At 69.6% G+C, this 115,343-nt stretch carries 98 protein-coding genes, 2 tRNA genes and 1 pseudogene (1 of these 101 running past the window's edge); 49 read left to right on the forward strand and 52 right to left on the reverse strand.

Features of this window, described 5'->3' with window-relative positions:
• From ACLZN2_RS25650 to ACLZN2_RS25665, 4 genes are all read left to right on the forward strand, one after another.
• Positions 1-1,637 (forward strand): RHS repeat-associated core domain-containing protein (locus ACLZN2_RS25650; protein ID WP_416981387.1); only part of this gene is annotated, 1,637 nt, incomplete at its 5' end.
• Between the two features lie 680 nt (positions 1,638-2,317).
• Positions 2,318-2,791, forward strand: a complete 474-nt coding sequence (locus ACLZN2_RS25655; protein ID WP_416981388.1) for an SUKH-3 domain-containing protein — start codon at positions 2,318-2,320, stop codon at positions 2,789-2,791.
• A gap of 12 nt (positions 2,792-2,803) precedes the next feature.
• Positions 2,804-3,574, forward strand: coding sequence for a transposase (locus ACLZN2_RS25660; protein WP_416981389.1), 771 nt, complete (start codon positions 2,804-2,806; stop codon positions 3,572-3,574).
• A 69-nt stretch (positions 3,575-3,643) separates the two neighbouring features.
• Entirely contained in the window at positions 3,644-5,008 is a 1,365-nt protein-coding gene (locus ACLZN2_RS25665; protein WP_416981390.1) for an MFS transporter, read from the forward strand.
• Between the two features lie 469 nt (positions 5,009-5,477).
• Here the strand turns inward: ACLZN2_RS25665 and ACLZN2_RS25670 are convergent.
• Positions 5,478-5,552, reverse strand: a tRNA-Arg gene (locus ACLZN2_RS25670).
• A gap of 548 nt (positions 5,553-6,100) precedes the next feature.
• Between ACLZN2_RS25670 and ACLZN2_RS25675 the strand changes: the two genes are divergently transcribed.
• Positions 6,101-7,516 carry an AAA family ATPase gene (locus ACLZN2_RS25675; RefSeq protein WP_416981391.1) on the forward strand — a complete coding sequence of 472 codons (1,416 nt, stop codon included), beginning with the start codon at positions 6,101-6,103 and terminating at the stop codon, positions 7,514-7,516.
• Positions 7,517-7,692: 176 nt separating this feature from the next.
• Entirely contained in the window at positions 7,693-8,226 is a 534-nt protein-coding gene (locus tag ACLZN2_RS25680; RefSeq protein WP_416981522.1) for an HNH endonuclease, read from the forward strand.
• Positions 8,227-8,483: 257 nt separating this feature from the next.
• Here the strand turns inward: ACLZN2_RS25680 and ACLZN2_RS25685 are convergent, their stop codons facing one another.
• From ACLZN2_RS25685 to ACLZN2_RS25695, 3 genes are read right to left on the reverse strand one after another with little or no spacing between them, the layout of a single operon-like run.
• Positions 8,484-8,867: a hypothetical protein gene (locus tag ACLZN2_RS25685; RefSeq protein ID WP_416981392.1), complete on the reverse strand. Its 384-nt coding sequence runs from the start codon at positions 8,865-8,867 to the stop codon at positions 8,484-8,486.
• Positions 8,861-9,289: an ATP-binding protein gene (locus ACLZN2_RS25690; RefSeq protein ID WP_416981393.1), complete on the reverse strand. Its 429-nt coding sequence runs from the start codon at positions 9,287-9,289 to the stop codon at positions 8,861-8,863. The genes ACLZN2_RS25685 and ACLZN2_RS25690 overlap by 7 nt, the downstream gene beginning before the upstream one ends.
• A gap of 46 nt (positions 9,290-9,335) precedes the next feature.
• Positions 9,336-9,743, reverse strand: coding sequence for an NUDIX hydrolase (locus ACLZN2_RS25695; protein ID WP_359270679.1), 408 nt, complete (start codon positions 9,741-9,743; stop codon positions 9,336-9,338).
• Between the two features lie 109 nt (positions 9,744-9,852).
• Here ACLZN2_RS25695 and ACLZN2_RS25700 point away from each other — a divergent pair, with 109 nt between their 5' ends.
• The 11 genes from ACLZN2_RS25700 to ACLZN2_RS25750 all read left to right on the forward strand — a co-directional run bounded on the left by ACLZN2_RS25700 (position 9,853) and on the right by ACLZN2_RS25750 (position 16,926).
• Positions 9,853-10,644 (forward strand): GntR family transcriptional regulator, encoded by a 792-nt coding sequence (locus ACLZN2_RS25700; protein WP_416981394.1) that lies wholly within the window; start codon positions 9,853-9,855, stop codon positions 10,642-10,644.
• 172 nt (positions 10,645-10,816) lie between these two features.
• Entirely contained in the window at positions 10,817-11,173 is a 357-nt protein-coding gene (locus ACLZN2_RS25705) for a hypothetical protein (RefSeq protein ID WP_416981395.1), read from the forward strand.
• Positions 11,173-12,549 (forward strand): FtsK/SpoIIIE domain-containing protein, encoded by a 1,377-nt coding sequence (locus tag ACLZN2_RS25710; RefSeq protein WP_416981396.1) that lies wholly within the window; start codon positions 11,173-11,175, stop codon positions 12,547-12,549. Before ACLZN2_RS25705 ends, ACLZN2_RS25710 begins: the two co-directional genes overlap by 1 nt.
• Positions 12,550-12,633: 84 nt before the next feature.
• On the forward strand, positions 12,634-13,275 hold the full coding sequence (locus ACLZN2_RS25715; protein WP_416981397.1) for a DUF2637 domain-containing protein: 642 nt from the start codon (positions 12,634-12,636) through the stop codon (positions 13,273-13,275).
• Positions 13,276-13,278: 3 nt separating this feature from the next.
• The gene (locus ACLZN2_RS25720; RefSeq protein WP_416981398.1) at positions 13,279-13,464 is read left to right on the forward strand and encodes a hypothetical protein; all 186 of its coding nucleotides are present in this window, start codon (positions 13,279-13,281) and stop codon (positions 13,462-13,464) included.
• A gap of 1 nt (position 13,465) precedes the next feature.
• Complete coding sequence (locus ACLZN2_RS25725) at positions 13,466-13,657, forward strand: mobile element transfer protein (protein WP_416981399.1); 192 nt, start codon at positions 13,466-13,468, stop codon at positions 13,655-13,657.
• Positions 13,658-13,673: 16 nt separating this feature from the next.
• Entirely contained in the window at positions 13,674-13,868 is a 195-nt protein-coding gene (locus tag ACLZN2_RS25730) for a hypothetical protein (protein WP_037684464.1), read from the forward strand.
• A gap of 24 nt (positions 13,869-13,892) precedes the next feature.
• Positions 13,893-14,141 carry a SpdD protein gene (locus tag ACLZN2_RS25735; RefSeq protein ID WP_416981400.1) on the forward strand — a complete coding sequence of 83 codons (249 nt, stop codon included), beginning with the start codon at positions 13,893-13,895 and terminating at the stop codon, positions 14,139-14,141.
• Between the two features lie 25 nt (positions 14,142-14,166).
• Positions 14,167-15,588 (forward strand): replication initiator, encoded by a 1,422-nt coding sequence (locus ACLZN2_RS25740; protein WP_416981401.1) that lies wholly within the window; start codon positions 14,167-14,169, stop codon positions 15,586-15,588.
• The gene (locus ACLZN2_RS25745) at positions 15,581-15,793 is read left to right on the forward strand and encodes an excisionase family DNA-binding protein (RefSeq protein ID WP_416981402.1); all 213 of its coding nucleotides are present in this window, start codon (positions 15,581-15,583) and stop codon (positions 15,791-15,793) included. The genes ACLZN2_RS25740 and ACLZN2_RS25745 overlap by 8 nt, the downstream gene beginning before the upstream one ends.
• Positions 15,793-16,926, forward strand: coding sequence for a tyrosine-type recombinase/integrase (locus ACLZN2_RS25750; protein WP_416981403.1), 1,134 nt, complete (start codon positions 15,793-15,795; stop codon positions 16,924-16,926). The genes ACLZN2_RS25745 and ACLZN2_RS25750 overlap by 1 nt, the downstream gene beginning before the upstream one ends.
• Before the next feature lie 106 nt (positions 16,927-17,032).
• Here ACLZN2_RS25750 and ACLZN2_RS25755 read toward each other — a convergent pair.
• The 5 genes from ACLZN2_RS25755 to ACLZN2_RS25775 all read right to left on the reverse strand — a co-directional run bounded on the left by ACLZN2_RS25755 (position 17,033) and on the right by ACLZN2_RS25775 (position 21,374).
• Positions 17,033-17,105: transfer RNA gene (locus tag ACLZN2_RS25755), tRNA-Arg, on the reverse strand.
• A 214-nt stretch (positions 17,106-17,319) separates the two neighbouring features.
• Positions 17,320-18,750: a hypothetical protein gene (locus ACLZN2_RS25760; protein WP_416981405.1), complete on the reverse strand. Its 1,431-nt coding sequence runs from the start codon at positions 18,748-18,750 to the stop codon at positions 17,320-17,322.
• A complete protein-coding gene (locus ACLZN2_RS25765) occupies positions 18,743-19,624 on the reverse strand; it encodes a site-specific integrase (protein ID WP_416981406.1) in 882 nt (293 codons plus the stop codon). Before ACLZN2_RS25765 ends, ACLZN2_RS25760 begins: the two co-directional genes overlap by 8 nt.
• Before the next feature lie 252 nt (positions 19,625-19,876).
• On the reverse strand, positions 19,877-20,659 hold the full coding sequence (locus ACLZN2_RS25770) for a hypothetical protein (RefSeq protein WP_416981407.1): 783 nt from the start codon (positions 20,657-20,659) through the stop codon (positions 19,877-19,879).
• 181 nt (positions 20,660-20,840) lie between these two features.
• A complete protein-coding gene (locus ACLZN2_RS25775; protein WP_416981408.1) occupies positions 20,841-21,374 on the reverse strand; it encodes a hypothetical protein in 534 nt (177 codons plus the stop codon).
• A gap of 723 nt (positions 21,375-22,097) precedes the next feature.
• Between ACLZN2_RS25775 and ACLZN2_RS25780 the strand changes: the two genes are divergently transcribed.
• Genes ACLZN2_RS25780 through ACLZN2_RS25790 form a run of 3 tightly spaced genes read left to right on the forward strand, consistent with a single transcriptional unit; the run spans position 22,098 to position 25,463 of the window.
• Positions 22,098-23,168, forward strand: coding sequence for an ABC-three component system protein (locus ACLZN2_RS25780; RefSeq protein WP_416981410.1), 1,071 nt, complete (start codon positions 22,098-22,100; stop codon positions 23,166-23,168).
• Entirely contained in the window at positions 23,165-23,638 is a 474-nt protein-coding gene (locus ACLZN2_RS25785) for an ABC-three component system middle component 2 (protein ID WP_416981412.1), read from the forward strand. Before ACLZN2_RS25780 ends, ACLZN2_RS25785 begins: the two co-directional genes overlap by 4 nt.
• 52 nt (positions 23,639-23,690) lie before the next feature.
• Complete coding sequence (locus tag ACLZN2_RS25790; protein WP_416981413.1) at positions 23,691-25,463, forward strand: hypothetical protein; 1,773 nt, start codon at positions 23,691-23,693, stop codon at positions 25,461-25,463.
• 39 nt (positions 25,464-25,502) lie between these two features.
• On the opposite strand, the gene ACLZN2_RS25795 is transcribed toward ACLZN2_RS25790, so the two are convergent.
• The 6 genes from ACLZN2_RS25795 to ACLZN2_RS25820 all read right to left on the reverse strand — a co-directional run bounded on the left by ACLZN2_RS25795 (position 25,503) and on the right by ACLZN2_RS25820 (position 34,976).
• Positions 25,503-26,450 (reverse strand): glycosyl hydrolase, encoded by a 948-nt coding sequence (locus ACLZN2_RS25795; protein WP_416981414.1) that lies wholly within the window; start codon positions 26,448-26,450, stop codon positions 25,503-25,505.
• Between the two features lie 84 nt (positions 26,451-26,534).
• Positions 26,535-27,536, reverse strand: a complete 1,002-nt coding sequence (locus ACLZN2_RS25800; protein WP_416981415.1) for a LacI family DNA-binding transcriptional regulator — start codon at positions 27,534-27,536, stop codon at positions 26,535-26,537.
• A gap of 129 nt (positions 27,537-27,665) precedes the next feature.
• Positions 27,666-28,934 (reverse strand): alginate lyase family protein, encoded by a 1,269-nt coding sequence (locus ACLZN2_RS25805; protein WP_416981416.1) that lies wholly within the window; start codon positions 28,932-28,934, stop codon positions 27,666-27,668.
• Between the two features lie 155 nt (positions 28,935-29,089).
• The gene (locus ACLZN2_RS25810; protein ID WP_416981417.1) at positions 29,090-31,915 is read right to left on the reverse strand and encodes a glycoside hydrolase family 2 TIM barrel-domain containing protein; all 2,826 of its coding nucleotides are present in this window, start codon (positions 31,913-31,915) and stop codon (positions 29,090-29,092) included.
• Positions 31,912-33,426 (reverse strand): glycosyl hydrolase family 28 protein, encoded by a 1,515-nt coding sequence (locus ACLZN2_RS25815; RefSeq protein ID WP_416981418.1) that lies wholly within the window; start codon positions 33,424-33,426, stop codon positions 31,912-31,914. Before ACLZN2_RS25815 ends, ACLZN2_RS25810 begins: the two co-directional genes overlap by 4 nt.
• Before the next feature lie 53 nt (positions 33,427-33,479).
• Positions 33,480-34,976: an alpha-N-arabinofuranosidase gene (locus tag ACLZN2_RS25820; RefSeq protein WP_416981419.1), complete on the reverse strand. Its 1,497-nt coding sequence runs from the start codon at positions 34,974-34,976 to the stop codon at positions 33,480-33,482.
• Between the two features lie 558 nt (positions 34,977-35,534).
• On the opposite strand from ACLZN2_RS25820, the gene ACLZN2_RS25825 reads away from it, so the two are divergent.
• From ACLZN2_RS25825 to ACLZN2_RS25855, 7 genes are all read left to right on the forward strand, one after another.
• The gene (locus ACLZN2_RS25825; RefSeq protein ID WP_416981420.1) at positions 35,535-36,881 is read left to right on the forward strand and encodes an extracellular solute-binding protein; all 1,347 of its coding nucleotides are present in this window, start codon (positions 35,535-35,537) and stop codon (positions 36,879-36,881) included.
• Positions 36,878-37,906, forward strand: a complete 1,029-nt coding sequence (locus tag ACLZN2_RS25830) for a carbohydrate ABC transporter permease (RefSeq protein WP_416981421.1) — start codon at positions 36,878-36,880, stop codon at positions 37,904-37,906. Before ACLZN2_RS25825 ends, ACLZN2_RS25830 begins: the two co-directional genes overlap by 4 nt.
• Entirely contained in the window at positions 37,906-38,727 is an 822-nt protein-coding gene (locus ACLZN2_RS25835) for a carbohydrate ABC transporter permease (protein WP_416981422.1), read from the forward strand. Before ACLZN2_RS25830 ends, ACLZN2_RS25835 begins: the two co-directional genes overlap by 1 nt.
• A 16-nt stretch (positions 38,728-38,743) precedes the next feature.
• Positions 38,744-40,756 (forward strand): beta-galactosidase, encoded by a 2,013-nt coding sequence (locus tag ACLZN2_RS25840; RefSeq protein ID WP_416981423.1) that lies wholly within the window; start codon positions 38,744-38,746, stop codon positions 40,754-40,756.
• A 219-nt stretch (positions 40,757-40,975) separates the two neighbouring features.
• Positions 40,976-42,409 (forward strand): glycoside hydrolase family 43 protein, encoded by a 1,434-nt coding sequence (locus tag ACLZN2_RS25845; RefSeq protein WP_416981424.1) that lies wholly within the window; start codon positions 40,976-40,978, stop codon positions 42,407-42,409.
• Positions 42,410-42,590: 181 nt separating this feature from the next.
• A complete protein-coding gene (locus tag ACLZN2_RS25850) occupies positions 42,591-43,595 on the forward strand; it encodes an alpha/beta hydrolase (protein WP_416981425.1) in 1,005 nt (334 codons plus the stop codon).
• Positions 43,596-43,652: 57 nt separating this feature from the next.
• Positions 43,653-44,678, forward strand: coding sequence for a helix-turn-helix domain-containing protein (locus ACLZN2_RS25855; RefSeq protein ID WP_416981426.1), 1,026 nt, complete (start codon positions 43,653-43,655; stop codon positions 44,676-44,678).
• 26 nt (positions 44,679-44,704) lie between these two features.
• Here the strand turns inward: ACLZN2_RS25855 and ACLZN2_RS25860 are convergent, their stop codons facing one another.
• The 7 genes from ACLZN2_RS25860 to ACLZN2_RS25890 form a co-directional block, all read right to left on the reverse strand.
• Positions 44,705-46,843: an acyl-CoA dehydrogenase family protein gene (locus ACLZN2_RS25860; RefSeq protein WP_416981427.1), complete on the reverse strand. Its 2,139-nt coding sequence runs from the start codon at positions 46,841-46,843 to the stop codon at positions 44,705-44,707.
• 148 nt (positions 46,844-46,991) lie between these two features.
• A complete protein-coding gene (locus tag ACLZN2_RS25865; protein WP_416981428.1) occupies positions 46,992-47,729 on the reverse strand; it encodes a glucose 1-dehydrogenase in 738 nt (245 codons plus the stop codon).
• 58 nt (positions 47,730-47,787) lie between these two features.
• On the reverse strand, positions 47,788-48,873 hold the full coding sequence (locus tag ACLZN2_RS25870; protein ID WP_416981429.1) for an NAD(P)-dependent alcohol dehydrogenase: 1,086 nt from the start codon (positions 48,871-48,873) through the stop codon (positions 47,788-47,790).
• 27 nt (positions 48,874-48,900) lie between these two features.
• Positions 48,901-50,418 carry an aldehyde dehydrogenase family protein gene (locus ACLZN2_RS25875; RefSeq protein WP_416981431.1) on the reverse strand — a complete coding sequence of 506 codons (1,518 nt, stop codon included), beginning with the start codon at positions 50,416-50,418 and terminating at the stop codon, positions 48,901-48,903.
• Positions 50,419-50,442: 24 nt separating this feature from the next.
• Entirely contained in the window at positions 50,443-50,844 is a 402-nt protein-coding gene (locus ACLZN2_RS25880; protein WP_416981433.1) for a Zn-ribbon domain-containing OB-fold protein, read from the reverse strand.
• Between the two features lie 14 nt (positions 50,845-50,858).
• Complete coding sequence (locus ACLZN2_RS25885) at positions 50,859-52,034, reverse strand: thiolase family protein (protein ID WP_416981434.1); 1,176 nt, start codon at positions 52,032-52,034, stop codon at positions 50,859-50,861.
• A 33-nt stretch (positions 52,035-52,067) separates the two neighbouring features.
• On the reverse strand, positions 52,068-55,277 hold the full coding sequence (locus ACLZN2_RS25890; protein ID WP_416981435.1) for a crotonase/enoyl-CoA hydratase family protein: 3,210 nt from the start codon (positions 55,275-55,277) through the stop codon (positions 52,068-52,070).
• A gap of 300 nt (positions 55,278-55,577) precedes the next feature.
• Here ACLZN2_RS25890 and ACLZN2_RS25895 point away from each other — a divergent pair, with 300 nt between their 5' ends.
• The gene (locus tag ACLZN2_RS25895; RefSeq protein ID WP_416981436.1) at positions 55,578-56,495 is read left to right on the forward strand and encodes a LysR family transcriptional regulator; all 918 of its coding nucleotides are present in this window, start codon (positions 55,578-55,580) and stop codon (positions 56,493-56,495) included.
• A 52-nt stretch (positions 56,496-56,547) separates the two neighbouring features.
• Here the strand turns inward: ACLZN2_RS25895 and ACLZN2_RS25900 are convergent, their stop codons facing one another.
• Together ACLZN2_RS25900 and ACLZN2_RS25905 are read right to left on the reverse strand one after the other, a co-directional pair.
• A complete protein-coding gene (locus ACLZN2_RS25900; RefSeq protein ID WP_416981438.1) occupies positions 56,548-58,914 on the reverse strand; it encodes an acetyl-CoA acetyltransferase in 2,367 nt (788 codons plus the stop codon).
• A gap of 65 nt (positions 58,915-58,979) precedes the next feature.
• Entirely contained in the window at positions 58,980-59,942 is a 963-nt protein-coding gene (locus ACLZN2_RS25905) for an SDR family NAD(P)-dependent oxidoreductase (protein WP_416981439.1), read from the reverse strand.
• A gap of 257 nt (positions 59,943-60,199) precedes the next feature.
• Here ACLZN2_RS25905 and ACLZN2_RS25910 point away from each other — a divergent pair, with 257 nt between their 5' ends.
• Positions 60,200-60,994 carry an alpha/beta fold hydrolase gene (locus ACLZN2_RS25910; protein ID WP_416981440.1) on the forward strand — a complete coding sequence of 265 codons (795 nt, stop codon included), beginning with the start codon at positions 60,200-60,202 and terminating at the stop codon, positions 60,992-60,994.
• 262 nt (positions 60,995-61,256) lie between these two features.
• Here ACLZN2_RS25910 and ACLZN2_RS25915 read toward each other — a convergent pair whose 3' ends face one another.
• On the reverse strand, positions 61,257-62,129 hold the full coding sequence (locus tag ACLZN2_RS25915) for a helix-turn-helix domain-containing protein (protein WP_416981441.1): 873 nt from the start codon (positions 62,127-62,129) through the stop codon (positions 61,257-61,259).
• Positions 62,130-62,487: 358 nt separating this feature from the next.
• On the opposite strand from ACLZN2_RS25915, the gene ACLZN2_RS25920 reads away from it, so the two are divergent.
• Positions 62,488-63,960 carry an aldehyde dehydrogenase family protein gene (locus ACLZN2_RS25920; protein WP_416981442.1) on the forward strand — a complete coding sequence of 491 codons (1,473 nt, stop codon included), beginning with the start codon at positions 62,488-62,490 and terminating at the stop codon, positions 63,958-63,960.
• A 104-nt stretch (positions 63,961-64,064) separates the two neighbouring features.
• Here the strand turns inward: ACLZN2_RS25920 and ACLZN2_RS25925 are convergent, their stop codons facing one another.
• The 11 genes from ACLZN2_RS25925 to ACLZN2_RS25975 all read right to left on the reverse strand — a co-directional run bounded on the left by ACLZN2_RS25925 (position 64,065) and on the right by ACLZN2_RS25975 (position 75,959).
• On the reverse strand, positions 64,065-64,472 hold the full coding sequence (locus tag ACLZN2_RS25925) for a nuclear transport factor 2 family protein (RefSeq protein WP_416981443.1): 408 nt from the start codon (positions 64,470-64,472) through the stop codon (positions 64,065-64,067).
• Positions 64,473-64,532: 60 nt separating this feature from the next.
• On the reverse strand, positions 64,533-65,201 hold the full coding sequence (locus ACLZN2_RS25930) for an SDR family NAD(P)-dependent oxidoreductase (RefSeq protein WP_416981445.1): 669 nt from the start codon (positions 65,199-65,201) through the stop codon (positions 64,533-64,535).
• 61 nt (positions 65,202-65,262) lie between these two features.
• Positions 65,263-66,177 carry an SDR family NAD(P)-dependent oxidoreductase gene (locus ACLZN2_RS25935; protein ID WP_416981447.1) on the reverse strand — a complete coding sequence of 305 codons (915 nt, stop codon included), beginning with the start codon at positions 66,175-66,177 and terminating at the stop codon, positions 65,263-65,265.
• Positions 66,178-66,182: 5 nt separating this feature from the next.
• Entirely contained in the window at positions 66,183-67,679 is a 1,497-nt protein-coding gene (locus tag ACLZN2_RS25940) for an MFS transporter (protein WP_416981448.1), read from the reverse strand.
• A gap of 11 nt (positions 67,680-67,690) precedes the next feature.
• Positions 67,691-68,833: an XdhC family protein gene (locus ACLZN2_RS25945; protein ID WP_416981450.1), complete on the reverse strand. Its 1,143-nt coding sequence runs from the start codon at positions 68,831-68,833 to the stop codon at positions 67,691-67,693.
• Positions 68,834-68,875: 42 nt separating this feature from the next.
• Positions 68,876-71,065: a xanthine dehydrogenase family protein molybdopterin-binding subunit gene (locus ACLZN2_RS25950; protein WP_416981452.1), complete on the reverse strand. Its 2,190-nt coding sequence runs from the start codon at positions 71,063-71,065 to the stop codon at positions 68,876-68,878.
• Positions 71,062-72,042, reverse strand: coding sequence for an FAD binding domain-containing protein (locus ACLZN2_RS25955; RefSeq protein WP_416981453.1), 981 nt, complete (start codon positions 72,040-72,042; stop codon positions 71,062-71,064). The genes ACLZN2_RS25950 and ACLZN2_RS25955 overlap by 4 nt, the downstream gene beginning before the upstream one ends.
• An 11-nt stretch (positions 72,043-72,053) precedes the next feature.
• Positions 72,054-72,569, reverse strand: a complete 516-nt coding sequence (locus tag ACLZN2_RS25960; protein ID WP_416981454.1) for a (2Fe-2S)-binding protein — start codon at positions 72,567-72,569, stop codon at positions 72,054-72,056.
• Between the two features lie 61 nt (positions 72,570-72,630).
• A complete protein-coding gene (locus ACLZN2_RS25965; protein ID WP_416981455.1) occupies positions 72,631-73,860 on the reverse strand; it encodes a cytochrome P450 in 1,230 nt (409 codons plus the stop codon).
• Positions 73,861-73,899: 39 nt separating this feature from the next.
• On the reverse strand, positions 73,900-75,375 hold the full coding sequence (locus tag ACLZN2_RS25970; protein WP_416981456.1) for an FAD-dependent oxidoreductase: 1,476 nt from the start codon (positions 75,373-75,375) through the stop codon (positions 73,900-73,902).
• Complete coding sequence (locus ACLZN2_RS25975) at positions 75,372-75,959, reverse strand: TetR/AcrR family transcriptional regulator (protein WP_416981457.1); 588 nt, start codon at positions 75,957-75,959, stop codon at positions 75,372-75,374. The genes ACLZN2_RS25970 and ACLZN2_RS25975 overlap by 4 nt, the downstream gene beginning before the upstream one ends.
• A 420-nt stretch (positions 75,960-76,379) precedes the next feature.
• Here ACLZN2_RS25975 and ACLZN2_RS25980 point away from each other — a divergent pair, with 420 nt between their 5' ends.
• Complete coding sequence (locus ACLZN2_RS25980; protein ID WP_416981458.1) at positions 76,380-76,958, forward strand: TetR/AcrR family transcriptional regulator; 579 nt, start codon at positions 76,380-76,382, stop codon at positions 76,956-76,958.
• Between the two features lie 243 nt (positions 76,959-77,201).
• Here the strand turns inward: ACLZN2_RS25980 and ACLZN2_RS25985 are convergent, their stop codons facing one another.
• The 10 genes from ACLZN2_RS25985 to ACLZN2_RS26030 form a co-directional block, all read right to left on the reverse strand.
• Positions 77,202-78,224 carry a branched-chain amino acid ABC transporter permease gene (locus tag ACLZN2_RS25985; RefSeq protein WP_416981460.1) on the reverse strand — a complete coding sequence of 341 codons (1,023 nt, stop codon included), beginning with the start codon at positions 78,222-78,224 and terminating at the stop codon, positions 77,202-77,204.
• Positions 78,221-79,081 (reverse strand): branched-chain amino acid ABC transporter permease, encoded by an 861-nt coding sequence (locus tag ACLZN2_RS25990; RefSeq protein WP_194083149.1) that lies wholly within the window; start codon positions 79,079-79,081, stop codon positions 78,221-78,223. Before ACLZN2_RS25990 ends, ACLZN2_RS25985 begins: the two co-directional genes overlap by 4 nt.
• A gap of 55 nt (positions 79,082-79,136) precedes the next feature.
• A complete protein-coding gene (locus ACLZN2_RS25995; RefSeq protein ID WP_416981461.1) occupies positions 79,137-80,336 on the reverse strand; it encodes an ABC transporter substrate-binding protein in 1,200 nt (399 codons plus the stop codon).
• A complete protein-coding gene (locus tag ACLZN2_RS26000) occupies positions 80,333-81,979 on the reverse strand; it encodes an ATP-binding cassette domain-containing protein (protein ID WP_416981463.1) in 1,647 nt (548 codons plus the stop codon). The genes ACLZN2_RS25995 and ACLZN2_RS26000 overlap by 4 nt, the downstream gene beginning before the upstream one ends.
• Before the next feature lie 302 nt (positions 81,980-82,281).
• The gene (locus tag ACLZN2_RS26005) at positions 82,282-82,782 is read right to left on the reverse strand and encodes a VOC family protein (protein WP_416981465.1); all 501 of its coding nucleotides are present in this window, start codon (positions 82,780-82,782) and stop codon (positions 82,282-82,284) included.
• 79 nt (positions 82,783-82,861) lie between these two features.
• Entirely contained in the window at positions 82,862-84,541 is a 1,680-nt protein-coding gene (locus ACLZN2_RS26010) for a thiamine pyrophosphate-binding protein (protein ID WP_416981466.1), read from the reverse strand.
• Positions 84,542-84,572: 31 nt separating this feature from the next.
• A complete protein-coding gene (locus ACLZN2_RS26015) occupies positions 84,573-85,322 on the reverse strand; it encodes an SDR family NAD(P)-dependent oxidoreductase (protein ID WP_416981467.1) in 750 nt (249 codons plus the stop codon).
• An 11-nt stretch (positions 85,323-85,333) separates the two neighbouring features.
• The gene (locus tag ACLZN2_RS26020) at positions 85,334-86,215 is read right to left on the reverse strand and encodes an SDR family oxidoreductase (RefSeq protein ID WP_416981468.1); all 882 of its coding nucleotides are present in this window, start codon (positions 86,213-86,215) and stop codon (positions 85,334-85,336) included.
• 5 nt (positions 86,216-86,220) lie between these two features.
• Entirely contained in the window at positions 86,221-87,729 is a 1,509-nt protein-coding gene (locus ACLZN2_RS26025) for a carotenoid oxygenase family protein (RefSeq protein ID WP_416981469.1), read from the reverse strand.
• Between the two features lie 34 nt (positions 87,730-87,763).
• Complete coding sequence (locus tag ACLZN2_RS26030) at positions 87,764-89,233, reverse strand: aldehyde dehydrogenase family protein (RefSeq protein WP_416981470.1); 1,470 nt, start codon at positions 89,231-89,233, stop codon at positions 87,764-87,766.
• A gap of 189 nt (positions 89,234-89,422) precedes the next feature.
• Here ACLZN2_RS26030 and ACLZN2_RS26035 point away from each other — a divergent pair, with 189 nt between their 5' ends.
• From ACLZN2_RS26035 to ACLZN2_RS26050, 4 genes are all read left to right on the forward strand, one after another.
• Complete coding sequence (locus ACLZN2_RS26035) at positions 89,423-89,917, forward strand: VOC family protein (protein ID WP_416981472.1); 495 nt, start codon at positions 89,423-89,425, stop codon at positions 89,915-89,917.
• Between the two features lie 5 nt (positions 89,918-89,922).
• Positions 89,923-91,590 carry a bifunctional 3-(3-hydroxy-phenyl)propionate/3-hydroxycinnamic acid hydroxylase gene (locus tag ACLZN2_RS26040; protein WP_416981473.1) on the forward strand — a complete coding sequence of 556 codons (1,668 nt, stop codon included), beginning with the start codon at positions 89,923-89,925 and terminating at the stop codon, positions 91,588-91,590.
• Positions 91,587-92,429 (forward strand): fumarylacetoacetate hydrolase family protein, encoded by an 843-nt coding sequence (locus ACLZN2_RS26045; RefSeq protein WP_416981474.1) that lies wholly within the window; start codon positions 91,587-91,589, stop codon positions 92,427-92,429. The genes ACLZN2_RS26040 and ACLZN2_RS26045 overlap by 4 nt, the downstream gene beginning before the upstream one ends.
• A gap of 65 nt (positions 92,430-92,494) precedes the next feature.
• Positions 92,495-93,280 (forward strand): IclR family transcriptional regulator, encoded by a 786-nt coding sequence (locus ACLZN2_RS26050; protein ID WP_416981475.1) that lies wholly within the window; start codon positions 92,495-92,497, stop codon positions 93,278-93,280.
• 256 nt (positions 93,281-93,536) lie between these two features.
• Here the strand turns inward: ACLZN2_RS26050 and ACLZN2_RS26055 are convergent, their stop codons facing one another.
• Positions 93,537-94,127, reverse strand: a complete 591-nt coding sequence (locus ACLZN2_RS26055; RefSeq protein WP_416981476.1) for a TetR/AcrR family transcriptional regulator — start codon at positions 94,125-94,127, stop codon at positions 93,537-93,539.
• A gap of 120 nt (positions 94,128-94,247) precedes the next feature.
• Between ACLZN2_RS26055 and ACLZN2_RS26060 the strand changes: the two genes are divergently transcribed.
• The 9 genes from ACLZN2_RS26060 to ACLZN2_RS26100 all read left to right on the forward strand — a co-directional run bounded on the left by ACLZN2_RS26060 (position 94,248) and on the right by ACLZN2_RS26100 (position 105,386).
• Positions 94,248-94,985, forward strand: coding sequence for an SDR family NAD(P)-dependent oxidoreductase (locus ACLZN2_RS26060; RefSeq protein ID WP_416981477.1), 738 nt, complete (start codon positions 94,248-94,250; stop codon positions 94,983-94,985).
• 45 nt (positions 94,986-95,030) lie between these two features.
• Positions 95,031-95,969 (forward strand): cyclase family protein, encoded by a 939-nt coding sequence (locus ACLZN2_RS26065; protein ID WP_416981478.1) that lies wholly within the window; start codon positions 95,031-95,033, stop codon positions 95,967-95,969.
• Between the two features lie 46 nt (positions 95,970-96,015).
• Positions 96,016-96,420 carry a nuclear transport factor 2 family protein gene (locus tag ACLZN2_RS26070; RefSeq protein WP_416981480.1) on the forward strand — a complete coding sequence of 135 codons (405 nt, stop codon included), beginning with the start codon at positions 96,016-96,018 and terminating at the stop codon, positions 96,418-96,420.
• Positions 96,421-96,516: 96 nt separating this feature from the next.
• A complete protein-coding gene (locus ACLZN2_RS26075; protein WP_416981481.1) occupies positions 96,517-97,170 on the forward strand; it encodes a DsbA family oxidoreductase in 654 nt (217 codons plus the stop codon).
• Positions 97,171-97,652: 482 nt separating this feature from the next.
• Complete coding sequence (locus ACLZN2_RS26080) at positions 97,653-98,243, forward strand: TetR/AcrR family transcriptional regulator (protein ID WP_416981482.1); 591 nt, start codon at positions 97,653-97,655, stop codon at positions 98,241-98,243.
• 288 nt (positions 98,244-98,531) lie between these two features.
• Entirely contained in the window at positions 98,532-100,781 is a 2,250-nt protein-coding gene (locus ACLZN2_RS26085) for an MMPL family transporter (protein ID WP_416981483.1), read from the forward strand.
• Positions 100,782-100,899: 118 nt separating this feature from the next.
• Positions 100,900-101,694 carry a LuxR C-terminal-related transcriptional regulator gene (locus tag ACLZN2_RS26090; RefSeq protein WP_416981484.1) on the forward strand — a complete coding sequence of 265 codons (795 nt, stop codon included), beginning with the start codon at positions 100,900-100,902 and terminating at the stop codon, positions 101,692-101,694.
• Positions 101,634-102,386 (forward strand): response regulator transcription factor, encoded by a 753-nt coding sequence (locus ACLZN2_RS26095; protein WP_416981485.1) that lies wholly within the window; start codon positions 101,634-101,636, stop codon positions 102,384-102,386. The genes ACLZN2_RS26090 and ACLZN2_RS26095 overlap by 61 nt, the downstream gene beginning before the upstream one ends.
• A gap of 543 nt (positions 102,387-102,929) precedes the next feature.
• Entirely contained in the window at positions 102,930-105,386 is a 2,457-nt protein-coding gene (locus ACLZN2_RS26100) for a family 78 glycoside hydrolase catalytic domain (RefSeq protein WP_416981487.1), read from the forward strand.
• Positions 105,387-105,452: 66 nt separating this feature from the next.
• Here ACLZN2_RS26100 and ACLZN2_RS26105 read toward each other — a convergent pair whose 3' ends face one another.
• From ACLZN2_RS26105 to ACLZN2_RS26120, 4 genes are all read right to left on the reverse strand, one after another.
• Positions 105,453-106,424 carry a LacI family DNA-binding transcriptional regulator gene (locus ACLZN2_RS26105; RefSeq protein WP_416981488.1) on the reverse strand — a complete coding sequence of 324 codons (972 nt, stop codon included), beginning with the start codon at positions 106,422-106,424 and terminating at the stop codon, positions 105,453-105,455.
• A 224-nt stretch (positions 106,425-106,648) separates the two neighbouring features.
• Positions 106,649-106,969 carry a helix-turn-helix domain-containing protein gene (locus tag ACLZN2_RS26110; protein ID WP_416981489.1) on the reverse strand — a complete coding sequence of 107 codons (321 nt, stop codon included), beginning with the start codon at positions 106,967-106,969 and terminating at the stop codon, positions 106,649-106,651.
• A gap of 166 nt (positions 106,970-107,135) precedes the next feature.
• Entirely contained in the window at positions 107,136-107,546 is a 411-nt protein-coding gene (locus ACLZN2_RS26115; protein ID WP_416981490.1) for a hypothetical protein, read from the reverse strand.
• Between the two features lie 136 nt (positions 107,547-107,682).
• On the reverse strand, positions 107,683-108,102 hold the full coding sequence (locus ACLZN2_RS26120; RefSeq protein ID WP_416981491.1) for a hypothetical protein: 420 nt from the start codon (positions 108,100-108,102) through the stop codon (positions 107,683-107,685).
• Between the two features lie 1,544 nt (positions 108,103-109,646).
• On the opposite strand from ACLZN2_RS26120, the gene ACLZN2_RS26125 reads away from it, so the two are divergent.
• The gene (locus ACLZN2_RS26125) at positions 109,647-110,849 is read left to right on the forward strand and encodes an MFS transporter (protein WP_416981493.1); all 1,203 of its coding nucleotides are present in this window, start codon (positions 109,647-109,649) and stop codon (positions 110,847-110,849) included.
• Between the two features lie 94 nt (positions 110,850-110,943).
• On the opposite strand, the gene ACLZN2_RS26130 is transcribed toward ACLZN2_RS26125, so the two are convergent.
• On the reverse strand, positions 110,944-111,669 hold the full coding sequence (locus ACLZN2_RS26130) for an alpha/beta fold hydrolase (RefSeq protein ID WP_416981495.1): 726 nt from the start codon (positions 111,667-111,669) through the stop codon (positions 110,944-110,946).
• 159 nt (positions 111,670-111,828) lie between these two features.
• Here ACLZN2_RS26130 and ACLZN2_RS26135 point away from each other — a divergent pair, with 159 nt between their 5' ends.
• The 4 genes and pseudogenes from ACLZN2_RS26135 to ACLZN2_RS26150 all read left to right on the forward strand — a co-directional run.
• Entirely contained in the window at positions 111,829-112,635 is an 807-nt protein-coding gene (locus ACLZN2_RS26135) for a PaaX family transcriptional regulator C-terminal domain-containing protein (RefSeq protein WP_416981496.1), read from the forward strand.
• Between the two features lie 52 nt (positions 112,636-112,687).
• Positions 112,688-113,074: pseudogene (locus ACLZN2_RS26140) on the forward strand (hypothetical protein); the annotation flags it as partial.
• 80 nt (positions 113,075-113,154) lie between these two features.
• A complete protein-coding gene (locus tag ACLZN2_RS26145; protein WP_416981498.1) occupies positions 113,155-114,756 on the forward strand; it encodes an FAD-dependent monooxygenase in 1,602 nt (533 codons plus the stop codon).
• Positions 114,753-115,343, forward strand: partial view of an acetate--CoA ligase family protein gene (locus ACLZN2_RS26150; RefSeq protein ID WP_416981500.1) — the 5' end (the start) only. 1,485 nt of this gene lie beyond the right edge of the window; only the first 591 of its 2,076 coding nucleotides appear in the window; it begins with the start codon at positions 114,753-114,755; the stop codon falls past the right edge of the window. The genes ACLZN2_RS26145 and ACLZN2_RS26150 overlap by 4 nt, the downstream gene beginning before the upstream one ends.

A 115,343-nucleotide genomic window follows, 5' to 3' on the forward strand; every position in this document is an offset into this window, starting at 1 on the left:
CCCGCTTCTCCCGCCTGGACCCGTACGGCAACGAGCGGGTGGAGAGCGCCAACTGGCTGTCCAAGACCGGCTATGTCGGCGGCACCGACGACAACACCACGGGCCTGACCCACCTGGGCGCCCGCGAGTACGACCCGACAACGGGCCGTTTCCTCTCCGCCGACCCGGTCCTCGACCTCACCGACCCGCTCCAGGCCAACGGCTACACCTACTCCAACAACAACCCGGTCACGCACGCCGACCCGACGGGCCTGACCTCGACCGCCTCGACCTTCGACGCGGCGGAGGCGGCGCTGGACGCGCAGATCGCCGCCCAGGAGAAGATCCTCTCCCAGTCGGTCACGGACATCGTGCGGACGTACGGCTGGGCCCTGTTCAAGGAGTTCATCGGCTGGAACGACGTGGTGGGCTGCTTCACCCAGGGCGACCTGTGGGCCTGCGGCTCCCTTCTCCTGGACGCCATCCCCTGGGCGAAGGTCTTCAAGCTCGCGGCCAAGGTCATCAAGGTCGTGGACCGGATCGTCAGCGCCATCCGGGCCCTGAACAAGGCCAAGGACGTCGCCCGCAAGACGATCGCCTCCCTGAAGGCCGCGAAGGCCGCCATCAAGCGGGCCAAGGCCGAAGCGAAACGCAAGGCCGCCGAAGCCTTGAAGAAGGCCAAGGAGAAGGCCCTGGCGGCCAAGGCCGCAGCGAAGAGAAAGTCCAACACCGGCTCCAAGGGCACGGCCGGCAAGGCCACCCAGACCGACGCCGCGGCCAAGGCCAAGACCAACGACGCAAAGAGGGCCAAGGACAACCACGCCGACGGCGGGGACAGCGCGGACGCCGACGACGCCGGTCCGGCCACGTCCTGCTCGACGCAAGAAGCCCACAGCTTCCTGCCCGGCACCAAGGTGTTGATGGCGGACGGCACGACGAAACCGATCGAGAAGGTCGAGAACGGCGACAAGCTGGCCGCCAACGACCCCGAGGCCTCGACGACCGCGGGCACCGAGACCGCCACGGCCACCATCACCACCTACCACGACAAGGACTTCACCGTCCTGACCGTGAAGGCGGCCGACGGCACCACCTCGAAGCTGACGACCACCGACACCCACCCCTTCTGGGTCACCGACCCCGCCGCCGATCCCACCGACGGCACCTGGGTGGAGGGCGGCGACCTGAAGTCCGGCCAGTGGCTCCAGACCAGCGCCGGCACCCACGTCCAGATCACCGCGATCACCCGCTACATCAAGACCCAGGTCACCCACGACCTCACCGTCAGCGACGTCCACACGTACTATGTGCTCGCAGGCGCCACGCCGGTCCTCGTCCACAACTGCAACACTGTCTATCGAGGCGACTCGCGCTCGCCGGAGGAAATTCAGGATGCTGGTGGATTCATGCCTCAGGATCCCGGAAGTGGCACATCGTTGCTCGACTACGCGAGTGACATCAACAACCATAGTCGTTACGTGGGAACGTCGAAGAGTAACGATATAGTGGCGACCTATTTCGGCGGTCGACACGGGTACGTGTATGAGATTCGCGGGGCCCCTAATGGTATTGACGTAAACGCGGAACTCGGCCCCTTAGCCCCTCGCCTCACGAAAAGGGGATCGCATTCGATGGCGGAATACCGTGGGATTATGTGACCAGGGTGTGGAAAAAGGACGAGTAGGGCGAAGTTGACTTCGACTACGATGACCCCATCTGGGAAAGGTGACCAAATGGGTCGGTGCTCATGAGTGAGGGTGGGTCGGCTAAGTCTCCATTGAGGTATGGCGGTGACGTCACCATCGAAGACGTGAGGCTGCTTGATTCATTCCTCAGGGATCGCATTGCAGCGTTGTCCCGTGCGGAACGAGGCAGTGACGAGCGGCAGGTAGCGCGAGCTGTGAAGAGCGCGCTACTGCTGTTCGTTGAAACTCTTGAGCATGCACTGCCACTCGCCGGTGCTGCGGCTAGGAATGGGGAAGTCGAGGAATCCCTCCGTCTCCAAGTTTGCATCGGATGGAATGCCCTGTGGTCTCTGGTGTCTCCTTGGCAAGGGCACGGCGGATACGATCGAAAGCGGTGGCGGCACGTAAAGTACTGGGATGAAGGTCACGAAAGTGCGATGAAAGCTCGCCTGGGTTAGTACTCCAGCCGGACCTCTGTATTTCTGTTGGCCAACGGCCTGGCGGTGGGGAGTGTAAGCGTTGTCCCGTAAACGATCTGCGTGTCTTCCGTGACCAGTAGCCCTGTCTGCTGGCGGGGATGTGCGGCAAACTCAGGGCAGCATGCGCGGTCGAGGGGAAGGGGAGGGCGCATAGAACGCATCAGTGAGTCGGTGATGGGTTGCGGTCCGTCGGTACTGGAGGCGCTTGGGCTTGCTGGGTGGACACCAGGTCGCAAGATCGCCGCTGCGGGCTGGAGACAGCAGCTGACAGACGTGGGGTTCGAGCTCAACGACGTGGCGCTCGGGGTCTGGAGTGAGTTCGGTGAGCTGGCGATCAAGAACTCCTCGGTCCGCGTCCCCGGCTCGTCACTGCACATTGACCCCGTTGACGCCTGCATCGACAGTGCCGAGGAAGCATCCACGCTGAGGCGTCGATACGCAGAGAACTACAGCCCTCTGGGTATGTGGTCGGTCCAGTTCAGGTCGTATATCGCGGCAAGCGGGCGCGTCGTCGCTGTGGGGCCGAACTGGCTGTGGCCCCTGGGCTCAACCTTCGTGGAGGCACTGGCCTACGTGGTGGACGGCGATGGCGGCGTCAATCGTGCAGAACAAGCGGACTGGCTCGCCAACTGCCTCCCCGGCAGGTGAGACGATCTTGCGGTGGCTGGTGTGATCACGGCGTCGGAGCCGTCTTGGATAGCCCCGTTCGCCGGGCTGAGCCCACGTCAGTTGAGCAAACTGGTCACCGCGTTGCGGCGTGAGGGTGCAGATCCGGTGCGCAAGGGCCGGCCGTGGAGCCTGCCGCTGGAGGACCGAGTGCTGCTGGTCGCCGTCTACTGGCGGACGAACCTGACCCTGCGCCAACTGGCCCCGCTGTTCGGAGTGTCCAAGTCCTCGGCCGACCGCATCATCGGCCACCTCGGGCCGGCGCTTGCCTTCCAGCAACGCAGACGGTTCCGTAAAGACACCGTGCTGATCGTCGACGGAACCCTGGTCCCCACCCGCGACCACCAGGTCGCCGAGCAGTCGAAAAACTACCGGTACTCAACCAACCACCAGGTCGTCATCGACGCCGACACCCGGCTCGTCGTCGCGGTCGGCCAGCCACTGCCCGGCAACCGCAACGACTGCAAGGCGTGGGAACTATCCGGTGCCAAGGCCACCGTCGGCAGGACCACAGTGATCGCGGACGGCGGCTACCGAGGAACCGGCCTGGTCATCCCGCACCGCCGCGAACCCGGCCAAGCCCAGCTCCCGGCCTGGAAAGAGGAACACAACACCACCCACCGCAAGGTTCGCGCCCGCGTCGAGCACACCTTCGCCCGTATGAAGACCTGGAAGATCCTCCGCGACTGCCGCCTCAAGGGCGACGGCGTTTACCACGCAATGCTCGGCATCGCCCGCCTGCACAACCTCACCGTCGCCGGGTGACGAAGAAGCGGGCAGCTCAACGAGCACGTCGTAGATCATTTACGGGACAACGCTTAGCGGGGGTTGGGCATGCGCAGGAGCCGGTGGCTCCCCCTGACCGTGCTGCTGACCCCCGCGGCACTCACCCTCCTCAGCCTCGCGAGCATCAACGGGGCGCTGCCGTCGATCCGGACCAGCCTGGACGCGGGCAGCACCGGCCAGTCCGTCATCCTGACGGTCTACACCCTCGTCTTCGCGCTCGTCCTCCTGCCCGCGGGACGGCTGGGCGATGAGTGCGGGCACAAGAAGGTCTCCGTCGCCGGCGTGGCGATATTCGCCGCGGCGGGCACCTGGTGCGGGCTGGCTCCGAACATCACCCAGCTCGTCCTGGGCCAGGCCCTGGCCGGCGTCGGCGGCGGCTTGGCCATGACACCGGTGACCGCGCTGATACAGCTCCTCTACAAGGGGCCGGAGCGCGCACGGCCGTTCGGCATCCTGGGCGCCGTCTTCGGAGGCTTCAGCGCGGCCGGCCCGCTGCTGGGCGGCCTGCTCATCCAGAGCGGCGGAGACATGGGGTGGCGCCTGGTCTTCCTGGTCAACGTCCCCATCGGTATCCTGGCAGCCGTCCTGGGCCACTTCGTCCTGCCCGCCTCCCAGCCGCGCGGCTCCCGCGGCAGCGACCCGGCTGGCCTCCTGATCTTCATCGCCGCCGTCATCGCCACGATGCTGCCGTTCTCCCTCGGAATCAGCACGTCGAACATCGCCCCGCTCGCGCTCTTCGTCGTGATCGAGCGGCGCCGGGAGCGCGCCGAGGAGTTCGCCATCGTCCCCCGGCGCCTGTTCCAGCAGCGCGCCCTGCCGATCGGCGTCGCAACGACGTTCCTCGGATTCGCGGGCTTCACCGCTTCGTTCCTGATGCTCGCCCTGCTGTGGCAGGACGCCCTCGGCCACGACGTCCTCGAGGCCGGGCTGCTGATCATGCCCTTCGCCCTAGGTAGCGTGGTGAGCGCGGTCAACACCCAGTGTCTGAGCAGGCGTTTCGGCACCAGCATCGTCACCTTCGGCCTCACTCTGATCGCCATCGGTCTTGCGTCCGTAGGAGTCCTCGTGCTCACCGTGTCCGCAGCTTCCCTCAGCTTCTGGCTCATGCTCGTGCCGCTGCTGGTGGCCGGGCTCGGCGTCGGCCTGTCCGTGGGGCCCAACACCAATGCCTCGTTCGTCCAGACCGAGGGCCGGGATGCAGGAGTGGCCAGTGCACTGGCCACCACGGCCCAGCGCTGCGGCACCGCCGTGGGCATCGGCCTCCTGCTAGCCCTCTTCTCCTCCCTGCCCGGCGGTCCCACCGAAATGGACAACCAGGCCGTCGCAGCGTTCGTCACGGCTGGTTTCGCCGCCGCGGCAGCCCTCCTGGTGATCGCCACCCGACGGAGCAATCTCGACACCAGCACCCGGTAGGCATGGGCTGAAGCCGCGGGGGCGCCGTCGCCCTGTGGCGGGAGTTGGCCGAGCGGCACATCACGGGAGTGTTCGACGGCACCCGCTGAAGGGACCTTGGCGCGCCCTGCAACCCTCAGGGCCGGTGCGCCAGGGAGCGCGGCGGGCGCTTCGTGCGCATGGAGTGCGGGCCTGAAGTACGGGACGCCGGGCGGGTGTACACCAGGGCGATCAAAGCGGTGCGTACCGCTTTCCCTGGCGGAGCCAGGCGTTTCCGGCGCCGCTCAGCATCGCCCAGATGGCGGTCCGTCAGTGCCAGTAACGCTCTACAGGTTGCGATAAAACCGCACAAAGAAGCATGGTGCGGTCGACGTAAAGTTACGCCTAGTCACTCATCGTGCCGTTCCCATCAGGTTCCCGTCTAGGACAAAACCACCCCTCCGCGATACTTGCGGAGGGGTGGTATGTCCAATTACCTGACACTTTATCGTGCCCCCGGCAGGATTCGAACCTGCGACACCCGCTTTAGGAGAGAGGCCGGGGTGTCCTGCTCCTGACCTGCGGCTTCGACCCCGATGTGGTGGCTGGTAACTCGACCGCACTCCGCCGCTGTTGACCGTGGCTGACCCCTGGATCTGGCACGGTTGTGGCACGAACCTCAGCCGACGACAGTCAGCCACGACGGCGGGCGCGCCGGCCGACCACGCACGCGTGTGCCTCGCTGCACCCCCACCGGCCTCAGCCACGCTGCCATGCCGTCGACCAGAGCAAGCTGCGTCGGCGGAAGCGCGGCGGTGAGACCTTGGGGATGATCTCTTCGTCCCGAAGCAAAGTGAGTGAAGCGCTACCTTTGGCTGGTGGGCTCTCACCTGTGCTGATGGTCCGCAGTCGTAGCGGCTGACAGATGGCGCTCTGATCTGCGGTGGGTGGCGCCTCTGAGACGTGTTGGGCCGCTACCTTTCCCGATGCCCTGCCTGGCATGGGTATGTGTACTGAGGTGTGTGCTCTGCCTGTGGGCATGTCTGTGGCCACTTCGGACCGGCAACTGTCCGATGGGGCTTTGCCCGTCTTAAACTGCACTATGCCTACCAGCATCGCGATGAGGTGTGCAACGTGTATGTGAAACGTCTTGTAATTTCCGAAGTACTCGGCTTTATGGGCGCAAGGAATGTGGATTTGACGCTCCAAAGGCCAGACGGAACATATGCAGGTCTAACGGTGCTTGCAGGGCGTAACGGTTCAGGAAAGACATCGATTCTGCGCTGTTTGGCTCTGTTGCTGGCAGGCAATTCGGGAGCCAACGCCCTTGCTCCCGACTATCCGGATTGGCGCGCCAGAGAAGATCGCCCCGGCAAGATTTCCGGCACTCTTCAACTTGATGTGGATGAAGTAAGGGAGGTGCTTGGCAGGGAACCAGTAAACAGCACGGAGAGGAGTCCCTCCTTCGGAGAGATGGGAGTGGAGATTAATCTCCCAGTTCGCGAGGAGCGGAAGCAATCTAGTGGGGCTCGGTCCACTGTTATTGCTGAATGGGTAGAAGCAGTTCCCGTTGCCGGTTTCGGCAAGGATGAAGATTCACCGCCTGGCGCAAAGCAAAAAAATACTACCGTTGAGTCTCGAGAAAAAGAACAGAGGTGGTTCGCTGCAGGATATGGGCCATTTCGGCGACTGTCCGGATCTCTGGCGGAAGCAAGCACTGCTCGATCGGCGCGTGCCACTCATGATCGCTTCGCTACCCTCTTCAGTGAAGAATTCGCCTTGGGGGAGAGTGTTTCCTGGCTGATCGGATTGCATTTGCGCAAGCTCGAAGGTGAGCGCGAGGCCGGCCTATTGCTTGATTCAGTCCTCCGCTTGCTGGCTGATGGCCTTATGCGTGATGGGTATTCGATTAAGCAGGTGAATTCCAAGGGGCTCTGGGTTTCCCATAATGGTGTCGATATCTCATTGTCGCAGATGAGTGATGGCTATCGAACAGTGACGGCGCTGATTCTCGATATGGTTCGAGGACTCTTCGATTTCTTTGGGTACTTGCCGATCGAGGAAGTCGGTGGGCGGGTGACGGTCATGCTTCCTGGCGTAATTCTCGTTGACGAAATCGACGCTCATCTCCACGTGAGTTGGCAGCAGAGAATTGGGCCATGGCTGAGGGATCATTTCCCTCTCATTCAGTTTATTGTAACCACGCACAGCCCCTACGTCTGCCAGGGGGCGGACTCTGGCGGGCTTGTTCGGCTAGCAGGCCCTGATGAAGATGCCCCACCGACGCCTGTGAGCGGGTCTCTCTATAATCGAATTGTTTACGGAAGCGGCGACGATGCGGTTATGTCGGAACTCTTCGGTCTCGATAGCCCTTACTCCGAACGGGCAGAAGACGTGAGGCGTGAACTAGTTCGCCTCGAGGATAAAGTCTTCTCTGGAGATGCGACTGAAGCGGAGGTGGACAGGTATCGAGTATTGAGTGATCGTTTGACTAGTTCTTCTAGCGCGCGAGTGGACGAAGTTGCGGCCAGATTGAGTGATGTCGAGTGATTCCTGTGACAAGGATTGGCTTGAGCGAAGTTCTTACCTCCAGGCTGGCGACTAAGTCCATCGGGTATTCCGTGAGTGATTCGGAGCAAGCCCGGGCGGCGTGGCGTGGCGCCAAAGCAATTCGCAGAGACCTGAAAGTCGCACTGGAGCAGATGGCTTTTGGGGTATCGCGATGCATGTATTGCGGTGACAGTGAAGGGACGGCGATCGATCACTTCGTCCCGATCGCTCACGATGCTAGGAAAGTATTCACTTGGAGTAATCACTTCCTGGCTTGCGCAAACTGTAATAGTAACGCAAAGCGGGATCAGTACCCTTTGGACTCGAGTGGTCAGTGTCTTTTGGTGGACCCGAGTCGGGAAGATCCGTTTGATCATATTTCCCTCACTCTTAGTACTGGCCAATATTCAGGGAGGACGGCGAAGGGTGTAGAGACAATACGTGTATTTGGTCTCACGCGGCCCGTTTTGGAGATTGGTAGATCTAGAGCTTATGTGCGCTGCAAGTCGATGTTGAGGGATTGGGTTCGCCTTGAAGAAGAATGTCGTACTGGCGAAGCTCAAGAGGTGATTTCATCTCTGCGCATGCACCCTTTTGGTGATGTGCTTTATGCGATGGTTCGGCGCGTGGAATCGCCAGGAGCGGCCGCAGCGTTTGGTGGCGAAGTAGTCGACGCTCTTCGCGGAATTAAGCGTGAGATGAAATGGTGAGATGCAAGACGGAGGGCGGCCTATCGTAGATTGGCTTGCATGGTGTCCTACAGTTGCCGCCCGCCCAAGCGCAGGCGGCGACGGATTCCGTGGCGGCCTCGTCGTCAGTAGTGCGCGCTGAGTGGCTCGGGCCGCCGCAGCGGTGGCGGAGACATGGAGCGGCGGCGGCCGGTGGCCGCCAGCGCGCGCGGTCCGCCGAAGGCGGGCCGCCTTGAACCCGTAAAGAAGGTTGTAACGCAGTCGATCACTCGACACGATCACTCGCAGCAAGCGGGCTTGAAGTCGTATGCACACAAGGGGAGTTCGATGCCTTGGCGGTGTGCGAGTGGCAGGAAGAGCACTGGTCGGACCGTCCACGTGATGCGCGTGCTGATGTGGGTGATGGAGACGGTCCAGGGCTCGCGTTGTAGGAGCGCTCGGCGGGTGTCGATGCGGTGGTCGTAGAGGCGTTCCCATGCCTCCGTGCAGGCTGCCGTGTCGAGCGCCGGTGAGATAGTGCGGAGGATCGTCGCTACCCAGTTGTTCGCCTCCACGGCGCCGCACGCGTCGTAGGAACCGAAGAGTGCTGGCGCCTGCTGCCCGTCCAGGTCCTGTGTCCAGCACTCGCACCAGAAGCCGGGGCTGGTCGTCGTCCTCAGCACAGGGGCCGTCCTCCTCGTACGTCTGTGAAGAGCTCCGCGGTGACCGTGTGGCCGGCCTCGCTGTCGTGGACGACGACCCGGTGGGCGATCGTGCTGACCATGCCGAGTCCGCGGCCGCCTTCGGCGTCCTGGTCCTGGTGCTCGACCTTGGGGGCCGTGCCCGTACCTCCGTCGTCCGTCACCGATACGGCAACCACCTGGGCGGACACCGCCACGGCCAGGTGAAAGCTGCCCTGGTCCCGGCCGCTGGCCGTGTGGAGGATCGCGTTCGCGCTCAGTTCGCTCACGATCAGCTCGGCGTCTTCGGCAAAAGGGGAGCCGCGCAGGATGTCACGGGTCCAGCGGCGGGCCCGGCTGACCTCTTCCGGGAAACCTGGGCAAGACAGTCCCCAGACCCGCGTCATACTCGTATACTCGTGCATACAAGTTCCTTCATGCTGGTAGGCCGCCACGTGCAGCGGGTTCGGGCTAGACGAGTTTCACGCCGTCGTGGGCGCGGATGGCCGGCGGAGACGCCGCGTCCAAAGCGTCGGTGACGCGGATCGCGTACGCCTCGTCGGCGAGTTCGGACACTTCTTCACGGGTGGCCCAGCGCAGTGCGCGGGTCTCGTCGCCGGTGGTGGGCACGCCGTCGGCGGCCTCGCAGCGGAAGACCAGCGAGACGATCAGGCCGGTCATGTTCTTGTAGACGCCGGTGAGGGTCGCGGGAAGCGCGATCTTGATGCCGGTCTCTTCGAGGACTTCGCGCTGAAGGGCTTCGGGGATGGTCTCCTCGCGTTCGAGGACACCGCCCGGGGGCTCCCACTTGCCGTTGTCCCGGCGCTGGATCAGGAGGGCCCGGCCCTGGTCGTCAACGACGACCCCGGCCACGCTCACGGAGTGCGGGCGTTGTGTGCTCACGTTCCTCGGCCCTCTCGGATGGCTAGGCTCTCCACCGTAGCAACAACACTCGCCCACTCGTCTAGATACCTAAAGGAGTACACACGTGAGCCCTTCACTTCCTTCGGGCCTGCTCGGTGATCTCGACCCCACGAGTGATCGTGCGGTCTTCCGGCAGATCGCCGATCAGCTGCGCGAAGCCATCGACCGGGGGCGGTTCCGGGAGGGCGAGAAGCTGCCTTCGGAGGCTGAGCTGGTGGACCACTACGGGGTGTCCCGGATGACTGTCCGCAACTCCTTCTCCGTCCTCCAGGGTGAGGGCCTGGTGCACGCCGAGCACGGCAAGGGTGTGTTCGTCCGGCCGCGTCCGCCGGTGCGGCGTCTGGCCTCGGACCGGTTCGCCCGGCGCCACCGTGAGCAGGGGAAGTCGGCGTTCATCGTGGAGGCGGATGCAGTCGGCAGTCACCCCCAGGTCGACAGTCTTGAGGTGAAGGAAGAAAAGGCCAGTCAGGACGTCTCCACCCGGCTCGGGTCTGTGCGGCGGGTGCTTGCCCGGCGGCGCCGGTACCTCCTCGACGGCCGTCCGGTCGAGTTCGCGACCTCCTACCTGCCGCTCGACATCGCCCGCGGTACACAGATCGCCGAACCCAACCCCGGCCCCGGCGGCATCTACGCCCGCCTCGAGGAGCTGGGTCACCGGCTCGACCACTTCGAGGAGGAGATCCGTGCCCGGATGCCCTCGCCCGCGGAGGTCAAGATGCTCCACCTGGCGGCCGGCGTGCCCGTCATCCACCTGATCCGGACCGCCTTCGACACCGAGGGACGGCCCGTGGAGGTCTGCGACACGGTCATGGCGGCGGACGCGTACGTCCTGTCGTACCAGCTCCCTGCCACGTGAGCGGGTGACCCGGCGGTGGTGCGCGGGGGGCACTTCCTCGAACTCGTACACCCCAACAGGCATACTCGTATAGACGAGTGGGCAAGTTGTGTGGCAGGGTGATCCTCGTGAGCCCGGGAGATCGGGTTCGCAGATCGCTACATGTATAGACGAGTAGATAGGGGAGTGTGCTGTGCGCACCATCCGTGTTGAGACCTCCGCCGCGACGATCCTGCTGACGGAGGCCCCGGAACCGAAGGTCCGCGACCGGCAGACCGGCGAGATCGCCAAGGACGCCGTGAGCGGTGAGGCGCTGATGACCATCGGCGTCGTGTACATCGAGGACGGAGAGTCCTCGCTCATCAAGGTCACCGTCCCGGAGGGCGGCGTCACCGAGGGCCTGATCCTGGGCTCACCCGTCTCGCTGCCGGGGCTGATCGCCCGACCGTGGGAGTCCGTGTTCAACGGGCAGCAGCGTCACGGCATCGCCTACCGGGCCGCCGCCGTCACATCGGCCGCCTTCCCGGCCGCCATGGGGGCCACCGCCTGATGACCGATCTGACAACGCTCCTGGAGGTGGGTGGTCCCCTCGCCGCGCTCGGTGGCGGGGCCGCCTACACCCGGGCCACCCACCCGGCCCTTTACTGGTCGGCCGTCGGCGGTCCGATATCCACCGTCCGGCTGCTCAGCTCGTACGCCTCGGTCATGGAAGCCTGCGGCCTGACCGTGGCCCCGTCCCGGCTGCGGGTCCTCGCCGTCAAGGCCACCACCCGGCGGGAGATCCGGCCCGTGCCGCCCCGGCGGGGCATCATCCGGCCCACCTCGACCGGGCTGCGCCTGCGGCTCCGCCTCGCTCCGGGGCAGGAACCCGCCGACGTCGCCGCCTCCGCCGAACGGCTGCGGCATGCTTGGGGCGTCCACGCCGTCTACGTCACCACGGTCAAGCCCGGTGTCGTCGAACTGCGGCTCGTCGGCTTCGATGTCCTGCGCAAGGTGCGGATGCCGCGCAAGACCGATGCCGGGTTCCTCAAGGTGCCGGTCGCGCTGCGGGAGGACGCCATGCCCTTCGTCCGCGACTACCGGGCCGTACCCCACCAACTCACCCTCGGCGCAACACTGTCGGGCAAGTCCATGTACCTGCGGCATCTCGTCTCAGGGCTCGCCCGTCAGAACGTCGCCCTGGTCGGCTTCGATTGCAAGCGCGGTGTCGAGCTGGCCCCGTTCGCCCCGCGGCTGTCCGCCCTCGCCGCGGAGCCGGATGAAGTCGCTGAGCTGCTGCCTGTCCTGGTCAAGGAGATGGAGGACCGATACGACCTGATCAGGGCCCGGCAGGGCATCGCCCCCGGCACCCCGGACGAGGAGATCACCTCGGACATCTGGGGCCTGCCGGAACACCAACGGCCCGTGCCCGTCGTGCTGTTCGTCGACGAGGTGGCAGAACTCTTCCTCGTCGCCACGAAGAAGGACGAGGAACGGCGCGACGAGATGGTCACCCAGCTCATCCGCCTTGCCCAGCTCGGCCGCGCGGCCGGCATCTACCTGGAAGTCTGCGGGCAGCGCTTCGGTGCCGAACTCGGCAAGGGCGCGACCATGCTCCGGGCCCAGCTCACCGGCCGCGTCTGCCACCGGGTCAATGACGAAGCCTCCGCCAAGATGGCCTTGGGCGACATCTCCCCGGAAGCGGTCATGGCCGCCTGCGCCATCGCCCCTGAGCTGCCCGGCCTCGCCGTCGCGGGGGACACGTCCGGCGGCTGGTCCCGCATCCGCACCCCCTACCTCTCCCTCGGCGACGCCGCCCACATCTGCCAGCAGACGGCCCACCTGGTGCCCGACCTGCCTGCGCTGAAGCCCTTCCGGCCCGCCGTACCCGCCCGGACCGTTGAGGCCCCCGTTCCGGCCGTCCAGCCGTACCCGGTCACTGACTGACGCCCCCGCTCTCTTCAGCCGGCGTGAGCGTCTCGCGCCACGTCCCTACCCCTCCCATGCCTGAACCCGGAAGGAGTCGCCATCATGCGCGCCCCACTGGCCCGCCTCGACGCGGTGCTCGTACAGGCGCTCATCGCCGCCGCGCTGTCCTTCGCCCACATCCACGACATCGCCATGGCCGCCGGACAGGGCGGCTGGAAGGCGTGGGCCTACCCCATCTCCGTAGATCTGCTGCTTGTCGCCGCCTGGCGTCGACTGCGCTCCGGCACCGCAAAGGCGGCGGCCTGGTGCTGGTTCGTCATCGCGCTGGCTGCGTCCCTGGGCGCGAACGTCGCCACCGCCGGCCTCCTCGACCTGACCGACGTCCCTGCCTGGCTGCGCATCCTCGTCGCGGGCTGGCCCGCCGTCGCCTTCCTCGGTGGAACGCTCCTCGCCCACTCGACGCCCAAGACGGCCCCGGCCGCCGAGGTCATCGAGGACCAGGAGGACGACCCCGAACCCACACCTGAGCCGCCCGCCCCTGACCTGCCTGCCATCGAGGCACTGCCGGAACGGCCTCCCGTCCCGGTCCCGGTCGCCCTCATCGACCACGCCCGCAAGGTCGCCGCCGAGCACCACACCCGCACCGGCGCCCCGATCGACACCCCCACCCTCCGGGCCCGCCTCGGCGTCCCGGCACCCATGGCCGAAGCCATCGCCGCCCACCTCACACCGACAGGGAGCTGACCCGTGCCCCTCTTCACCTTCAACACCGCCGCCGACTACCTTGACGCGGCCCGCCAGATGGCCGTCAGCGGTCGGCCCGCGCTCGCCCGGCTCCTCGCCGAAGCTGCCGCCGACTGCACCCTGGACCCCGCCGAAGCGGCCCGCATCCTCGACTCCTTCCCCGCCCCCACCCCGCGAGAGGAGCCCTGACATGCCCGCCAACCGCCACTTCCGCAACGTCACCCGCATCGGCCCCGTCCAGGTCGGCACCGCCTACGACCACCGGGGCCGCGAGAAGCACACCGCCGCCTGCACCGCCCCACGCTGCAACTTCTCCGCCGACTACGACAGCCGCGCCGCCGCCGAACTGGCCGCCCGCACCCACCGCTGCCCCGTCCGCTGAAAGGACCCCGTACCCCGTGACGCTCAACCTCCCCCTCGTCGTCGTCCTCGGCTTCTTCGCCTGGGCGGCCGTCAAGTACCTCGGCGTCCGCACCTGGATCGTCGTCCTCATCGCCCTCTTCGGCTTCTGGCTCTCGCACACCTTCCTCGCCCCCGCCATCGAGTCCGGCACGCGCTCCGGCGTGACCGTCATAAACGGCCAACACATCTAGACGAGTAGACAGGGGATCGCAGCCGTGTTCCTGCCCAAATACCCGGACAACCCCACCCCTCAGCCCACCCACACCCACGCCCCCACCGACCCGGCACCCGTCCGACGCCCCGCGCTCCCCTCGGTCTCCATCGATCAGAAGACCGTCGCGGCCGTCCTCGTCGGCGGAGTCGTCCTCACCGCGCTCCTGGCCGCCGTCGCCGTCACGGCCATCTCGGTCGCCGTCGCCGCCGTGGTCCTGCGCTCCCTGCTCCGCGACCACCACCGCCGCTGACCAGCGGTCCGGCCTCCGGGGCGGCATGACACGCCCAAGCACCCGCCGCCCCGGTGGCCCACCCCTCCCGACCAGTGCCCGTCAGAAGGAGATCGCCATCTTCGCCCGCCCCACCCCGCCCCCACTCCCGGAACTCGGCAAGCTCGCCTCAGACGGCACCCTGCCCGGTATCCTCCGCCAGCTCTCCGGGCTCGGCGGCTGCACCCACCCGATCCGCCTGGACGGCCACCGCACCGAGTACGACGTCGACACCGCCACCGGTGAGATCGGCCGCATCCTCCAGCACCTCAACTCGACCGACCTCCCGGCCGGCCAACTCCTCGTCCGCTGCAACAACCGCCGCGTCACCCGCTGCCCGGCCTGCGCCGAGGTCTACCGTCGCGACACCTTCCAACTGATCACCGCCGGACTGCGGGGCGGCAAGGGCACCCCGGAACACGTCGCCGCTCACCCCCGGGTCTTCGCCACCTTCACCGCTCCCGGCTTCGGCCCGGTCCACAACCGCCGCACCGACGGGCGCCCCTGCCGCTGTGGCATGCAGCACGGCCAGGAGGACGAGGCGCTCGGGACCCCGCTGAACCCGGACACCTACGACTACGAGGCGGCGGTGCTCTGGAACGCGTACGCCGGGTCCCTCTGGCGGCGCTTCTCGATCTATCTGCGTCGGGAGGTCGCCAAGCGCGCCGGCCTGTCACAGCGGCGCCTCCGCGACCACGCCCGCGTGTCGTTCGCCAAGGTCGCCGAGTACCAAAAGCGTGGGGCGGTCCACTTTCACGCCGTGATCCGCATCGACGGCCCCAGCGGTGGAGACACCCCGCCCCCGCCCTGGGCCACCGCCGAACTGCTCACTGACGCCATCACCGCCGCCGCCTCCAAGGTCCGGGTCGACGGCCCCACCCTCGACGACCGCACCCACACCTTCACCTTCGGCCGCCAACTCGACGTCCGCACCATCCGCTCCGCCGACTTCAACGACGGCCAGGAACTGACCGAGCAAGCCGTAGCGGCGTACATCGCCAAGTACGCCACCAAGGGCGCCGAGACGGCCACGGGAGCTCTCGACCGCCCCCTGAAGTTCGCCGCCGAACTCGCCCAGCTCGACATCAGCGACCACGCCCGCCGCCTCATCCGAACCGCCTGGACCCTCGGCGCACGCAAGGACCTCGAACACCTCCGCCTCCGCGCCTGGGCGCACATGCTCGGCTTCCGCGGCCACTTCTCCACCAAATCCCGCCGCTACTCCACGACCCTTGGCGCCCTCCGCGACGCCCGCGCCGAATGGCGCCGAGCACAAGCCGCAGCCAACGACCCCAACACCGGACCCGAGACGACGTACGTACTCGCGCACTGGGTCTTCGCCGGAACCGGCCTCTCCGACGCCGAAGCCTGGCTGGCCGCATCCGTCGAACCCGCCCCTGGAACGGAAGGAGAACCCGCCCGTGGCTGACCGCTACCTCACCGTGGCGCAGGTGGCCGAACTCCTCGGCACCACAGAGCGTTTCCCGCGCCGCTTGATCGCCGAGCGACGCATCACGTTCGTCAAGGTCGGTCGGCACGTTCGCGTACCGGAGACCGCGCTGAGCGCCTTCATCGACGCCAACACGGTGCGGCCGATCGGCCACCGGCGCGGTGCGCTGCGGAGGGTCGCCTGATGGCCAACAAGAAGGGCCGGCGCAGGGCCTTCGGGTCCGTTCGTCAGCTCCCGTCGGGCCGCTGGCAGGTTCGCTACCGCGACCCCGAGACTGGGCAACTTCGCCCGGCCGAAAAGACGTACCCGACGAAGACTGAAGCTCAGGTTGCTCTCGCTCAGATCGAGGCGGACATCACGCGTGGTCAGTGGTCGGATCCGGACGCTGGGACGGTCAACTTCGCGGACTACGCCACCGCATGGCTGAGGGATCGAAAGCTCGCAGACCGCACCCGTGAGCGGTCCGAGTCCGTCATGCGGCTGCACATCTTGCCCACCTTCGGCGCCGGAACCATCGCCGACGTGACGACGGCTCGGGTGCGCAGCTGGCGCGGCAGGCTCCTCGGTGCCGACGTGGGTGAGGCGACCGTGGTGAAGGCGTATCAACTTCTGCGGGCCCTGATGAACACGGCAGTGGACGACGAACTGATCCGGCGCAACCCGTGCCGCATCAAGGGCGCCGACCGCTACGACGTGCCCGAACGGCCCGTTCTCACGGTGGCCGAGGTCTTCGCCGTTGCCGATTCCATTGCGCCGCGCTACCGACTGCTCGTCCTCCTGGCCGCGTTCACCACTCTGCGGTTCGGCGAACTCGCGGCCCTGCGCCGTCGGGACATCGACCTGGAAGGGCTGACCGTCAGCGTCCGCCGGTCTCAGGCCGAGTTGCAGGACGGTCGGCTCTTCGACAAGGCGCCCAAGTCCGCTGCCGGGGTACGAGCCATCTCGTTCCCCGCCGAGCTGCTCGACGACGTCACGCGCCACCTTGAACAGTTCGCCGCACCTGGCCGCGACGGACACGTCTTCGTCGGCGCGCGCGGCGGTCAGCTCCGGCGGAGCAACTTCCGCGACGACTGGATCGCGGCCAGGAATGCCGCGGGCGTCACGTCTGACCTGCACTTCCACGATCTCCGGCACACCGGCAACACCCTGGCCTCGACCGCCGGCGCGAGCACCCGCGAGCTGATGACCCGCATGGGCCACAGCAGCTCGCGCGCCGCGCTGATCTATCAGCACATGACCAGCGACCGTGACCGGGCCATCGCTGATCGGCTCGGAGCCATGATCCGTGACGGTGGGGGAGAGGCGGCCCCCGACTAGGGGATGTGGATTCCGCGTGGACTCTAGTGGCACGCGTGTGGCACGCCTCGAACACGACGAAGGGCCAGCCTGGGAGGAAAACCCTCCTGAGCTGGCCCTTTTCCTGTGCCCCCGGCAGGATTCGAACCTGCGACACCCGCTTTAGGAGAGCGGTGCTCTATCCCCTGAGCTACGAAGGCGGGGCTTGTGCGAAACCTTGCGCGGAACTCGATGGACGGGTCGCGGTCAGGTCTCTCGGTCAAGCCCTGAGCGGCCTGGGGCAGGCCGCTGTGGCGTGGAGGCGAGCGGAGCCCGCGTGACACGCCGCAGCGCCCGCCAGGGCGCTCGATCCACAGGGTACCGGATCGGGGCTCGGGCGGGCGCTGGTGTTCTTGGAGCGGGCGGAGGGGGTGGTCAGGCCGTGTGGCTGAACATGGAGGCTCCTTCCTCGTGCAGTGCGCGGCTGGTCGAGTTCTGGGCGAGGACGAAACCGAGGGTCAGGAGTTGCTGGGCTTCGACTCCGTAGGAGATAAGGCGTCCGTTCCACAGGGAGGCGTCGAGTTGCGAGTGGCCCGACTCGGCGTCGCTTCGGTAGGGGTAGACGAGCTGATGGGTGCGGGTGAGTTCCGGTATCTGTTGCAGGTGCTCGGCACGGTGGAAGCCGCGTTCCTCGTCACTTTGACCGGGTGGCCGTTCGCCTTTTCGGCTTGTCGTCCCGACGGCGACTCTGTGTTCGTGGAGGCCGTGTCGGCAGGGAATGGCCAGAAGGTGATACCAGCGGAACGTCTGGATTCCGCGTCGCTCCAGTCGCTTGATCGGTACCGGGACGAGTTCCGCGGTGCCGTCCGCGTAGTGGACTTTCTCCGCGATGCGTCCGTCGGCCGCCCACAATTCGTGGATGCAGCGACCGGGACGCAGTGATTCATAGAATTGCGGTTCGTTCCCTTTGTGCTGTTTGTTCACGATGAGGCCGCCGTACCGGGCAATGGCGTCGCGGTGCACGCCGCGGAATGCGCCGTCGTAGAGGACTCCCATGCAGCCAGGAGCCGCGGACATGATGTCTATGACGCCCTCGACGGCGACGGCGGCCTCCCCGCCCGGGTGGAGGTGGGGTACGTAGCGCGAGTCCAGAAACACTCGGGACAGGTAGTTCTCGTCTTTTCGGGCCGAGAAGAACACGTATTTCGGGCCGTACACCTCGGTGCCGCCGCCTTCCATCTGTGTGACGGAGGCGGGGTCGACACGGTGATATCGGATTTCGCCGGTCGTCATGTTCACGCTTTGGCCGGCCCGGGCCAGGGTCGGGGATTTGAGGACCGTGCCGTCGGCGGCTATCAGCTGGTGCCGCTGCGGGCTGCTCCACGACCGGGTCTCGTCCTCGGGGAAGATCCCCTGCTCAAGCGCCTGATCGAGGGCCAGCACCCGGTACATGTCCCAGAGGTCGTGCGAGTGCTCGCGCAGCCGTTGCTGGGCCCGGAGCCACTGGGAGCGGGTCGGTCCCGTTTCGGGGAGGACCGCGGCGGCCACGGTGCCGAGTTCGGCCCGTACTCCGGCCTTCAGGATCGTCCACACCTCCGGGTCTTCGAGGTGCGCGGCGGCGCGGCGTGCGGAGGCGAGCACGCTGCGGGCTGCCAGGAAGAAGAGGAACGCGACATCGGGGTAGTCGCGGGGCCTGCCGATCCTGCCGGGTGGCGGGAGCGTCTCGGCCAGCTCGTAGAGGTCGGGGTTGTGCGCGCAGTCAACGAGGCGCTCATGGAGTGTGCGGCGGTCCCTGTCGGTGAAGGCCCGCTTGCGTGGTACGCGCCGCGCCGGTGGGACGGCGTCTCCGAAGATGTCATCAGGCACGGCCGGCCTGCCCTTCCGGCGTACGGTGCGCCCAGTCGTAACCGACGAGGTCGGCGGCCCGGTCCAGGGAGCGCAGTCCGAGTCCGCGTGCGACGTTCTCGACCTTTCCGGTCTCGTCGAAGATCCGTACCGCGGCGTACGCGGTCAGCGAGGCCGGTTTGACCCGTGGGTCGGTACTCAGCCCGATGCGGCGGATGAGGTCGGAGAGCGCGACACAGGCCCGGGCCTGTAGTTGTTCGTCCGCAGCGGGGGCCGAGGAAACGGCGAGCCGGGCGTCAGGGGCTGCTTCGGGGGTGCGCTGCTGCCGGCTGACAAAAGCGGCCCTGGCCTGGAGCACGCGCAGTGCCCACGGGTCGAGAGGGCACCACCGTGGATCGGTACGGGTGGAGCCGTGCATCCAGACAGCCGCGGCGTCCTGGCCGAGGTCACGGACGCGGGCGTGGCCGATCTCGCCGGTGTGCCCGCCGGAGAGGGCCAGGGCCGCTGCTGCGGCGTGCCGGCTGGGCCTGCTCACATACTCTGCGGCGTGACGAAGGGCGATGGCCTCATCCTCGTCGAGGGGGCGGATCAGGGTCCTGGTGCGTGCGGGCAGGCGGATGTCCCGGGTGGGGTCGGCGTCGGTGAGGCCCAGCTCGCGCAGCGTCCGGTAGAAGGAGCGCAGGACGGCGCGGCGCTGGTGCAGGGTCGCGGTGGCCGATTCGCTGATCAGTCCGTGCCGGGTGCGCCCCTGGGCGAAGACGAAGTCCTCGGCGAAGTCGAGGGTGACCTCGTCCACGAGGAGGATTCCGCGGGCCGCCGCGTAGCGCTGGTAGCGCTCCAGCAGCTGCCCGAAGGAACGACTGGTCTGCGGGGACATCTGTCCCTGGGAAGTCATGTCAGTCCAAAGGGTGATGGTCTGCTCGACGGCGCGCGCCAGCGTCACGTCCGCAGAGTCGGTCGCGGGCGTGCTGGGGTCGTCGGGCAGCGTTCGGTGGGGTCTGGGCGCGCGCGGGACGGGCATGGGTGGCAACCTCCCAAGGTGGTGCAAGTTCACACCAGCCTGGGGAGGGGTGCCCTCGGTGCGCAAACGCTCGCGCGCGAAAAGGTGACGAGGATGCGGGCGGGCGCTGAGGCCGCCGGCGAGGTGTCAGGTCCGCTGGCGGGACAGCACGTCGTAGATCGTCGCGAGTGACCGCATGACCGCGCCGTAGTCCTCGGCGGTCAGGTGGAGAAGCTGATCCATGCTCAACGGGAGCACCAATCCGACCTGCGGTGCGGATGAATCGGCAGCCGGGGTCTGCGCCTGGTCCTGGTCCTGCGCCTCGCCGTGAGTCGTCTCCTCGGCTCCGACCGCCTTCGACAGACGGAGCGTTCCGTCGTCGTCGCGCTCGACGTAGCGTGCGAGCTCGAGCCAGTCGACGAGGTGCACCCACGGCGACAGGGTGGAGGTCGGGTAGGGCTTCATCGCCCTCGCGATGTCTTCGGCGCTGTATGCGACGCCCGCCTGTACGGAGTTGATCAGGAGCCGGTACACCCAGGAGTCACGCCAGGCTTCGCCGAAGACCGTCCTGGCGGCCTCGCGGTTGGCGGTCCACGACTGCCCGACACGTACGCCGGACACGGTGGGCGTCCATCCGGCAGGGCCGGACGTCAGCAGCCCGGTGTCGGTCAGGAAGCGCAGAGCAGGGGTGATGTCGCGTCGTTCCAGCCCGGTCTCCCGGACGAAGTCGCGGATCTTGGCTGCCGAGCGGCCGGTGGCGCATGTGGTGACGGCGGCGGCCAGGAGGTCCATCTGCCGGTTGGCCTGGATCCCGGTGGCCGGCATGCGGTAGGCAGTGGGTTTGGTGCTGGAAGCAGCCTTCGCTCCGCGGCCGCGTGGCGCGCGCCGGTTGGCGGAGCGGCCGGCTGGTCCGGACGAGGAAGCGCTCATTTCGTGGGTCCTTGTTCCCTTGGTCGCCGCGAAGATCGGCGATTGTTTCGGAAAGGGCTCACGTCGGTCTCGCCGAATGGCCTAGGCTGGCCGTCGGTGTGTGAACCCTTGTCTGGAGGCATACGCCAACGGCCGCCGTGGGCTCGCAACTTGCGGCGGCCGATCTGTGTGTTGTGCGTCTTTACCGGGCCCGGGTGCCCTCCGATCCCGCCACGGCGAGTGAGTACCTGGACTTGCCGTCACGCCGGAGCGTCCCCTGCTGGACCAGCTTGCTGAGCCGTGCCCGGACGCTGGACGCGGAACTGCTCACGCCAAGCGCCTCGACCCTCCGTGCGATCTCCAGAGGGGGCAGGCCGCTTTCCCGGCGCAGCACCTGGAGGATGGCCTCCTCGATCGACGGAGTGTGAGTGCCCTCTGAGCAGTTCGCGGTGTCGGCTTGTCCGTCAACCGTGGGGGACTTCGGGGCCTCGCCGGTGTAGATCCGCAGGGCGCGCAGCGCTGCCGCACTGTCCGCCAGCCGCTTCTCGAAGTCCGCGAGCCGCGCAGCAGCTTCGTCGCGCTCACGCCGGGCGCATTCGGCGCCTCGTTGCAACTCCTCGGCCTGCTCAATGAGTTGAGCGAGGAAGTGGTGTGTTGAGACATCGATATCGGTCACTGCCACCCCGCCCTTCCTGTCGACGCCGACCGCCGCATTCATGATCTGCGGCGACAGCATAGACAACAACAACTCACGCTGTCTGCAAGTCTGTTGGATGTGCATTCGCTCGTAGGAGCGCTGCGGCTTCCTGCTTTGGGTGCACCCGATCTGACCAGGGAAGATGAAAGTGCGCGCACCCGCAGTGCACCTGGTGCTGCGGAGGGACGCCGTGAGGTGCGACCACAAGTGCGCTCTCGGTGGTGCAGTTGCAGAGGACTGGGTGGGGGCGACCGGGGTGAGGTGTGAGCGAAGGTCATCGTCGCGCCTTTACGCGCACGCGAGGCGTCTGGGCAGATGGCAAGGGGTGCGGGATCGGTGCGCCCGAGGGGTGTTCGGAGGAATTCAGGGCCTTACCTTCGCCGGCGCCAGGATCACCGTGGCCTCCAAACTGAGCGAGAGGCTGGCCCTGAGCGCGGGGTACCCGGCTCAGCCGGGCGGGCGTACGAAGGTGGCGTACTTCGTCGACGAGGCGCTCAAGGACGCGCGCTTCAAGGTCAAGTCCGCGCTGAACCCGTCCGGTGTGAAGATCGTCCACGAGCCCGGCGGCGCCGATCCACCTCATGGTGCCAGGCGTTGCAAGCCACGACCCCGGAGCCGGCAGAGGGCCCCCTTGTCGGCGCCCTGTCCATGAACGATCTCCGATGGTAAAAGTGGGCAGCGGCGTGTACTTGGGGGAATGGCGCACCGGGGGTAGGGGTGGACGGATTACCGCAGGGCGGTGGCCCGACGAACGCGGACGGCGTGTCCGTGTCGCAGTATGTGCCGCCGCCATCGGTCGTGCCGCACAACCAGTTCGACACCCGCACCCCCCTCCAGCAGGTCTTCTATTGGACGCCGGAGCAGTGGGAACAGTTCACCTGCGAGTGGGTCCGGATGCGCGGGGACGAGTTCGGCTACCTCGGCGTGGAGGTCCTGGGAGGTACCAACGACCGTGGCGCCGACGTCGTGGCTTTCATGAGTGAGCAGCGGCTGAACGGTGTCTGGCACTGCTACCAGTGCAAGCACTACACCGACGACCTCACGCTCGACGACGCGCTGCCCGAGATGATCAAGCCGTTTGTGGCAGCCCTGGAAACGAGCCGGACGCTCCCGGCCAGGTACATCTTCGTGGCACCGAAGATCCACCCCCGGCTCAAGGACCTGGTGCTGACCCCGGCCGCGTTGAAGGCCCGGTTTCTCGCGTACCTGGGCGGTCGGACGAAGCCGGTCACCGCGCTGTCCACCCAGACCCGGGCGGCCGTACGGGCGTTGGCGGAGCGCGAAGACTTCTCGATGTTCTGGACTGTGAATCTGGACGAGGTCCTGGAGATCTACAGCAAGTCGTCGCTGTTTGCCTCCCGCTTCAACCTGCCGCCCACCGGCAAGCCCCGCAAGCTCATTCCCCCTCCCGTGCCCCAGGTCAATGAGGCGCGCTACCTCCAGCAGCTCCTGGACGTCTACCAGGAGAGGTTCGGCGAGGACATCGCGACCGTGGAGCACGCTTTCGAACACCCGGACTCGGGGGAGCATCTTGGGCGACAGCGGGTGGCGTTCTTCGATGCGGAGGCCCTGCGCATGTATGCACGAGAGAGCATTGCGGGGGACACCTACGAGGAGCTGCAGGACGACGTGCGGACGAACCTGATCGAGGTGGCGGCCATCGACTACCCGTCGGGGTGGGACCGCCTCCAGCAGGTACTGAAGGCATCTGGGCAACTGAACCTCACCGGGTCGCCCCTGTTGCACCTCTTCCGCAACAGCCAGCGTCAGGGCATGTGCCACCAGCTGGCGAACGTCGACAAGCTGCACTGGTGCAAAGGAGGTCGCCGATGAATCCGCTCAACAGCCCGATCGAAGTGGGGATGCGGACGTTGGTTCTGCTGGCACGCAGCCATCCTCACCCGCTGGACCTGTCCTGGCTGGTTGTCCTGGATCACGCCATGCTGCACAGCAGCCAGTTCGACGGTCCGCCCAGCCTCCATCCCCGGCTGCCGGCCCTGCCGGGCGAACTCGGCCTGAAACGGCAGCTGATGCAGGAAGGGCTGGAGGTCCTGCTGCGCGCCGGCCTGGCCACGGTGGAGGCGACCGACGACGGGCTCGTCTACCAGGTGACCCAGCGTGGCTCGGGTTTCGTCGGCATCCTGGAGGCCCCGTACGTCGGTGAGCTGCGTCAGCGTGCGCAGTGGGCCGTCGATCAGTTCGCCGCGACCACGGACGCCGTAGCGGCCACGCGTGACATCACGACCCGCTGGCACGCCGAATTCACCGCCGGCACGCGGCACCTGGGGGTCGGGCATGGCTAATTTCACTCTCACTCATCTGACGTACGCGGGTGCGGGGCTGCCGACGGCCAGGGTGGAGTTCGACCCGGTGTTCACGGTGATCTATGGATCCTCCAACACGGGCAAGACGTTCCTCGTCGACTCCATCGACTACATGCTCGGCGGCCATGTCCGTCCCTCGATACCGCGGGCCGAAGGATACGGACAGATCCTGCTCGGCCTTCTGCTCCCCGACGGCAGCCCCCTCACGCTGGTCCGCAAGCCCGGTGGCAAGAGCATTCACGTGCACAAGGACGATCTGAGGGAGCTGGTCCACGCCACCCCCGACGCGGTCGTCTCGGCCCGCAGGATCCGCAGCCGCCGTGACATCTCGCACTACCTGCTCAGCAAGCTGGGACTGGACGACACCTATGTCCGCACCAACGAGGGCGGCAACACCGACCTGCTCAAACTTGCCGACCTGACCCACCTCAGCGTGGTCACCGACTCACGCATGATCGATACGAATCCTCCCTCGCAGCGCACACGCGGCACGGCGGCAAGAACCACCGCTCGCTCGGTCATGAAGCTGATGCTGACCGGCGAGGACGAGCCTCCGGCGACCAAACTCCCCAACGCCGCTCAACGACGCGTTCAGCGGGGCAAGATCAACCTGATCGACTCGCTGGCACTGGACCTGCACGCCAAGCTCTCCCGCGACCAGACCCCCAACGAACTGCGAGATCAGCTGGCCCGGTTGGAAGCAACCCTCAACGACATGGCCCGCTCACTCGCACGCGAGTCCGAACAGCAAGCCCGCGCCGTCGCTGCCCGTGCACAACTTGCCGAGATGGATGCCGAGTTGGAAGCGCGCATCGGTGAGATGCTCGACCTGCTGGGGCGATTCGACATCCTGCGCCAGCAGTACGAGACAGACCTGGCACGTCTGGTTATGGTCAGTGAGGCCGGCAATCTCCTGGGCTACTTTCAGGTCGGTCGCTGTGTCTTCTGCGGGGCGGATCCTGAACATCAGCAGGCCCAGCACGGTCATCAGGAGACCACGCAGCTGCATGAGGCCGTGCTTGTCGAGTCCGCCAAGACCCACTCCCTTCTCGCGGATCTTCGACTGACCATCGAGGGACTGGAAGGCCAGCGTGACGAACTGGTCGAACGCCGCGCCGCCCTGACCTCGGAGACGGCCGAGGCGGACAACGCCCTGGCCCAGATCGAGGCGCGACTAGCCCCTCTCAACGAGGAACTGCAGGACACCGTCGCCGAGCGACTGCGTATCGAGCGCGACCTGGAACTGCGCGCACGGCTCGACGAACTGGAAGAGCACCGCTCTCAGCTGGTGGCCCAGGGAGCCTTGCCCTCCAAGCGGCGGGAATCCCTGATCGCGGGCAGGATCCTGTCGTCGTTCGACGGCATCTTCCAACGCACCCTCGATTCCTGGCGCATCCCCGACGTGGATGGTGCCGGCTATGACCCTTACAGCGGGGACGTCAGCGCCGGAGGAACGACGCGCGCGGCCCACGGCCGGGGTATGCGAGCACTTCTGCACGCCGCGTTCTCGATTGCCCTGGCCCGCTACTGCTTGGATCGCAGACTCCCGCACCTCGGCTTCCTCGTCCTGGACTCGCCCCTGGTGACGTACAAAGAGCCGGACTTTGACGCCGACCGCATCCCCCCGAACGTGATCGACCATTTCTACCGCTCTTTCCTGGCTTTCCCCGGCCAGGCGATCGTCGTCGAGAACGCGACACCGCCCCCGGACGTCATTGAGCAGGCACGGATCATCACCTTCAGCGGCAGCGGGGCCCGCCCCGGCTTCTTCCCCGCCCGCCCCAGCACCGCCAACCGGACCTGAGCCGCACCGAGCCTTCAGGCAGGCGCCTTTCACGGAGTGTCAGCAGGGGGAACGCCCCCGGGACAGTTCGAGCCGCACCGGCTCGTCGCGGTCGCAGCGCAGCACTCCGTCGACGACCCGCGCGGCGGCGACCTGGAGGGAGGAGCGGCGGCTGGCGTAGGAGCCGTCGTCATCGGTGACGCTGCCTACACGGCCCGGGTGGGTGAAGTAGAAGATGTAGGCGGTCTCGCCCTGGACGACCACGTCGGCGTGGAGGCCGATGGTGCCGTCGTCAGGGCGGCAGCCCGGCTTGTCGAGGATCAGGCCCTGGTGGTCCCAGGTGGTGAGGTCGGCCGAGCGCAGGACTCCCTGGCCGCGCCACTCGTCGACGAGCATCCAGTAGTGGCCGCCGAGTTCGAAGACGTTCGGGCCCTCGTGGGGGCGGTGGCCGAGCGCGAGGCCAGTGGGCCGCCAGCGGTAGAGGTCCGGGCTGTCGGCGGCCGCGGTGAGCGAGCCGTAGGTCTCGTCCTTGAACCACATGCGCCAGCCGCCGCCCGGCAGCGGGAAGACACACGCGTCGATGACCCGGTCGGAGCCGAGGTCCAGGGCGCCATGATGGGTCCAGTCCAGCAGGTCGGGGCTGGTGTAGTGGCGGATGGAGGCGGCGCCGTTCCAGTCGTCGCGGATGCCTTGGATGTAGCTGACGTACATGTGGTAGAGCCCGTCGTGCCAGATGATCTCCGGCGCCCAGAACGTGTTCCGGCCCCACTCGGTCTCCAGGCCGGGGAGGGTGCCCCGGTAGGTCCAGGTACGGCCGCCGTCCCCGGACGAGGCCACGCCCAGGTCGGTGCCGTAGACCCAGGAGACACCGGGGCCGGGGGCGGTCGTACGGCGGTTGGTGTAGACGAGCCACCACTCGCCCGTCTGCTGGTTGAAGACGGCGACGGGGTCCGCGGCACCGTCGTGGACCGGGTCACGGAAGAGCGGCGCGGCGGCTATGGGGTGCACAGAGGTCTCCCTGATGCGTGAGGGGGGAGGCGGCTTCGGGGGTGGGTCACCGTGGGGGCTCGGGGTGGGCGGTCGGCGGTGGGTTCAGCCCCCCGTGGACTCGCGGATCACCAGCGAGAACTCGCCGACGGACTCCTCGTGGTCGGTCGTGGGCTCCTGCTGCTCGATGCGGCGGATCAGCAGGGCGACCGCACGCTCGGCCATGCCGTCGTGGTCCGGGTCGATCGTGGAGAGGGAGGGGATGAAGAACTCGCTCTCCGAGACGTTGTCGAAACCGATCACCTTCACCTGGTCGGGCGCTCGTACGTCGGCGTCGGCCAGCCCCCGCAGCACGCCCATGGCCAGGGAGTCGGTGATGCAGAAGACGCCGTCGAAGTCGAGCCCGCTCTCCGTCATCTCACGGGCACGACGCGCGCCCTCGCGCATGCCGAGCCGGTCCACCTGCTGGATCAGGGCAGGGTCCCAGGGCAGGCCGGCTTCCGTCAGAGCCTGCCGGTAGCCGGTGAGGCGGAGGCTGGAGGTGTCGATCTCCTCGGTCGCTCCGCACAGGAACGCGATGCGCCGGCAGCCCCGCTCGATCAGGTGCCGGGTCGCCGCCCGTGACGCTTCGAGGTTGGGCATGGCGACATGGTCCACGGGGCCGCCGAAGATGCGGTCGCCGAGGATGACCACCGGGTGGTCCACCCGGAGCCGCTTGGTGTCGGCCTGCCCCATGCCCGCGGCGCAGAGGATGAGCCCGTCGTACAGCCGGTTGCGCGACAGGGACAGCGCGTCCAGTTCGTTCTCCCGGGACGCGGTCTGTTCGATGCTCACCCGCAGGCCGCGCCGCTCGGTCGCCGTGATGATCGAGGCGGCCAGCAGGCTGTAGTAGGGGCTGTTCAGTTCGGGGACGGCGAGACCGATGGTGCCCGTACGGCCCTTGGCCAGGTTGCGGGCCGCGACGTTCACCCGGTAGTCGAGGCGGGCCATGGCCTCCAGGACCTTCTCCCGCGTCGCCTTGCGGACGTTCGGATGGTCGTTGATGACGTTCGACACCGTCATTGGTGACACTCCGGCGGCCTTCGCCACGTCCTGGATCGTTACCACGCCTGCCCCTGGTCTGCGTTCTCGAACCCCACGCGCATGCTATGCCTCACATCGCCCAGCTCTAGGCGACTCCCGCGTGGGTGGTCGGTGGATGGGAGGGCGGCCCCGGGAGACGGGGCCGCCCCGGGTCTACTTGGCGTACATCAGCTGACCGAAGCCGAGCTGGTCGTAGCCGCCGCTGGTGGAGCCGTAGTCGCCGCCTCCGCCCTCGATGCCGACGAGGTCGTTGGACATGGACCAGATGTACGGGTCGTCGAGCTTCTTGATCCGGTTGTAGTGGTAGTGGATCATCGCCCACACCGGGCGGACGTGACCCCGGCCGCTGGAGGAGATGACGGTCTGCTCGTTGGAGGCGCAGTTGGTGCCGCTGCCCCAGCTGTAGGTGGTGTAGGGCACGTCGAGGCCGAGGTTGTACTTGGCGACGTACTGGGCGGCCTTGAAGAACCGGTTGTCGTCGTAGCCGTACAGGTCGACGCCCTGGTTGTAGGCCATCTCGCAGATCACGCCCATCTGGCCCATGCCCATGACGCAGTGGGGCTGGTCGCGTCCGGACTCCTGCCACTGGCCGAGCGCGTAGCCGCTGTCGTCGGTGTAGAGGTACGGGATGGCGTGCCCGATGGCGCCGTTGCCCGCGCCGCTCTGGAAGTAGGTGACGGCCTCGTCGAACTTGTCGCCGTCCTCGCAGAGGATGGCGGTGGCCATGATCGACGCGATGTTGCACAGGTCCCAGTTGGCCCAGTAGTGCGTGATGCAGGTGAAGTTGTGGTCCCGCAGGAAGCCGTGGTTGATGGGGTAGAAGACGTTCAGCATCATCTGCTGGAAGGCTTCGAGGTCGAATCCGCTGTAGTCGCGCAGTAGTTCGCCCACGTTGGCGAACTGCCAGCCCTGGAGGCCGGCGACCAGGATCCCGTCGGTGCTGCCCGTGATCGTGGTCAGGGTGCTCGACCAGGCGTTGCAGATGGCTGCGGCGCAGTCGGCGTGGGCGGTGTCGCCGGTGATCAGCCAGCGCAGGGTGTTCTGGTAGGCGGCGGCGATGTCGTTGTAGAGGATCGTGTAGTTGTTGGAGGTTCCGGTGCCGCGGTAGACGACGGACTGGGGGTTGGCCGTCCAGGCGGACGCCGAGTGGGCGTTGGCGGTCAGCCGCTGCCAGCCCGAGTACCAGGGCTCGGCGTATGCGGCCACCTTGACCTTGGCGCGGTTGATGTCACCGGGGTGGTGTATGCCTCCGGGGTGGTTCCAGACGGTCGGCGCGGCGGCGACGGGGCGTACGGCGGCGGCGCCGAGCGCTCCGGCCAGGGCCAGACCGCCGCCGAGGCGCAGGACGCCGCGGCGGCTTGGGCCGGTGGGACGGGGATGGGGTGTGCCCGGGGTGAGTGGGGGGAGGTCGTTGCGGCTCATAGGGATGTACGACTCCAATCGAACGGGCCCGAACGGCTCTGATCGGGCGCGAGACCGACGTGGTCGAACTGCTGTGCCGAAGGCAGGGGGTGTCGTGGGGGGTGTCCGCCCGTCGCGGACGACTCGTGGCGGGCGAACCTCCTGCTGCTCGGCGATCACCTGCCGGAGGTCTCCGAGAAGGTGACGGTGAGGGCGGCGGACCGGGCGGTCAGCCGGTACGGCGGCAGGACGCGGGGGCCGCACGCGGCGGACCCCAGTCCGTGCTGGGCGAGGTCGATGTTCACGTGAACGGCGTCGCCGGGGCGGAGTTCGTCGGTGTGCCGGGCCGTGTCCAGGTCCTCGCTGGTCCAGCGCCGGGCGGTCAGGTGGAAGACGGGTTCACCGGTGACGCGCAGCCCGCCGTACGGGCCGGTGAGCTCCGCCCAGCGGACGTCGGCCCGGCTGCCGTTCTCCTGGGGGAAGACGTACGGCGTCTGGAGGGCGTCGACGGTGGTGCTGTGACGGCCGAGGCGTGCGGCGAGACGGCTGTCGGGATAGGCCTCGTCCGGCCCCAGCCCGTACCAGGTCACGTGGTCGATCCAGGCGGGGAGGGCGAGCCGCAGGCCGAGCCGGGGCACGGGGACGTCCTGCCAGTCGCCGTCCGGCTCGATCTCGGCGGTGAGGCGGAGGCCCTCGTCGGTGGCCTGCCAGCGGTAGGTGGCGTACATGCCGAGGTCGGTGGCGGCGGGGGCGACCCGGGTGCGTACGACCACCGCGTCGGACTCGGTGTCGATGCCGAGCAGGCGATGGTGCAGGCGGTCCAGGCCGGTGCGCCGCCAGGTGTCCGCCACAGGGGCGTGGCCGAGGCGGTCGTTGTCGGTCGGCGCCCGCCACAGGTCGAGTCGGGGGCCGGTGACGGGCAGGTCTCCGAGCCGGGTCAGGCGGCCGGTGCGGGGGTCGAACAGGGCGGGGTCCGGCCTGGACGCGCGGGTCGGTCGGCGCACCGGGACCGGCTCGGGGACCCGCTGGGCCCAGGCGATCTCGTGGCCCGCCGGTGCCCAGGGTTCGTCCTTGACGAGGACGGCACGCACGGTGAGTACACCGGCGGTGTCCGTGGTGGGGTAGGGCAGACGGGCCGGAGTGCTCCCTGGGGGGACGGTGGGGAGGGACAGTGTTCCGGATCCGGTCTCCTCGCCGTCCCGCTCCAGGAACCAGGTCAGAGCCAGGTGGGAGAGGTCCCGGAAGTCGTGGTGGTTGGCGATCTCGATGCGGTCCGGCGTCATGGTGATCCGCACCGGCTCGATCACCTTCTTGTACTCGCCCAGGCTCGGTGAGGGCGTGCGGTCGGGGAACACCATCCCGTCGCAGACGAAGTTGCCGTCGTGCAGTTCCTCCCCGAAGTCGCCGCCGTAGGCGAAGTGGCCGTCGTCGCGCAGGCCGTGGTCGATCCACTCCCACACGAAGCCGCCCATGCAGCGCTCGTACTTCTCGAACAGCTCCTGGTACTCGACGAGTCCGCCCGGGCCGTTGCCCATGGCGTGGGCGTACTCGACGACGATGGCCGGCATGGCACGCCGCCGTGCGTCGGCCTCCGGGTCGTCGAGCGGCTCCTCTGCGCGGCGGCCGATGGCGTCCAGCTCCTCGTTCGAGGTGTACATCCGGCTGTAGACGTCGCTGTAGCGGCCGCCCCAGTCCTGCTCGTAGTGCACCGGCCGGTCCGGGTCGCGCTGCTTGACCCACTCCGCCATGGCCTGGAGGTTGCTGCCGTCACCTGCCTCGTTGCCCAGTGACCACATGACGATGCTGGGGTGGTTCTTGTCCCGCTCGACCGTCCGCCGTATGCGGTCCAGGTATGCCTCGCGCCAGCGCGGGTCGTCGCTCGGGTTGCCCCGCCAGTCGCCGACGAGGGAGAAGCCGTGGGTCTCCAGGTCGCATTCGAGCATCACCCACAGGCCCAACTTGTCGCACAGCTCCAGGAAGCGGCTGTGCGGCGGATAGTGGCTGGTGCGGACCGCGTTGATGTTGTGGCGCTTCATCAGGACGATGTCCTCGCGCATCGTCGTCTCGTCCAGGACGCGCCCGTGGTCGGGGTGGAACTCGTGCCGGTTCACCCCGCGCAGCAGCACCGGCCGGCCGTTGACCTTGAACACCCCGTCCTCGACGCAGACGGTACGGAAGCCGATCCGCAGCGGGATCGTCTCGCCGCCGGCCCGCAGCTCACCGGCGTACAGCCGGGGGACCTCGGCCGACCAGGGCTCGACGCCCTCGATGTCGTACGACCCGTCGGCGGGGACGTCCCGCAGGCCCAGTTCCTCGACGGTCAGCCGGGCGGGTACGGACGTGTCGACGCGCAGGGTGCCGCGGCCGGTGGTGTGGTCGAAGTCCGCGTGGACGAAGAAGTCGTCGAGCGCCCCCGCAGGACGGCCGAGGAGGGTGACGGACCGGAAGATCCCGGACAGCCACCACATGTCCTGGCCCTCCAGATAGCTGCCGGGCGACCACTGGTGGACCCGGACCGCGAGGACGTTGCGGCCCGGCCGGACGATCCCCGTGACGTCGAACTCGGTGGGCAGTCGGCTGCCGGTGGACCAGCCCAGCTCCCGCCCGTTGAGCCAGGCGGTGAAGCAGGAGTCCACCCCGTCGAAGCGCAGCACCGCTCCCAGGCCGTTCCACTCCTCGGGGAGGTCGAAGGCGTGCCGGTAGTCGCCGGTGGGGTTGGTGTCCGGGACGTACGGGGGATCGAGCGGGAAGGGGTAGGCGATGTTGGTGTAGACGGGGCTGCCGTGGCCGTACAGCTGCCAGTGGGCGGGGACGGGCAGTCTGTCCCATCCGGAGTCGTCGAGGTCCGGCCGCTCGACGCCCTCGAGTGCCTGGGCGGGCGACGCCGACAGCCGGAACCTCCAGTTGCCGTCCAGCGCCAGCCGGGGGGCGTCCGAGCGGAACGCGGCCCGGGGGAGGCGCCGGCCTTCCCCGGGAGCGAAGGTGTTGAGCGGGCCGGTCATGACGCGGCGGCCGCCGCTGCCTCGGCCGTGGTCAGGAACTTCATGTTGATCACGTGCTCGTTGGCGTACCACTGCACGGTGTCGGTGGTGTAGTACCAGGTGGGCTTGCGCATGGTGTCGGCGATGACGACGCCGTTGACCACGAGGTTCTCGAAGGTGACGTTCTTGATGGGGTGGTCGGCGTCGTAGCCGAGGAAGAGCGACGGGTTGGCGTGGGTGCCCGTGTAGGTGAGGTTCTTGATGTAGACGTCCTCGATGCCGCGGCCGACCGAGGTGTTGTACTTCGTGTTGTACATGACCCTGAAGTTGAGGAGCTGTCCCCAGCGGAAGTCCTCGACGCGGACGTCCTCGACCCGGACGTTCTTGATCAGGTTGGAGTCGCCGGCGTTGAGGGAGATGCAGCCCTGGTAGTTCATCTGGGGCTCGCGGTGGTCGAGGATGTCGACGTTCTGGATGAGCAGGTTCTCGATCATCTCCGGGTCGTCGGTATTGCCGTGGGTGCCGACGTTGATGGGGTGGGCCACGTCCGCCCACAGGGTGGCGTTCTTGATGGTGACGTTGCGGGTGTCGCCGTAGAGGGTGTCCCGGTGGGCGTAGATGGAGTGGCTGTCGTCGGCGCTGCGCACGAAGCAGCCGTCGTAGGTGATGTTCTTGGAGCAGTAGACGGGGAAGCCGTCGCCCCACTGACCCCAGGTGAACACACGGCTCTTCCTGACATGGACGTTCTCGGCCTCCCGGCAGCCGAGGCCGGCCCCGAGCATGATGATGCCCTCGACGCGCACGTTCTTGCTGCGCTCGACGTTCACGCCGCCGGCGGTGCGCGTGGGGATCAGCACCCCATGGCCCTTGAGGGTCACCTTCTCGGCGTTCTTGATGTCGATTCCGCCCTGCAGGACGGCGCCGCCCGCCAGGTAGAGGGTCTTGCCGCTGGACACGCTGAGGAGATCGACGGTGTGCACGCCGGGGCCGTAGTAGAGGACGTCCGGGTCGTCGGCGGACGGGGCGTGCCTCTCGACGCGGTTGGTGACGATGTGCAGGCAGTCGAAGACGTCGTCGTTGATCTGGACGACGACGTCCTTCGGCTCGTCGAGGGTGAACCGCAGGGTGTCGCCGAGGAGTTCGGGCGTGATGCCGTACGAGTCCGGGCGTACCCGGGCCTTGGTGGTGCCGCCCTTGAGGTAGGTGACCTCCAGCTCGACCGAGCCGCAGAAGTCGAAGTACGCCAGCGAGGAGTCGTAGACCTTGCCGGAGCCGGTGGTGGCGTTGATCTCCCTGCACCGCGGCTGGTAGATGTCGAGGGTCTGCCACTCGCCGTCGGGGGCAGTGCGCACCCGGACCTTGAAGCTGGCGGTGGTCGCCACGCCCGAGGGGCGGGGGTAGGTGACCAGTTTCGGCGCGGCGTTGTCCTCGTCGGCTTGGGCCGAGGTCGCCGTCAGGTTGGCCAGGCCGGTGGCGAGGGCGGCGGCTCCGGCGGCCTGGAGGGTTCTGCGACGGGTCAGGGGCGTGCTCATGTACGGCTCCTGTCAGGGTGAAGTGCGGCTGCTGGAAGAGAGCTGATGGTTCGTCAGGTGAGCGGTGCGCGGACCGTGACGAACGAGTGGGGCGGCAGCGTGAGCGTGAGGCCCCGGTCGGTTGTCTTGAGATCGTCGAAGGGGCGGGGGCCGACCGTGTGCGGTGCCTCGGGGGTGTTGTGGTCCTGGATCCGGTCGGCGGTGAGGATGCGGGCGACCAGCTCACCGACTGCGCGGCCGCGCAGGTCGAGGGTCAGCTCGGCCGGCTCCTCGGCGTGCAGGTTGGACAGCGAGATCAGTACCGCCCCGTCCTTGACGCTCGCGGAGGCGGACAGCAGGTCCGTCTCGGCGTCCCCGCCGCGCAGGTGCACGGCGAGCGAAGTGGCGTCCTGGTGGCCCTTGTTCATCTCGAAGACGTGGTAGGTCGGGGTGAGCACCAGCGCGTCGCCGTCGGTGAGGATCATCGCCTGGAGGACGTTGACGGTCTGGGCGATGTTGGCCATGTGCAGCCTGGCCGCGTGCTTGTGGAAGATGTCGAGGTGGACGCTCGCGACCAGCGCGTCCCGCAGGGTGTTCTGCTGGAACAGGAAACCCGGGTTGGTGCCCGGCTCGACGTCCCACCAGGTACCCCACTCGTCCAGCACCAGGCCGACGGTGCGGCCGGGGTCGTAGACGTCCATGACCGTCGAGTGACCGGTGAGGATGCGGTCGATCTTCCGGGCCTTGACCATCGTCCGGTAGTAGTCGTCGGTGTCGAAGTCGGTCGCGCTGCCCTTCGTCTCCCAGGGGCCGGCCATCGTGTAGTAGTGCACGGACAGGCCCTGGAAGAAGTTCTTCGGGGTGGCCTCGCAGCCGAAGCAGCTGATCTGCTGCATCAGCGTCCCGGTCCACTTGTAGTCGTCGTCCGAGGCGCCGGAGGCGATGCGGTAGAGCTTGTTGTCGCCGTGGTCGCGGCAGTACGTGGCGTACTGGCGGGCCAGGTCGGCGGAGTACTCGGCGCGCATGTTGCCGCCACAGCCCCAGGTCTCGTTGCCGATGCCCCAGTACGCCACCCGCCACGGCTCCTCGCGGCCGTTGGCCCTGCGCAGCCGCACCATCGGACTGTCGCCGTCACGGGTCAGGTACTCCACCCACTCGCTCATCTCCTGCACGGTGCCGGAGCCGACGTTGCCGCTGATGTAGGGCTCCGCACCGAGGAGTTCGCACAGGGCCATGAACTCATGGGTGCCGAAGTGGTTGTTCTCCTCGACGTCGCCCCAGTGTGTATTGACCATGCTCGGCCGCTGCTCCCGGGGGCCGATGCCGTCCTTCCAGTGGTACTCGTCGGCGAAACAGCCGCCCGGCCAGCGCAGGTTGGGGATGTTCAGGGCGCGCAGGGCCTCGACGACGTCGAGCCTGATGCCTCCTTCGTTGGGGATCGGCGAGTCCTCCCCGACCCAGAATCCGCCGTAGACGCAGCGGCCGAGGTGCTCAGCGAAGTGGCCGTAGAGATGGCGGCTGATCGTCGGGCCCTCAAGGTCGAGGTTGATCACCGCGGTGGCATCGGTCACGGAGGTACTCCTGCGGGGTGGGGTGGGTGGCGGTGCGGAGGTGGGTGGGGTGCGGGAAAGCCGGCAAGGGTGACGCGGCGGTTCGGTTGGCCACCACGTCATGTGAGGCAGGCATGCGGACATGCGGGTGCAACAACCATTTTCTTGTAGCGGTACAAAAACGCTGCCATCCGGCGGACGGAAGAGTCAAGAGGGTTGCGTCAAGGTTTCCGTCGGCATGCTCGGCGCGCGGAACTCAGGCTTCTCATAAGCGCATTCCGCCCCCTTGACACCGTTCGGCGGCCAGTCCTAGCGTTCGCCGAAGTCTTCCGGAACCGGTTTCCGCGGTCGGCGTTCTGGGGTGTGACGCCTACGGCCGAGGAACGGGACCGTGCGCGCCCGGCACATACCTGCCGACGAGTCCGGTTGCCCGCGTCGTCCACCGTGACGAGGCGCCGAACGGCGCTACCTCCTGGCCTCCTCCTCTTCTCCCTCTTCCTTTGCTCGGTGCCCTCCTGCGCGAGCGGCGCCCACCTTGTGCGCATCCCTGTGCCCACATCGCCCGAAAGGCCCACAGCCATGCCCGTTTCACCCAGAGGCTCCCTCGGCCGGCGCCGCTTCCTCACGGCCTCCGCCGGTGCTGCTGCCGCCGCCACCCTGTCCGGTTGCGCCGCCTCCGTCGACTCCGGAAACGGATCGGGAGGCGGCGGGAAGACGATCACCGTCATGACGGTCGGCGAGGAGTGGGACGCGAAGACCAAGAAGAGCCTTGAGAAGACGCTGGGCGTCACCATCCGGGTCATCACCTATGACGTCACCAAGCTCAACGCCCTGCTCTCCGCGAAGACGCCCCCCGACATGGTGCGCGGCGTCGGCGCGACGGACACGCCCTACTTCGCGGCGCGGGGACTGATGACGGATCTGGACCCGTACTTCGCCAAGAGCGAGCTGCTCAGGCCCTCGGACATTGCCCCGGCCAACGATGTGTGGCGCTACGACGGGAACAAGCAGGGCGTCGGCCCCCGCTACGGCCTCGCCAGGGACTACTCGCAGGACTGCATGTTCTGGTACCGCGCCGATATGTTCGAGGAGGCCGGACTGGAACTGCCCAGCGAGACCGAGCCCCTGTCCATGGACGAGTGGCTGGACCTCGGGAAGCGGCTGACCGCACGCCGGCTCGGCAAGGTGAAGGTCTACGGCCTGAGCGCCAATGGCATGGGGGTCATGTCCCAGCTGATGTGGATGACGGCGTCGGCGGGCGGGAGCCTGTTCGCCGACGCCGCCGCCACCGTGGACTTCTCCTCGCCGGAGGCGCGCAGGGCACTTCAGTGGTACATGGACTACGCGAAGGCCGACATCGGCCCGAGCCTGGTCAACCCCAACCCGGACGGCTGGGACGGGCCGACCTACCAGGCCGGCCGGATGGCGATGAGCTGCAGCGGCTTCTGGTTCGGTTCGGTCATCGCCGGCGACGCCAAACTGTCCGAGGTCTCGCGGTTCGCGCTCGCGCCACAGCTGGGCAGCCACCGCGTCAGCCCCATCTTCAGCGGCACCGGTTTCTGGATCCCGAAGGACGCCAAGAACAAGGAGGAAGCCTGGAAGCTCTTCGAGCTGCACTTCGGCGGCGGACCCGCCAGGGAGCGGGCGGCGGCCGGCTGGGGCATGCCCCCGCTGGACTCGCTGCGCTCGAAGATGCCGCAGAAGACTGCGATGCAGAAGCAGGCGTACGCGGCCCAGATGAAGGAGTCGCCGTACTTCACGGTGCTGCCCGTCAGCCCGTACGCGCAGATGGACGCCCTCAACGGGATCCTCAGCAAGGTACTGCCGGACGCGATCAAGTCCGACACATCGGTCGGCAAGGTGGCGGACGCGCTCAACTCCCGTATGAACGAACAGCTCGCGCGGGGCAAGGAGCTGGTGCGGTGAGCACCGATCAGCTGACCGACCGGGGTGCGCCTTCCGCGGCACCCCCGCCACGGGTCCCGCCGGGCCCCCGCCGGGCGCCCGGGCTCCGCTCGCGGCGGATGCGCCGGGCCGGGGCGTTCTACGTGTTCACCGGCCCCTGGCTGCTGGGGTTCCTGACGCTGACGGCCTACCCCCTGGGTTACGCGCTGTGGCTCAGCTTCACCAACTCCGACGGCCTGACCTCCCACCCCCGCTTCGTGGGACTGGACAACTACCGGGAGGTATTCACCGACCAGGACACCCTCGCCTCCCTGGCCCGCACCGGCCTGTTCACCGCCGTCACCGTGCCGCTGACGATCATCGCGGGGCTCTTCCTCGCGTTGCTGGTCAACCAGCCCATCCGGGCGCGCGGCCTGTTCCGGACGCTGATCTACCTGCCCGCCGTGGTGCCGCCGGTCGGTGCCGCCCTAACCTTCAAGCTGATCTTCGACCGTGACTCCGGCTCCGCCAACGGCCTGCTGGACATGTTCGGCGTCAACGGGGTGACGTGGCTGGCGGATCCGTACGCCCGCTACGTGCTGATCATGCTGACGCTGTGGGGCACCGGGAACGTCATGATCATCTCGCTGGCGGGGCTCCAGGACATTCCCAGGGAACTGCACGACGCGGCGCTGGTGGACGGCGCGAGCCAGTGGCAGTCGTTCACCCGGATCACCCTGCCGCTGCTCTCCCCCGTGCTGTTCTTCCAGGTGGTCACCGGCATCATCGCCACGCTGCAGACCTTCGCCCCGCTGCTCATCTCCCTCGACCCCACCCCCCAGGGCGTGTCGGCCGTACCGGAGAGCAACAACCTCATCATGATCAACGTCTTCACCCAGTACTTCGCCAACAGCCGCTACGGCTACGCCTCCGCCCTGCTGTGGGTGCTCTTCCTCTTCATCATGGCCGTCACCGTCCTCGTCTTCCGGCTCAGCAAGGGCGCGGTCTTCTACTCCGTGGACCCCGAAGAGAAAAAGGCCAAGTCCCGCACCCTCGGAGGCAAGTGATGGTCCTGGCCCGACGCAAAGTCGTCTACATGTTGCTGGTCGCGGTCCTCGTGCTGTTCCTGAGTCCCTTCGGCTGGCTGGTCATCACCGCGCTCAAGGCCCCCTCCGAACTGCGCGCCGTGCCCATCCACTGGTGGCCGCACCACCTGACCACGGAGAACTTCTCCCAGGCGCTGACCTTCTTCGACTACCTCGGCTACGCCCGCAACTCGCTGACCATCGCCGCCCTCTACTCGGTCCTGATCACGCTCGCCTCCGCCTGGGCCGGCTACGGCTTCGCCCGTCTCGACGCACCGGGCAAGCGGATCGTCTTCGGCCTCCTGCTGTCGACCATGATGATGCCGACGATCATCACCCTCATCCCGACCTATCTGCTGTTCGTCAAGGCGCACCTGGTCAACACCTACATCCCCTGGGTGCTGTGGGGCCTGTGCGGAGCCCCGTACCTGGTCTTCCTCTTCCGGCAGTTCTTCACCAACATGCCCAAGGAACTGGAGGAGGCGGCGATCATCGACGGCTGCGGTCAGATCCGCGTCTTCTGGCGGATCTTCCTCCCGCAGTCCTGGCCGGTCATCGCCACCAGCCTGATCCTCTCCTTCAGCTGGAGCTGGGGCGACTACGTGGCGCCCGCCCTGCTGCTGGACGACGACCGCACCACCCTCGCGGTCAAGATCGCGACCGGCTATGTCAACGAACACGGCACCGGGCTCTACACGCTCGTCGCGGCGGGCGCCGTGATGTACATCGTGCCCGTCCTGATCCTCTTCCTGATCCTCCAGCGCGGCTTCATCGCCGGCACCGCCACGTCCGGACTCAAGTGAGACACAAGGGACTTCAGTGACCGCGAAACCCGAACTCTCCGTCCCCGGCATCGCCTACGGCGGCGACTACAACCCCGAGCAGTGGCCCGAGGAGGTCTGGGCCGAGGACATGCGCCTGATGCGCGAGGCCGGCGTGAACATCGTCAGCGTCGGCATCTTCTCCTGGGCCCTGCTGGAACCCTCCGAGGGCGTGTACGACTTCTCGCGCATGGACAAGATCCTGGACCTTCTCCACGAGAACGGCATCGCCGCCGACCTCGCCACCCCGACCGCGGCCCCGCCGGCGTGGTTCTCCCGCGCGCACCCGGAGGTGCTACCGGTCGACGCCGACGGCCGCCGGCTGTCGTACGGGAGCCGGCAGACCTTCTGTCCGTCGAGCTCCGCCTACCGTCTGGCCGCCCTGCGCATCACGGGCAGGCTGGCCGAGCGGTACGCGAACCACCCGGCGGTCGCCATGTGGCACGTCCACAACGAATACGGCTGCCACAACAGGGCCTGCTACTGCGACACCAGCGCGAAGGCGTTCCGCCGCTGGCTCAGGGAGAAGTACGACAGCGATCTGGGCGCGCTGAACCACGCCTGGGGCACCACCTTCTGGAGCCAGTGGTACTACGACTGGGACGAGATCTTGCCCCCGCGCGCGAGCGGCGCCGGCCCCAACCCGACCCAACTGCTGGACTGGCGCCGCTTCTGCTCGGACGAGCTGCTGTCGCTGTACAAGGCGGAGCGGGACGTGCTGCGGGTGTCGGCCCCGCGGATTCCCGTGACGACCAACTTCATCGTGATGCGGGGCGCCGACCCGCTGGACTACTGGCGCTGGGCGCCGGAGCTGGACGTCGTCGCGAACGACCACTACCTGATGGCCGACGACCCCGAACCGGAGATCGACCTCGCCCTCAGCGGCGATCTGATGCGCTCGCTGGCGGGCGGCCCCTGGTTCCTGATGGAGCACTCCACCGGAGCGCTGAACTGGCAGCACGTCAACCGGGCGAAGAAACCGGGTGAGTTGCGTCGCAACGCCCTGGCGCACGTGGCCCACGGCGCGGACGGCATCGCCTTCTTCCAGTGGCGGCAGTCGAGGGCGGGAGCCGAGCAGTGGCACTCGGCGATGGTCCCGCACGCGGGAACCGACAGTCAGATCTGGCGTGACGTGGCCCGGCTCGGAGCCGATCTCAAGGCGCTGGCGGAGGTGCGGGGCAGCGCCGGCACGGCCAAGGTCGCCATGGTCTGGGACTGGAACGCCCGCTGGGCCACGGAACTGCCTGCACAACCCAGCTCCGCACTCCGCTTCGAGGACCAAGTCCGTTGCTGGTACGAGCCGTTGTGGCGGTCGGGCGTGGCGGTGGACTTCGTGCGCCCGGACGCGGACCTGTCGTCGTACCGCCTGGTCCTGGTGCCGAGCCTGTACCTGGTCGACGACGAGGGAGCGGCCAACCTCGTCGGTTTCGCGGAGCGGGGCGGCAGCCTGGCGGTGGGCTTCCACAGCGGGGCCGTGGACGAGAACTGCCATGTGCGGCTGGGGGGTTACCCGGGCGCGTTCCGGGAAGTGCTGGGCGTCCGGTCGGACGAGCTCTTCCCGTTGCAGCCCGAGGAGTCGGTGGCGTTGAGCGGGGGCGCTACGGGGTCGCTGTGGTCGGAGCGGGTGAGGCTGGAGGGCGCGGAGGCGGTGGTCTCGTACACCGAGGGGCCGCTAACGGGCGTACCGGCCGTCACACGGCACACGCACGGCGACGGCGTGGCCTGGTACGTGGCCACGAACCCGGACCCGGCCACCCTCGCGTCCCTGCTGACCAGGATTCGTACCGAGGCGGGCGTGGCGGCGGTGCGCACGGCACCGGAGGGGGTGGAGGCGGTGCGTCGCCGGTCTCCGGACGCGGACTATCTCTTCCTGATCGACCACGCGGGAAACGGCGCGGAGGTGACCGTCGCCGAGGACGCGGTCGAACTCCTGACGGGCAAACCCGCGCCCGGTTCGGTGACGCTGGCGCCGGGGGAGATCGTGGTGGTGCGCGAACCACGCCGGGGCTGACGGCGAGGACCGGTTCGGTCACACGGTTCTCTCTGGCATGTCGGAGGTATTGACGCACCGAACGCCACACCCCTAACGTCTGTCCGACCTTACGGACATTGTCCGAAAAGTCGAACAACGGGTGTGTGTCGAGCGGGAATTGGGAGAAGCGTGAGAGCCCCTCCGCCGGCAGCTCCACCCTCAATCACTCGTGGGACCCGCAGATAGACAGGAACGCACATGTCCGCGCTTCTCTCCCGGCTGACGGCGATATGGATCGCCGCCTGCCTCCTCTTCACCGGTCAGGTCCTGACCGCACCGCAGCGGGCCGTCGCGGCCGATCCGGGGTATCTGATGACGCACTTCATCGGGGAGGGGGCGACCGGCCAGCAGATCTACTTCTCGCACAGCACGGACGGCCTGAACTGGACGGACCTCAACGGCGGCGGGATGGCCCTGCGTTCCACGGTGGGTACGCGCGGGGTGCGCGACCCCTCCCTGGTGCGTTCTCCGGACGGTGACCGGTACTGGATCATCGCGACCGATCTGTGCATCGGCTGCGGGCAGTCGTGGGACGCCGCCGTGTACAACGGCAGCCGCAACCTCGTGGTGTGGGAGTCGCGGGACCTGGTCACCTGGTCGCAGCCGTGGCTGCTGAACGTCGCCGGTGCGATCCCCGACGGACGCAACGCGTGGGCCCCGGAGGCGATCTGGGACCCGGAGACGGGCGACTACGTCCTGTACTGGGCGACGAACGCGACCCTCGACGGCGTGCTCAAGCACCGCATCTACTACGCCCGCACCTCGGAATTCCGTACCGTCACCACCCCGCAGCTCTACATCGACCGCCCCGGCACCCAGAACATCATCGACACCCAGATCGTCGAGGTGCCGTCCGGTGTCGGCGACTACCGCTACGTGCGCGCCTCCGGTGACGGCCAGATCACGATCGAGGGCAGCAACTCGATCCTCGGCACCTGGACCAGTCTCGGCAACCTCTCCGGCATCGGCCTGACCGGCTCGCAGGTCGAAGGCCCGATGTGGATGAAGTTCCGGGACCGGGACGAGTGGTCCCTGTACCTCGACCAGTACTCCACGGGCCGCGGTTACCTGCCGGTCCTGACGACCGACCCGTCCGCCCCCGCCGCCTACCAGCTCCCGGCCTCCGGAAGCTACGACCTGGGCGGGACCACGAAGCGGCACGGGTCGATCCTTACCCTGACGGCCGCCGAGGACAGCCGCGTGCTCGCGCGCTGGCCCGACACCGCGGTCAGCCGGCTCCAGTCGTACAACTTCCAGGACCGCTACGTCCGGCACACCGGCTTCGACGTGCGCATCGACCCGAACGTCAGCCCCGCCGAGGACGCCCAGTTCAGGGTCAGGGCCGGCCTGGTGGGCTCCGGCACCGTCTCCTTCGAGTCGGTGAACTACCCCGGGTACTTCCTGCGGCACTCTGGATTCGACTTCCAGCTCGCCTACAACGACGGCACCGCCCAGTTCGCGGCGGACGCCACCTTCCGCCAGGTAGCGGGGCTCGCCGACACGTCCTGGTCGTCGTTCCAGTCGTACAACTATCCCGGCCGGTACATCCGCCACTACGCGTACCAGCTGAGGCTCGACCCGGTCACCACCGCCACGGAACGTGCCGATGCCACCTTCCGCGTGACCGGCTGAACCACGGGAGGACAGTGCCGGCCTGCCAGTGCGGGCCGCGCGCCGCGCACGCCACTCCGCCCGCCACATGGCGGGCGGAGTGAGGGATCTTCCCGCCAACTGCGGGTTCCTCCGTCCACTCCCGCCGTTGAGAGTGGAGGGCACCTCCACCTCACTGGCCACCCATGCCGCAAGGACCGTTATGACCGACCGGACGACAGCAGACATCCTCGGCTCCACGACCACCCGGCCGCCCTTCGATCCTGAACTCGCGCCCGTCCTGGAAGCGATAACGGCCGCCATGCAGCCCCTGTCCGACGAAACCCTCGCCGCGACCCGACGGTTCGCGACCGAGGGGATACCCGGCATGGCACCGGTGGACCTGACGGCGGCCGGCCGGGTGAGAGTGGAGGAGCGCCAGGTCCCCGGACCGGAAGGAGCACCGGACATCACGCTGTTGATCCTCAGCCCGGTCGAGGACCGCGGCCCCACGGGGGGCGTCTTCCACATCCACGGCGGGGGGATGGTCTCCGGGGACCGAAGGACAGGCGTGGCTGCGCTCCTGCCCTTCGTGGCCGACGGCAGTGCGGTCGTGGTGTCGGTCGAGTACCGCCTGGCCCCCGAACACCCTGACCCCGCCCCGGTCGAGGACTGCTACGCCGGGCTCGTGTGGACGGCGCAACACGCTGCCGAGCTGGGCATCAACCCCGAGCGGCTCCTCATCGCCGGGGGCAGCGCCGGAGGCGGTCTCGCGGCCGGCACCGCGCTCCTCGCCCGCGACCGGGCCTTCCCCAGGCTGAGCCACCAGGTACTGGTGTGCCCCATGCTCGACGACCGCTTCGAGACGCACAGCAGCCGCATGCTGGACGGCGAGGGCATCTGGGACCGCAACAGCAACCTGTACGGCTGGACCGCCCTGCTGGGAGACCGCCGCGGCGGCCCCGACGTCTCGCCCTATGCCGCTCCGGCCCGGGCGGAGGACCTCAGCGGACTGCCCCGCACCTACCTCGACACCGGCTCGGCCGAGGTCTTCCGCGACGAGATCCTGATCTACGCCCGCCGTCTGTCCGAGGCGGGGGTGAGCGTCGACCTCCACATGTGGGGCGGTGGCTTCCACGCGTTCGACGGAATGGCGGCCCACGCCGCGCTGTCGCGGGCCTCCGCCGCCACCCGCGAGGAGTTCATCCGGCGGGCTCTCGAAGACTGATACGGACGGACTGGCTCCCAGCCATGCCACGGGGCGATAGTGGCCCGGGAGGTCGGCATGCATGAACTCATCGGCAGGCTGGAGGTCACCGACGACGCGGCGGCCGGCGCGCTGCGCGTCATCGACCACTTCGACTGCCTGACCGAGGAACGGGCCTCGGTCGCCGCCGTGGTCCGGGCGACGGCGGCGCTGGCGGGGTGCCCCGCCGGCCTGCACGACGCGGGCCGGGGTATCACCCGCCGCTACGACTCATGGGGACACCCACTGCCCGAGGCCGAGAGCTGTTCCTTGGCCCGGGCGGCGGTGCCGGGGAGTCCCGGTTCGTGGGTCTGGCTGGAACGGACCGGTGAGGCGAGGCCGCTGGACGCCCTCATCCTCGAACGCTCGGCCCGCGCCGTTCGGACGCTCACGGGCGACTTCGCTTGTCACAGCGCCGCCGCGGCGGTGCGGATCGCCTGCGACCCCGATGTCTCCGATGCCGACCGGGTCGAAGCCCTCGGCATACTGCACCTCACCTGCCCCGTGACCGTCGTCGCCACCACGTTCCCCGGCCCGCTCGGGCCGCGCGCCACCCGGATCGGCGCCCACGCCGTCGCTCTGGTTCCCGGAGCACCGGATCCGCACCGGGACCTGCGGGCCGGGACAGCCGTCGCCCAGGTGCGGGCCCACCTCCCGGCCGCCCTGGAGCGGGCCCGGGTCGCGCTGCGGCTGACCGACCGCGTGGACGGCCCCGGCCCGTCCCTGGTGGCGTACGACGACCTCGGAGCCCTCGCCGTCCTCGCCGAACGGATCACACCGCGGGAGGCGGCCGCAACCGATGACGTGCACCGCTTGGACCAGGTACTCCTCACCCGCCCCTGGGCGATCGACACCCTCCAGGCCGTGCTCGACCAGGCCAGCCTGCGGCAGGCCGCGACCGGCCTGCACATCCACCACTCGACCCTCCAGGACCGCCTGTCCTGGCTGTCGTCCCAGCTCGGCTACGCGGTCACCAAGCCCGGCGGACGCCAACGTGCCACCGTGGCCGTCCTCCTCTGGCGGATCGCCCACAGCGAGGACGAACGCGTCGGCAGCGAGGACTGACAGCACGACGACAGAAACGCAGGTGATCAGCGGGGCAGGCCCAGGCCCTGGGCGATCATGCCGCGCTGGATGTCGTTCGTTCCGCCGCCGACGACGTACATGATGGACAGGCGCAGCCCGTATTCGAAGGCCCCGCCGCCGAGCGCGCCGGGTGCGGATGCCGACAGCGCGGCGTCGGGGCCGAGGATGTCCAGGACGACCTCGCCGAACCTCTCGGCGAGTTCACCTGCCAGGACGCCGGCCATGGGGGCCGCGAGGCGCTCGCCGCTGCTCTGGCCGGCGGCCCGGAGCCCTGCCGCGACCAGGACACGGGTGGCCTGCACGCCGACGGCCAGTTCCGTCACCAGGGCGCGGGCGTGGGAGCCGCGCGGGCCGACTGCGGCGCCGGGGTCTCGACGGGCTAGGGCCAGCAGGTCGTCGAGCTGGCGGTGCAGGACGGCGGCGATGTTGCCCATGGCGACGCGCTCGCTCGCGAGGGAATCGGTGATGACCTTCCAGCCGCCGTTCACCTCGCCAACGCGCAGGTCGTCCGGGACCCGGACGTCGTCGTAGAAGACGGTGCAGGAGATCTCGCCGGACAGCGCCCGGTGCTGCTGCACGGTGATGCCGGGGGTGTTCATAGGGACAAGGAACATGGTGATGCCCGCGTGCCGGGGCGTGGCGTCCGGGTCGGTGCGTACCGCCAGCCACACCCAGTCCGCCTCGTGACCGCCGCTCGTCCACAGCTTCTGCCCGTTGATCACCCAGCCCTCGCTGTCGCGGACCGCGCGGCTGCGCAGCGAGGCGAGGTCGGAACCGGCCTCCGGTTCGCTGTAGCCGAGGCAGAAGGTCAGCTGTCCGTTCCGGATGAGCGGCAGGAACCGTTCCTTCTGCTCCGGTGTGCCGTGCCTGAGGATCGAGTCGCCGAGCAGTGAGACAGCGCCGAGCGCCTTGACGACGGGCGCCCGCCGGTAGGCGGCCTCCTCGTTGAGGACGACCTGTTCGCTCAGCGAGGCACTCCGCCCGCCTGCTTCCTCGGGCCAGGTGAGGCCGAGCCAGCCGCGGTCCGCGACCGCTCGCACCAGTTCCGCGTCCTCGCCCATCTCGATGCGGCCGAGCTTTTCGGCGTACGCGTCGAAGAAGGCGCGGACCTCGGTGCGGAACGCCTCGCCCGTCTCGCCCAAGTCGCCCGTCGGCAGTGATCCGGTGCCCTCGACGAGGATGTCGGCCACGTCGCCAAAGGCGCGGGGCAGGGTCCGCAGACGGGCGATGTCGCCGTGGACGCGGCGGAACAGCCAGGGGGCGTCGTGCTCCTCGAAGTAGCCGATGGCCGCGAGAGTGTGGTGTGCTCCGAGTTGGACGCGGGGGGCGGCGGTACGGGCGTGCTCGACGGCGATCTCGGCTGAGAGGAGCCGGTCGGGCAGATTGTTCTCCAGAGCCTGTACGGCGTCGGCGACCAGGAGGTTGCCCGCGCCGACGTCGATCTGGCAGGTGGCGGTGCGCTGCTGGACAGCCCCGAAGGAACCGATGATCTTGCCGAACTGGCGTCGTTGCTTGGCATGCTCGACGGCCATCTCATGGGAGTGCTCGGCTGCCGCGAGGGCCCGGACGGCCAGCTGGAGGCGGAGCAGGACCACCGCCTCGTCGGCCGTGTCCGCGTCGATCTCCGTGGTGACCGCTGACTCACCCGGTGTCACCGTGGACCAGGCCGGGACGGCGAGGCCGGCCGTCTCCACCGTCCCTTTCACGGGGCGCAGCACCGCCGTGCCGCCGGTCGCGGGGAAGGTGAGCAGGTGGGTGGCCTGCCGGCCCGCGTCCAGGTGCCGGACCTGCGGCTCGCTGCCGTCACCGACGCAGGCGACGACGCGCACCTCGCCGCGTCCGATGCCGTCGATCAGGTTCTCGTCATGGGCGAGGAGACGGGTGGCCACGAAGGCGTCCATCACGGGCAACGGGCAGGCCGCCCGGCCGAGTTCACGCACCGCCGCGACGGCGGCGGCGAGTGCTCCCGCGGCGCCGAGCTCCAGCCAGCCCTGCTCGGCGGCGGACTGCCAGAGTTTCAGGAGATCGGCTTCGGGGGCGGCGACGGGGCCGGACCAGTGGCGCGCGAGCGTCCCTCGCACGCTCTGGGCGAAGCTCGACACCTCGTCGGGCGTCATGGGAATCAGAGGGGTGGCGGCAGGCATGCGGTTCCTCACAGGGTTGGAGCGGTTCAGGGCGTTCACGGAATGGAGTCCGTCGGCGATGCGTGCGGCCTGGCGGCCGCTTGTGTGCCCGTGCACCTGATACGTGGTCGCCCCCGCGCCCTTCGGTCGGCGCAGGAGACGCGGTCGGTCACAGCGCGGTCTGGCCGCCGTCCACGACGAACTCGGCACCGGTGGAGAAGCTGGACTCGTCCGAGGCCAGGTAGAGCACGAGGGCCGTGACTTCCTCGGGCTGGGCCGGGCGTCGCATGGGGGTGGCGCGGATGGCGGGGTGGTCGCCGGTGAAGCCGTACTCGTCCGTCATCGGGGTCACGATGACGCCCGGGTGGACGGAGTTGACCCGGATGCCCTCGGCGGCGAACTCCACCGCGACGGACTTGGTCAGGCCACGTACCCCGAACTTCGACGCGCTGTACGCGGCGCCCGCGGGGCTGCCCACCAGGCCGGACGTCGAGGAGACGTTCACGATGGAGCCGCCGCCGAGGCGCCTCATGGACGGGATGACCGCCTTCATGCCCAGGAACACGCCGAGCTGGTTGATGTCGACGACGCGGCGGTACTCCGCCTCGGTCATGTCCAGCAGCGGGCGGACCTGGCCGACACCGGCGTTGTTGACCAGGATGGCGACGGGGCCGAACGTCTCCTCCGCGAGCGTGACCACCTGGTGCCACCCGACGGCGTCGGTGACGTCGTGGGCGAAAAAGCGCGCCTGCGCCCCGAGTTCGGCGGCGAGAGCCTCGCCCTCGTCCTTCAGCACATCCGTGATCACGACGGACGCGCCCTCCTCGACGAAGCGCCGGGCGTGTGCGGCGCCCATGCCGCGTGCAGCGCCTGTGATGACGGCGACCTTGCCGTTCAGTCGTGCCATGCCAGATCTCTCCCGGGATTGCGAGGCTTGTGTGCGGGGGCATCGGCCTGCCCCCGGCTCAGAAGGTGAGGACGGGTTTGACGACGTCTGTCTTCATGGCCGCGACCGCTTCGTTGATCTCCTCGAAGGGGAAGGCGGTGACGATCCGGTCGACGGGGAAGCGGCCCTGCGCGTGCCAGTCGAGCAGGAGCGGGACGAAGTCCTGCGGATTCGCGTCGCCCTCGATGCAGCCCCGGACCGTCTTTCCGTAGCCGATGAGGTCTCTGACGTCGATGCCGGCGTCCGTCGTGCCGACGGCGACGAGAGCCAGGGAACCCAGAGGGGCGAGCGCGCGGGCGGCGTCGCGGATCACGGTGGGGACCCCGGTGGTGTCGAAGGCGTGGGTCGCGCCTCCCGAGGTGAGGTCCCTGATCCGGCCGACGGTGTCCTCACCGGCTCCGTCGAGTGTGTGGGTGGCGCCCACCTGCGCCGCCAGATCGAGCCGCTGCTCGGAGAGGTCGACGGCGACGATGGTCCCGACGCCCAGCGCGGCCCCCGCCATGACCGCCGCCATGCCGACCCCGCCGGTTCCGAACACGACCAGGCTGGAGTCCGGGCCGGGCCGCAGCACGTTCGCCACCGATCCCGCGCCTGTCTGGAACCCACAGCCCATGGGCGCGGCGGTCACCATGTCGGTGCCCTCGGGGACGACGACCACGTTCTCGCGCGTGGTGATCGCGTGGCGGGCGAAGCTCGACTGGCCGAAGAAGGAGGACCACGCGTCGCCGTCCCGGCCGGTGAGGGTCGCACTGCCGTCCGGGCGGCGTCCGGCGGCGTTGAGGGCTTCGAACCGCTCGCAGTACGACCGGTGTCCGGTGGCGCACCGCGTACAGCTGCCGCAGCTGCTGTAACTCAGGACGACGTGGTCGCCGGGCCGCACGCCGGTGACCTCGGCGCCGATGGCTTCCACCATGCCGGCGCCCTCGTGCCCGAACACGGCGGGGACGCCGACGGGCAGCATGGCCTTGGTGGCCAGATCGGTGTGGCAGACGCCGGTCGCCGTGAGGCGGACGAGGATCTCGTCGGGGCGCGGGTCGGATATCTCGATGTCCTCCATCGTGAAGCCGGTGTCGGGTCCGTGGGAAACGGCGGCCTGGGTGCGCATGTCGTCCTCCTGGCGCAGACGGTCTTCTCAGGGCCGGCTTGCCGGCTCGATGCCGAGGGTGCGGTGCCGGATGGCGTCGAGGGTCTGGGCCACGAAGCCGCGCAGGGCGTCCGTCTCGGCTTTTCCGGCCGGGGGCAGGATCTGCTGGGCGAGCCCGACCGGAGAGGTGCTGGCGGCCACGGTCCGGCGGTGGCTGAACGTCAGGAAGCCGGTCCTCCCGGAGTACGCGCCCATGCCGCTGCGCCCGACGCCGCCGGACGGTGCGCCCTCGATGCCCCAGTGGACGGCGAGGTCGTTGCGGGATACTCCACCGGAGGTGGTGCGGGTGATGAACCGCTGGAACTCGGGTCCGTCGGATCCGAAGAAGTAGGCGGCGAGCGGGCTGGGCCGGGCGTTGACGTAGGCGATGACCTCGTCGAGGTCGTCGTACGGGTACACGACGAGGACAGGTCCGAAGACCTCCTCCGACGCGATGGTCATGTGCTCGGTCACGTCCAGCAGCACGGTGGGCGCTATCCGACGTCCCACGCGTCGCGGTAGAGCGTCGACCTCCTCCGGCGCGGCGATGGTCACGACGCGGGCGCCCTTCGCCTCGGCGTCGGCGACGAGCGCCGTGACCCGGTCGAAGTTCTTGTCGTCGACGATCGAGACCACGTCCGGGTTGTCCAGCCAGGTGGGGAAGTGCCTCAGGACGGCCTGCTGGTACCGGCCGACGAATGCGTCCACGTGGCTTCGGGGGACGAAGACGTAGTCCGGGCAGAGGCAGATCTGACCGCCGTTCAGCAGCCGTACGCCGGAGACGCGTTCGGCGGCCTGGGCGACGTCCGCGTCCGAGCCGAGGACGACGGGGTTCTTCCCGCCCAGCTCCAGTGTCACCGGGACGAGGTTCGCCCCGGCGGCCGCGGCCACCTTGGCACCGACCCCGGGGGAGCCGGTGAAGATGAGGTGGTCGAAGGGGAGTGAGGAGAACGCCGACGCGGTGGTGACATCGCCGCGTATGACGACCACTTCCTCGGGGGCCATGCGTGTGGCCACGGCCTGGGCGAACACCTCGGCGGTCCGCTCGGGCACCTCCGAGAACTTGATCATCACGCGGTTGCCGGCGGCCAGCGCCTCGATCGCGGGCTGGACGACGAGGGCGACCGGGAAGTTCCAGGGCCCGACGACCCCGACCACACCCTTCGGGCGGGTCTGGACGAAGGCGGGCGTCCCGGCTTCGGCGGAGCGGGGGATCTCCTCGTCCGCCATCCACGCCGCCAGGTCTCGGCGGATCAGCTCCACGCCGGGGATGGCGCTGACGATGTCGCTCGCGAGGTTCGCCAGCGGGGGGCGCGAGCCGAAGTCGGCGTCCAGGGCGACGGACAGTTCCTCGGCGTGTTCCAGGACGCAGGCGAGGAAGCGGTCGATGCGGTCGAGCCGCACGTCGACGGTGGGAGGTCCTTCTGCGAGGAAGGCGGCGCGCTGGGCGTCGAGGAGTCGGCGCTGGAGGTCGGCCGGGGGGCTGACCGGGAGGGGCGTTGCGGCGTTCAGGGGCATAGCGCTCATGCGGGGGCTTCCTTCGTACGGCGTTCAGACGGCGGGGCGGAAGACGGGAATCGCCTCGCCGCCCTCGGGGCGTTCGAAGGCGACGACCACGGACATCCCGGCCCAGGGACGCTCACCGGGACCCAGGTTCCGCAGGGGCGCGTAGAGCCAGGGCCCCTCGGTGAGTTCGATGAGCGCCGACACGGCCTCGGAGGCGGGAGCGCCGTCGCCCGGGCGGCCATGGACGGCCGTCCAGGCGACCACGGTGCCGGTCCCGGCGGCCGCCGCCCATGTTGTCGCGGGGTTCTGGCAGCCGGGGCATGCGGTGGACTGGGGAGCGGCATGCGCCCCGCAGCCGGCGCAGCGGCGGATCAGGAGTTCCCCGCGTGCGGTGGAGTCGAAGAAGAGTTCGGTGGCGGTGTCGCGGTGGATGACGGGCACGGTCATGGTGGCTCCAGGGCTCAGGCGCGGGCGTGGGGGCTGAGGACGAGCGTCGAGTGGTGGGCGAAGCAGCCGCCGTTGCCGCTGACCAGGACGACGTCGTGCCGGGGCACCTGGCGTTCGCCCGCCTCGCCGCGGGCCTGGATGACGGCCTCGGACAGTGGGGTCATGCCCCACAGGTAGTACGAGGAGAGCTGACCGCCGCCCGTGTTGACCGGCAGTGACCCGCCAGGGGCGAGCGCCCCGCTCGCCGCGAAGGCCCCGCCCTCGCCCTTGGCGCAGAACCCGTAGTCCTCCAGGGTGAGGAGCACCGTGAAGGTGTAGCAGTCGTACAGCTCGGCCACGTCGATGTCCTCGACGGTGACCCCGGCCATCTTCAGGGCCGCCGGGCCCGCCTGGGCGGCGCCGCTGACCAGGCCGAGGTCGCTGTCGCGGTTCATCGGATAGCCGGGGTGGGCCTGCGCCCAGCCCAGCAGGTGGACCGGTGGCTTGCGCAGATGGGCGGCGCGTTCGGCGGTGGTGACGATCACGGCGACGCCGCCGTTGCTGACCAGACAGCAGTCGAGCAGGTGCAACGGCTCGGCGATCAGCCTCGACGCCTGATGGTCCTCGACCGTGATCGGTTCGCGGAACTGGGCCCGTGGGTTCATGCCCGCCCAGGCCCGCTGGGCCACCGCGATGTGGGCCAGCTGCTCGCTGGTGGTGCCGTAGGTGTCCATGTGGCGGCGTGCGGCCACCGCGTACTGGGGGGTGGCGCTGATCATCCCGGCCGCCGCGGTGAGTCCCATCCAGCCGGACGTGCCGAGGCCCGCGCCCGAGTAGAGAGCGCCCGCCGAGGTCTTCTCCTTGAGCGGTGCGTCGGCGAAGACGCAGGCGACGGCTTCGGCCATGCCGGCGCGGACCGCCATCGCGGCGTACTGCACCATGCCGCCGGCGGTGGAGCCGTACGCCTGCATCTCGGACAGCAGCCGTAGGTCGCGCAGGCCCAGTTCGGTCTGCAGGCTCAGTCCCACGCCCGGCATGACGCCGCTGCTGGTGAGCAGGCCGTCGATGTCGGAGAGGGCGAGACCCGCGTCGTCGGCGGCGCGGCGGACGGCGTCGGCCGCGAAGTCGGCGGCGCTACGGCCGTAGACCTTGCCCGTCTCCGTGATGCCTAGGCCTGCGATGACGGGGCCTCGGGCGGTGTCAGTGGTCACGATGGTCAACTGCCTTTCTTCGCGGACCGGTTGTCAGCGGGCTTGCCAGACGGGGGCACGCTTCTCGGCGAAGGCCCGCGGGCCTTCCTGCGCGTCCTGGGACACCCAGATCCCCTGTGCTTCCTGGTCGGAGAGCTTCCAGGCGCTCTGCTCGGTATCGATCCGTCCGTCGTTGATGCCGCGCGCGATGCGCTTGCTGGCCTGGACGGAGAGCGGGGCGTTGGCGGAGATGCGTTCGGCCAGGGAGAGTGCCTCGGCCAGCACCTGGTCACCGGGCACGACCCGGTTGACCAGGCCGAGCGACCTGGCGGTGGCGGCGTCCAGCGTGTCGCCGGTCAGCAGCAGTTCCATGGCGACCTTGGGCGGAAGCTGGGCCGCGAGACGGAAGGCACCGCCGGCGCCGGCGAGCAGGCCCCGCTTGACCTCCGGCAGCCCGAAGGACGCGTCCTCTGACGCCACGACGAGGTCACTGGCCAGCGCGATCTCCGTGCCGCCGCCGAGGGCGAAGCCCCGCACGGCGGCGATGGTCGGCTTGCCGATGTGGTGGTTGACGTAGGCGGCGAAGCCCCATTCCTTCGTCTCCGGCGGCATGATGTCCTCGCCGCGGGCCACCGCCTTCAGGTCCGCGCCAGCGCTGAACGCCTTGTCGCCGGCGCCGGTGATGACGACGGCGCGGACCTCCGGGGCCTTGTCGGCCTCCTCCAGTGCCGCGCCGATACCTCGGGTGACGGCCGCGTTGATCGCGTTGCGGGCCTCGGGCCGGTTGATGGTGATGACCATGACGTGGCCGTGACGTTCCACCAGGACCGGCTGGGGGGTGGGATTCATGGGTTGTGTCTCCTTGGCGGACGCGTAGGTTTCGAGTACTCCTCGGGCGATGAGCCGATCGATGTCGGCGTCGGACAGGCCGAGGAGTTCGCGGCTCAGCTCGCGGGTGTGTTCGGCGGGCAGCGGAGCGGGGCGCAGTGGCGGGTCGGCGAGGTGGAGGGAGTGGGCGAGGCGGGCCTCGGCGGGCAGCGGCTCATCGAGCGTCGGCTGCCGCAGCTCGGCGAAGAAGCCACGCGCCGCCAGCTGCGGGTCCCTCAGCAGCTCGCCCACGCGCAGCATGGGCGCCGCCGGGACGCCGGCCGCCTGGAGCAGCTCGGTGACCTCATGGGGGGTGCGTGTCTGCGTCCAGGACGAGATGGCCTCGTCGATCCGGGCTCGGTGGGCGCGGCGTCCCTCGGCGTCGGCCAAGTCCGGGTCGGCGGCCAGGTCGTGGCGTCCGACGGTGGCAGACAGCCGGTGCCAGTCGGCCTCGTCGCGCACCCCGATCACACACCACTGATCGTCTCCCGCGCAGGGATACACTCCGTCCGCAGTGACGTGCGGCAGACCCGGGACGAGCCACTCACCCGTCAACTGTTCCGCCAGCGCGTCCAGGATGACCTCGGCCTGCGCGATGCCGACCGTTCCGCCCCGCCCCAGGCTGTGCAGCCGAACCAGCAGGGCGATCACGGCCGCTGCACCGACCCGTGCCACCACGTGGTCCGGATAGATCGTGATCGAGTCGCTGTGTCCGTTCGCGTCGCCCGGATAGCGCCACAGGTCGCTCAGGCCGGTCGAGGCGCGCACCAGCGGGCCGTAGCCAAGACGGCGGCTCCACGGTCCGCTCGTCCCGAAGGCACTGCTGTCGGCGATCACCAGGTGAGGGTTGAGGGCCAGGAGGACGTCAGGACCGAGCCCGAGGGATTCGAGAGTGCCGGGCTTGAAGTTGGACAGGACGACATCCGCTTCCGCGGCGAGCTGCTTGAACAGGGCGACGCCCTGCGGATCGCGCAGATTGAGGCCCAGTCCGCGCTTGTTGCGGTGTCCCCAGGAGGCCGACGCGGTGATCACCTCGCCGGTGAGGGACTGCCGTCCGCCGTCGGGGAAGGCACGGTTCTCCACCTTGATCACGTCGGCGCCGTGGTCGGCCAGCATCCGGCCGAGCTCGCCTCCGGCGACGATCACGCCGAGGTCGAGGACGCGTAGACCGGCGAGGGGGTGCGTGCGCTCGGGCCGCGTGCTCTCCGGCCGCGTTTCGGGGTTTCCAGCCCCGATGGCGCGAATTTCGGCGAACACCTCGTCGTTGTGTTCTCCCGGCAGCGGGGCCCTTCGGCGCGGAGCCATGCGGACTCCGTCGGCCTCCAGGAAGCCGGCGGACACGCGTGCCGTGAGACCCGGGGCGAGTTCGGTGTCCGTGAGCGCGCCGCGCTCCAGGTAGTGCTCGGCGCGCAGAGCCTCGCCAGGGCTCAGCACGGCCGCGATGGGGACGCCGTGCTCCTGGCCCTGGCGTACGAGGTCGTCGCGGGTGCGGTCCGCGAACAGGGCTGCGATCAGGGCCTGGATCCGGCCGGCTTCCTTGAAGCGCAGGGCGATGTTGTCGTAGCGCGGGTCGGTGAACTCCTCCGGTTCCCCCAGCCAGGCCCGCATGCCGTGCCACTGACGGGGGTTGAGCACCGCGATGCGGACCAGTCCGTCGGCACAGGGGAAGATCGGGTACAGGTGCCCGGCGGAGGGCCGGCCGGGCGGCATGTCGGCGGGGCGGAGCCCTCCGGTGGCGGAACCGCCCATGCCGAAGCCGGGGTCGATGACCTGGGTGGTGGCTTCGTGCACGGAGAAGTCGACGTGGTCGCCACGCCCGGACTGAAGGCTGTTGTAGTGGGCGAGCAGCGCCACCAGGGCGGCCTGAATGTTGGCGGCCTCGGTGACGATCGACCCGGGCGGTGGCAGCGGCGGGCGCCCCGGCAGGCCGGAGCGGGACAGGAGGCCGCTGAGGGCGGCGTGCACAGCGTCGGTCGCGGCGTAGCCCGCGTACGGTCCGGTCAGCCCGAAGTCGGTCACCGTGAGCAGCACGAGCCGCGGGTTGCGGGCTGCCACCCGCTCGTACGCCAGGTCGGGTGCATTCGGCCGTTCGGACTCGACCCAGATGTCCGCCGATTCCAGCAGCGTGAGCAGGGCGCGGCTGCCCTCCCCGGTCTCCGGGTCGAGGGTGACGCCCCGCTTGCCCGCGTTACGGACGGCGAAGTAGAGGCTGGTCTCCCCGTGCAGCGGGGCTTTGTGTCGGGCGCGGGCGCCGCCCGGCGGTTCCACCAGGATCACGTCGGCACCCAGGGACGCGAGGAAGCGGCCCACTCCCTCGCCCCGCCCGTCTGTGGTGTCCACCACCCGCACCCCCTGCAAAGGGGCCTGCGTGGCAACGCCGATCACTGTTTCGCTCATCGTCCGCCTCCGAAACCGGGCCTGCCGCGCCGCACACCGACGCGGGGCATGGCGGACCTGCCCGAGGCCGAGGCGAAGGGAGGGTCACGTCCGGGGTACGGGGGACGAACGGCCGTACCGGCGCGCGTCGGAGATCTGCGACGGCTGCGTGTCGGCCGTTTGAACTCCGTGTTTCCTTGAACCAGCCTCGCCCCGGCCGAAGGCATCTGTACACGTCCGTTTCGCTGATGTGCACGTGTCCGGAACGGCAACGTCGCAGGTGTCTGGAGCCGGGCGCGGGACCGGTGATCTACTGGTCCCGTGGACATCCAGCAGCTCCGCTACTTCCTCGCAGTCGCCGACGAGTTGCACTTCGGCAGGGCAGCGGAGCGCCTGCATGTGACCGCCTCACCGCTGAGCCGCCGTATCCGGGAGCTTGAGCACGAACTCGGCCGTGAGCTGTTCGTCCGTGAGCATCACCACGTGGAACTGACATCCTTCGGCGACGTCTTCCGCGAACGGGCGCACGAGGTGGTCCGCGCCTTCGAGGGCCTGCACGACCTCGCACGCGACCATGCGGATGCCGCGCTCTGCCGGGTCGGGGCGGCTCCGCTGGCCCCGCCCAAGGTCCTGGACGCCGTCCTTGCCGTTTACGGAGAGATCGCCCCGGACGTCGAACTGCCCATCACTCTCGCTCCCTCGGCCGAACTCCTTGAGGAATTGGCCGCGGGCCACATCGACCTGGCCGTCGTTCATCTCCCGGTCGGCCAGGCCGCCCTGGAGAGCCTGCTCATCTCCCGGGGCTCGTTCGGCGTGGCGATGACGGCCGACGACGAGTTCGCCGACCGCCCCTCGCTGACCCTGCGGGATCTGCGCCGTCGGCAGGTGCTCATGACCTCCGCCAAGGTGCATCCCTCCGTGGTGGCCGAGAGCAGGGCGGCGCTTGTGGAGGCCGGGGTCACCCGGCTCGTCGACCTCCCGCACAACGACCTGGTGCAGCTCGCCACCCATGTCCTGCGCACCGGCGCCCTGGCGATCACCGTTCTCGGTGACGACCTCCCCGCCACGCGGATCTACGATTCCCCGGCCTTCCGCGTCGTACCGCTCGACGAACCCGCCATGGGCCTGCGGGCCGGGATCGCATGGCGCAAGACCGCCGAGGAACACGTGCCGGGTCTGCGGGAGGTGCTCGCCGTACTGAAGGACAGGTACGAGGACGAACCCCCTGTGACCCGATGAACCGAATGCCGCGACCTTCAAGCACCCGGACCGGGCCGACCCTGTGGGGCCGTCAGCGGCCTACCCACTGCGGCTTGCGCTTCTGGGCGAAGGAGATCATGCCCTCGATGGCGTCCTCGCTGACGAAGAGTTCGTCCAGGACGGCGCTCGGGTGCCGGGTCGCTGCGACGGTGTCGGCGATGCCCGCGGTCTCGGTCATGAGCCGCAGGGTGGACCGTATCGCCGCCGGGGACCCTTCTAGGATGAGCGCGGCCAGTTCCCGCGCGCCGTCCAGGGCCTTGCCGGGATCGGTGACCTCGGTGACCAGGCCCCAGCGCAGCGCCTCCTCCGCTCCCATCCTGCGTCCGGTGAGGAGCATCTCGGTGGCGACCTTCGGCGGCAGCGCCCTCGGCAGCCGGATCGCTCCGCCCTCGCCGGCCACCAGCCCCACCCGGACCTCGGTGAGGGCGAACTGCGCGGTGGCGTCAGCGACGATGAGGTGGCAGGCGAGGGCGATCTCGAAGCCGCCGGCCATGGTGTAGCCGTTCACCGCGGCGATGACCGGCTTGGTCATGCCCTCGCGGTGGGTGAGACCGCCGAACCCGTTCTTCGGCACCCACATGGGTTTGCCCGAGGAGGAGTAGCGCAGGTCGTTGCCGGCGCTGAACGCCTGCTCTCCGGCGCCGGTGATGATCGCGACCCACAGGTCGGGGTCGGCGAAGAAGCAGTCGAAGGCGTGTTCCAGCTCGTCGTTGGCCATGGGGTGCAGGCAGTTGCGCACCTCGGGCCGGTTGATGGTCACTTCCAGGAGGTGGCCGTCGCGGCGTACGGTGATGTACTCGTAGGAGTCGCGCAGGACCAGCGGCGGGGTGGGGATGAGTTCCTCCATGCGCTCCGCCGTGGTGGTGACGCGGTTGCCGTACCCGAAGGAGCGCGTGAAGACCCGTTCGCCGATGGGCTGTTCAGCCGCGAGCAGGTCGAGCGTCTCGGTGTCGCCGGGCTGGGTCATGGCCACGAAGCGGCGGCCGTCCTTCTCCAGCCGGCCGATGACGATGCCCGTGTCCCCGGACCGCCCGTGCTTGACCGTGAACGTCTCGATCGTTGCCCAGCCGTCGGCGTGCTTCGCCTCCACGGGCGCGGGCACCGCGTCGAGTTCGGCCTGCAGGCCGGCGTCGTCCGAGGGCTTCCACCGCGCCGGTGCCGTGGAGTAGACGCCGACCGAGTACTTGCTGAGGAAGCCGCCGTTGGCGCCGACAAAGCCGAAGGAGCCGGGCGCGCTACGTGCGCGGCGCACCGTTTCGACGATGCCGTGCATGGCGTAGTTGTTGCCCGAACCGCCGAAGAAGGGAAGCCCGCCGGTGAGGGTGAGACCCCGCGGGTTCTCGGGGTCGATGCCGAGGCCCTCGGCGACGACGGACACGGCCACCGGAAAGCAGCTGTAGAGGTCGAAGGTGGCCACCTCGTCGACGCCCAGGCCCGCCATGGCGAGCGCGCTGTGCGCCGCGGCGACCAGCGCGGGAGCCGAACCGAGGTCGGCGCGTTCCATGAGGGTGCGCTCCCGCAGGTCGGCGTGGCCGTGCAGGAAGACCCACCGGTCCTGGGGGACCCCGAGCCGTCTGGCCGCCCCGACGGACATGAGCAGGACGGCCGCTCCTTGGTTGACCTTGTCCCGGGCCACGACGTAGCGGGTGTAGGGATCGGCCAGGGGACGGTTGGCCTCGCTCGGCGTGACCAGCTCCTCGGCGGAGCGCTCGACGGGCGCGGCCGCGTGCGGGTTGGCGGCGGCGACCTTGGTGAACGGCGCGAACAGCCGGCCGATCGAGGCCGCGTACTCCTGCCGGGACTGCTTGAGGCGGGCCCGGCGGGCGTTCTCCAACAGGGCGTACTGCGAGGGGGCGTCGGTCAGTCCGTGGGCGCTCAGGTGCATGCTGGCCAGTCCCTGCATGCCGTAGCCGCGGTCCTCCAGCCGGCCGCCCACCTGCTCGGACCAGTCGGGCCGGTCCTCGGCACCGGCCAGGGCCTGGGCGGTGGAGATGGCCTCGGCGCCGAACACCAGCGCCACCTCCGACTCGCCGGCCGCGATGGCCCCGGCGAGTTCGGTCACCAGGTGCTGAGGGCTGTGGCCGCCGGTGATCTCCAGGACGGCGCGCAGTGGGTCGGCCCCGAGGCGATGCGCCACCGAGCGCGGGAAGTTGTCGGAGCGGCCGAGCGGCGCGGGCATCCCGGGCGCCGAGACCTCGAACTGGCGGACTCCGGCGACCGTGTCGACGGCAGCCGCGACCTCTGTGGCGGCGCCACTGTCGGCGAGGGCCTCCTGCGCGGCGTCGGCGGCAAGTTGGACAGGTGAGCGCTTGCGGTAGCCGGGTTCGCCCAACCGCTCGGACACCTGGCCGACGCCGACGAGCAGGGGCGTGCGGGGGTCGAGTTCGTCGTACTGCATTTGGGTTCCTCTGGTCCGTGGGGTCTCTGGTTCTGTCGGTGTTCAGTGAGGGCATGCGTCCCTGGTCACCGCGCGCCGGTGAGCCGCAGGGACTCCTCCCACAGCCGGTCGGCGCCGGCCGGGTCGAGCGCGTAGGGGGCGACGGCGTTCATGTGTTCGGCGGCCTGCGTGGTCATCGACGGCGGGCTGGTGACGGGCACCGCCTCGGCGCAGTCCGCGAAGTACCGGCCGCTGACGCCCTCCAGCAGCGGCGACGCGGCGGCCAGGACGGGGGTGGCCGCGCCCTGCGCCGCCGTCTTGATCAGGTCCTTGACGCCCTTGAGCATCTCGCCCATGCCCTGCGACCGCGGCACGTTGCGGAAGAGGTTGGTCATGGCGGTGCCCGGCGAGGCGGCGTTGACGGATATCCCGTCGTCGGCCCAGCGCGCGGCGGCGCCGACGGCGAAGAGGATGTTGGCGGTCTTCGACTGGCCGTAGGCGAGCATCGGGTCGTACGGCCGGAAGGCGAAGTGGAGGTCGTCGAGGACGACCGGCGACGACAGGTGCATGCTGGAGCTGACCGAGACGACCCGGGCGTCCCCGGCAGCCGTGAGTGCCGCGTGCAGGCCCACCGCGAGGGCGAAGTGCCCCAGGTGGTTGACGGCGAACTGCTTCTCCCAGCCCTCCGCAGTCAGTTCCCGCTCCGGCAGCGCCATCACGCCCGCGTTGTTGACGAGGATGTGCAGGGGGCCGTCCCAGCCGGCGACGAAGGCGGCGACCGACGCCCGGTCGGCCAGCTCCAGTTGAGCGATGTGGATGTCCTTGTTGCCGTTGTCAGCGGTGATGTCGGCCGCGGCCCGCTCTCCGGCTGTCGTGTCACGCACCGCGAGGGTGACCTCGGCGCCGGCGGCCGCGAGGGCCCGGGCGGTCTCGAGTCCGAGCCCGGAGGAGCCACCGGTGATGATTGCCCGCCTTCCTGTCAGGTCGACTCTGGCGACGACCTCGGCGGCGGTGGAGCGGAGTCCGAACGGGGTGTTGATGAGTGTCATGCCAGCAACGGTCGGCGACCGTCCATGCCGTACCCAGTGCCCTGCCGACCCTAGGAGTGGCAGGACCAGGCTGTGCTGCGCCCGCGAGCGGATCCGCCCCTCCCCGCGCCTTTCACGTTGTCGTTGCGGACACGTGCGCGTCAGGGAATCGGACATGTACGTGGGCTTTGGACTGCGGCAAGGATGCACCTCGCCAGGTTGTTCATCGGTTGACGGGTCCTCCCCCGGGAGCCGGCCCTACGCAAAGGAGCGTCACGATGGCCTTCTTCGTCCGGGACGACGACGTGCGGCTCTTCCATACCGACGAGGGCTCGGGGCCGGCGGTGCTGCTGTTGCACGGTTGGGCCTGCGACTCCCATGACTGGAGCTGGCAGATCCCCGACCTCCTGACGCAGGGGTACCGGGTGATCGCCCTCGACCATCGCGGTCACGGCCGTTCGTCGGCGCCCCGCGGGGACTATCTGCCGCAGACCCTCGCCGACGACGCCGCCGCCCTGATCGAAGCGCTGGGCATAGGACCCGTCCTGGTGCTGGGCCACTCCATGGGCGCGGTGGTGGGCTCCGCGCTCGCCGTGCGCCGACCCGACCTCGTCAGGGCGCTCGTTCTTGTCGACCCCGTCTACACCGCCGACGACCTCACCGATCCCGTGGTCGAGGCCATGGGCGGACCGGGAGCCGCCGGGATCGCTGCGGAGGCGTTCGGCGCCTTCTACACACCGCGCACACCGCCGTTCCTCAGAGCGTGGCACCGGCGCCGGGTACTGGGCACGCCGGATCATGTCGTCGGCGGTTGCATCCACGGGCTGTTGGGCAGCGAGGGACTCGGGCGGTGGCGCAACGCCGCCGGTTATCTGCGGGACCGCGCCTGTCCTCGACTGGCCGTGTACGCGGACGCCAAGGGTGCCGACCGGGAGCGCCAACTCCCACTGGGGCCGTACGACAAGGTCGAGGTGTGGGAGGAGAACGGGCATTTCCTCCACCAGGAGAACGCCGAGCGATTCAACTCCCGCATGCGGAGCTGGCTGAACGCTCTCCCGGGGGCGGCTTCCTGAACAGCCCGAGAATCTCGGGCCCTGCCGTGCGGACCGCGGGTTCGGGTACTCCCGTCCCCGCCGCTCTCAAGGCATGGCTTCGCTCAACACCGTCGGCGAGCGCACGAACCTCATCTGCCACTGGCACGACCCGCTGGTCGTCCACGACCACCGAACTGATCACCGCCGCCTGCGAGCATGGCGCCGCCCATGGGGCGTGAGACCGGCGGAACTGCTCCTGATGGCCTACACCATCGCGGCCGTCGCCGAGTCCCCCCCCAGCTCATGGACGCCGGACGTCCGGGGCGGCGCGTTCGGTGGGAGCGGACTCCGGTGTGGAGGCGAGGGAGGCCAGCAGGGTGAGGCGCTCGGCTGTGGGGGTGCCGGGTTCGGCGTGGTAGACGACGAGGGTCTGCCGGTCGGTGTCGGTGATCAGCAGTTTCTCTTGACGCAGTTCGAGAGGGCCGACCTGCGGGTGTTCGAAGGTGAAGATCCCGCTGCGCTTGGGCCGGACCTCGTGCCGGGACCACAGCTTGCGGAAGTGCTCGCTGCGCACGGACAGCTCGCCGACGAGTTCGTTGAGGGCGGGGTCGTCGACGTCGGGGCCGACGAGGGCCCGCAAGGCGGCGACCATGCCCTCTGCGTTGACGTCCCACCCCCCGTACATGGCGGCGGAGGCGGGTGCGAGAAAGGTGGAGCGGACCAGGTTGGTGCCGGGAGTGAGGATCGGAGTGAGGGCCTGGGCGAGCGGGTTGGCGGTGAGCACGTCCATCATGCGGCCGAGGACGTAGGCGGGCGTGTGCGGCCAGCTGCCGACGAGCTGGCGGATGCCGTCGGGGGCACGTTCCGGGCGGCGGGGCGCCGGGCGCCGTCGGGAGCGCTCCGGGCGGGCGAGGCGGTGCAGGTGGGCGCTGGCGTCCGGGTCGAGGTGCAGGGCGCGAGCGAGGGCGTCGAGGACCTGCGCGGAGGGGTTGCGGTCACGGCCCTGTTCCAGCCGCAGGTAGTAGTCGGCACTGATACCGGCGAGCAGGGCCAGTTCCTCCCGGCGCAGGCCGGGCACCCGGCGCCGTCCGGACGAGGCGAGGCCGACGTCCTCGGGGCCGATCTGCTCGCGGCGGGCCCGTAGGTACTCGCCGAGGGCGTTGTCGTTCACCATGCCTTCCACGGTACGGCCGCCGGCCGCGCCGATCCTGGTCCTGTCACCCCCAGGATCGGCGGGGCTCTGGGTAAACCGTGGGCGGTGGCGGACCGTGGCAGTCATGACACGGATCACGACGCCTTACGGGTGCGGGATCGGCGCCGGGATCGCCTTCGCCGTACGTGTCAGTGGCCGGTGCTTCGCCGTCACCCGGCGGCCCGCCGATGGCACCGGACACCAGCGTTTCCTGCTCGTCGGTGCCTCCTGCGCACCCGCCCCGGCGGGCGCCGACCGGCGGTGGGAGGACTCGCCACGGTTCATCGGCGTCCCGGCAACCGGCCAGAAGTCAACGACCCCCTTCGAGGAGCCAGTTCGCATGTCCACAGCTCTTACCACCCCCGCCCCGGCCCCCGCCCACGTCAGCCGTGAGGAACTCGACCGGCTCGTCGAACTGCAGCGGGCGGCCTTCCGCCGGGAGGGCCCGCCCAGCGCGGAGGTCCGGCGCGACCGGATCGACCGGCTGGTGCTCGCCGTACTCGACGCCGCCGAAGAGCTGACCGCCGCGCTGACCGAGGACTTCGGCCGGCGGCCGGTGGCCCTGACCAAGGCGGGTGAGGTACTCGGCCTGCTCGGAGAGTCCCAGGTCCTGCGAGAAGGACTGGAGGAATGGATGAAGCCGGTCCCCGTCGCCGGTCCCGTCCCGGCCTTCGTCCAGCAGCAGCCGCTCGGCGTCGTCGGGATCATCACCGCCTGGAACCTTCCGGTGGGCCTGGCGGTCCGCCCGGCGCTGGACGCGCTGGCCGCCGGCAACCGGGTGATCATCAAGTTCACCGACGTCCACGTCCGCACCGGCACGGTCTTCGCCCGGGCCGTGTCCAAGTACCTCGGCGAGGACGAGGTCACCGTCGTGTGCGGGGACCTGAAGACCGCCCAGGAGTTCTCGGACCTGGCCCTGGACCACATCCTGTTCACCGGCTCCCCCCAGGTGGGCAGGCTCGTGGGCCAGGCCGCCGCGGCGAACCTCGTCCCCGTCACCCTGGAGCTGGGAGGCAAGAACCCCGCCGTCGTCGCCCGGGACGCCGACCTGGACCTGGCCGCCGAACGCATCGCCGGCACCCGGATGAGCAACGGCGGCCAGGTCTGTCTCTGCCCGGACTACGTCTTCGTGCCCCGGGAACACCTGGACGACTTCACCGAGCGCCTGCGGGCCGCCCTGGTCCGCCTCTTCCCCACCTACACCGACCACCCGGCCGCCGTCTCCCTCGTCAACGACCGCAACTTCGACCGGGTCCTGGGCCTCATCCACGACGCCGAGGCGCACGGTGCCCGGAAGATCACCTCGGTCGACGAGGAGCCCTCCCGCGAACTGCGCCTGATCCCGCCGACGCTGCTCCTCGACGTCCCCGAGGACGCGGAGATCTCCCGGGAGGAGATCTTCGGGCCGGCACTGGTGATCCACCCCTACGACGATCTCGCCGAGCCCATCGCCTACATCGCCGACCGCCCGGCCCCGCTGGCCGCGTACTGGTACGGCGAGGACGGCGAAGACTTCCGCCGCTTCCTGGACCGTACGACCTCCGGCGGCGTCACCCGCAACGACGGCCTCCTGCACGCCGCCCTCAGCAACGCCCCCTTCGGCGGGGTCGGCGGCTCCGGCTCCGGGGCGTACGGCGGCAGGACCGGCTTCGACACCTTCACCCACCGGCGCACCGTGGCCGCCCAGCCCGGCCCGCACGGCGTCACCGCGACACTGGTCGGCACCCCCGCGCTCGCCCCGGAGGTGGAGGCGGGCCTCGACCGGGCCATCGGCGCAGCGGCGGCAGAGATCCGCACCCGCCTCGGCCTGTGACACGCAGCCGGACGACGGCCCCGCACACGCTCCTCCGGGAGCCTGTGCGGGGCCGTTACCACTTGTCCTGATCTCCCGGTCGCCGGGGGCCGACGGCGTCGGCGTTAGTCCGTCACCACCATCACGTCGTTGGCGTGGATGGTGTCGAAGTACTCCCGGATGTGGAGGATCTTGCTGTCCCGCAGCTCGAAGGCGTATATGAGCCGGTTGTCGTAGACCTTGCCGGCTGCGGAGACACCGTGGCTCTCGGCCTCCACCACGACCCGGTCGTCCTGTGCGGTGGAGGAGGTGATCTTGAGTTCCACCCCGTTCGGCATGACCTGTCCGACCGTGCCCAGCAGCCGCACGACTCCGTCCTTGTCGTAGTCGCCGGCGAGGGGGAAGCGGTCCGGTTTGCCCATCACACGCCACACCACCTGCTCGTCGAGCAGGGCGAACGCCGCCTCGGCGTTCCCGGCGTTGAAGTTCTCGAAGAAACGCAGAACTGTTCCGGTGTTGTCGGTCGTAGTCATGACATGTGCTCCTTGACCGATGTCTGTATGTCGGAATGCCACGCCTTCACCACGCCGTTGTCAGGCGCCGACGAAGTGGTCGGCCGTCTCACGGCGGGTGTGGAGGGTCCAGTAGTCCTGGGCGATCTCGTCCGGCGCGCGGTAGGGGATGCCCGCTTGGGGGGCCTGCGCGGCGATGGCGACGTTGATGGACACGTTGGCCGCGTAGATCCCTTCGGCGCCGAGGGTGTTGTGCAGGTTGACCGCCCAGTTGCGCAGGGCGCCATGGGCGATGTTGAGGGCGGCCAGGGCCGGATGGGGATCGACCGCGCCGCCGCCGGTGGTGAACAGCAGGGTGCCGGAGCCCGCTTTCCTCATGTCCGGCAGCACCGCCTGGACGGCGGTCACCGCCCCGTACAGCAGGCCGTCGATCTGGGGCCGGAGGGTGTCCAGGGTCACCTCCGCGGGAGTGGACATGATCGAGCTCGGCTGCGGGGAGTACTCCAGGACGTCGATCCGCCCGAAGCGTTCCGTCGCGGCGGCCAGCGCTCCGGTGAGCTGCTCGGGGGCGGAGACGTCGGCCTGGAAGCCTTCCGCCGTGATGCCGTCCTTCGTCAGCTCCGCGACCAGACCGTCGAGGTTCTCTCTGGTGCGGGAGACCAGGGCGACGTCGAAACCGTGGCCGCCGAAGACCCTGGCAATGGACAGACCGAGGCCGGGGCCGGTTCCGACGACGGCGATGGTGGGCATGTGTGCTCCTCAGATGGTCGTGCAGATGGGGTTGGTGTGCCCGAGGGGGCGGGCGGAGGGGCTATGGCATCAGGGCCATCTCCTCCCACAGCGAGCCGGGCACGTGGTAGCCGGCGCGGTCGCGGATGCGGTCGATGTGCCTGTGCACGTCGTCGGCGGTGGGGATCGGCTCGGTCGGTGGGACGTACCAGCCGTCGGCCACGCCTGTGAAGACGCGGGCGTAGCGGCCGCGGGCGATGGAGAAGGCCTCCTGGGTGTGGGGGTTGGCCTCGCTCGCCAGATAGGTGACCATCGCGGTGACCACCTCCGGTGCGTGGTGCGCCGGGGTGGTGGGGGCGTCGGACATGGAGTCGGCGCTCATGCCCTCGGCCATGCGGCTCGCGGCCGTCGGCAGGATGGTGTTGGCCTTGATGCCGTGCGGGGCGCCTTCCAGGGCCACCACGTTGGCCAGGCCGAGGAGGGCGGTCTTGGCGGCGGCATAGTTCGCCTGCTCCCTGTTGCCGAAGACACCGGCGCCGGAGGAGGTGAAGACGATGCGGCCGTAGCCCTTGTCGCGCATCACGGTGAAGGCGGGCTGGGTGACGTAGAAGGCGCCCTTGACGTGGACGGCCAGCAACGCGGCGATCGCCTCGGGGGTGAGGTCGGTGAAGGGCGCGTTGCGGATGTTGCCGGCGTTGTTGACGAGGACGTCGAGCGTGCCGAAGGCGTCCAGCGCCGCCTGGACGATCGCAGCGCCGCCCTCTGGGGTGGCGACAGAGTCGTAGCAGGCCACGGCGGTGCCGCCGGCCTCCTCGATCTCCCTGACCACCTGGTCGGCCATGCCGGTGCCCGCGCCCCTGCCGGTGATGTCGCCCCCGAGGTCGTTGACGACGACCTTGGCGCCGCGCGCGGCCAGGTCCAGGGCGTGGCTGCGACCCAGTCCGCCGCCTGCTCCGGTGACGATGGCGACCCGGCCGTCGAACGAGATTCCGGACATGATGATCATTCACTCCTTGCGTCGGATGTGTGCCCCGTGGCGCCGGAGGTCACCAGCGAGACGGCTGAGGCGGGCCCTGCCGGGTGTGCGCCGGCGAGCCGCGACCGGCTCGGCAGGAAGGCGGCGAGGACCAGCGAGAGGAGGGCCGCCGCGCAGGCGATGGCCATGAGGGCCTTGAAGCTGTCCTCGGACGGCAGTACCGCCCCGCCGGACAGGGTGGTGAGCTGGGCGAAGACGACGCCCGCGACAGCGCTGGACAGGGAGTTGCCGATGTACCGCATGAGGGTGTTGAGGCTGTTGGCGGCGGCCGTCTCCGACGGGGGAACCGCGCCCATGATGAGAGAGGGGATGGCGCCGTAGGCGAGTCCCACACCCGCGCCGACGACGCAGGAGACCAGGACCAGGTGCCAGATCTCGGTTATCAGCACGATGTTGAGCGCGAAGCCGGCGGCGACGAGGGCCGTGCCGAGCATCAGCGTCACCCTGGGGCCCCTGGTCCGGGAGAGGACCGCCGAGGCGCCGGCGACCGCCATCATCACCAGGCCCTGGGGCATCATGACCAGGCCGACGGCGACCAGGGACCTGCCCATGCCGTAGCCGGTGGTCTCGGGCAGCTGCATGAGCTGTGGGATGACCAGCTGCAGCGTGAACAGGGAGAAGACGAACGTCACCGTGGCGAGGTTGGTGAAGAGCACCTTCCGGCGGGCGGTGACGGGCAGGTCCACCAGCGGCTGAGCGGTGCTCAGTTCGTAACGGCCCCACAGCGGCAACAGGACGGCGACCGAGGCGAACAGGCCCAGGGTCGCGGTGCTGGTCCAGCCCCAGTCCGCTCCCTTGGAGACCGCCACGAGCAGGCAGACCAGGACCGCGGCGAGTCCCAGCGCGCCGACCACGTCGAAGCGCCCGCCCGTGCGCGCCTGTGACTCCGGCACGAACAGGGCGACCAGCACGATGACGACCGCGCTGAGTACCGCCGCGATCCAGAAGAGGGTGTGCCAGGAGGCGTTCTGCGCGATGAGCGCGGCGGCCGGCAGGCCGAGGGCACCCCCGACGCCGAGGGAGGCGCTCATCTGGGCGGAGGCGGAGCCGAGGCGTTCGGAGGGCAGCTCGTCGCGCATGATGCTGATGCCGAGCGGGATCACACCCGCCGCCGCGCCCTGCAGCGCCCGCCCGACGATCAGCGGCGCCACGGAGTCGCTGAGGGCGGCGACGAGCGATCCGGCGAGCATCACGGCCAGGCTGACGAGCAGCATGCGGCGCTTGCCGTACATGTCGCCCAGCCGCCCCGTCACGGGGGTGACGACGGCGCCGGCGAGCAGGGTGGCGGTGACGGCCCAACTGGCGTTCGACGGTGACGTGTCCAGCAGGTGGGGCAACTGGGGTACGAGGGGGAGGACCAGGGTTTGCATCACCGCGACCACGACACCGGCGAGAGCCAGGACCGGCACGATGGCGTTCGGTCTCGGTGCGGACGAGTCGGGGGTGCGGCCACTTGTGGACATCGTGCTTCTCCTCAACCGGCGCTGCGCGCCGTGCTGCTGCCGACCGAGGCAGGGGGATGGATTGGTCCCGTGCCCGAGGACAGGGGCAGGCCGGAGCCCTGGTTCGCGCGGGCGATGATCTCCGCGGTGATGGAGACGGCGGTCTCCTCCGGTGTCCGGCCGCGGAGGTCGAGGCCGATGGGGGAGTTGAGGCGGGTGAGCTGCTCCTCCGGGACGCCGGCCTCGCGCAACGCGGCCAGGCGGTGGTCGTGGGTGCGGCGGGAGCCCATGGCGCCGACGTAACCGACCGGGAGGCCGAGGGCCAGCCGCAGCAGCGGGATGTCGAACTTGGCGTCGTGGGTGAGTACGCAGACCGCGGTGCGGGCGTCCACCTCGGTGGCCGCGAGGTAGCGGTGCGGCCAGTCGACGACGACCTCGTCGGCGTCCGGGAAGCGTTCGGGGGTGGCGAAGACGGGCCGGGCGTCGCAGACGGTGACGTGGTAGCCGAGGAAGCGTCCGGCCCGGCTGAGGGCGGCGGAGAAGTCGACGGCACCGAAGATCAGCATGCGGGGCGGGAGCGCCTTTGTGTGGACCAGGAGGGTCAGCGTCTCCGGGCATGTGTCGGCGTCCCCGCCCGTCTCCACCCGGCCCCCGCGCCCCGCCCGAAGCAGGGCGCGGGCCCGCGCCGCCACCGTACGGTCTGTGTCCTCGTCGCCGAGGGTGCCGTCGTGGGCGCCGTTGCCGGAGACGCGCAGGGTGCGGCCTACGAGTTCGGCGGGGCCCTCGACGACCTGGGCGACGGCGACGGGCTCGTCCCGTACGACGTCGTCGAGAGCCGCGACGAGATGCGGCCGGTCGGTGGGATCCACCCGCTGCACCAGGACGTCGATCTCGCCGCCGCAGGTCAGCCCCACGGCGAAGGCGTCGTCGTCGGAGTAGCCGAACCGGGCGCGTTCCGGAGGGCTGCCGTACTCCAGGACCTGCCGGCACAGCTCGTAGACAGCGCCTTCGACGCAGCCGCCGGAGACGCTGCCGACCGCTCGTCCGCCCATGTCGACGGCGAGGGCTGTGCCCGGCGGCAGGGGCGCGCTGCCGGAGACGCCGACGACGGTGGCGAGGGCGAAGGGGCGGTCCTCGCGGCACCATCGGTGCAGTGTGTCCGCGATGTTCAGCATCCGTGGATCTCCGTAGGGGGATGTTCGCGACGTGGGCCCCGCTCAGAGCAGGGCGTCGGCGGTGATGGGCAGTTCGCGGATCCGGCGGCCGGTGGCGTGGAAGACGGCGTTGGCGAGGGCGGGTGCCACGCCGACGTGGACGACTTCCCCGAGGCCCTTGGCCCCGATCCGGGCGACCTTGTCGTCCTCGCCCTCCAGGTAGATCGCCTTGAGGTCGGGGATGTCCGCGTTGACGGGGACGAGGTAGTCGGCGAGGTTGGCGTTGACGATCCGGCCGTCGCGGTGGTCGGTGACCGTGTGCTCCAGCAGGGCCTGGCCGATTCCGCCGATCATGCCGCCGATGGCCTGGCTGTCGGCGAGCTTGGGGTTGATGACGCGGCCGACGTCGTACACGCCCAGCATCCGCCGCACCCGCACCAGCCCGAGGCGGGCGTCGACGGCGACCTCGGCGAACGTCACGCTGTAGGAGTGCGTGGAGAACGGCAGCCCGGCCGGAACGTATTCGCCGTCCGCTTCCAGCCGATCCCGTCCGGACCGGGCCAGAAGGCTCCGGTAGGTCTCCCCGCGCGCGGGCTCGTCGCGCACGTACAGACGTCCGTCCGCTACGACGACGTCGTCGGCGGCGACGCCGAACAGCGGTGACTCCTCGTCCTTCACGGCGAGTGCGACGGCCTCCCCGCGCAGCTTGGCGCAGCCGTCCTGGACGGCGGAGCCGACGCTGGGCGTCGTCATGGAGCCGCCGTGGCCCACGGGGGGCGGCATGGTGCTGTCGCCCAGTTCGAACCGCACCGCGCGCACCGGCAGTCCGAGCGCGTCGGCGGCCACCTGGGTCATGACGGTGTACGTGCCGGGCCCCATGTCGCTCGTGGCGCTCTGCACCACCGCGGTACCGTCCGCGTCGAGGCGTACATGCGCCAGGGAGGTGACGCTCCAGGAGGGGTGGGCGCCGGTGGCCATGCCGGTGCCGATCAGCCAGTCGCCGTCCCGGGTGGAGCGGGGCTTCGGGTCACGAAGGTGCCAGCCGAACGCGCGGGCACCCCTCGCGTAGCACTCGCGCAGCCGCCGGGTGGAGAACGGCAGCCCGCTCGTCGGATCCCGGTCGGGTTCGTTGCGCAGCCTCAACTCGACCGGGTCCAGGCCGAGTTCCCAGGCGAGTTCGTCCATCGCGGACTCGACGGCGTAGGCGGCCGTGGCGCCGCCGGGGCCACGCATGAACGTCGGCGTACTGACGTCCAGGGGAACGGTCCGCCAGTCCTGGGTGACCGCGGGCACGTCGTAGAGCATCTGGCCGATGCTCAGGATGTCGTCCTGGAACGTCTCGTAACGAGAGGTCTCGGCCCGCATGACGTGGGTCATCGCCGTCAGCCGGCCCTGCCCGTCGCTGCCCAGGCGCACCTGGTACTCGTACCCGGGCCGGTAGCCCGTCCCGAAGTACAACTGCCTGCGGCTGAGCACGAGTTTGACGGGCCGGTCCACCTCACGGGCGGCGAGGGCCGCCATGACCCCCTGCGGCCAGATCCGTGAGGCGTTGCCGAACGCGCCCCCGACGAACGGTGACACGACACGCACCGCGTCCTCGGGCAGTCCGAAGACGGCGGCGAGTTCGGCCTGTGCGCCGTGGATCCACTGGGTCTTCTGCCACACCGTGAGCCGGCCGTCGTCCCAGCGGGCGACGGTGGCGTGCGGCTCCATCGCGTTGTGGTGCTGTCGGGCGGTCCGGTACGTCAACTCCAGCCGCACGTCGGCCGACCGCAGCGCACGCTCCGCGTCACCGCGCTCGTACGTGACCGGCGTGTCGTCCGCCGCGGTCGACAGGTCGGTCGAGGGCGGCTCGGCGTCGTACTCCACCCGCACCAGGCGCGCGGCGTGCCGGGCCGTCTCCAGGGTGGTGGCGACCACGACGGCGATGGGCTGTCCGTGGAAGCGGACCCGGTCGTCCTCCAGTACGTGCAGCCGTTCGCCGGGCGGGGTCGCCATTCCGGGGTTGGGGCCGTAGGGCAGCCGGGGCGCGTTGAGGTGGGTGAGCACCGTCAGCACGCCGGGCAGGGCGAGGGCGGCGGTGGTGTCGACGGAGGTGATGCGGCCGAGACCGATGCCGCTGTCGACGACGACGGCGTGCACCAGCCCGTCGGCGTCGAAGTCGGCCGCGTACCGGGCCTGGCCGGTCACCTTCAGCCGTGCGTCGACCCGCGTCAGCGGGGCGCCGACGGCTGCCTGGGGCTGGGGGGTCATGCGTCGCCTCCTACGATGCGCAACTGGCGTTCGACCGTGCGCTTGAGCAGGTCGACCTTGAAACCGTTGTGGGCCAGGGGACGGGCGCCGTCCGCCGCGTGTTCGGCGGCGGCCGTCCACAGGGACTCCGAGGGCCGCTCGCCGATGAGGTGCTGTTCGACGGCGGGCAGCTTCCAGGGCACGGTGCCCACACCTCCGGCGGCGACCTTCGCCTCGCGGATCACGCCGTCACGGATGTGCAGGGCGACGGCGGCCGAGGTGAGAGCGAACTCGTACGACTGCCGGTCGCGGACCTTCAGATAGCCGGACCGCAGCGGGCGCGGATGGGCCGGGATCTCCACCGCCGTGATCAACTCCCCTTGGCCCAGAGCGTGTTCGCGGCAGGGGGTGTCGCCGGGCCGGAGCAGGAAGTCGGCGAAGGGAACCGTTCGGGCTCCGTCCGGTCCCAGCAGGTGCACGTTCGCCTCCAGCGCCGCGAAGGCGACGGCGACATCGGAGGGATGGGCGGCCACGCAGGCGTCGGAGGTGCCGAGGATCGCGTGGGCGCGGTTGACCCCCTCGCGCGCGGCACACCCCGTGGCCGGCTCGCGCTTGTTGCACGGGGCGGTCACATCACGGAAGTAGGTGCACCGGGTGCGCTGCATGATGTTGCCCCCGATGGTGGCCATGTTGCGCAGCTGGGCGGACGCGCTCAGCTCCAGGGCCTGCGAGATCACCGGGTAGGCGGTGCGCACGTCGGGGTGAGCGGCGGCGTCGGCCATCCTGACCAGGGCGCCGATCCGCAGGACGCCGTCGTCGGTGACGGTGACCTCGTGCAACGGCAGCGCGCTGATGTCGACCAGAGCGCCGGGGCGTTCGACGCTCTCCCGCATCAGATCGACCAGGGTGGTGCCGCCCGCGATGTAACGGCCGCCCTCGCGGCCCGCGGCGAGAGCTTCGCGGGTGCCGGAGACCCGTGTGTACGTGAAGGGATACATGGCCGCCGTCCCTATATCCGGCCCGCGGTCTGCCCGACCGCGCGCACGATGTTCACGTAGCAGCCGCAGCGGCAGATGTTGCCGCTCATCCACTCCCGGATCTCTTCCCCCGAGCCGGTGTGGCCCTCCCGGATACAGCCGACACCGGACATGATCTGGCCCGGTGTGCAGAAGCCGCACTGGGCGGCGTCCAGATCGATGAACGCCTTTTGCAGCGGGTGCAGTTCGTCGCCGTCGGCCAGGCCTTCCACGGTGGTGACCTCGGCGCCTTCCAGGCGTACCGCCAGCGTCAGACAGGAGTTGACCCGACGGCCGTCCACGAGCACGGTGCACGCGCCGCAGGCTCCGGCGTTGCAGCCCGTCTTCGAACCGGTCAGGCCCAGGTGTTCGCGCAGCAGATCCAGCAGCGAGGTCCGGTTGTCCACCCGGAGGGAGTGGAGCTTGCCGTTGACGGTGAGGGTGACGTCGCTGCTGGGCGCGGTCTCCTCGGCGGGCGGGGGAATGCGTGAGGCGGATTCGGTGGTCATGCGCGTCGCTCTCTCGGTTCGGCGGACGGTGACGGGGTGTCGGGCAGAGGGGCGGCGTGGTTCAGGCGGCCCGTACGTCGTCCACGGCCAGGTGCAGGGCCGAGGGGCCCCGAAGGTCGGCCGGGACGCGGTAGGGCGGGGGGTCCTGCAGCAGCCGTGGGACGACCAGGCGCTGGACCAGCCGCCGCACCGCGATCTGGCCTTCCATCCGGCCGAGCGCGGCGCCGAAGCAGTAGTGGATGCCGCCGGAGAAGCTGAGATGGGCGTTGTCCGGGCGCGTGATGTCGAAGGTGTCAGGGTCGGGGAAGCGCCGGGGGTCGCGGTTGCCGGCGGCGATGTTGAGGATGATCGAGGAGCCCCGGGGGATGACGTGGTGGTCCCCGACGCGGATGTCGTCGACGGCGATCCGGGCCCGCATGTGCACCGAGGGCTCCATGCGCAGCGTCTCCTCGATCGCGCCGGCCGTGAGGGAGGGGTCGGCCTGCAGGCGGGCCAGCTGGTCCGGGTGGCGCAGCAGCAGGAGCATGCAGCTGGCGATGAGGTTGACGGTTGTCTCGTGACCGCCGACGAAGAGCGTGATCGCGGTGTTCAGCAGCTCCGGTGTGCTCATCCGGCCACGGGGGCCGTCGTCGTGGATCATCCTGGAGAGCATGTCCTCGCCCGGGTTCTCCCGGAGCCGCTCTATGTGCGCCGTGAAGTAGGTGCCCAGTTCCTGGGAGGCGTGGGTTCTGGCCGCTGTCACCTCCGGGTCGTACGGGTCCACCTGGAACTCCGGACCGCGCACCGCATCCTCGGAGGAGTGGGCGAGGGCGTCGGCGTCCTGGGGCGGAATGCCCAGCAGGTGGCAGATCACCAGGACGGGCACCGGGTAGGCGACCTCGGACACGAGGTCGAACTCGGTGCGCCCGGTCAGCCGGTCGATACGGTGGCGCACCAGGTCCTCCACCATCGTCCGCAACCCCTCGACGCCACCGGGGAGTTCGGGCGGTCCGAAGTGGCGCATCGCCTGTCCGCGCAGCCGGTCGTGTGCCGGGTTGTCCCGCACGAGGAAGGGCGGTGCCTGGCCGGGTTCCTGGGTCCCGGTGCCGATCCGGCCGCCCGCGGCGGCCTTGCCGGGATCGACGGAGACACGGGGGTCGCGCAGCAGCGCGGTGATCTCCTCGTATCCGCCGACGACATGGGTTCCGTCGTCCTGCACGCTGACCGGTTCCCTGCGCAGGTCGGCGTAGAGATCCCAGGGGTGGGGTCGGCTGTCGGGATGGAGTATCTGCTTGAGCAGAGTCGAAGCCATGGAGCCGTGCTCGCTTTCGCGGTGGGGGGAAACGAGGGGTCAGCAGCCGATCGGCCGCAGCGCGGGGGAGGTGTTCTCGTCGCTGGTGGCGAACCCGGGCGGAAACGGCGCCTGTTCGCGGACGAGAGAGATGTAGTGGTGGAGATTGCGGCCGTTGTCGAAGGTGACCGCGCCGATCGTGCGCTCCCCCAGGCCGTACAGGACGCTGAAGGAGCCCTGGCCGGGGGTGCCCTGCACGACGGCGATCCGGTCGGCTGCGCCGGGGAAACCGACGCCCTTGATGTTGACGCCGAACTGCGTGGACCAGAAAGACGGCAACTCGGCGTGGGGAAGCCGTTCCTCGCCGGGCTCGCGGGTGATGTCGTGGGCGACGGTACGGGCCTGAGTGACAGCGCTGCCCCAGTGCTCGACCGACAGACGCCGGCCGGGGAACAAGGGGTGCGGCAGGGCGGCGATGTCCCCGGCCGCGTACACGTCCGGCAGCGGGCGCCCCTCCTGATCGAGCGCGTGGCACAGCTCGTCGCAGTGCACCCCGCCCGCGTCCGCGCACACGGCCGAGCCCGCCAGCCATTCGACATTGCGTACGGCGCCCAGCGCGACGACCGCGAGATCCGCGTCGACCGTCTCGCCGTCCGACAGCCGGACCTTCCGCAACGTGTGCTTCTTGTCCGCCACGAACTCGTCGACGGTGGTGCCGAGGCGCAGGTCCACGCCCGTGCTCCTGGCCAGGCCGGCCACCACATCGCCCACCGTCCTGCCCAACGGGCCCTGCAGGGGCGTCGCCTGCGCCTCGACCAGCGTCACCGGGAGCCCCAGTTCGCGCAGGCCGGAGGCCAGCTCACCGCCCAGGAAACCGGCACCGACCACCACCACCCGGCGCGGCTGTCGGGCCAGGCGCCTCTGGAGATCCTCGGCGTCGTCGCGGGTGCGGACGGTGAGGACGCCTTCGGGCACCCAGCCGGGGAACGGGCGGGCACGGGTGCCGGTCGCGATCACCAGGGTGTCGTAGCCGACGGTGCCGCCGTCGGCCAGGACGACCGACCGTCGCTCCGTGTCCAGCCCCACGGCTGCGGTGCCCAGCAGGAAGCGGGCGTCCAGGGGCCGGGTGACCGGCAGTTCGAGCCGACCGGGAGGGAGCTTCTCGCTGACGCACGCCTTGGTCAGCGGCGGTCGGTCGTACGGCCGGTGCGGCTCGTCCCCGATGATCGTCAGCGGGCCCGCGAAACCGTTCTCACGCAGCGCCTCGGCAGTCTTCAGCCCGGCGAGCGAAGCACCGACGACGACCACATGCCGGTCCTGGCTCGGTGCAGCCCTGGTCGGCTCGTCCTCGACGCCGACGGTGATGGCCCGTACCGGGCAGGCCAGGGCGGCCCGGTGGACGGCGTCCCGCATTTCGTCCGGGGGATTCGGTACGTAGGTCAGGGCCTCCAGGCCGTGCAGGGTGAAGGCCGAGGGGGCGGCGAACACGCACTGCCCGTATCCCTCACAGCGGTTCAGGTCGACGCTGATCCTCACCGGGCACCTTCCGTCCGGAAGGGAGCCAGCACCGGCAGCAGCACCCGGTCCACGAAGGACTCCACGAAGTTGACGTCGAGCTCACCGTCGGCGACCAGAACCTGATGGATCAGCGCGCTCCGGGCGAGGTCGGCGATCAGTACGGGGTCAGCGCCCTCACCGAGTTCCCCGCGCTCCCGGGCCCAGCCCAGGACCATCTCCGCGACGCGGGCGTGGTGCACGCGGCACAGCTCCTTGGCCATCCGCCCGACCTCGTCGCCCCCGGACGCGGCGACCAGCAGTCCGGAGAAGTACTGGGGCGTGCGCTGTTGTTCCGGGACCGCGGACGGCAGCAGGTTGCGCACCAGGTCCTCGCGAAGGGATCCCGAAGACGTCAGGGGAACCTGCTCGTCCACGCTCCGGGACACCGCCCTGCGCAACGCGGCGGCCATCAGCTGATCCTTGTTGGACCAGCGTCGGTAGACCGTCTTCGTGCTGGCCCTGGCCCTGCGGCACACCTCGGTCAGGCTCAGCCGTTCGTAGCCCACCTCGGAGAGCAGCTGCAGCGCCGCGTCCAGCAACGCGGCGTCGCGCTGGACGTCCATCGGGCGACCTGGAGACCGCGACGCGACCGGCGCGGGCGTGGGACTCACTTCTGAATTGAGAAACGACACGATGTCTTTTCCTAATTGGCCCGACATGTGGATTGACTCAACATCCTTATGCGAGAGGACAGTTCAGGCAGTCAGTAGAGCCTCGCAGGCGAGCACGACGGTGACATGGCGTCTCGTGAGCGCCCGTGCGGTCTCGAATCCCGGCCTCGGTCCGCCGTTCGGCGGTCCGCGAGTTGGTCATCCCGTCGCTCCCTCGCTGCGCCGAACCCAAATGCGGAACGGTCGCCCCGATTAAGATACGGAACGATCGCCCCGCTTGCAAGAGGTGGAACGATTGCTCCGCTTTCATCGGATGGGAGATCATGCGGTGGCAGGAGTCATCAGTCCCGGGGAGGGGGCAGGAGGGTGGACGTGTCTGCCAGCCAGGAGAGCGTGAAACCGCTGCGTGCCGACGCCAGGCGAAACAGGGCCCGAGTTCTTGAGACGGCGCACGAGGTGTTCGCCGCCGAGGGCTTCGGGGTGCCGATCGACGAGATCGCCCGGCGGGCCGGTGTGGGCGCGGGGACCGTCTACCGGCACTTCCCGACCAAGGAAGCCCTGTTCGAAGCCGTCGTACTGGACCGGCTGGACCACATGGTCGCCTCGGCCGCCGACCTTGTGGCGACCCGTGACCCGGGAGATGCCTTCTTCGCGTTCTTCTGGGCGGGTGTCGACGAGGGTGCGGGGGACAAGGGGCTTGCCGAGGCCATGGCCGAGGCGGGCTACGCCGCCGAGGTGCTCGCCCCCGAGGCCGAGAAGCGGTTCCGGAACACGTTCGGCGACCTGCTCGCCCGGGCCCAGGCTGTCGGTGCGGTACGCGGGGGCCTCGCGGTCGACGACGTGAGAGCTCTACTGGTGGGCTGTATGGCCATGCAGCGCTACCGAGGCGAAGCGGGCGGGCTCGGAGTGCTCAGGGAGATCGTCCAGGACGGACTGCGGGGCCGGAGTTGACGGACGACGGCTCCTGCTCGGCGGCCGGAGCTCTCGAACGCGGCGACTGATCGCCTCTCAGGGGTTGCGGCACGAACCAGCCCCCCAGTGCTGCGTGCCGCAGCCGCGACATGGCTCGCCACCCACAGCGTCCGCGAGCCGTCCGGATCCTGCCCGCTGCCGGGAGCGGCGACGTCGTGACCGTCGCACACCGACGCATCGGTCGTCGGACGAGGCGCGGCGGCGAAGGCGATGACACCACGGTCACACATGTTCCGGCGTTCGTGGGATGGCGTCGGGAACGGTGTCCACACCGGGCGTGGGCTTTCGGCGGCGGGCGATCGGGGCCCGGGCGGCGCGGCAGATGAGGGGCCAGGCGCCCTGCGGGGCGAAGCGGACGATGGCGATCAGCAGGGCGCCCTCGATGACCAGGGACAGGGTCTGCTGGTCCTGGAGCGCACGGGTCAGCCCGTAGTAGACGACGCCCACGCCGACGACGGGGCCGAGCACCGTGCCCGCTCCGCCGACCACGGCCATGAGGACGGCGTTCAGGCTCCAGGTCACGCTCGCCACGCCGTCGGGGGAGATGACGACGAACTGGAAGGCGATCACCGCTCCCGCCAGGCCGGTGAGCGCGCTGGTCGGCACCAGTGCGGCGAGACGGTGGCGGTAGACCGACACGCCAAGTCCGGCGGCCGCCGCTTCGTGGTCGCGTACGGCGGCGAGCCGCAGGCCGAAGGCGCTGTGCCGGACATAGAGGGCGAGCCCCATGGCGAGGGCGGCGACGAGGACCGCGATCTGGTACAGGTTGCCCCCGCTGGGAATCCGCTCAGTGGGGAGGGTGAGGCCGCTGGCGCCGCCGGCCCAGTTCCAGTTGCTGAGCAGGGCCTGGAGAGCGACGGAGACGGCCAGCGTGCCCACGGCGAAGTAGTCACCGCGCAGGCGCAGCAGCGGTACGGCGAGCAGCAGGGCGAGGAGGCCCGCGCCGATGCCCGAGCCGAGCAGGGCCAGCGGCCAGGGCAGTCCGGTGTGGATCAGGATCAGCGCGGTCGTGTAGCCGCCGCTCGCCATGAACGCGGCGGCGCCGAGGGAGATCTGGCCGCTGAAACCGGCGAGGACGTTCCATGCCTGGGCGATCGTCAGATACGTCAGCAGGGTGACGCTCAGGTCCAGCTGCCCGAGGGAGAGCACCGGGGCGAGGGCGAAGGCGGCGATGGTGACGGTCGCGAGGACGAGTGCGGGCCACAGGGCCTTCGGAGTCCCTCGGGGGACGGTCGGGGTTTTCATCCGGCGGCCTTTCGGAACAGGCCCTGGGGGCGTATGGCGAGGACGAGGAAGAAGGCGAGGTAGACGACGACGTCGCGCATACCGCCGCCGAACAGCTGGACGCTGACCGACTGGAGGACGCCGAGAGCGACGCCGGCGAGGAAGACCCCGCCGACGCTGCCGATGCCGGCCAGGGCCATCACGGCCATGCCGGTCAGCAGCAGCGGCATCCCGCTGCTGGGCGTGAAGCTCTGGGCGACGCCGGTCAGGACTCCGCCGGCCGCGGCCAGGGCGGCGGCGCCGGCGAAGGTCATGGCGTACACCTTGGGCACGTTGATGCCGAGCACGGCGGCGGTGGCCGGGTCCGCCGAGGCCGCCCTGACCGCGCTGCCGGCGCGCGTGCGGGTCAGAACGAGGTGGGTGACGGCGCACAGGAGGACGGTCAGCCCGAAGGCGATCAGGTAGATCGTCTGGATCCGCAGGCCGAGGACGGAGATGCCGGAAGTGGCGTAGGGGGCGGGCAGGCTCTTGGGGTGGGTGCCGAACCCGCCCTGGAACAGTGCCTGGGCGAGCAGGGACAGTCCGAAGGTGGCCACCAGAGGTGCGCTCTTGTCCCCTCGCAGGAGGGGGGTGAGCAGATACCGCTGGAGGGGATAGGCGATCAGGGCGACGCCCGCCATGGTGAGCGGCAGGGCCAGGAGCGGGTCCCAGCCGGAGTCCACTACCAGCAGGGACGCCAGGTAGGCGCCGCCGATGACGAGTTCGCCGTGGGCCAGGTTCATCAGGCCCAGTACGCCGAAGACCAGGGAGATGCCCAGCCCGATCAGGGCGTACAGGCCGCCGGCGAGGATACCGGCGGCCAGGACGTCGAGGCTCACGATGTGCTCCGTTCGCTCACGCTCGTGGTGGGTCGCAGCGCGTTCATGCCGGGCCTCATCCGAGCCCGGACAGGGAGGCGAGCGGGGATCCTCCCTTGGCCGGCCAGACCTGCTTGATGGCGCCGTCTTCCCACTGGCCGATGAAGGTGGGGGTCACGCTCTTGTTGTCGACGAACTTCACGGGGCCCTGTGCGGAGACGGTGGTGCTCTTGGCGAGGGCCTTGTTGAGGGCAGCGGCGTCGGTGCTTCCCGCGGCCGAGATGGCGTCCATGAGGATGGTCGCCTCGTGCAGTCCGAGGGCGACCGAGCCCAGGTCGGTGAGATTGGTGTACTTCTTGCCGTACTTCTTGACGATGAGGTCGGTGTCCGGCAGCCCGGCCGTGTCGGACCAGTTCAGCTGGACGAGGGTGCCGTTGCCGAGCTTGCCCAGGGATCCCCAGCCGGGCGTCTGCGCGCACTGCAGACCGATGGCGAGCTTGGGCTTGTAGGCCAGTGCCTTCATCTGCTTCCACATCGCGAAACAGTCCGGCGGGGTCATCGAGGCGATCAGCACCTGCGCGCCGGAGGAGGTCCCAGCCTTGATGACGTCGGAGAAGTCCGTGGTGCCGGTGGGGACGGACTTGGTGGCGGCGATGGCGAAGCCGGCCTTCTCGCCGGTGCCCGCCCAGAGCTTTCCCGTGGAGATGCCCTGGGCGTCGTTGTTGGTGACGATCAGCGTCTTCTTGTTGGTGTTCGCCCCGGCGGCGACCTCGAAGAAGTCCTTGGCCCCGTCGGCGAGCGACTGGAAGGAGTCCCAGGTGTAGCCCTTGCCCTTGGGCAGCAGCTCGATGGGCAGGGCGCCCATCACCAGGGGCACCTTCAGCGCGTCGGCCTGGCCCTGCATGTCGATGTTCTGCTGGCAGCACGACCCCAGCAGCCCCACGGCCTTGTCGGTGAGCACCAGGGAACGCACCTGCTGGATCATCGTGTTGGTGTCGCTGCGGTTGTCGAGCACCTTCAGCTCGACCTTCCGCCTCTTCCCGCCCACCTCCAGGCCGCCCTTGGCGTTCGCCTGCTCGACCGCCAGAAGGTAGCCGTCGCGTATCTGGTTGAGGACGGTGTTGCCCGACAGCGAGATGCTTGTTCCGATGACGATGGGACCGTCATCACTGCTGGAACCGCTGCTGCTGGAGGCGTTGCCCGCGCAGCCGGCCGCGGCGGCGAGCAGTGCGGCACCGGCGAGTGCGTAGGCGCGGCGGTGGGTGGTTCTGATCACGAGGGGTCTCCTTCGGAGGCGCTGAGCGGTCGGGAAACGGGGGCGGCGAGCAGTGAGTAGGAACCGGCTTCCGGGGCGTTGTCGTCGGTGGTGCCGAAGTAGGCGGCGTCCAGGGCCTCGTCACCGAGCAGGCCCGCCGGATCGCCGGTGTACGAGACGCGGCCCCGGGACAGCACCACGGCGTGGTCGGCGATCCCCAGCGCCCGCTTGACGTTCTGCTCCACCAGAACGATCGCGACGCCCTGGGAGTTGATCTCGGCGAGCGCGCCGTACAGGGCGTCGATCGCCACGGGGGCGAGGCCGAGCGAGATCTCGTCGCAGATCAGCACCTGGGGGTCGGCCATAAGGGCACGTCCAACGGCCAGCATCTGCTGCTGGCCGCCGGACATGGTGCCGGCCTGCTGGGTGGCACGTTCGGCGAGCACGGGGAAGATCGCGTGGACGCGTTCCATACGGCCGCGCACCTCGTCCTTGGCCAGCGCGAGAGGCGCGCCGAGCATCAGGTTCTCGGCGACGGTGAGGCCGGTGAAGATGCGGCGGCCTTCCTGGCAGTGGGCGATGCCCAGACGCGCGCGCCGGTGAGTGGCCATGCCGGTGATGTCCTGGCCGAGGGCGTGCACGGATCCCAATCTCGCCTGGACCGCGCCCATGATCGTGGCGCAGAGCGTCGACTTGCCGGCCCCGTTGGCACCCAGCACGGTCACGATCTGTCCGGCCTCGACGCGCATCGAGAAATCCCGCAGGGCGACCATGTCGCCGTATCCGGCGCTGACTGATTCCAGAGCGAGCACGGCAGCGGTGTCCGGTGTCGGCCCGGTGGCCGCGGTGCGCGCTGGCGGAGCCTGAGCCCTGTCGCCGTCGCCGAGGTAGACGGCCCGCACCTCCTCGTTCGCGGCGATCTCCGCGGGTGTGCCCTCGGCCAGGGGGCGGCCCCAGTTGAGCACCAGGACGCGGTCGACGAGTTCCCGTACCACCCGTTCGATGCGCTCGACCAGAAGCACGGTGATGCCCTGGTCGTGGACCTGGCGGATCAGGTCGATCGCCTCGTCCAGCTCGCGGCCCACGAGCCCGGCCGCGACCTCGTCGAACATGAGCACCCGGGGACGGGTGGCCAGGGCACGGGCCACCTCCAGCCGCTTCAGGTCCAGGACGCGCAGGGAGTCGGCGGGACGGGAGGCCTTGGTGTCCAGGCGGCACCGAGCGAGAATCTCGTCGATCTCTCCGGGGTGCGGATGGGGGCGGCTCGCCATGGCCCCGACCCGTACGTTCTCGCGGACGGTCAGGCCGTGGAAGGGCCGCGGGACCTGGTGGGCCAGTGCGATGCCGCTGCGGGTGATGCGGTGCGTCGGCATGCGGTCCAGCCGCTGCTCACCCAGCCACACCTCTCCTTCGGTGGGGCGGTGGACGCCGGAGATCAGCTTGAGCAGGGTGCTCTTTCCGGCGCCGTTGGGGCCGATGACGGCGACCGCTTCGCCGGACGCCACCGAGAGGTCGACGCCTTCCAGAGCCGTGACACCGCCGAATCGCTTGGTGAGTCCTCGTACCTGGAGAGCCGCCGTAGGAGGTTCGGTCCCCGGCAGGGGCGACGCACCGGCACCACCGGCGCGTACTTCGGGGGTTGTCTCAGCATCCAGTTTCTTCACGCCGTGACTCCTCACCGCCGCGCCCCGGGAACGCCCCGGTGTCATGCGGCGAGTGGTTGACCGTAACTTCGCTGAAGCGTACGGTCCCTCATGTTGAAACGCTAGTCCTAATTACTGGGACATTTGCTTGGGTGGTGGCGGCGCTCGCGGTGGAGCGAGAGGTGGACCGTGCGCTGGAGTGCGCGGGTTCCGTAAGGTGCCATCCGCCCGGCGTTTGCATGTCTCTTTAGTCGGGATTGAATTCCTGTTTATCGAGCACACCTGCCCGGACCCGCGTCCCGGCCCGTGCATGCAGGTAGGGCTCAGAGAGATTCCCGGTACATCGCGGTGAAGGCCGTGTCGAGGCCGGGGCTCGCCTCGATGAGTTCGGTCATGCCGGGAAGGACGTCACGCGTGTCGAAGTAGGCGACGCGGGAGTCGGGCCCGACGGACGCGGTGAACACGGCCTCGTAGCCCTTGCGGCGCATCGCCTCCACCGCTGCGTCGAAGGCCGTTGTGGCGCAACCGAAATGGTGGAAGCCGTATCCCCGTTCGACGATCACGTCGCGGTGCACCGACGGGAGTTCGTCTGCGGGCTGGATGAGTTCGTACTGCATGTGCCCGCCGAAACCGAGCGCCACGTGCGCCCGTGCCTGGGTGGGCTCGCCCCGGTAGCGGGGGTCCTCGCCCGCGAAGTCCCGCAGGACCGTCCACGGCCCCACCCCGAAGCTCTCGCTGAACCGGGCCGTCGCCGCGTCGAGATCCTCGACGACGAACGCCATCTGGATGAGGCCGTCGGTCGGTTGGCCGAAGTCGAACAACATGGAAGTTCCCTGACGAGTCGTGAGCCGGAACGGTCGGGTGGCTGCGTGGTGTGTCGGACGCGTGGGGGAGAAGGCGCACTCAGAAGGGGCTGCCGCCCATGATCACCCGCTCTTCCGGCGGTATCGGGTCGAGACTCACATGGACCTCGACGCAGGACGGGCGCCCGCTCAGAAGGGCCTTGGCGAGGGCGAGCGCGAGTTCGTCGAGGGCGCGCACCTGGTAGCCGTCCGCGCCGAGGGCGAGCGCGGCTGCGGCGTAGGAGCCGTTCTCCAGCCGGTTGTTGACCACCCGGTCCTTGCCGTGCATGAGTTCCTGCGCGTGCAGAGTGGCGCCCCACGCCCGGTTGTTCAGCACGACGACGACCACTGCGAGTCCGGCGCGCACCATGGAGTCGAACTCGCCGAGGCTGTAGCCGACGGAACCGTCACCGGTCACCAGGACGACGTTCGTGCCGGGAGCCACGGCTGCCTGTGCTCCGAGCGCGACGCCCATGCCGACTCCCATGGAACCGAGGTAGCCGTGGCAGAGGAACGCGGACACCGGAGCCTCGGAGATCGCTTCCGACAGCCAGAGATAGGTGAGCGCGCCGTCGGCGACGGCCACCGACCCCTCGGGCAGGGCCGCGGCGATGGCGCACACGGCGTCATAGGGGTGTACGCGCTCGTCGGGGACCACCTGAGAGGCCACGGCTTCGCGCCGCCGTCGAAGGTGTGCCCGCAGGGTGGCCTGCCAGCCGGCCGGATCGGGGCCGGCGGCCTGCCTGAGAGTGAGCGCCCGGTTGAGATCCTGGAACACCGGCAGTGGATCGGCGGCGACCGAGAGGGAGACCGGCTGCAGGAGGCCCAGTTCGCCACCGGAGGGATCGATCTGCACGACACGCGCCGTACGCGGGATCAGCGCACCCGAGCCGTGCGCGGTCGTCAGGCCGAACCGCAGTCCCGCCATGATCACCAGGTCGGGTTCGCCTCCGGGCGGCAGGCCGTTAAGCCCTTGGAGCAGGCCGAAGTTCAGGGTGCTGGGTGTGATCGCGCCGAGGCCCTCGTAGTCCGCCATCAGTGGAATGCCCAGTCGCTCGGCGAACGTCCGTAGCTCACCGGCGGCGCCGGATCGCGGGACTTCGGAACCGGCGATGATCACCGGTCTCCGGGCCTGCGCCAGCAGGTCCAGGACCTGTTCCGCCCCGGCGTGTGAGAGTCCCGGCCCGTGGTCGCCGCCGCGCAGGAGTTCCTGGGTCAGGTCGGGCAGGTCGATCCGCTCGGTGAGCACGTCCCAGGGGATGTCGACCAGCACGGGCCCTCGTGGTGCGGCGAGCGCGGTGCGGATCGCGCGGGCCAGGACGCGGGGGATCAGCGACGCGCGCGTCACTCGGTGTGCCCATTTGGTGACGGGTGTCGCGATCGCGACCTGGTCCAGGCCCGCCTGCAGGGTGTTGGTCTGGTCGTCGGCGAGCGGCCCGGACGCGGCGAGGTAGAGCACGGGAGTGCGGTCGAGGTGAGCGTTGGCCATCGACGTCACGGCGTTGGTGAACCCGCCGCCCGCGGTGAGCAGTGCGACGCCGAGGGCGTTGCGCACCCTCGCGTACCCTTCGGCCGCGTGGCCCGCGTTCATCTCGTGCCGCGTGTCCACGATGGGCAGCCGGTGGTCGAGCGCGGCCTGGTAGACGGCGTCGATGTGCGCGCCGTTGATGCCGAACATCCGGTCCACACCGGCCTGTTGCAGGAGGCGGACGACGAGGTCGCCGCCGGACACGAGAGGCATGGAACGTTTCCTTTCCCGATGTCGGAGTGCGTCAGACGCAGGTCTCGCCGCCGTCGACGGCCAGGACATGACCGGTGACGAAACTCGAGCGGGGAGAGGCGAGCCAGTACGCGGCCTCGGCGACCTCCCGCGGCTGCGCCACACGGCCGAGCGGAGTAGCCGCGGCGGCGCCCTCGGCGTCGAGGTGCTCGTGTTCCTCCAGGCGCCGCAGCATTTCGGTGCGGGTCAGGCCCGGGGCTATCGCGTTGACCCGGATACCGTGCCGTCCGTGCTCGGCGGCCGCGGATCTTGTCAGCCCGACGACGCCGTGCTTGAACGCGGAGTACGCGGCCCCGCCACCCGGATTGCCCACGAGGCCGGCGACCGAGGACGTGTTCACGATCGTGCCGTGGCCCTGGGGCACCATGACGGCCAGTTCGTGCTTCATGCACAGCCACACGCCACGCAGGTTGACCGACTCCGAGAGCTCCCAGCTCTCGCTGCTGAGCCGCTCGATCGGGCCGACAGGGGGCGCGATGCCCGCGTTGTTGAACGCGGCGTCCAGAGTGCCGTAGGTGTCGACCGCTGCGGCGACCATGTTCTCGACCTCCTTCTCGACCGACACGTCCGCCTGGACGAAGACGGCCCTGCCGCCCGCCGCCGTGATGGCGGCGACGGTGTCCGCGCCGGACTCGGAGCGGTCCGCGGCGACGACGGCCGCACCGCGCTCGGCGAACAGTCCCGCCGCCGCGCGCCCGATGCCCGAGCCGGCGCCGGTCACGAGCACGACCGATCCCTCCATGCCGTGCGCCGTCACCGCCGCGCCTCCGCTGCGGCGAGGACCTCGTCGTAGACCGGGTTGGCGAGCACCGACCTCTCCACCGCGGCGCGGTGCGGGTTCTCCGGTGTGGTGGGGACCGACGCGAGGATCGCGTCGAACCGCCGGGCGAGCAGGTCCCGGTGCTCGGCGTGGGTCAGGACGTAGAGGGTTTCCTCCTGTATCGCCAGCAGGACCCGCTCGCCGACTTCCCTCGGAAGCATCGCCGTTTGGTGCAGGTCGGCCTCGGCGAGGGCGCCCGGAGCATGTGGCCTCGGCCCGCCAGGAGGCGGCGGGCCCTGGTGGATGTTGGTGCGGACGATTCCCGGTGTCAGGACGGACACGCTGACCTGGGTGTCGCGTAGTTCGGCCGCCAGCGCCTCCATCAGCCCCACCACACCGAATTTCGCGGCCACGTAGAGCGCTCCCGGGGTGCCGAGCAGGCCGCCGATCGACGCGGTCGAGACGATGTGCCCCGGGCGGTCGGCGGCCAGCATGCGCGGCAGGAAGGTCCGGATGCCGTTGAAGACGCCGGTGAGGTTGATGTCGAGCACCCAGTCCCACTGGTCGAAGCTCGCCTCGGCCACCGGTGCGAGGAAGCCGACGCCCGCGTTGTTGACCAGCACGTCCACGCCGCCGTAGTCCGCGTCGAGTCGGTCGGCGACGGCGGCGAACGCCTCCCGGTCCCGTACGTCGAGTTCGATGGCCTCGGCCTTGCCGATACGCGCGAGTTCGCGTTGCGCGCTCTGCAGCGTCTCCGTGACGACGCCGCAGATGACCACGTTCATTCCGGCGTGGCACAGCACCTGTGCCACGCCGAGACCGATGCCGCTGTCCCCGCCGGTGATGAAGGCGGTCTTGCCCGCCAGGTCTCGCACGGCCGTCAGCCGCCGCTGTGGTGGGCGGCGATGGCCCGGTCGAGAACGGCGTGGTCGGCCCAGCTGCCGTGGAAGCCGAACGGCACCCGGCTGGGGAGCTTGACCCGGGCCAGCGGGGTGCGGCGCAGGTCCGCCGCGTCGTGGACCAGCAGTTCGCTGAGGTCGGTGGCGCGGTTCCACCACAGGGAGAGAAGGTAGCCGTCGTCCTCGGCGCGGGCGTTCTCGCGGGCGACGAAGACCGGTTCGCTCGGGCTGGTCAGGCCCTCCGGTCCCTCGACGACGGTGGTGCGGTCGAGGAGGTGGTCGTGGCGGGCGAGGCCGTCGGACATGGTGTCCTCGGCCAGGCCGCGTGTGGTGACGAAGTAGCCGTAGCGGTGGGGCCTGCCCGTGTAGGCGTCGTTGATCTTGGGGAACTCGCCGAAGACGCCGCTGGTCATCTCCTCCGTGGCCCGTCCCGTCGCCAGGTCGACGCGCCAGCGGCAGGGCAGGGCCGGCGGGAACCACTCGTGGGAGCCCAGCGGCGCGGACAGGCGGTCGACCGGGCTGCCGAGACGGCTGATCCGGTGCCCGTCGACGATCAGCTCGCCGTCCTGCTCGTAGGCGTTGTAGAAGTGGGTGTTGGCCCAGTGGCCGCCTATCTCGTGCCAGGTGACCTCGTGGGTGTGGCGGTTCATCAGGACGATCTGGACCCCGTGTTCGAGGGAGTCCTCGTCCCAGACCACGCCGGGCAGGCTCCGCGCCACCAGGTCGAGGCGGAACTGCGCGGGGGTGACGAAGAAGACCGCGTACGTGTCGCTGACCGCGAAGTCGTGCATGAGGACCGGCACTCCGATGTCGAAGGAGTGCGAGTCGATGATCTCGGCGGTCTTCACGTCGGCCCGGTACCAGGTGATGACCGGTCCGGTGGCGGCGAAGAAGAGCATGTCGCCGGTGTCGGGGTCGGTCTTGTAGTGGCCGGTGCACAGGATGTCGACGCCGCCGTGGAAGTCGTACGTGCCGAGGGTGCGCAGCGTCTCGGGATCCAGCGCGTGGGGCAGGCCGCCGTCGAAGTAGACGATCAGGTGGTCGTCGAAGAGGCCGGCGTTGATGTTGGCCACGTTCTTGGCGCGCGGGGCGCCCTCGGGCAGCCGGCCCGGGGTGCCGCCGTTGACGAAGCCGCTGTAGACGGCCTCCCCGGCCTCCACCTCGACTCTCATCGAGTCGGTCTCGACCCAGCGGGTGCGGTAGGCGGCCCTGCCCTCGCGCAGGTAGATCCCGCACACCATGCCGTCGCCCTCCCACCAGTGGTAGCGGTCGGTGTTGCGGGGCTGGAAGCGGGGGTTGGAGGAGACGCGGAACAGCGCGCCCGCGAGGTCGGCCGGTATCTCGCCGTCCACCTCCAGGCCGTACGCCTCGCTCTCCTCCGTCCAAGGCGCGAAGGGGCCGCGCAGGAACTTGTTGCCGGTCGACCAGTCGGCCCCGGTAGGCGGCGGGGCGGTCGGACGGGGGACGACGGTCATGGGGTCCAGGGGCATGGGACTCTCCGTGCGGCTCTGTGGGGCGGGGCGGTCAGAAGGGGTAGTGCGGGAGTTCGCCGCGTACGGTGACCCACTGCTGTTCGGTGAACGCCTCCAGGTTGGCGGCCGCGCCGCCGTGGCGGGCCCCGGTGCCGGAGGCGCCGACCCCGCCGAAGGGGATGAGCGTCTCGTCGTTGACCGTCTGGTCGTTGATGTGGACCAGACCGCTGGGTATCCGCTCCGCGAGGGCCAGGCCCTTCATGACGTCCCGGGTGAGGATGCCCAGGGACAGTCCGTACTCGGTCCCGGCGGCCAGGTCGGCGGCCTCGTCGAGATCCTGGAAGGTGACGACGGGTGCCACGGGCCCGAAGATCTCCTGGGCGTAGGCGGGCGCGGTGAGCGGTACGTCGGTCAGGACGGTCGGCCGGTAGAAGAGCTCCTCGTAGGTACCGCCCGCGGCCAGCCGGGCCCCGGCCCCGACGGACTCGGTGACGATGCGGTGAATGGTGTCGCGCTGGCCGGCGTCGATGACCGGTCCCAGGGCGACCTGCTCGGTGGTCGGGTCGCCGACCGGGAGCGCGTCGGCGTGCTGGGCGAGCAGGGCGGTGTACTCGTCGGCGACCGAGGCGTGGACGAGGTGGCGGCTGCTGGCCATGCAGATCTGGCCGGCGTGGACGAAGGACCCCCAGGCGCCCACCGAGGCGGCCTTGTCCAGGTCGACGTCGTCCATGATGACGAGCGCGGAGTTACCGCCCAGTTCCAGGTGTACGCGCTTGAGATGCTGGGCTGCGGCGACACCGATGGCGCGGCCGGCCCGGGTGGAGCCGGTGAACGCGATGACGGGGATCCGCGGGTGCTCGACGACGGCCGCTCCGACGTCCGCGCCGCCGGGCAGGACGTGCAGCAGACCGGGCGGCAGGCCCGCCTCCTCGAAGATCCGGGCGAAGACGACACCGCCGCTGATCGCGGTGCGCGGGTCCGGCTTGAGGACGACCGCGTTGCCGAGGGCGAGTGCCGGGGCGACGGCCCGCATGGCCAGGATGACCGGCACGTTGAACGGCGCGATGACACCGACGACCCCGACCGGGACCCGGCGGGCGAAGGACAGCCGTTCCTGTCCGGAACGCAGCAGCTCGCCGTAGGGTGCCCCGGCGAGGGCGGCGGCCTCGTGGCACTCCTCCGCCCCACCACTGGTGACCTGGAGGGCGGCGAAGGGCCGGATCGCGCCGGACTCCCGCATCAGCCACGTCTCGATCTCCTGCTGGTGCTCCTCGAAGAGGCGCGCGGCGCGGCGCAGTACGGCGGCCCGGTCGGAGTACGGCCGTACCGCCCACTCCCGCTGGGCCCGCACCGCCCGCTCCACCGCCCGGTCCACGTCGGCGGCGGTGGCGGAGCCGACACGGCCCAGCGCCTTGCCTGTCGCCGGCTCGACGGCGTCGTAGACCTCGCCCGAGCCGCTGATCCACTCACCCGATCCGGAGAAGACGCGGCCTTCCCAGGTGCTGCTGTCCAAAAGCGTCATGGTGTCCCGTTCCCTGAGTCTGACGTCCCGCATATTCGGACCTCTATAGCGTGATACAGGACGCTGCATCGGAGGGGTGCGTGACGTCAAGAGGTGTGCGGCTGTGATTTCACCCAGTTGACCTAAGGTCGCTCGCCGCCCTAGTGTCCCATAAAACGAAATTAGAGTCCTGCTAAAGGAGACACGCTTATGGCGATCACCGGACTGGGGCACACCGGCTTCTGGGTCGACGACCTGGAGACGATGCGCGCCTTCTACGAGCGGGTCCTGGGCCTGACGGTCACCGACGAGGACGAGGAGCGCGGCATCTTCTTCTTCTCCGCGCGCCCCGAGGAGGAGCACCACGAGTTCGTCCTCCAGCGGGGCCGCACCGCGCCTCCCGGTGCCAAGCTCACCCACCAGGTGTCATGGCGGGTGGACTCGCTGGACACGGTCATCGACTTCCACCACAGGTTCCGTGCCGAGGGCATCGAGGTCCAGCAGGAAGTGACCCACGGCAACGCCATCGGGATCTACTTCTTCGACCCCGAGGGCAACCGCAACGAGGTCTATCTGCGGCTGGAGCGCGACGTACGCCAGCCCTTCCGCAAGTCCCTCGACCTCGACCTGTCCCCGGAGGAGATCTTCGCCGAGGTCGAGCGGCTGCTGACCGAGGGCGGTCCCGCCTACCAGCCGGTCCAGTGACCGCCGTGCCCACGGCATCCCCGACGCCGCCGGTCCTGGTGGTCGGTGCCGGTCCGACCGGACTGACGGCCGCCCATCTGCTGGGCTCCCGGGGGATACGGGTCGTGCTGGTGGAACGCAACGCCACCACCAGCAACGGCGCCAAAGCGATCAGCCTGGACGACGAGTCGCTGCGCACCCTGCAGTCGGCCGACGGCCTAGACGAGGCGGTCTACCCGATCATCGTCCCGGGTACCGGGACGAGGTACTTCGGCGTCGGCGGACGGCCCCTCCTGCACGCCCGCGGCACCGGCGACCAGCGCCTCGGACACCCCTTCAAGAACCCCTTCGCCCAGCCCGACCTGGAGCGAGTGCTGCGGGAGCAGTTGGACCGGCTCCCGAGCGTTGACGTCCGCTTCGGAACCCGGTTGACAGATCTCACCCAGGAGCCCGGCCGGGTGCGCGCCTCGCTCCGTACGGGCGGGGAGGACGGGCCGGTGGAGGAACTGGAGGCCGTGTACCTCCTCGGCTGCGACGGCGGCCGCAGTACCGTACGCGACCTGCTGTCCGTCCCCATGCGCGGACGCAGCTTCCCGGATGTGTGGCTGGTGGTCGACACCCTTGAGGACACGCACGACCAGCGATTCGGTATGCACCACGGAGACCCCGACCGGCCCGTGGTCATCGTCGCCGGCCGGGACGGCCGCTGCCGTTACGAGTTCCGGCTGAAGCCCGGAGAGTGTGCGGCGGGCTCGCCTCCGCCGCTCGCCCTCGTGCGTGAACTCCTGGGCCCCTACCGGGAGATCGAACCCGCGCAGATCGAGCGCGCGGTCGCGTACAGCTTCCACGCGCTGCTCGCCGACCGGCTGCGCGAGGGCCGCTGCTTCCTGCTCGGCGACGCCGCGCACATGATGCCGCCGTTCGCCGGCCAGGGCCTCAACTCCGGTCTGCGGGACGCGGCCAACCTGTGCTGGAAGATCGCCGACGTCCTGGCGGGCCGGGCCGGCGACGCCTTGCTCGACACGTACGACACCGAGCGCCGCCCGCACGCCCGGGCCGTGATCGACCTCTCCGTACGCCTCGGCCGCGTCGTCATGACCACCAGCCGCCCCCGTGCCCTCCTGCGCGACCTGCTGGTGCGCACGGCCATGCTCACCCCGCCGGGACGCCGCTATCTGACCGAGATGCGCTACCGCCCCGACGCCCGCGTCCGCGCGGGGGCCGTGCTCCACGCGGACGGCCCCGGCTGTGCACTGGTCGGCACGATGCTGCCCCAGCCGCGGGTGCTGCGCGGCTCCAGCCACCACCTCAGCCGGCTCGACGACGTGCTCGGACAGGGCTGGAGCCTGCTCGGGATCGACGTGAAAGATGACGACTGGACGGCCGTTGCGCGGGCCGGCCTTCCCGACGCCACCGCCGTGGACGTCCACCTCGACGACCGTGCGCCGCGTGACCGAGCCGGACGCGTGGGGATCGCCGATGCCGACGGCCGGCTCGACGCCCTCTTCGCCGGGCTGACCGGCTCCTTCGTCCTCGTACGTCCCGACCGTCTGGTGGCAGCTGTCTTCACCTCCGCGCGGACCGCGCACGTCGGAGCGTGGCTGCGGTCCTTCGCCGCCCGCCCCGAAGCGGAAGACGCCGACCTTGACCCCGAACCCGAGATCCAGCACGACTCCCAGGGAGTGCCCCGATGAGACTCAGCACCGTCCGCCTCGCCGACGGCCGTCACACCGCCGCCGCACGGCAGGAAGGCGACGAACTCGTCCTGCTGCCCCACTCCGACATCGGCGCGCTGCTGGCCACCGGTGACGACTGGCAGGAACGGGCGGCCACCACGGACGGCGAGCGCCTGCCGCTGGCCGGGACCTCACTGGCCCCGCTCGTCCCCCACCCGAACAAGATCGTCTGCCTGGGCCTCAACTACGCCACCCACATCCGGGAGATGGGCCGCCCGACCCCCGCCCACCCCACCCTCTTCGCCAAGTACGACGGCTCCCTCATCGGTGCTCACGACGAGATCCACATGCCGCCGGTCAGCGACGACCTCGACTGGGAGGCCGAGTTGGGAGTCGTCGTCGGACGGCGTGGCCGCCACGTACCGCGTGAGAAGGCCCTGGAGCACGTCGCCGGCTACACGGTCGCCAACGACGTCACCGTACGGGACTGGCAGCACCGCACCCGCGAGTTCCTCTCCGGCAAGACCTTCGAGGCCACCACACCGATCGGACCCGCCCTGGTCACCCCCGACGAACTCCCGCCCGGAGCCTCGGGACTGGACATCTCCTGCAGCGTCGACGGCCACACCATGCAGAAGTCCAACACCGCCGACCTGCTCTTCGACGTGGCCGACACCATCGCCTACATCAGCACCATCATCACGCTGCTGCCCGGCGACCTGATCCTCACCGGAACCCCGGGCGGCGTGGGCGCCGGCCGCGACCCGAAGGTCTTCCTGCGCCCCGGCCAGGAACTCGTCACCGCAGTGGAGGGCATCGGGGAACTGCGCAACACCGTCGTCAAGGACCGGCTGTAGACCGGAAGGGCGGACGGCCGGGCGCGGCCTCCACCACGCCGCGCCCACCCGCTACAGTGTCTCGCATGTCAGGAAACACGTCCCCCAGCTACCGCGACCGCAACTCCACGGCCGACCGGGCACTCGACATCCTGACCATGTTCGACGACGTCCATCTCGTCGTCTCCGGGACGGCCGTGGCCGAGCGGCTCGGCGTGGCACGCTCCACCGCCTACCGCTACCTCCAGAGCCTCGTCGCCGGACGTTTCCTCGAAGAGGCCCCCGGCGGCGGGTTCCGGCTCGGCCTGCGGGTGCTGGAGATCGCCCGGCTGGCCCGCCGCAGCTACGGCCTCTCCGAAGTCGCCATGCAGTCGATGGAGGACCTCGCCGTCGAGACGCACGAGACGGTCCTGCTCACCCGCCGCACCGGCGACCTCGTCGTGTGCGTGGACCGCGCGGAGAGCACCCGCGCGGTCCGCATCTCCTACGAGCGCGGCAGTGCCCTGCCCATCAACGCCGGCGCCTCCGCCCTCGTGCTGCTGGCCTGGAGCCCGGAGGACGAGGCCCGCCGCCTGCTTCAGAACGCCGAACTGCGGCGGTTCACCCCGGCCACCCTCACCGATGTCGACGCGCTGATGGAACGCCTCGGCCGCATCCGCCGCCTCGGCTACTCCGTCACCCGCGGCGAACTCGACCCCGATGTGGTCGGCGTCGCCGCCCCGATCCGGGACGAGAACAAGAACGTGGTCGCGGCCGTCAGCGTCGCCGCCCTCGCCTCCCGCGTGTACCCGGAGGCCGAGACGGAGATCGCCCAGAAGGTCCTCGCCACCGCGCAGCAGATCAGCGACCGGATGGCCGTCGTCGCGGGATGACCCCGCTCATGCGGGGGCCCGCCGTCGGGGCCTCCACCTGATCGGGCCGCGGTCCGACCGGACATCCTGACCGGCGTTCGAACTCCTCCGCCGGTCGCTCCGGGGCGGGACCCGAGTCGGCGGCCGACCGGAACACCTCATGGTGGAGCCGCAATCGTGGCCGAGTTCTGCCTCCTCGCGTGATGATGGGCCGTGCGCCGGCCGGGCACACAGTGGTCGCTGCCGAGACCGGGCGCGGACTCCGGCCGGTCGTCTGTCAGCCGGCGGGTATCACCTGGACGGCGAGGATGGCGGCAGCCATCAGTTCCTCGCGGGGCGCGTCGGAGGCGGCGTTGACGGCGAGGCCCTCGGCGGTGGCCATGAGGAAGCGGGCCAAGGTCCTGCAGTCGGTGCCGGCGGGCAGGTCCCCGTCCGCCACGGCCTTCTCGAATCGGTCCTGGACAGCCCGCCGGTAGTCGTCGCGCGCGACCTTGAGCACCTCCACGATCGCGCGGCCGTCCTCGCCGGAGGCGAGACCCGCCTGCACGGTCAGACAGCCGCGGGGCTTGCCCGGTGTGGTGTACGCCTCGACCAGGCCCGTCAGCAGCCGTAGCGCCACCTCGCGCGCGGTGGGCTGCGCCAGCGCCTCGCGGGACAGGGGCGAGCGGGCCTCGGCGTAACGGTGCAGGACCTTCTCGAAGAGTTCCCGCTTGTTGCCGAAGGCCGCGTAGAGGCTGGGAGGCCGGATGTCCATCGCCGCTGTCAGGTCGGCGATCGAGGTGGCCTCATAACCCTGGCGCCAGAACAGCTCCAAGGCCACGTCCAGTGCGGCCTCCTCGTCGAAGGCGCGCTTTCCGCCTCTGGGCATGGTCCCTCCCTCTCTTGCCCGGTTCCGCCGGGGTGCCGGTTGCACGATTCCTTTAGTGGTCGTTACAGTGTAGCCGTTCACCGCTTTAGTGATCGCTACACGGAAAGGCGGGTGGCTCTCATGGGCAAGCTGACGGGCAAGACCGCGGTCATCACCGGCGGAAGCAGCGGTATCGGGCTGGCGACTGCCCGGACCTTCGTCGCCGAGGACGCCCACGTGTACATCACCGGCCTCGACGCGGAGGAACTGGCCGCGGCTCGGGACGGGATCGCGGGTGAGGTCACAGCCGTGCAGGTCGACATATCCCGCCTGGAGGATCTCGACCGGCTCTGGCGGCAGGTCGAGCGCGAGCGGGGAGGCGTCGACATCGTCGTCGCCAACGCCGGCCGCGGAGAGCAGGCCACCCTGGCCCAGGCCACGCCGGAGCACTTCGACCGGCTCTTCTCCGTGAACGCCCGGGGCACGTTCTTCACCGTGCAGAAGGCGCTGCCGCTGCTCAACGACAACGGCTCCGTCGTTCTGATGGCGTCCGCCGGGCACATGAACGGCGCGGCGGAGCGCACGGTCTACAGCGCCACCAAGGCCGCCATCCGCTCCTTCGCCCGCACCTGGGCGAGCGAGCTGAAAGGGCGCGGGATCCGGGTGAACACGGTCAGCCCAGGGCCCATCGACACCCCGATCATCGACACGCAGGACGACCCGGACGCCCTACGGGCCGCCCTGGCGGCCATGGTCCCCCTGCGCCGTCTGGGCCGGCCCGAGGAGATCGCGGCAGCCGTGCTGTTCCTCGCCTCCGACGACAACCGGTACACCACCGGCTCCGACCTCGTCGTCGACGGCGGCCACACCCAGATCTGACCACCACCCACGAACCGGCATCAACACCTTCTTGAGGAGAAACCCATGAACGACACCACGATCTGGCCGCACCACGCCCTCGGCAAGGAGCTGAGCAACTGGGGTCGCTGGGGTGACGACGACGAGATCGGCACCCTGAACTTCATCACCCCCGCCAAGCGGGTCGCCTCGGCCCAACTGGTCAGGACAGGAAAGACCTTCGACCTGGGCATGTCCTTCGGCAAGGAGGGCCCGGCCGGCCCGAACACCTTCCGCAACAACCCCCAGCACATGATGACGCTGGTGCCCTCGGACAGCGCCGGCGCCCCCGACGGCATGTTCGGCACCGACGACCTGGTGGTCATGAGCCTCCAGGCGGCCACCCAGTGGGACGGCCTCGCCCACATGGGATACGGCGGCCACTTCTACAACAACGTCCCGGCCGCCGCGGTCAACAACTTCACCGGCGCCTCTCGGGACTCCTTCGCCGCGGTGGCCGGACGTCCCATCTCGCGCGGGGTGCTCCTGGACATCGCCGCGCTCAAGGGCGTCGACCGCCTGGCGGACTCCTACGAGGTCACCGCGGCCGACCTGACGGCGGCCGAGGAACGCCAGGGCGTGCGTGTGGAGTCCGGTGACATCCTCTGCGTGCGCACCGGGTGGCACCGGTGGTTCGCCGAGGGCGACCGTGACCACTACATGGGCGAGAACGAGGCCGGCCTGGGCCTCGATACCCTGCGCTGGCTGTACGACCGCGAGGTCGCCGCCGTGGCGGTGGACAACTGGGCCGTCGAGGTCTACCCGTCCCCGATCGAGGGCACCTACGCCCCCTTCCACCAGGTCGCGATCCGCGACATGGGCCTGACCCTCGGCGAGATGTGGGACTTCGAGGCCCTGGCCGCCGACTGCGCCCAGGACGGCGTCTGGGAGTTCCTCCTGTGCGCCCCCGGCCTCAAGATCACCGGCTCGGTCGGCTCGCCCATCACCCCCATCGCCCTCAAGTAGGAGCTGCGGCCCTTCGGATTCGGACAGCGAGCAAGGAGGACGAGTCATGAGAGAGGCCGACAACACCACTCTGGTGCTGCGGTATTTCGAAAGGTTCGCCGCGGGCGACGCGGAAGCGGCATTCGCCCTGCTGGACGAGCAGGTGGTGTGGTGGGTGTCGGGCAAACCCGACCAGTATCCCTCCGCCGGCAACCACAGCAAGGCCGAGGTCATCGAGATGCTGGGCCGGGTCGGACAGATCATGCCGAACGGGCTGGACATCAAGGTCACGTCCACCACGGCACAGGACGACCGGGTCGTGGCGGAGGTCGAGAGCCGCGGCGTCTCCGCCGCCGGGAAGGTCTACGACCAGCGGCTGGTCTTCGTCCTCCAGGTGCGGGACAACAAGATCTTCCGCATCCGGGAGTACCTCGACACCCAGCACGCCGTCGCCGTCCTGGCGACGGCCTGACCCCCGGCCCCGGGGATGCCCCTGATCGCGGGACATCCCCGGGGCCCTCCACAGCGGTTGACACCTCGTTCAATTCACGGAAGGCAGCGCACTGACATGACATCCCCCCGACTGACGATCGACGTGTGGGCAGACGTGCTCTGCCCCTGGTGCTACGTCGGCGAGCATCGTCTGAGCACCGCGGTCGCGCAGTCCCCGCACGCGGCCGACATCGACCTCAAAATTCACACCTGGCAGCTCGACCCGAACGTCCCCACCGAGGTCTCGTGGATCCCGGAGTACCGGGTCAAGAGGTTCGGGGTGACGCCCGACCAGGCGCGGGCGATGGAGAGTGAGGTGGCGGGGCAGGCCGCTGCCGACGGCCTGCCCTACGTCCTCGACCGACCCGTGCGCAACACCCTCGACATGCTGCGCCTGGTCCACCTCGGCAACGAACACGGCGTGGGCTGGCAGTACATGGCGGCGATGCACGCTGAACTGTTCGGCAGCGGCAACGCCGACACCTTCGAGCACGAGACGCTGATCCGCCTGGGCGAGGGACTGGGTATCCCCGGCGACGAGATCCGCGACGTCCTCGCGACCCACCGCTACGCCGCCGCCGTACGGGCCGATCATGCCGCCGCGGTGGCCCTGGGCGCCCGTGGTGTCCCCTTCACCGTCCTCGGCAACCGGCTGGGCATACCCGGCACGGCCGGCATCCGCCAGTACACCGACGCCATCGACCAGGCATGGGAGCTCGTCAATGAATGACACACCGTCCGCCCCGCAGGCGCTGCAGCTCATCGACACCGGGCTGGCCGGCGGCTGGTGCGATGCGGAGACCGGAATCTGCACGAGCGCTGTCCCGGAGCCCGCTACTCCGGGCCTGGTGGCTCTCGGGGAGAGTTTGCCCGGCGCAGACCAGGCGGGTTGCCTTCCCGGCTGAACGCGTCGAACGGGCGGCCTGCCTGCCGCCCATGGACCTGGGAGCAGTGGTCCCGCGGAAGCTGTTGTGCGGGCAACCAGCAGCGGGGCTGGTCGTTGGTGCAGGTCGAGTGACGCCGACTGCTCCTGCCAAGCCGGAACGAGGACGCACGTTCTCCACGCGGAAACAGCAGGTTCGCGGCATGCGTCGAGGCCTGCGGAATGTGACCCAGGCCACATGGGAAACGGTGCCGTTTTCTCTGAGGTCTGGCTAGGCTGATGCCACCCAAAGAGAACGGCACCGTTTCGCGTCGGAAGGGAGCGAGGTCATGGCCGAGCAGTCGACGGCTCGTCGTAGCCGCTTCACCCCCTTGCGTGCGGCGCAGCTCTACGACGCTGTGCTCGACCTTCTGCGTGAGTTCGGATACGAGGCGCTCTCGATGGAGGCCGTGGCCACCCGGGCACGGTTCAGCAAGGCCACGCTCTACCGTGACTGGGGAGGGAAGCCGCAGCTGGTCGCCGCCGCGATGAAGTACCGCAGGCCGAGGCAGATCGACTCGATCGACACCGGCTCGCTGCGCGGCGACCTGTACGCACTGGCCGACCAGTCCCAGAACGGGGAGCACGCGCAGAGTGCCGCTGTGCAACTGGGCGTGGGGCACGCGATCTATGACAACCCCGAACTCCGTCACACCCTGAGAGAGGTGATGCTCGCCCCCATCCTCGACGACATCCGCGCCATCCTTCAACGCGGTGTCCAGCGAGGTGAAGTCGCTCCGGACAACCCGGCGCTGGATCTCGTCCCGTCGATGCTGGCCAGCGTCTCCATCGCCCGTCCGCTGATCAGCGAAGCGACTCTGTCCCGCGCTGATGCGAGGCGGTTCATGGAAGCACTGGTCTTCCCCGCCCTCGGCATCTGACCTGCCCCACCGGGTCCTCACGCACCGGCCTTCCCCACCGTCGGCGCGTGCAACTCAGCGAGCACCACGCACTTTTCCCGCCTTTGGCCTCCCCGCACTGTCGGCTTCCGGCGCCCTGCCCGGCCAATGACGGCCCCGTGCTCAAGTAGCGCGCCCCCCTTCCCGCCGTGTCCCTGCACGGCTGAACACACCCCCCACCTGACGCGCACCGCTCACGTCGTCGGGCCACCCCCGCACGCCCTCATGTCCTGACGGGCGTTCCCAACGACTGACCGAGAGAGCTTCACCATGGCCACATTCCTGTACAGAATCGGGCGTTCCAGTTTCCGGCGACGCCATCTCGTCCTCTTCGCCTGGCTCGCCCTGCTGGGCGCGGCGCTCATCGCCGCCCTGAGCGCGCCGGCCACGAAGGCGCTGCCCTTCACGCTGCCCGGGGCGGAGTCCCAGAAGGCGTTCGACCTGCTCGACGAGCGGTTCCCGGGCTCCAGTTCGGACGGCGCCACCGCGCGGATCGTCTTCAAGGCCCCCGAGGGGCAGACCATGACCACGTCGGCCAACAAGGCCGAGGTGCAGAAGGTGACCAAGGAGATCACGAGCGGCTCCGACCAGGTCGCCTCCGTGGTCGATCCCTACACCGCCGGGGCCGTCAGCAAGGACGGCTCGACGGCCTACATCTCCGTCACCTACAAGGTGACCGCGGCCGAGGTGGACTCCGACTCCCACGACGCGCTCGACAAGACCGTCGAGCAGGCCCGCGCGTCCGGGCTGACCGTGGAGGCCGGTGGAAACGCCGTCAAGGTGGCGTCCCACGGGGCGGCCGCCGAGGTCATCGGTGTGATCGTGGCGACGGTCGTCCTGGTGATCACCTTCGGCTCCCTGGTGGCCGCCGGGCTGTCCCTGCTCACCGCGCTGATCGGCGTCGGCATCGGCTTCCTCACCCTCGCCACACTGAACTCGCCTCTCGAACTGGGCGACAACGCAGGGGTGTTGGCCCTGATGCTGGGGCTCGCGGTCGGTATCGACTACGCGTTGTTCATCGTCTCCCGCTACCGGTCTGAACTCGCCGAGGGCCATCCGAAGCAGGAGGCGGCCGCCCGCGCCGCGGGCACCGCGGGCTCCGCGGTGGTCTTCGCGGGCCTGACCGTGGTCATCGCGCTGGCCGGGCTCGCTGTGGTCAACATCCCGATGCTGACCAAGATGGGCCTGGCCGCCGCCGGAGCGGTCACCATCGCGGTGGTCATCGCCGTCACCCTGGTCCCCGCCATGCTCGGCTTCGCCGGAGACAGGGTGCTGTCCCAGCGCAAGGCCGGTAAGAAGACCGGCAAGGCCAGGGGTGGCTCAGACGACGCGGAGGCCACGGGAACGGCCAAGTCCCCGATGGGTGTGCGCTGGGCGCAGTTCGTGCTGCGCCGCCCCGTCGCCGTCCTGCTGGCGAGTGTGGTCGGCCTCGGTGTGATCGCCATCCCGTCGGCCTCCATGACCCTGGGCCTGCCCGACGACGGCGCCCAGCCCACCGACACCACCCAGCGCCGCGCCTACGACCTCCTCTCCGAGGGCTTCGGCGTCGGCTTCAACGGCCCCCTCGTCGTCGTGGTCGACGCCGCCCACAGCGACGACCCGAAGACGGCCGCAGGAGAGGTGGTCTCCAGGATCGGCAAGCTCGACGACGTGGCCGCCGTGGCGCCGGCCCGCTTCAACCAGGCCGGGAACACCGCGATCATCACCACCATCCCGTCGTCCAAGCCCGCCTCCGAGGCCACCGAGAAGCTGGTCGAGCACATCCGTGACGCCGGCACCGCCATCGAGAAGGACACCGACGCGAAGCTACTGGTCACCGGGCAGACCGCGGTGAACGTCGACTTCTCCCAGAAGGTCAACGACTCCCTCATCCCCTACCTGGCCCTCGTCGTCGGACTCGCCTTCCTGCTCCTGATGGCCGTCTTCCGCTCCGTCCTGGTTCCGCTCAAGGCCGCCCTGGGCTTCCTGCTCTCGGTGCTCGCCGCCCTCGGCGCGGTCGTCGCGGTCTTCCAGTGGGGCTGGCTCGCGAGCGCGATCGGCCTGGAGGAGACCGGGCCCATCATGAGCCTGATGCCGATCTTCATGGTCGGCATCGTCTTCGGACTCGCCATGGACTACGAGGTCTTCCTGGTCACCCGCATGCGCGAGGCGTACGTCCACGGCGAAGGCCCCGGACAGGCCATCCTCACCGGCTTCCGGGACGGAGGACGCGTGGTCACCGCCGCCGCAGTCATCATGATCGCCGTCTTCTCCGGCTTCATCGGCGCCAGCGGAGCCATGATCAAGACCATCGGCTTCGGTCTTGCCGTCGCCGTCCTCTTCGACGCGTTCGTCGTCCGCATGGCCATCGTCCCCGCCGTCCTCGCCCTGCTCGGCAAGTCCGCCTGGTGGCTGCCCGCCTGGCTCGACAAGCTCCTGCCGAACGTGGACGTCGAGGGCACGAAGCTCGCCACGTCCCCCGCATCCGACCCGGGTTCGGGACCGGAGAGCGACGAACACCGTCAACCCGTCCGCGTCTGATCCCTGCGCCGAGACCCCCGGGCACGTGGTGGCGCCCGCCCGTGCCCGGGGCCCGACCGGACCGACACCCCCCTCATCACCCCGTGGACGCCCGCGCCCCCCACTGGAGACGTCCGGCATGATCACCGTCCTCATCGCCGACCCCCACGCCCTGCACCGCCTCAGCCTGCGCACCCTCCTCACCCCACATCCCGGCCTGACCATGGTCGGCGAGGCGGACAGCGGCGCCGAGACGGCCCGTCTGCACGACGTACTGCGCCCCCAGGTGGTCCTGCTGAGCAGCGGACTACCCGCCGCCGACGTCATCACGACCGTCCGCCGCCTCAGACTGACCCGCCCCATCGACTCAGGGCCGCCCCGCGTCCTCGTCCTGAGCTCGGCGCGCCGTGAGCAGCACGCCTACGACGTCCTGCGTGCCGGAGCCGACGGGTACCTGCCCGCCACGGTCGCCCCGGACGAAGTGATCTCGGCCCTCTCCACCGTGGCCGCCGGGGACGCCGTCGTCCCCCCGGGCCTGGCCCGCGCCCTCATCCACGCCGTCCGCCACGGCCCGCGCCCCGAGGCCCTGGAGCCGAAAGGACGACTGGGAGACCTCACCGAACGCGAACGCGACGTCCTGACCGCCGTCGCCGCCGGACACTCCAACAGCGAGATCGCCGCACAGCTGTGCATCGCGCCGACCACCGTCAAGTCCCATGTGAGCAACATCCTCACCAAGATCGGAGCCCGCGCCCGCGTCCAGGCCGTGATCTTCGCCTACGAGTCCGGACTCGTACGGCCTCCCCGAGCCACCTCTGCCGACCGGCCCTCCCGCTCAACCCCCCACCGAATGACGCATCGTGAGGAACCGACATGCACGTACTTCTCGTCGAGGACGACCCCGCCATCGCCGACCCGCTGGAACGCGGCCTGAAGCGCTACGGCCACACCGTCCACCGGGCCGCCACCGGACGGGACGCCCTGCACGCCGGAACCACCTGGGACATGATCCTGCTCGACCTGGGCCTGCCGGACATCGACGGCCTCGACGTCTGCAGACAACTGCGCGCCGCGGGCGACGACGTCTCCCTCATCGTGATCAGCGCCCGGGACAGCGAGACCGACAAGGTCGTCGGCCTCGAACTCGGTGCCGACGACTACCTCGTCAAGCCCTTCCTGGTAAGGGAGTTGATAGCCCGGATGCGCGCGGTGCAACGCCGCCGCGTGAGCGCCCCGCCGCCCGCGCCGGAACCCTTCGAACCCGGCCGCCCCGGCGTGGTGATCGCCCTGCCCGCGCCCGGACGGACAGGCGACCGACACGGCCGTGTGGTCATCGACCGTCAGGCTCACCGAGTCTTCCTGGACGGTGCCGAAGTCGCCCTGTCGCCAAGGGAGTTCGCCATGCTCACCTTTCTCGCGGAGCGGCCGGAAGTGCTCGTGACGCGCGAGACCATCATGGCCGCCGTCTGGGACGCCAACTGGTTCGGCCCGACCAAGACCCTCGACACCCACATCTCCGTCCTGCGGCACAAGTTCGGCGACGCCCTGACCATCCAGGCCGTACGCGGCGTCGGCTTCCGCCTGATGACCGCCCCCGTCACGGTCACGCGCCCCGTCGTGTCCTGACTGGGCCGATGCTGGAGTAGTGCAGGACATGGGCCACAACTCGATGTCGCGGTGTTCCTTCGGGGAGACGCGCTCCGACTGGGATGCTCTCGACACCGCCACCTTCATCGTCGTTGTGGGCGGACGCGGCGACACGCGCTGAGCGCGGCCGGATGCTCGACGTGGCAGCGGTCGCCGGAGACATGCCGATTTCGACCGTCCCCGTGCATTTCTCGTCCGGTCCGGCTCCTCCTGAGCTGAGGGTGGCGGCACGGGATGAGTCGCGGGGATCCCAGGCGGCCGGTCCAGCTGAGTGAATCGATTCATTATCTGCGTCCTTGCGGGCCCGTGATCGATGTCAGAGTCGGCGGACGAGCTAGTCGTCAGTGTCCACGTGGTGACACTAAAGCAGTCCGAAACGTTTAAGTAACCCCATTGACTCGAATCGCACCCTCTCACTAGCGTGCGCCGAAACGTTCCAAATCGGCGAGTGCTGCGGCAGCCTCCTGCATGTGTGCCGCCCGCAGACCTGCCTGACAGGTTCACTGACAAGGAGGGAACGGCATGCCTCTCAACAGGTCGGCCACGCGTCGCCAGGTGGTGGGTACCGCTGCCGCTGCCGTGGTGCTCGGCATGATGAACCCGGCACGCAGCGCCGCGCTCTCCGGTGCCCCGTCGGCCACGGCCGCCGGCACCGGGGACGGCTGGACGGCGCAGTGGATCGGGCGGGACACCCCGCCGGTGGCGCCCGAGCTGGGCAAGCAGAACCCCGCGCCGCTGCTGCGCCGGAGGTTCGAGCTGGGCAAGCACGTCGCACGGGCCGAGTTCAGCATCGTCGGACTGGGCTACTACGAGGCGTGGATCAACGGCCACCGCGTCGGTGACCAGGTCCTGGACCCGCCGCCGTCGGCGTACGACCAGACCGCGTACTCGCGCACGTTCGACGTCACGAAGGCGCTGCGCGGCGGGGACAACGCCCTTGCCGTCACCCTGGGGCGCGGCTACCTCAGCACCCCGGCGACCACTCCGGCCACGATATTCGGCCTGCACAAGGCGCCGTGGACGCAAGAGCCCCGACTTCTGGCGCAGCTTGACATCGTCTTCAGCGACGGCACCAGACGCCGGGTCGTCAGCGACGACAAGTGGAAGATCACCGACGGGCCCACCCTGGACGCGCTGTACTTCGGTGAACACTACGACGCCCGCCGGGCCAGACCCGGCTGGACAAGCACCACCTACGACGACTCCGGCTGGGAGGACGCGCATGTGCAGCCGGCGCCCACCAAGCAGGTGGTGCCCGCCGGCATGCCGCCCGTCAAGGTCACCGACACCTTCGGCCCCGTCGGCTCCACGAAGCTGAAGACCGGCACCCAGGTCTACGACTTCGGCCGGACCACGGCCGGCTGGGCCCGCATCAAGGTCAGCGGCACGGCCGGAACGACGGTGACCCTCATCTACGGGGAGCAGCTCAACGACGACGGCACCGTGTTCCAGTCGGGCATGCTCGGTCCCGCCGACGTCAGTCACCTGGATTCCTACACCCTGGGCGGCAAGGGGGTTCAGACGTGGGAACCCAGCTTCACCCGGCACGGTTTCCGCTATGTCGAGGTCTCCACCTCGGCACCGCTGACCTCGTTCGGGATCGAGGCCCGCGTCGCGCACACCGCGGTGGAGTCGACCGGGCGCTTCGACTGCGCCAACCCGGTGCTGAACAGCATCAATGCCATTCAGCGTGCGTCGCTGCTGGACAACATGTGGGGCATTCCCAGTGACACCCCCTGGCGGGACCGGCAGGGCTGGACCGCCGATGCCTACCTCTACCTGGACTCGGCGGCACTCAACTTCGATGTCGAGGGCCTGTACCGCCAGTGGCTGCGGACGTTCCGGGACTCCCAGCGGGCCGACGGCGCCCTGCCGGTGATCGCCCCGAACCCCGGCGGCTTCCCGCTGTGGAACGACCCGTCCTGGTCGGGCACGCTGATCTCCTCCGCCTGGACCCACTTCCAGCACTACGGCGACACCGGCGTGCTGAGCGACAACTACCCGGCCATGGCGCGCTGGCTCGACCTGATGCGCACCACCATCGCCGGGACGAACGGTCTGTACACCGGCTTCTCCTTCGGCGACTGGTCACCGCCCGGCGCGGAGAACGCTGCCACCGTGGCCCTCAGGCCGCCGGAGGGCTCCCTGCTGACCGCCAACGCGGATCTTTACCACGAGGCCCGTCTCCTGGCCCGGATCGCGAGGGAACTGGGTCACTCCGGCGACGCCGCGCGGTTCGACACCATGGCCGACGCCCTGGCCGAGAAGTTCAACGAGAAGTTCCTCGATGTCGACGCGGGCGTCTACCACACCCCCGTGGAGGCCGGGTACCGCCAGACCTCCAACCTGGTGGCCCTGGCCTACGGGCTGGTCCCCGACGAACACCGGGACAAGGTCTTCGCCAACCTCGTCAAGGACATCACCGACCGAGGCAACCACCTGAACACGGGGGCCATCGGCACCAAACTGCTGCTGCCCGTCCTGACCGAGAACGGTCGCGCCGACCTGGCCTACAAGATCGCCGCTCAGACGGACTACCCCAGCTGGGGCTACTGGGTGAAGCAGGGCGCCACCACCTCGTGGGAGACCTGGTCCATGACCAAGAAGGACTTCTCGATGAACCACCCCTTCCTGGGCACCGTGGACGACTGGTTCTACCAGCATCTGGCCGGTATCCAGGCGGCTGCTCCCGGCTACGCAAAGGTGCGCGTCGCGCCGGTCGTGCCGGACGGCCTGCGGTATGCCTCAGCCCAGGTGACGACCCCGCGCGGCGAGGTCAGCTCCGGCTGGCGCAGGCAGAACGGCCGACTGACCCTCACCGTGAAGGTGCCCGCGGGGACACCGGCCGAGGTCCGTGTCCCGCTCACGGACGGAGCACGGGGGGTCACCGCGGGCCGGGGCGCGACCCGCGTGGAGCGGAAGGACGACTACGTCGCCTACCACGTGGGGGCCGGGACACACGTCTTCCACGTGTCCTGACCAGGCATCGGGCACCCGAGTTCGCCCTGGCGGGCGGGCTCGGGGCCCGATGGCCGGTCGGCCGGTTCAAGTGGACCGGCGGACGACGACCTCAGCCGAAGCCGCACTCTCCCAGATCGTGCGGCCCAGCGGCGTGCGCCGACCGTTCAGCTCCGCCTCCAGCCAGACGCGCACACCCTTGAGACGGTCGGAATCGACCAAGCGCGCCGTCGTGAGCGCGGGGAGCGCCAAGCGGCCCTCCACGGTGTCCTCGGCGCCGATGACCGCCACATCCGACGGAACCCGCCAGCCGAGATCCGCAGCCGCGGCCAGCACGGCCAGTCCATGGCGGTCATCGGCCGCACAGATCGCCGAACCCGGCGCCCGGCCCAGCGCCGACAGGGCCGTCACGGCCTGCTGCCGGTCGAGAGGCAGAGTGAACACCTCGGGCTGCGGCATCTCCCGCCGCTCGCATTCCTCCCGTGCACCCTGGAGCCGGTGCTCGGCCACCACGCGTCGGCTCGAAGGCTCAGGAAACGCGTACCAGACCCTTTCGAAACCACGTTCCGCCAGATGCGCCACCTGGGCCCGGCCGATCGCCCGCTCCCAGGGCCGGTCCGCTGCCTCCGGATCTCCCTCGGCGGCGGGGAACCCGAAGACATGCCGGACCCCGGCGGCACGCATCTCCTCACAGGTCCGTACGGTCACGAAGGCGAACAAGGCGACACCGACAGGCTGCAACGCCGCCACCACCTTCACCGCCTCCGCCTCCTGGAGCAGCGTGTGCGTGACGACGGTGTAACCGAGGCCGGACAAGGCGCCCATGACCGCGCTGCTCCAGCGCTCGCTGGCATCCCCCACGAACGTCGGGTCGAGGACCACCAGGACGACGTTCGAGTGCCCGCGGCGCAGGGCGGTACCCACGGGGTTGCGCACGTATCCGAGATCGGAGACCGCTGCGGCCACGCGCCGCTTCGTCTCTTCGCTGATCGTCTGGGACTCCTTGCCGTTCAGCACGTAGCTGACCGTGGCCACGGAGACCCCGCTGAGCTTGGCCACGTCCCGGATCGTCGGACGGCGTACCCCGGCACCCACTCGTCCAGCCCCTCTTCTTCGACTCCAGCCAGGGTATGCGCTGCTCAACGCTGTGTGTGCCCGGTCCTTCCCATGCTGCAGAGCAGATGATCGCCGGTCCAGGAGCCTGTCTATCAAACCCGCTGATCAGCAGGGTCGCTGGCAGCCGACCTGGAGCAGAGCGTCCTGCGGCGACACCGTGGTGCTCCTCAGACGTGCTCGCGCTCGGTCCAGGCGGTCAGACCGGGCCACAGGCCGACCCCCAGCGCGACTTCGAGACGGGCGAGCGTTCCCAAGTCGGGCAGGACCATTCCCCGCAGCAGTCGGCTGATCGTCGCGTGCGAAACCCCCGCTTTGTCCCCCAGGGCCCTCAGCCCGATCGTGGATACCTCCATCGCCTCTGCGAGGTTCCGTGCGAAGGCTTGGCCGTAGTACGCGCTGACGGGGGCGTCCTCGACGAGCCGGGCATACGGCCAAGCGCCGGACGCGACGTAAGTCGCCGGCAGTTGGTCGTTGTTGCTCCGGGGCATGCCGAGATGATCCCACGTCCCCATGGGTCCCGTCCCTCCGTGCCGCGCGGGTCGGCGCATGCCGCCGTGGTGGTGTAAGTACACACCACTCTAGGGGGTGGAAGCCCGGCTGTGTTGCGGAAATCGGCCCGTGGGTGTGTCGCACTCTGCGATGGCGCGGGCGGATCTACGTGGTCGGACCCGGATCTCCCTTCCTTTTCGGGGCATCGTGCAGGTCGGTGAGGATCCGCCTGATGTCCGCGGCCAGGGTCGTGGGTGCGGGAACGCGGCCGGCGCGAACGGCGAGAGCGCCGGCCGGATCGGACTCCACCAGGTATCCGACCTCCGACAGGATGCCGAACAAGGCCGCGTGCAGGTGGCGCCGGGCGGCCTCGTGTGCGCGGTCCGCGGCTGCCATGGGTAGACCCCGCAACTGCTCGTCGGCGGCCGCGCGCCGCAGGCTGCGGGAAACAAACCACTCCACGTCCACCGATTCATCGCGATCGGTCACCGCGACGCCGTAGGAGCGATAACGGTCGTTGTCGTCTGCTTCGGGCAGCCCGGCGGCCGCCAGAATCGTCCGGATTTCCAGGCCCAATGGACCGCGAGCGGGAGGTCGACGTCGGTGCTGAGCGCTTGTCACTGGGGACGCTCCTGGGTGGGGTAAGACCAGATATCGAGAGATGAGGAGGGCCGCGCTGCTGGTAGCCGATGCAGGGCGGCGGGATTCGAGATCACTCGACAAGCGTGATGACGCCGTCGGGAATCCAGCCCTCCAGGTACCCACGCAGAAAAGGGCCGAGCTCGCGTGGGTACACATCGAAATCCGCGTCCTCCACATCGGACAGGGGATGCCAGACGTAGTCGACATCCAGGGAGGCGTGGGCCCGAGCGCGAAGGCTGATGGGCCTCATCCTGTCGTGACGGGTGACGAAGATGCGCATCAAGCGTGCCTGTCCGTCCCGCTCTGGAACGGGAGCGAACTTGCCGACCACTGGAGTAGCGGCAAGGAACCAGTGAGAGAAGATCGGGTCCAGAACTCGAATGGCTGAGAATCTGGAAGGCTGCAGAGGGATCACTCGCGCCTTGATCGGCTGCCAAGCGGACTCGCCGTGAATTCGGCAGAGCAGCACGCGCTCTTGGCGGTCAATCACAGCCAGCACCGTAGACAACGATTTCCGTCGGAGAATTCTCATGCGTTGAGCGTCCGTCAGAATCGGTGCGGATGCCTCCCGCTGAGTTGCAAGCGAATGAAGCCGATAAGAATGAGGCGATTTACTGAAGTGAGGCGATGGCGAGATGCCTGTGACGCATCGCCCATGCGCGATGCACTGCAGCTGTCGGTTTGGGAGGTCGGCCTCTGTGCCGAGAGAGAGGGGGCCGCGCGGTTCTCGGGAGAAGCCGTAGTCCCAGTCGCCTCAGTACCGGTTGCTGACGAGGTGACAGGCCCTGGCCTGCGCAGATGCGTTGGGCGTTCCCAGATCACCCTCAGAGCGTTCTGGCCGCGGTGCGCGCACCCGCTCCGACCTGCGGCGAGTGACTTTCGCACAAGCCCCGCGAAGGCGGGGGCTTGTGGCAAACCTTGGCGAAAACCCAGCGAGTGGATCTTTAGCCGAGGCATACAAGCCCGCTGGTCAGTGGTGGTGTGTCGGGTGCTCGCGACGGTTTCCCGGGCGGACATCCAGCGTGACCTGACCGCTGACGTGAACAGCGTAGCGGATCGGGGCGGAGCAATGGGGTGGGGTACGGGGGCGATGCGGAAGCGAGGTAGGTGACCTGCGGGTTTTCGTGCAGTGGTGAGGTGTGGGTGACTTGCCGCTGGGGAGAACGGGCGCTCTGTATGTCCGTTCCGCTCGGCCACAGCGGCGAGATCGGCCACATCCGTGTCCGCGACCTCGATACCGAACGCAGCCGCCCACCAAGACCGCCCCCGCTGGTGTCCCCTCCACGCCTGGTCCCTGAGCACGCTCAGGGACCGAGCCGAATTCATCACCGCTCGCCAACTTCGCCCAGAGTCAGTGCCGTTGGCCTCCAAGCCAGGGTCTGCGTGGTTCTGCGGGACCTGCTCATTCTGCAGGAATCGAGCAACCGTGCGGCCCATGAAGGTCATTGAGTCTTTACCGGTGAAGAAGTGTTCGGCGGCGGGGCGCGCCGGGCTGGTCCGGGAGGCCGTTCTGGCCTGCCGGGTTGGTGTGCGGGTGCCGGCCGGCGCCGACGGTCGCGCCGAGGGAGTCGGCGCGGGCTTCCACGGGTGTGAAGTCGCCGTTGACACACCGCCGCGGCCGCCCGACACCGGGATCGCGGCCTCGGTCGGCTCCGGACGTCCGGTCGACTCGGGCGCGCACGTTGGCACGGAGGGCCTGCGCGCCCGGAGGTTGACGGCGTAGCCCTCCTGTCTGCCCTGCTGTGGGGTGTCGAGTCGTGCACCTGGCGGACGATCGGCGTGTATCTGTTGCCCCATGTCGACCTTCACCTGCTCAGGCAGCTCTTGATGAGAATTAATGCGTTACAGATTATTGACGTCCGTTTTTTGATTGACACATACTCCGCACAGCGTCGGTGGTGCACCGCGCAAGCAACCGCACAGGTGGTGGAGATGAAGTCAGCAGACGTCCGTTCCGGAAGGCCAGGAAGTCCCGGAAGCCCCGGAAGTTCCCGAGGTCGCAGTGACCTCACGGTCCTTGCGCTGTGTTTCGCGGTGATCTTGTTCGACGGTTACGACCTCATCATCTACGGGGCCGTGGTGCCGTCCCTGCTGCGCTACGAACCCTGGGCTCTGACGCCCACCGAGGCCGGGCTGATCGGCAGTTACGCCCTCGTCGGGATGCTTGTCGGCGCGCTGGTCGCGGGCGCGGTGACGGACCTGGTCGGCCGGCGGAAGATGCTGTTGGTCAGCGTGAGCTGGTTCTCGCTGGCCATGGCGGCCTGCGCGGTCGCCCCGAGTGCCGAGCTCTTCGGCCTGTTCCGGCTGCTCGGCGGCCTCGGCCTGGGGGGCGTGATGCCCACCGCCATCGCCCTGACCGCCGAGTACTCGGCCCCGCACCGGCGCAGCCTCGACAACGCGCTGATGTTCTCCGGCTACTCGGTGGGCGGCATCCTGTCCGCCGTACTCGCCCTGGCGCTCCTGCCGGCGTTCGGCTTCCGGATCATGTTCTGGCTCGGCGCGCTGCCGCTCGTGACCGTCGTCCCGCTGCTGTGGCGGTTCCTGCCCGAGTCCGAGAGCTACCTGGAGGCCAGGAACCGCGCACGGGACCCGTGGGATGCCGGGGGAACGAAGCGCGGTCTCGCCGCGCTGTTCACTCGACGCCACCTCCTGCCCGCCGTCCTGTTCGCGGTCACCAGCTTCTTCGGGCTGCTGCTCGTGTACGGGCTCAACACCTGGCTGCCGCAGATCATGAAGTCGGCCGGCTATCCGCTCTCCGGCTCGCTGCTGTTCCTGGTGATGATGAACGTGGGTGCCGCGGCGGGGTCCGTCCTGGTGGCGCCGGTGGGTGACCGGCTGGGCATGAAGCCGGTGACCATGGTGGCGTTCGTGGCCGCCGCCGTCTCCATCTACCTGCTGAGCTCGCCCATGGCGGCGCCGGTGATGTACGCGCTGGTGGCGGTCGCCGGGTTCGGCACCATCGGCAGCCAGATCATGGTCAACGCGTACGTCGCCATGCACTTCCCGCCCGAGGTCCGCGCGACCGCGCTGGGCTGGACGCTGGGCATCGGAAGGCTCGGCGCGGTCGTGGGTCCGACGTTCGGCGGCATCCTGCTCGCCTCCGGCCTGGCCGTGGAGTGGAACTTCTACGCCTTCGCCATACCGGCGGCGGTCGGGTCGCTCATGGTTCTCCTGCTCCCCAAGGGCACCCGGGCCGCCGTGGCTCCCGCCCCGGACGCGGTGGCCGTGCGGGCCTGAGTGTCCGGGGATGTGGCACAGGCTCTACGGCGCAGGAGGACCGCCCCCGCCGCGTAGGACGCGGTGGGGGCGGTCGTTTCGTCTTCGCGTCGCCTCACGTCTTCAGCAGTGCCGCCGTCAGGTCGTCGGGCCGGGTGAACTGGGCCTCATGGCTGCCGGGGTACTCGATCACGGGCGTGTCCGGGCCGAGGCGCCGCGGGAAGCGGGGCGTCCAGCCGTACTCGCCGGGCGGCAGGGCCAGGTCCTCGGTGCCGACGACGTAGGAGGCGGGGACGCCGAGCGCCGCCGGGTCGATCGGGGCGACCGTCTCGGTGAAGTAGCGCAGGGGCTGGGGGACCAGCAGACCGTGGACCAGGCGTACGGCGCTCTCGTCGCCGTCCTGCATGAAGGCCGACGCGAAGACCTCGTACGGGAAGAGGATGCCGTCGTTGCCGGACGCGGCGGCGAGCTGCCGGAACATCTCGGCGTAGTGCGGCGGGACCTCGTCCATCAGGGACCGGCCCTCGGCGGGGACGAACGCGCTCCAGTACACGAGCCTCCGCAGGCGTGGCGCGAGGCGTGGGGCCGCCGCGGTGAGCGGGTAGCCGCCCCAGCTGTGCCCGACCAGGGTGACGTCCCGCAGGTCGTGCCGTTCGACGAGGTCGACGAGGAAGTCACCGACGTCGGCCAGGCCGTACGCGCGCGGGTCGTCGCCGTCGGTGAGGCCGGGCAGGTCGGGGGCGAGGACGCGATGACCGGCGGCGCGCAGCCGTTCGGCCACCGGGCGCCAGGTCCAGCCGCTGTGACAGGCGCCGGATACGAGGACGAAGGTCTCTGTCATGGCGTCTCCTTCGACGCTGGGAGTGACAGGAGGCGGGGGCAGGAACATGCCGTCTCGGGGACGGCCGTCGTACAGTTGAAATATCTGTCGTGCGTGAGACGATCGTCAAGTAGTTGACACGTATAGGGGTGGGGTCCGTACCGGGCCCAGGAGGTGCTTGTGAAACCGCGGTCGCTGGTCTTCGACCTGTTCGGCGACTATCTGCGCTACCGGGGCGGCGACGTCCGGCTGCGCGGTCTGGTCGCGCTGATGGACTGCTTCGACATCCCCGAGAGCACGGTGCGGGTGGTCGCCGCCCGGATGCGCAAGGAGGGCTGGCTGGACAGCCGCCGGGAGGGGAGGGAGACCTTCTACGCCCTCACCGACGCCTCCTGGCAGCTGCTCGACGAGGGCCGGGAGCGGATCTTCCGGCGCGCGCCCGGCCCGTGGGACGGCCAGTGGCACATGGTCATCTACTCGGTGCCCGAAGCCGACCGGGCGCTGCGCGAGCAACTGCGCAAGAAGCTGTCCTGGCTGGGCTTCGGCCTGCTGTCCGCGTCCGTGTGGATCAGCCCGCACGACCGGGTCGCCGAAGTCAGGGAGAGCTTCGCCGACCAGCCCGCGGCACGGATCGACGCGTTGCACGCGCGCTCCGAGGGAGCGGTCGCCGACCGTGACATGGCGGCCCGCTCCTGGGACCTGGCCGCCCTGGACAAGGAGTACGGCGAACTGCTCGACCGCTACCGGCCCCGCCTCGCCGGCTACCGCGCGGGCGAACTGCGCGGCCGGGACGCGCTGGTCGAGCGCATGCGCCTGGTTCACGACTACCGCATGTTCCCCTTCCGGGACCCCGACCTGCCCCCCGAGCTGCTGCCCGAGGGCTGGGTCGGCCGCCAGGCCCACGAGCTGTTCCTGGAGGCCCACGGCCTGCTGCGGGCGGAGGCGGAGGGGTACGTCGACGAGGTGATCGGCGGCAACGGGGGCTGAGCGGCGCCGCCCGGAAGAAATGCGTTTCAAAATCTAGACGACCGTTATTTGGATGTCGTACGTTGGGCTCAGGCAATCCCGAAGGAGTGAGTCCGTCGTGACGATCACCGACGAACGTGCCGCGCTGGAGAGGCTCTACGCCGACTTCGAGGCCGCACATCTGACACCGCCGTGGACCCGGCGTGAGGGCCTGATGACGCACGTGCCGCAGCCGGACGCCGTGCCCGCCCTGTGGCGCTGGTCGGTGCTGCACCCGCTCGCCGCCCGCAGTGGCGACCTCGTCCCCGTGGGCCGGGGCGGCGAGCGCCGCGCCATCGCGCCGGCCAACCCGGGACTGCCCGGTACGGCCTACGCCACCCCCACCCTGTGGGCCGCGATCCAGTACCTCGGCCCCGGCGAGGAGGCGCCGGCCCACCGCCACACCCAGACCGCGTTCCGCGGCGAACTGGTGACCCGTGTCGAAGGCATCGGCGAGTGCCGCAACACGCTCGTCCGTGACTCCCGCGTGAGGGGCTGACCATGCGCATCGCTGTCGTCGGCGGAGGCCCGGGAGGGCTGTTCTTCGCCGCCCTGATCCGGCAGGCCGACCCGTCCGTCGAGGTGACCGTCTTCGAACGCAACCGTGCCGACGACGCGTTCGGCTTCGGCGTGGTGTTCTCCGACCGCACGCTCGCCGGCATCCACGACGCCGACCCGGTGCTCCGCGAGGCGCTGGACGCGCACGGCCGGCACTGGGAGGACATCGAGGTACGGCTCAAGGGCGAGCGCCTGCGCTGCGGCGGCAACGGCATGGCCGCGATCGTCCGCCGCACCCTGCTGGCGCTGCTCCAGGAGCGGGCCCGGGGCATGGGCGCGGACCTGCGGTTCGAGACCGAGGCGGACCTCGCCGACCTGGACGGCTACGACCTCGTGGTCGCCGCCGACGGCACCTCGTCACGGATCCGCGAAGCCCTCGCCGACCGTCTGGAGCCGGCCTTCGACACCGCGACGGCCAAGTTCATCTGGTTCGGCACGGACTACATGTTCGACGGGCTCACCTTCGTCCACGAGCGCGGCCCGCACGGCGTGTTCGCGGTGCACGGCTACCCGATCAGCGCCGACGTGAGCACCTTCATCGTGGAGACCGACGAGCCGACCTGGCGGGCGGCGGGCCTCGACGCCTTCGACGTCACCCGGCCACCCGGCCCGAGCGACCTGGCCACGAAGGCGTACCTGGAGGAACTGTTCGCCGACCAGATCGACGGACACCGACTCCTGACCAACAACTCCCGCTGGGGCAACTTCCGCACCCGCCGCACCCGCCACTGGTACGTCACCGACCCCCGCCCGGTCGCCCTCCTCGGCGACGCCGCGCACACCGCGCACTTCTCCGTCGGCTCCGGTACCAAGATGGCCATGGAGGACGCGATCGCCCTCTCCGCCGCCCTCACCAAGCACGCCGACGACCTCCCGGCCGCCCTCGCCGCGTACGAGGCCACCGCCCGGCCGTCGGTCGACGCGATCCAGAACGCGGCACGGCCGAGCCTCGGCTGGTGGGAGCACTTCGGCGCGTACCACGACGCCTTGGAACCCTGGCAGTTCGCCTACCACTTCCTCTCCCGCAGCATCACGGACGCCCGACTGGCCCGCCGCGCACCCGAGTTCGTGCACGCCACCCACGACGAGTGGGAGACGCGCCACGGTGCCGAGCCGCTGGAGACCCCGCTCGACCTGGGCCTGTGGCGGCTGCCCGGCCGGGTCGTGCAGGTCGCGCCCGACAGCGGTACGGCGGTCGGCGGGACCGGGGACCCGCTGCCGCTGCGGGACTTTGCGCCGGGCACCGCCGCCGAGCCCTGGGGCGCCCGCACCATGGCCCCCGACGACGAGTCCGGCCTCGCCGCCGCGTACGCCCGCCTGGCCGAACTCGCCGCGTCCGCCCCGCTGTTGATCGCCGTGTACGGCGGTACGCCGTACACCCGCGCCCTCCTCGCCGAACGGGCCCGGCTGCACCACGGTCTGCCCGCGCTGCTGATCGACGACACCCTGGACCGCGACCGCGCGGTCACCGCGGTCCTGTCGGGGCGCACGGACCTGGTCGGCGCCACCGCGGAGACCATCGCGGCGTGGGAGGTGGCGTCATGACGTACGGCACGCTCGACGCCCTGTTCACCCCCCGAGGTCTCGCTGTCATCGGCGCCTCCCGCGACCCGGCCAAACTGGGTGCCGCACTGGCCCGTTCGGTCACCACGTTCCCCGGACACGTGGCGCTGGTCAACGCCCGCGCCCCGGAGCCGGCCGCCGGTGTCCACGGGTCGGTCGAGGAGGCCGCCGCGCACGGCCCCGTGGACCTCGCGCTGGTCTGCCTCCCGGCCAGGGCCTGCGCGGACGCGGTGGAAGAGGCCGCGAAGGCCGGGGCGCGGGCCGCCGTCGTCTACGGCGGCGGTTTCGCCGAGGCCGGACCGGACGGCGAGCGGTACCAGCGGGAGCTGGCCGAGGCCGCCCTGCGCACCGGCATCCGGCTGCTGGGCCCGAACACCTCCGGCTTCCTCACGCCGGGCCTCACGACCAGCTTCGTGCCGGGCGCGGCCGACGTGCCCGCCGGCCGGATCGCCGTCGTGGCCGCCAGCGGAGGGGTGAACCACGCCCTGGCGTTCCTGCTCGCCGAGGCCGGGCACGGGGTGAGCCTCGCGGTCGGCCTGGGCAACAGCGTGGACATCACGACCGCCGAT

It is taken from the genome of Streptomyces sp. T028, assembly GCF_048159505.1.
Lineage (GTDB): Bacteria > Actinomycetota > Actinomycetes > Streptomycetales > Streptomycetaceae > Streptomyces.

Coding starts and splice junctions, on each gene's coding strand:
- ACLZN2_RS25655 (WP_416981388.1), top strand. CDS start 2,318: ATGGGTTGCGGTCCGTCGGTACTGGAGGCGCTTGGGCTTGCTGGGTGG.
- ACLZN2_RS25665 (WP_416981390.1), top strand. CDS start 3,644: ATGCGCAGGAGCCGGTGGCTCCCCCTGACCGTGCTGCTGACCCCCGCG.
- ACLZN2_RS25680 (WP_416981522.1), top strand. CDS start 7,693: ATGTATTGCGGTGACAGTGAAGGGACGGCGATCGATCACTTCGTCCCG.
- ACLZN2_RS25690 (WP_416981393.1), bottom strand. CDS start 9,289: ATGCACGAGTATACGAGTATGACGCGGGTCTGGGGACTGTCTTGCCCA.
- ACLZN2_RS25710 (WP_416981396.1), top strand. CDS start 11,173: ATGACCGATCTGACAACGCTCCTGGAGGTGGGTGGTCCCCTCGCCGCG.
- ACLZN2_RS25715 (WP_416981397.1), top strand. CDS start 12,634: ATGCGCGCCCCACTGGCCCGCCTCGACGCGGTGCTCGTACAGGCGCTC.
- ACLZN2_RS25725 (WP_416981399.1), top strand. CDS start 13,466: ATGCCCGCCAACCGCCACTTCCGCAACGTCACCCGCATCGGCCCCGTC.
- ACLZN2_RS25740 (WP_416981401.1), top strand. CDS start 14,167: ATGACACGCCCAAGCACCCGCCGCCCCGGTGGCCCACCCCTCCCGACC.
- ACLZN2_RS25750 (WP_416981403.1), top strand. CDS start 15,793: ATGGCCAACAAGAAGGGCCGGCGCAGGGCCTTCGGGTCCGTTCGTCAG.
- ACLZN2_RS25765 (WP_416981406.1), bottom strand. CDS start 19,624: ATGACTTCCCAGGGACAGATGTCCCCGCAGACCAGTCGTTCCTTCGGG.
- ACLZN2_RS25770 (WP_416981407.1), bottom strand. CDS start 20,659: ATGAGCGCTTCCTCGTCCGGACCAGCCGGCCGCTCCGCCAACCGGCGC.
- ACLZN2_RS25775 (WP_416981408.1), bottom strand. CDS start 21,374: ATGCTGTCGCCGCAGATCATGAATGCGGCGGTCGGCGTCGACAGGAAG.
- ACLZN2_RS25785 (WP_416981412.1), top strand. CDS start 23,165: ATGAATCCGCTCAACAGCCCGATCGAAGTGGGGATGCGGACGTTGGTT.
- ACLZN2_RS25805 (WP_416981416.1), bottom strand. CDS start 28,934: ATGAGCCGCAACGACCTCCCCCCACTCACCCCGGGCACACCCCATCCC.
- ACLZN2_RS25810 (WP_416981417.1), bottom strand. CDS start 31,915: ATGACCGGCCCGCTCAACACCTTCGCTCCCGGGGAAGGCCGGCGCCTC.
- ACLZN2_RS25815 (WP_416981418.1), bottom strand. CDS start 33,426: ATGAGCACGCCCCTGACCCGTCGCAGAACCCTCCAGGCCGCCGGAGCC.
- ACLZN2_RS25825 (WP_416981420.1), top strand. CDS start 35,535: ATGCCCGTTTCACCCAGAGGCTCCCTCGGCCGGCGCCGCTTCCTCACG.
- ACLZN2_RS25835 (WP_416981422.1), top strand. CDS start 37,906: ATGGTCCTGGCCCGACGCAAAGTCGTCTACATGTTGCTGGTCGCGGTC.
- ACLZN2_RS25845 (WP_416981424.1), top strand. CDS start 40,976: ATGTCCGCGCTTCTCTCCCGGCTGACGGCGATATGGATCGCCGCCTGC.
- ACLZN2_RS25850 (WP_416981425.1), top strand. CDS start 42,591: ATGACCGACCGGACGACAGCAGACATCCTCGGCTCCACGACCACCCGG.
- ACLZN2_RS25855 (WP_416981426.1), top strand. CDS start 43,653: ATGCATGAACTCATCGGCAGGCTGGAGGTCACCGACGACGCGGCGGCC.
- ACLZN2_RS25860 (WP_416981427.1), bottom strand. CDS start 46,843: ATGCCTGCCGCCACCCCTCTGATTCCCATGACGCCCGACGAGGTGTCG.
- ACLZN2_RS25865 (WP_416981428.1), bottom strand. CDS start 47,729: ATGGCACGACTGAACGGCAAGGTCGCCGTCATCACAGGCGCTGCACGC.
- ACLZN2_RS25870 (WP_416981429.1), bottom strand. CDS start 48,873: ATGCGCACCCAGGCCGCCGTTTCCCACGGACCCGACACCGGCTTCACG.
- ACLZN2_RS25875 (WP_416981431.1), bottom strand. CDS start 50,418: ATGAGCGCTATGCCCCTGAACGCCGCAACGCCCCTCCCGGTCAGCCCC.
- ACLZN2_RS25880 (WP_416981433.1), bottom strand. CDS start 50,844: ATGACCGTGCCCGTCATCCACCGCGACACCGCCACCGAACTCTTCTTC.
- ACLZN2_RS25890 (WP_416981435.1), bottom strand. CDS start 55,277: ATGAGCGAAACAGTGATCGGCGTTGCCACGCAGGCCCCTTTGCAGGGG.
- ACLZN2_RS25900 (WP_416981438.1), bottom strand. CDS start 58,914: ATGCAGTACGACGAACTCGACCCCCGCACGCCCCTGCTCGTCGGCGTC.
- ACLZN2_RS25905 (WP_416981439.1), bottom strand. CDS start 59,942: ATGACACTCATCAACACCCCGTTCGGACTCCGCTCCACCGCCGCCGAG.
- ACLZN2_RS25910 (WP_416981440.1), top strand. CDS start 60,200: ATGGCCTTCTTCGTCCGGGACGACGACGTGCGGCTCTTCCATACCGAC.
- ACLZN2_RS25915 (WP_416981441.1), bottom strand. CDS start 62,129: ATGGTGAACGACAACGCCCTCGGCGAGTACCTACGGGCCCGCCGCGAG.
- ACLZN2_RS25920 (WP_416981442.1), top strand. CDS start 62,488: ATGTCCACAGCTCTTACCACCCCCGCCCCGGCCCCCGCCCACGTCAGC.
- ACLZN2_RS25925 (WP_416981443.1), bottom strand. CDS start 64,472: ATGACTACGACCGACAACACCGGAACAGTTCTGCGTTTCTTCGAGAAC.
- ACLZN2_RS25930 (WP_416981445.1), bottom strand. CDS start 65,201: ATGCCCACCATCGCCGTCGTCGGAACCGGCCCCGGCCTCGGTCTGTCC.
- ACLZN2_RS25935 (WP_416981447.1), bottom strand. CDS start 66,177: ATGTCCGGAATCTCGTTCGACGGCCGGGTCGCCATCGTCACCGGAGCA.
- ACLZN2_RS25940 (WP_416981448.1), bottom strand. CDS start 67,679: ATGTCCACAAGTGGCCGCACCCCCGACTCGTCCGCACCGAGACCGAAC.
- ACLZN2_RS25945 (WP_416981450.1), bottom strand. CDS start 68,833: ATGCTGAACATCGCGGACACACTGCACCGATGGTGCCGCGAGGACCGC.
- ACLZN2_RS25950 (WP_416981452.1), bottom strand. CDS start 71,065: ATGACCCCCCAGCCCCAGGCAGCCGTCGGCGCCCCGCTGACGCGGGTC.
- ACLZN2_RS25955 (WP_416981453.1), bottom strand. CDS start 72,042: ATGTATCCCTTCACGTACACACGGGTCTCCGGCACCCGCGAAGCTCTC.
- ACLZN2_RS25960 (WP_416981454.1), bottom strand. CDS start 72,569: ATGACCACCGAATCCGCCTCACGCATTCCCCCGCCCGCCGAGGAGACC.
- ACLZN2_RS25965 (WP_416981455.1), bottom strand. CDS start 73,860: ATGGCTTCGACTCTGCTCAAGCAGATACTCCATCCCGACAGCCGACCC.
- ACLZN2_RS25975 (WP_416981457.1), bottom strand. CDS start 75,959: ATGGACGTCCAGCGCGACGCCGCGTTGCTGGACGCGGCGCTGCAGCTG.
- ACLZN2_RS25985 (WP_416981460.1), bottom strand. CDS start 78,224: ATGAAAACCCCGACCGTCCCCCGAGGGACTCCGAAGGCCCTGTGGCCC.
- ACLZN2_RS26005 (WP_416981465.1), bottom strand. CDS start 82,782: ATGTTGTTCGACTTCGGCCAACCGACCGACGGCCTCATCCAGATGGCG.
- ACLZN2_RS26010 (WP_416981466.1), bottom strand. CDS start 84,541: ATGCCTCTCGTGTCCGGCGGCGACCTCGTCGTCCGCCTCCTGCAACAG.
- ACLZN2_RS26015 (WP_416981467.1), bottom strand. CDS start 85,322: ATGGAGGGATCGGTCGTGCTCGTGACCGGCGCCGGCTCGGGCATCGGG.
- ACLZN2_RS26025 (WP_416981469.1), bottom strand. CDS start 87,729: ATGCCCCTGGACCCCATGACCGTCGTCCCCCGTCCGACCGCCCCGCCG.
- ACLZN2_RS26030 (WP_416981470.1), bottom strand. CDS start 89,233: ATGACGCTTTTGGACAGCAGCACCTGGGAAGGCCGCGTCTTCTCCGGA.
- ACLZN2_RS26035 (WP_416981472.1), top strand. CDS start 89,423: ATGGCGATCACCGGACTGGGGCACACCGGCTTCTGGGTCGACGACCTG.
- ACLZN2_RS26045 (WP_416981474.1), top strand. CDS start 91,587: ATGAGACTCAGCACCGTCCGCCTCGCCGACGGCCGTCACACCGCCGCC.
- ACLZN2_RS26050 (WP_416981475.1), top strand. CDS start 92,495: ATGTCAGGAAACACGTCCCCCAGCTACCGCGACCGCAACTCCACGGCC.
- ACLZN2_RS26055 (WP_416981476.1), bottom strand. CDS start 94,127: ATGCCCAGAGGCGGAAAGCGCGCCTTCGACGAGGAGGCCGCACTGGAC.
- ACLZN2_RS26060 (WP_416981477.1), top strand. CDS start 94,248: ATGGGCAAGCTGACGGGCAAGACCGCGGTCATCACCGGCGGAAGCAGC.
- ACLZN2_RS26065 (WP_416981478.1), top strand. CDS start 95,031: ATGAACGACACCACGATCTGGCCGCACCACGCCCTCGGCAAGGAGCTG.
- ACLZN2_RS26070 (WP_416981480.1), top strand. CDS start 96,016: ATGAGAGAGGCCGACAACACCACTCTGGTGCTGCGGTATTTCGAAAGG.
- ACLZN2_RS26075 (WP_416981481.1), top strand. CDS start 96,517: ATGACATCCCCCCGACTGACGATCGACGTGTGGGCAGACGTGCTCTGC.
- ACLZN2_RS26080 (WP_416981482.1), top strand. CDS start 97,653: ATGGCCGAGCAGTCGACGGCTCGTCGTAGCCGCTTCACCCCCTTGCGT.
- ACLZN2_RS26085 (WP_416981483.1), top strand. CDS start 98,532: ATGGCCACATTCCTGTACAGAATCGGGCGTTCCAGTTTCCGGCGACGC.
- ACLZN2_RS26090 (WP_416981484.1), top strand. CDS start 100,900: ATGATCACCGTCCTCATCGCCGACCCCCACGCCCTGCACCGCCTCAGC.
- ACLZN2_RS26095 (WP_416981485.1), top strand. CDS start 101,634: ATGCACGTACTTCTCGTCGAGGACGACCCCGCCATCGCCGACCCGCTG.
- ACLZN2_RS26100 (WP_416981487.1), top strand. CDS start 102,930: ATGCCTCTCAACAGGTCGGCCACGCGTCGCCAGGTGGTGGGTACCGCT.
- ACLZN2_RS26110 (WP_416981489.1), bottom strand. CDS start 106,969: ATGCCCCGGAGCAACAACGACCAACTGCCGGCGACTTACGTCGCGTCC.
- ACLZN2_RS26130 (WP_416981495.1), bottom strand. CDS start 111,669: ATGACAGAGACCTTCGTCCTCGTATCCGGCGCCTGTCACAGCGGCTGG.
- ACLZN2_RS26145 (WP_416981498.1), top strand. CDS start 113,155: ATGCGCATCGCTGTCGTCGGCGGAGGCCCGGGAGGGCTGTTCTTCGCC.